Here is a 115343-nt window from a genome sequence, read left to right as displayed (position 1 = left end):
ATCCGTCCCGAATCCGGGACTTAACCGTAGGCAACCCTACGTCGAGGTAGGTGGCTACCTCCGCATAAGTGCGCCCACCGTAGTAGGCGAGCGAGATGGCTTCTCGCTGGGTTTCGGTGAGTGTGGCGAGACCGGCGAGGACCGCCTGCTGTTCGAACCTGCGCTCGACCTCCTCGGTGACCTCGTCGAATTCGTTGCCGAGCACCCGGATGCCGTAGGCGACCTCGCGCTGGGTGTGGGCTTGCTCGGCGCGCACCCGATCGACCGCGCGCCGGTGGGCGAGCGTCATCAACCAGGTGACCGCGGAACCCTTCGCCGGATCGAAAGTCGAGGCCATCCGCCAGATCTGCAGATAGACCTCTTGCGTGGTCTCCTCCGCGTAGCCCGGATCGTGCAGGACGCGCAACACGAGACCGAAGACGCGCGCACACGTCCGGTCGTACAGTTCGGCGAATGCTTCCTGGTCGGCTCGGCCGCACCGATGTAAAAGCGCGGCGAGCTCGATACTTTCGGCTGCGCGTGCCGTAACCGCAGAATCCACCGTGGGTGGGAAGGCTTCTCTTCGGAACGAGTCGCCCTCTGCGGCCGACGGCCGCGTTGTCACAACGCTCCATTCTGTGTCATCGGTCACTACCGTAGCGCGCCGCTATGACCTCCCTTCCGCTGGGGTGCCCGCGAGTCCGTCACGCATCGGTGCCGCGTTGCGAAAAGCGTCGAGATGCCGGACATCTCGGAGGGGACACGCCGTGACACGCCGAGCGCTGTCGCGCCGTGCCGCGGAAACGGCAGATGCCCGGTTTCCGGCCTTCGCTCGGCGGCCGGCCGATCGAGGGTGACGATCGGAACCCACGCGCCGACCTCGGCGAGGAACCGATCACCGTGTCGCGTGAGCGGCCCGGCCGAAGCGTGTTGCAGTGGCCCGTTGTTTGCTAGGAATTCGACGCCCGGTGGCGTGCGGATGGGAGGGATTGATTCAGACGGCCATGCGGCGGCGGTTGCGCCGCGCGTGCATCTCGCGCTCGGTCTCCGACATCCCGCCCCAGATACCGTAGGGCTCGCTGACTTTCAGCGCGTGGGCGCGGCACTGCATGAGCACCGGGCAGGTGCGGCAGATCTCCTTGGCGCGCATCTCGCGCGCGGTGCGGGCTCGGCCACGTTCGCCATCGGGGTGGAAGAACACCGCGGAATCCTGCCCGCGGCACGATCCTCGCATCTGCCAATCCCAGACATCGGCGTTGGGTCCCGGGAGGTGGGTCGGCATGGGCATGGTGAACTCCTCGTGGTGCGAGCTCGTCAGCGTTGTCGAGCAGTTGTTCTGCAACAGTTGTGGGCCACGACGCCGGTCGGCGGGGGTACCCGGGGGGCTCGCCCTTCGTGGTCGCTGCAATTTCGCGCGGCGCCGTCCGTGGCGATGAGCTACGTTAGGTCCAGCCGCGAAATTCCGTCAATAGTTCGACGCAGCACTTTTCCAAATCTCGCGCTGTGAAATTTAACCTCCGAACTGTTTACTTTTCGCGCCGCTTCCGGCGATACTGTTCGGTTGGCCGGAGGCCCGTGGCTTCCGCACGGTCTGGGCGTATTGGCATCTCCGCAGGTAGAAGCGTTTTCTGTGTCGTGGCACCGCTTCGGTGCGGACGTCGCGCGTATGACGGCGGTCACCGCGGCGGCCGACGGCCTTCCCGGCGCGTGGATCCGAAGATGGCGGAAACGGGGCGCGCAGGTTAATTACGCGAAACGCGCATGAATTCCCGGCGCGGCCGCTCGGCGATTGCCGGGCCGAGATTTACCTAATGGAAACATCGGCCCGGTGGGGGAAATCCCGGTGGTTGCCGGCCTGTCGTCGATCACCTTTCGTCGTCCCGGCCCGCGCGCCGCACAGGATAGAGTGCGCCCGTGTTCGCGCCCGCTCCGTTCGCAGACCCTCACGTCGCGGTCCTCGCCGAGGCCGCCTTCGGCGCCGATCCGGGTCGCGCCGCCGCCGATCTACCGCCCGCCTCGGACGCGCTCGGCGGTTGGTATCGAGCGGTGGTCCTCGGCGGCCAGGGACGTTATGCCGCGGCGCGGGCCGAATTGCGAAGGGTATGCAACCACAGCCGCGACCCCGTTCTCCTCTCACTGGCGGGAAGTACGGAGGGTTCTTTCCTGCGTCAGCTCGGCTGGCACGAGCGCGCGGCGGCGTTCGACGGTCGGGCCGCCGCAACGATCCTCACCGCCGACGCCGGGACGGAGGCCGCGGCGGCGGGCGACGCTCCGCCGGAAGCAGGCGGATACCTTCCCAGCCGCGCCGACGCGATCTGCGACGCGCTCACCGGGCTCGCCGCCGACGCGCTCGGGACCGGGCGGCCGGCGCTGGCCGCGCGGCTGCTGCGCCGCAGCGCGTCGGCGGCACGGCAGTACGGAGCGGGCTGGCGTCCCGCGATCCGGCTGGGCTGGGTGTCCGCGGAAACGGCCTTGGCGGCAGGGGATTTCGAGTCGGCGGCGGAGCACGCGGCGGGCGCGCTGGAACTCGCCGGCCGATCCCCGTCGGTCCGCCATCAGGTCAAGTCCCGCCTGCTGGTCGCCGCGGCCGACGTGGCGCGCGACGCGCGCGGCGCATCCGGCGTCTCGGCCGAGGACGTCGCCGAGCAGTGCCGCGAGCACGGGCTGCTGCCGTTGCGCTGGGCATGTGCCATGCTCCGCGCCGGATCGGGCGCGGAGAACGCCGCGGTGGAGGCGGCCGAGTGCGCCGCCGTCATCGGCCGCGCCGGCGGCGCGTTGCGGCCCCTGGGCGACCTGCGGTGATCACGGAGTCCCCCGTGTTGCCCAGCTTCGGCCAACGGGTCGCTATTGTTAGATCCGTTCCGCCCCTTCGGTGGAAGCACTGGTCGTCACCGGACCGTGCCACTTTGTAACGCCAGGAATATCTCTGACGATGACGCACACGGGCGAAGAGTTGGACCTCGCCGTCGCTGCCGCTGCGCAGGGCGACAGATCCGCTTTAGCTCAGGTACTGGAGATGATCCGCCCGCTGGTGGTGCGCTACTGCCGCGCGCGGATCGGAGCCGCGGAGCGTGGGCAGCTCTCCGCGGACGACGTTGCGCAGGAGGTTTGCCTGGCTGTGATGACAGCCTTGCCCAGGTATCAAGACCAGGGCAGGCCCTTCATGGCCTTTGTTTACGGAATCGCTTCGCACAAGGTCGCCGACGCACATCGCAACGCCGCCCGTAACAAGGCGGAGGCGATGGCCGAAGTACCAGATGTCATATCCACCGACCAGGGACCGGAACAACGAGCTCTCGAATCCGAGACGAGCAGGCAGATGAACCGTCTGCTCGCGACGCTTCCCGAGAAGCATCGAGAGATCTTGATCCTGCGCTTGGTCATGGGTTTGTCAGCGGAAGAAACCGCAGTCGCCGTGGGCAGTACGGCGGGTGCGGTACGGGTGGCCCAACACAGGGCACTCGCGAAACTCAAGTCACAAGTGGCGAGGGCAGGTGAAATGTATGGCTAGGGATGGCGAGCGCGGTCGGGGTGACTGGAAGGCGCGGCTTGGATCGCGGAACAGCGGTCCCTACGCCGAGGCGTCCGGTGACACCGGCCCGGTCGACATCGCCGCGGTACGCCGCGACGATGCTCTGATCGATGCCATCGCCAGCGATGGTCCGGTGCACACCGACAGCGCCGAGGAGTATCAGCTCGCGACGTTGCTCGCGGATTGGCGAGCGGAGTTGCTCGAGGCTCCGATGCCGGCCGAACCGGACCTGGATGCGATCGTGGCCGCGGTCAACCAGGAGATCGGCGCGCGGCAGGTTCGCATCGGGGCGCACAACGGCGGGCGGCTGCGGCTTGTCCGTCCGATCATGGGCGCCGCGGCCGCGCTTGCCCTGGTCATCGGCGGTATGACGGCGTTCTCGTACAACGCGGAACCGGGCGATCCGCTATGGCGGGTCAAGGAGGTCGTGTTCAGCGAGCAGGCCCAGACGACGGTGGTGCAGCGTGCGGGCGACGATCTGAACGAGGCGTCGACACTGGTCACGCAGAACCCGTCGCAGGCGAAGGTGCGCCTCGAGCGCGCCAAGGAGAACGCCGCGCAGGTCAGCGATCCGGAGAAGCGCGCCGACCTGATGGCCGAGTGGGAGCGGTTGCTCGCCGAGCTGCGCAAGGTGAACAAGGAGCTGGCCGACCAGCTCGAGGCGACGGTGCCCAAGACCACCGATCCGCGCGCGACCCCGGGCACCAGTGCGACCACGAAGCCCGGCTCGTCGACGGGCTCGACGATCGTGCAGCAGCCGGGTGAGCCGACGAAGCCGTCCACCACCGTTGATGCGACCGCTCCGAACGGAGGCGGAACATCGAACAACGGCGGGACTCCGAACGGCGGAACTACGAACGGCAATGCGCCGACCACGGTGCCGCCGGTGACCACGGCCCCGCCGGTGACCACCCAGCCGCCGGCGACGGTGGAACCGACGGCGCCGCAGGAACCGCCGGTCACGGAGGTCAAGCCGCCGCCAACGGGCGGACCCACGGGAGACACCGGTAATCCGACGGCGCCGCAGCAGCAGCCGCCCACCGCACCGACACAGGGCAACACCGGCACCAACATTCAGCCGCCGACCTTCAGCGTGCCGGTCATCCCCAACCCGGGCTCGTTCGTGCCACCCGGTCGCTGACAGAAGAAATATCGGGCAAGGCAAGAACCGATCGCCAGCCAGGCGGTCGGCTTTTTGTCTTCCTGGAGCAGGTCTTCCCCGGCGAGGCCCAGCGAAGCGTGCTTCATCGGCGGGTCGGCCCGCTCGAGAACGCCGCCTTCGGCTTGTCGAAGTGATCGTGTGCGTCGAAAATCACAGTGGCAAGCGTCGAGTACGCGCGCCTCACAAGGCCCGCGTGCGTCTGGGTCGGACCGGTTTCAGCCGTCGAATCCGTCGAACCCGTCGCCGTGGAAGGCCTCGTTCATCGAGGCGTCCGCGTATCCCCGGCAGTAGTCCCAGGTGACATACGCTTCCGGCGTCGGGTCGTAGGCGGGCTCGTGCGGGCGGACCGTGCCGTCGACCAGCAGTTGCAGCAAGTTGGCGCGCAACATGTCCCAGTCGTGGTAGTGGTCCTGCCTGCAGTCTTCGCAGCTGACCACGAGTCCGCGGATACCGCGGTGGGCCAGCAGCGCCTCGTACACCGCGAGGTCGGCGAGATCCTCCTCGACCGCAAGGCGCTCGTGGGGATCCAGCGGTTCGCCGGGCTCGATGGCGTCGAGCGCGGCGGACGGGTCGGAGGGGTCTCCGGCGAACGGATCCGGCGGCAAGCCAGGTGGTAGATGGTCACGCACATCCCCACGGTACGCAGAACAGGGTGGTCTGCGCCAGCTATGCGGCCTGCCAGTTTCGGTGGTGGCCTCACTTCGTCGGCGAGTTCACCGGACAGATACCATGGAGCACAGGCTACGGCGGGTCCCGACCGCACCGCCGCCGCACCCACGTCCATCCCATCAGCCGTCACGGCGCCGGTTACCCCGGCGCCGGTCGCTATCGACGTCCAGGAGGGGTCGATCCGAATGAGTAATCCCGTATCGGGCGAACGAATCGCAGTCCGCCCTCCTACGGGTGGCGACGATCCGAACAAGATCGCCATGCTCGGCCTCACATTCGACGATGTGCTGTTGCTGCCTGCCGCCTCGGATCTCATCCCCAGCTCCGTGGAGACCTCCAGTTTGCTGACCAGGGAGATCCGCCTGCGCACCCCGCTGGTCAGCTCGGCCATGGACACGGTGACCGAGGCGCGGATGGCGATCGCCATGGCCCGCGCGGGCGGCATGGGCGTGTTGCACCGCAACCTCTCGGCGGCGGACCAGGCCTCTCAGGTGGAGACGGTCAAGCGGTCCGAGGCCGGCATGGTCACCGACCCGGTGACCTGCCGTCCGACCGACACCCTCGCCGAGGTCGACGCCATGTGCGCCCGGTTCCGCATCTCCGGTCTTCCGGTGGTGGACGAGACCGGTGCGCTCGTGGGCATCATCACCAACCGCGACATGCGGTTCGAGGTGGACCAGAACCGTCGCGTCGCCGACGTGATGACCAAGGCTCCGCTGATCACCGCGCAGGAGGGTGTGACCGCCGAGGCCGCGCTCGGGCTGCTGCGCAGGCACAAGGTGGAGAAGCTGCCGATCGTCGACGGCAACGGGCGCCTGCGCGGCCTGATCACCGTCAAGGACTTCGTCAAGACCGATCAGTACCCCAACGCCACCAAGGACCGGGACGGCCGCCTGCTGGTCGGCGCCGCGGTCGGCGTCGGCACGGACGCCTGGTCGCGCGCCATGACGCTGGCCGATGCGGGCGTCGACGTGCTGGTGGTGGACACCGCGCACGGGCATCAGGCGCAGGTGCTGCAGATGGTCACCAAGGTCAAGGCCGAGGTCGGCGATCGGATCCAGGTGGTCGGCGGCAACGTCGCCACCCGCGCGGGTGCGGCCGCCCTGGTCGAAGCGGGGGCGGACGCGGTCAAGGTGGGTGTCGGTCCCGGCTCCATCTGCACCACCCGTGTCGTGGCGGGCGTCGGCGCGCCGCAGATCACCGCGATCCTGGAGGCGGTCGCCGCCTGCAAGCCCGCGGGCGTCCCGGTGATCGCCGACGGCGGCATCCAGTTCTCCGGCGACATCGCCAAGGCCATCGCCGCGGGCGCGTCCACCGTGATGCTCGGCTCGTTGCTCGCGGGCACCGCCGAGTCGCCGGGCGAGCTGATCCTGGTCGGCGGCAAGCAGTTCAAGAGCTACCGCGGCATGGGTTCGCTCGGCGCCATGCAGGGGCGCGGCCAGGCGAAGTCGTTCTCCAAGGACCGCTACTTCCAGGACGACGTGCTGGCCGAGGACAAGCTGGTCCCCGAGGGCATCGAGGGCCGGGTGCCGTTCCGCGGCCCGGTCAACCAGGTGATCCACCAGCTGGTCGGCGGTCTGCGCGCCGCGATGGGCTACACCGGTTCGCAGTCGATCGCGCATCTGCAGGAGGCCCAGTTCGTGCAGATCACCGCGGCGGGCCTCAAGGAGAGCCACCCGCACGACATCACGATGACCGTCGAGGCCCCTAACTACACCGGACGGGGTTAGCCCACTAGGTTCATGTACAGGACCAACCGGTCCGTGCATGATGGAGCTTGCCCATCAACTGTGGCGGTGAGCAAGCTGTGCGGCAGTCGGCGGTGCTCTGTGCTGCCCGCCTGCCCCCTCAAGTGACCACTGAAGGCGCGAGTCTTACGAGCGCCGTTCGCGGCCCGGCTCGTGTGCGAGCGGGCGAAGCGCGTGCGCCGCAGGCGCGAGTCTCGCTCGCTCGGACACGAGCCATAAGAGGGCCGCGAACACGCAGCGCCGCAGGCGCTGCAAATTAGACAAGGAGATTTCGCGTGCGCGACATGGTGGAGATCGGCATGGGCCGGACCGCCCGGCGTACCTACGAGCTGGACGACGTCGACATCGTCCCCTCGCGCCGGACCCGCTCGTCGAAGCAGGTCTCGCTGTCCTGGCAGCTGGACGCCTACCGCTTCGAGATCCCGTTCCTCGCGCATCCCACCGACGCGCTGGTGTCGCCGGAGTTCGCCATCGAACTCGGCCGCCTCGGCGGTCTCGGTGTGATCAACGGCGAGGGCCTGTGGGCGCGGCACGCGGACGTCGGCGCGAAGATCGACCAGCTGCTCGAGCTGGTCGGCAAGGGCGGTTACGAGCGCGCGGTGGCGCTGCTGCAGGAACTGCACGCCGCGCCGATGCAGCCGGATCTGCTCGCCGCCGCGGTCGCGCAAGTTCGCGCCGCCGGTGTGACCGTGGCGGTGCGGGTGAGCCCGCAGAACGCGCGCACACTCACCCCTGCGCTGCTGCAGGCGGGCATCGACCTGCTCGTCGTGCACGGCACGATCATCTCCGCCGAGCATGTCGGCGACGGTGAGCCGCTGAACCTCAAGACCTTCATCGCCGAGCTGGACGTGCCCGTGGTCGCGGGCGGCGTGAGCGATCACCGCACCGCGCTGCACCTCATGCGCACCGGGGCGGCGGGCGTGATCGTCGGCTACGGCTCCTATCCCGGGGCGACCACCACCGGCGAGGTGCTCGGCATCGGCGTGCCGATGGCCACCGCGATCGCGGACGCCGCCGCCGCGCGCCGCGACTATCTGGACGAGACCGGCGGCCGCTACGTGCACGTCATCGCGGACGGCGACGTCGCCACCTCGGGGCAGCTGGCCAAGGCGATCGCCTGTGGCGCGGACGCCGCCATGCTCGGAGTCCCGCTGGCCGTGGCCGCCGAGGCGCCGGGCCGTGGCTGGTACTGGCCGTCGGCGGCCGCCCATCCGTCGGTGCCGCGTGGATCGCTGCTGCACGTCGACGATCCGTGGGATCTCGGTGGCGAGCCGGTCGGCGAGACCGTGCGCCCGAGTCTGGAGCGTGTGCTCTTCGGTCCGTCCGACGATCCGTTCGGCTCGCTGAATCTCGTCGGCGGGTTGCGCCGTTCGATGGCGAAGGCCGGTTACTCGGATCTGAAGGAGTTCCAGAAGGTCGGCCTGAGCGTTCGCGCTTGAGTTCTGTCTGATTTGCAGCCGCCTGCGGCGCTGCGTGTTCGCGGCCCCTCGATGGCTCGCGTTCCAGCGGTCGAGACTCGCGCCTGCGGCGCATGCGCTTCGACCGCTGGAACGCGAGCCGGGCCGCGAACGGCGCTCGTAAGACTCGCTTCTCCGGTGGTCGCCTAGTGGCTGGGAGGGTGCGCAGGGCTGGTCATCGCACGGTGTCAGCCCGGTGCCACGGTCGTAGTCGGGGAAGGCATTCGGACCGTTTGTGCGCCGCGAAGATCGCGGCATGGCTGCTTGCTACCGATCTCGAGCATGCTCTGTTCGGGGTTGGGGTGCAACGGTTTCGATGACTCATCACGTGAATGGTTTCACCGTACGCGAGTGGGTTTCGTTCTGGCGCGCAGGAATTGCTGGATCGCGTGGTTCACCGGTTCGGGGTGGGTCATCGTGACGGCCAGTCGTGCTTCGGCGATTTCGATGAACGTGGCGCCGGACAACCCGTACGCCAGTTCCTGGGCGCGTCCGCGGTCCATGCCGCTGTGCGTGGGGTGGATCACCAAGGCGGGACAAGCGATTTCGCGCAGGCGATCCAGCACCGAATCGCGGCTGAGCAGGCAGCCCGCCGCCACCTCGATGCCGCGCCGGTCGCGCACCAGCCAGCGCTGGGTCCAGATCGAGCGATACCACTCGTCGTCGCCGATCAGCCAGGACGCCAGCTGGTGCACGGCCCGTTCGCGGGAGCCGTCGTCGTACCACTCGTCGAGGAACTTCTGGGTGGCGGTGGACTGCTCGGGGGTGGGACCGTGTGCTTCGGTGCTGATCAGGATGAGCGCGGAGACGCGTTCGGGGGCGATCAAGGCGGTGCGCAGCGCCGTGAACCCGCCCTGCGCGGTGCCGCCGACCACGGCCTGCTCGGCGCCGAGATGATCGAGGACGGTCAGCGCGTCGCGGGCCGCGGTCCAGTAGGTGAAGGGTAGGCCCTCGTCCCGAGTGCGGCCGTGGCCGCGGGCATCCCAGGAGACGATCCGGAACTCCGGTGCGAGCGCGGCCATTTGGGCGGCGAACATGGTGCGGTCCATGAAGAACTCGTGCGCCAGCAGTACCACCGGGCCGTCCCCGCCGCTGTCCTCGTAATGGATGTCGGCATCGATCGCGCGGGCGAAGGGCACGAGCAGAAGGATAACCAGCGAGCCGGTCCCCGGGTGACGATTCGGGCGGTCGGCTCGCCCGCCGCCCGAGCCGCTGTGCCGATGATTCGCTCGTTCGGCCGCTCACTAAACTGGATGGGTGGCACAAACCCAGAGACCGGTCCTCGTCGTCGACTTCGGAGCACAGTACGCCCAGCTGATCGCGCGGCGGGTGCGCGAGTCGAGCGTGTTCTCCGAAGTGGTCCCGCACACCACGACGGTGGAGGAGATCGCCGAGAAGCAGCCGCTCGCGGTGATCCTCTCCGGCGGCCCGGCCAGCGTCTACGCCGAAGGAGCGCCGCAGCTGGACCCGCGGCTGTTCGAGTTGGGGCTGCCGGTCTTCGGCATCTGCTACGGCTTCCAGGCGATGGCCCAAGCGCTGGGCGGCACGGTCGCGCACACCGGCACCCGCGAGTACGGGCGCACCGAACTCAACATCGACGGCGGTTTGCTGCACGGCGGCCTGCCCACTATCCAGCCGGTGTGGATGAGCCACGGCGACGCGGTCACCGACGCCCCCGACGGCTTCGAGGTCACGGGCACCACCGCGGGCGCCCCGGTCGCCGCGTTCGAGGATCGCGCGCGCAGGCTGGCCGGTGTGCAGTACCACCCGGAGGTGTTGCACTCGCCGCACGGGCAGCAGGTGCTGAGCCGGTTCCTGCACGAGCTCGCGGGCATCCCCTCCAGCTGGACACCGGCGAACATCGCCGATTCGCTGGTCGCCTCGGTGCGCGAGCAGATCGGTGACGGGCACGCGATCTGCGGGCTGTCCGGTGGGGTGGACAGCGCCGTCGCCGCCGCCCTGGTGCAACGCGCCATCGGTGACCGGCTGACCTGCGTGTTCGTCGACCACGGCCTGCTGCGTGCGGGGGAGCGCGAGCAGGTGCAGCAGGATTTCGTCGCCGCGACCGGCGCCAAGCTGGTGACCGTCGACGCGGTCGACAAGTTCCTCGGCGAGTTGAAGGGCGTGACCGATCCCGAGGAGAAGCGCAAGATCATCGGGCGGGAGTTCATCCGCTCCTTCGAGGACGCGGTGGGCGAGGTGGTGCTCGCGCACGGCGAAGCCGACGGCGTGACGCCGAAGGTCGAGTTCCTGGTGCAGGGCACGCTCTACCCGGACGTCGTCGAGTCCGGCGGCGGCAGCGGCACCGCGAACATCAAGAGCCATCACAATGTCGGCGGCCTGCCCGACGACCTGGAGTTCGACCTGGTCGAACCACTGCGGCTGCTGTTCAAGGACGAGGTCCGCGCGGTCGGCCGTGAGCTGGGGCTGCCCGAGGAGATCGTTGCCCGCCAGCCGTTCCCCGGTCCGGGCCTGGCCATCCGGATCGTCGGTGAGGTCACCGCGGACCGGTTGGAGACGCTGCGCCAGGCCGACGCGATCGCCCGCGAGGAGCTGACCGCGGCCGGCCTGGACGGGCAGATCTGGCAGTGCCCGGTCGTGCTGCTCGCGGAGGTCCGCAGCGTCGGTGTCCAGGGCGACGGCCGCACCTACGGTCATCCGATCGTGCTGCGCCCGGTCTCCAGCGAGGACGCCATGACCGCCGACTGGACCCGGCTGCCCTACGAGGTGCTCGAACGCATCTCGACCCGCATCACCAACGAGGTGGCGGAGGTCAACCGGGTGGTCCTGGACGTGACCAGCAAGCCGCCGGGCACCATCGAGTGGGAGTGATCGCCCGGTTGCGCGCCGGGCGGTAGCTCGTCACCGAGCCCGCTGACGAAGGTCAGCGGGGACGGTGGAAGGCGCTGTGCAGGATCAAGTGGCCGAGGAGTGTGCCGCCCGAAGCGCCGGGACGGGGATCCGGCGGTGTGGGCCGAGCGGGGGGAGGTGCTTGGTCGGTGGGTTTGTCGGAGTTCATTCGGTTCTCCTGTCGGACGTGGTCCGGCTCGCCTGGCGTTCGGGGATGAAACGAGAAACGGCCCGTCGCGGGGACGGGCCGTTCGGCGTGCTCAGGATCGTTTGCGCGGGGAGACCACCAGCGCGATGCCGATGACGATCGCGGCGAGCACGATGATCCAACCGATCGGGATCATGCTGGCCGCGGGCCAGGACGCTGGGCCGACGAAAGCCCACACGCTGATCGCGAGGGACAGCAGTCCCGCGACGAGCAGCGACGCGGCCGGGCCGCGGCGGGAATCGGTCGTCTCCTTCTGCTCGGTATCAGCCATGCTGCACCTCCACGTTTCCGGCGCGGACGTCGACGTTCAGATCGAGGACCGGCGCGCCGGGAGTATTCGGACCGCTGACGCCGTCGACGCAGCGCGCTTCGGCCATGGTCGCCGTGCAGTGGGTGCGGACGGTCATCTCCGCGGGCAGCAGGACGCGGGCTTCGCCCATCCGGACGTCGAGGTCCACGGTGCGATTGTCGGTCAGTTTCACCGACCGCAGATCCAGCGTGCCGGAACCCATGGTCACCCGGTAGTTCGATGCGAGGTCGGCGACGGAAGCCGGCGCCCAGGTGTGGTCGCCCATCGCGCCCTGCTCGAACTCGATCGGACCGACCGCGGAGGCGAGCAGCACGAACCCGGCGAGCGGCGCGGTGAGCACCAGCAGGCCGTAGCCGCGCCGCAGGAACGCCCCGAGCACCAGGCCGAGGCCGATCACGGCGAGCGCCGCCGCGGCGATCCGGCCGGGTGTCATCCACTCCGCGCCCGAGGCCGCCGCCGCACCAGCGCCCGCTGCCGCGAGGATGGCCAGCCCGATCACCACCGGGGTCAGGCGGGAGCGGGGACGCTTCGGCGGCGGGGCGACGACGGTGCGGGCGGGCGTCGGCTCCGGGAGGTCCCAGGCGAGCGGAGCGACGCCAAGCGGATCCCAGGAAGGTGGGGTCGAGCCGCCGATGATCGCGGGGTGAGCGGCCATGGGGCGGTGCGGGCTCGCGGCGGGCCCGGACACCGGAACGTCTTTGCCGAGGGCGACCGGACCATCGGGTGAGGTCCTGGCGACCGATTCGCGCCGGTCAGTCGTATCGGGCGCGGTTCGGACGCCTGCCTCGGCTTGCCCGCTGCCGGCCGTAGCCGGTCCCTGATCATCGACCGCGGTAGGCGAATCGGCCTGGCCTTTTTCGTCGGCGGACGAACTCGTCTCCGCCCCCGCGGCGGGCATTGCCGACGCCTCCGGAACCACGGTCGCGTCGTCGGTCGCGGGCTTGTGCAGCGGGACCGTCGTCGCGGCGGCGGGCCCCTCCGGAACGTAGGCGTCCGGCAGCTTCGTATACGGGGTGTACACGCTGGTCGGCGGTACGTACATGTCCCCGACGGTGCGGGGCGCCCCCGGGGGGAAGACCGCGCCGGGGTAGCCGGTGGCGGTGATCCCGCCCTCCGGGGCGAATCCGCCGAACGCCTCGGTGGTTCCCGGCGGCGGGTTGGGCGTGCGCAGGTGCAGCATCCACCAGCCCGCCAGCATCAGCGCGAGGCTGATCAGGCCGGATCCGCCGAGACCCACACCGACCGGGCCCATCGTGCTGACCGCGATGGCCAGCGCCACGATCAAGACGATCGTCTTGGTCTGCGACTGCGAGCTGTGGCCCTTGCCGACCAGCGACTCGGCCGCGGACGCCTGATCGCCCGCCGCGCTCAGCAGCAGCCAGGCCAGCAGGTAGAGCACCATGCCCGCGCCGCCGAAGATCGTCGAGACGACGAACGCGACGCGCACCAGCACCGGGTCGATCTCGTAGCGGCGCGCGAACCCCGCCGCGACGCCCGCGATCGGTCCCTGTCGCGGCAATCGGACCGGCCGGGTCTGCCATATCTGCTGGACCTGGTCGCCGAAGCTCGTTTTCGTCATGTTTCCCATGGTGTGCCGCGCCACGGAACCGGCGCATCGGGGGGAACCCTGAAAAACGGCCTGAACACTTTGGACCGATCCACTGATGTAGCAATTACTCAGCTATGCCTGTGTCCGGGTGGGATGGATCGCTTCTGCCCTGGTCGGCGCGGGTGTCGCCCCCCAAGATCAGGGTGAATCCGGATGGCTGGCAGGTCTGTTGTCGGGCAGTATCGAAGACATGTACCCGTCTGTTCCCGCGTTCGACACTCGGGGGTTCGACGCCGCCCGCGGGCTGGGACCCGCGACGGTTCCCGGGCCGCCGCAGGCGCGGATGGTCCGCCGGTCCGGCGGCCGGATCGTCGGCGGAGTGGCGGGCGGTCTGGCCGACCATCTGGACGTCGACGTGTTCAAGGTGCGGATGGCGTTCGTGCTGCTGTCCGCGCTGGCCGGGGCGGGCATCGTCGCCTACGGGCTGCTGTGGATCTTCTCGCCGGGCGGGTCGGACCAGGCGAAACCCTCCGGTGCGGAGCGGCGGCAGGCGATCGGGCTCGCCATGCTCGGGCTCGGCCTCGCGGTCGCCGTGTCGTGGGTGTTCAGCGGGACGGCGGCGAAGGTGATCGCGCCGATCATCGTGGTCGCGGTCGGTGCGGCGCTGGTGTGGCGGGAGTACGACGTCGACGGGCCGCGTTCGCTGCTCGGAATGCCCGCGCGGCCCTCAGTGGTCACCTGGTCGCGCATCGTCGCCGGTGCGACGCTGATCGTGGCCGGTCTCGGCGTGGTGGTGCTGGCCCGGATCGATCTGAGCTCGCTCGGATCGGCGCTGCTCGCGGTCGCGGTCACGCTGGTCGGCGCCGGGCTGCTGACGGTTCCGCTGTGGCTGCGCATGATGCGTGCGTTGAACGCCGAGCGCGCCGCGCGCATCCGCAACGAGGAACGCGAGGAGATCGCCTCGCATCTGCACGATTCCGTGCTCCAGACGCTCGCGCTCATCCAGCGCCAGGCCGACGACCCGCAGGAGGTGCTGCGGCTGGCCCGCAGCCAGGAGCGGGAGCTGCGGAAATGGCTGTTCGAGGATGCCGGCCCCGCGCAGTCGAGCTTGGCCGCGGCCCTGCGCACCATCGCGGGCGAGGTGGAGGATCAGCACGGCGTGAAGGTGGCGCCGGTGACCGTCGGCGACGTGTCGATGGACATCGACGGCTCCGGATCGGGTCTGCCGAAAGAGCACTTCACCGCATTGCTGGGGGCGAGCAGGGAAGCGCTGGTCAACGCCGCGAAGCACGCGGGCGTCCCGGAGATCGACCTGTTCGCCGAGGTGGAGCCGCATCAGGTGAGCATCTTCGTCCGTGACCGCGGCTCCGGCTTCGACCTCGCGTCCGTGCCGGAAGACCGCCGCGGCCTGGCCAAGTCCGTTCGCGGCCGGATCGAGCGCCGCGGGGGCCAGGTGGACATCCTGTCGACGCCGGGCCGCGGCACCGAGGTCCGGATCATCATGCCGCGCAGCGACTCCGGTTGCCCCGCCACGGACGAAGAGCCCGCCCGCGCCGCGGGCACCGCCCGCTAGGACGCGGACCCTTCGATTCCGCGCGGTCAGCACAGCGGACGCGAGGACGGGACATCTGCGCGGAGCGCGTGGGGGACGAGTGTGGTACCGGTTGGGGGTCATGGGTCGGTTAGGAGAAGTAGGTGACCGTGCGGGTCTTTCTCGTCGATGATCACGCCGTTTTTCGGTCGGGTGTGCGTGCTGAATTGAGCCGGGAGGCGGACATGGAGGTGGTCGGGGAGGCCGGCGGGGTGGCGGAGGCGGTGGCCGGGATCAACGCCGAGCGCCCGGACGTCGTCCTGCTCGACGTGCACATGCCCGACGGCGGCGGGGTGGCGGTGCTGGCCGGCATCGAACCGGGACCGGTGTGCCTGGCGCTGAGCGTGTCCGACGCGGCCGAGGACGTGATCGCGGTGATCCGGGCCGGCGCCAGAGGGTATGTGACCAAGACGATTTCGGGGGCCGAGCTGGCCGACGGCATCCGCAGGGTGGCGGGCGGCGACGCGGTCTTCAGCCCGCGATTGGCCGGATTCGTGCTGGACTCGTTCACCGGGAGGTCCCCGGTGCCCGAGCCGCCCCTCGACCCCGAACTCGACTCACTGACGCCGCGCGAGCTGGAGGTGCTGCGCCTGCTCGCCCGCGGCTACACCTATCGCGAGATCGCCGAAACCCTGTTCATCTCCGTGAAAACAGTGGAGACGCACGCCTCCAACGTGCTGCGCAAGACTCAGCAGTCCAACCGCAACGCCCTGACCCGCTGGGCCCACCGCCGCCGCATCGACTGACCGCCGCTCGCATACCCGCTGGATGCGCGCGGACGTCAGAGGACGGCGACGATGATCGCGATGATGATGATCAGGCCGATCAGCAGGCCCACGGCGATGGCCAAGGGGGCGTTGCTCGGCTGCGGGTTCCTGGCGCGCTGCGGAGGTGCGGCCGCGGTGGCGCCCACGTGGTTGCGGTGCGGGCGGGGGAGCGGCGTGGAGTGGGGGCTGCGGATGCCGGACGCCGAATTGCGGGCGGCCCAGAACGGGATGGTTCCGTCCTCGGTGCGGACGGGCGCGCCGAGAATGTACGGCCCGGTGCCGGGGCCGAAAGCGGCGGTGAGGATTTCGTCACGCGCCTCGGCCATGGTCGGGCGGCGCTGCGGCGCGGGCTCCATCATGTGCAGCAGCGCCTGGGTGAGCGCGCCGCTGCGGGTCGGCGGGATGATCTGCGCCATGGCGGCGCGGTGCACGATGACGTCGCTGTCCTCGTCGAAGCCGTACGGCGGCTGCCCTTCGATCGCGGTGTAGAGCGTGGCGCCCAGGGAGAACACGTCGCTGGCCTTGGTCGGCTGCGCCCCGCGCGCCACCTCGGGCGGCAGGTAGGAGGGGGTGCCGGTGATCACGCCGTCCGGTTCGTCGGACAGATCGCCCGCACCGCGGGAGATGCCGAAGTCGCTGAGTTTCGCCATGCCCACGCCGGGGCCGCGATCGGCGACGAGGATGTTGCCCGGCTTGATATCCCGGTGCACGATGCCGACCGCGTGCGCGGCGGCCAGCGCGTCGGCGACCTGGGCGCCGATCTGCGCGACCTCGATCGGCGGCAGGGTGTCGACCAGCGCGAGCGCTTTCGCGACACTGCGGGAAGGTAGGTGCTCCATCACCAGCCAGGGCTCACCGGCTTCGAGCACCACGTCGTAGACGGCGATCGCGTGGTCGTGCGAGAGTTTCGCGGCGACCCGGCCCTCGTGCATGATCTGGTTGCGGACGGCGTTCGCCTCTTCCTCGTCCAGCCCGGCCGTGGTGAGCACCTGTTTGATGGCGACGTCCCGGTCGAGCAAGCGGTCGTGCGCCAGCCAGACCGCGCCCATGCCGCCGCCCCCCAGCTTCGACTGGAGGCGATAGCGGCCTGCGACGAGATACTGGGGGCCGACAGTGGGACGAGCGCGTTCGGTCACGGGTGCAGGGTAGCGGAAAATGAGGCTAGCTGGCCTGATTCGTGTTCGCGCATAGGCGAGACAGCAGGCGCGGCCGTACGCCGGGGCCGCCTGCTGACGCTGGGTCGGATGTGTGCCACACACCATACCGATGAACGGGTGCTGCGGTGCTGTAGCCGGGCGCACGCCGGATTCTGCCCCGTCTGTTCTCGCATCGGGAATCGCGTCACTCGGCATGGGTTGCCGGGAGGAGTCGGGGCGATCCCGGTTTGCCGGTGAGGTCGCTTTCCCGTGGACAGGACGCGCGTCCGCCGGAGCCGGGTCCTGTCTGCGCGCCCGGCCTGGTGGAGCAGGGCGGGATCCGCTCGAGGCACCGTTCGGGCGACACGAAGCACTGCGCCCTTGACGAAACCCGGGGGTCGGTTTCTACTGGGTCGGTATCGAACGTATATTCGATACAAATCGATAGCTAGATCGGTGCTGGCACTCCAATCGAGGGTCGCTCCGCACGCTTCGCCTCGGGTCCATCGTGGGAAGTAGGTGGTTGGGATGGGTTCGGATGCGATCTCGCAGGGAGGGGTGAATCGGGACGCGCTGACGCGCGGTGGTGGGCGGGGGGACGCTCCATCGCTGGCTGAACTGCGCAGACGCATGGCCGCGGTACCGGGTCGCGGAGAATCGGCGGCGCATCGGGTGCCGCTCGGCGCCGGATCGCGGAGGGCGGCACTGCCCGTGCCCGCAGCGCTCGCGCCGCTGTTGCCCGATGGTGGCCTGACCAAGGGTTCCGTCGTGGCGTACACGGGGGCGAACTCGCTGCTGGCCGGTCTGCTCGCCGCGGTGACCGAGGGTGGTGGGCATGCCGCAGTGGTCGGCATGCCCCGGCTCGGTCTGCTCGCCGCGGTGGAGATGGGCGCGCAGCTGCGGCGGCTGGCCGTGATCGCCGACCCCGGCCCTGACCCGGTAGAGGTGGCCGCGGTGCTGCTCGACGGGCTCGACCTGGTCGTGCTCGGGCTCGGCGGCGGCGCCGTCGCGCCCGCGCGCAGCCGGGTGATCGCGGCCCGCGCCCGCAACAAGGGCGCCACCCTCGTGGTCGCCGACGGTCGCTGGCCAGGCGCGTCCCTCCGGCTCGACGCCCGCGTCTCGGGGTATGCCGGGCTCGGCCGCGGGCGTGGACGCTTGCGTTCGCTCGGCTTGACGGTCGAGGTGCGTGGCAAGGCGGGACCGCCGCGGCGCGGACGGCTGGATCTGTGCCCGAACGCCGGGCGTGTGGAATGGGTGCTGCGCGAAAAAGCCGTTCGAACAGTCGAAGCCATCGACACACAGGAGGCGGTGTCGTGAGTGTGCCTGCGGGCTCCGCGGCTTTCCCCGGCGTCTCGACGACTCCTGCTCACCGCTGCCGGGAGCCGATCCGGCCCGGCGCGCCGACCGAACGTTTCGGCACGGCCGGCCGCGACGGCCGCAGGCGCGATCCAGGGGTGCGGGCGGGCGGCAGCGAGCGCGCGAGGGTCCGGTGGGATGATCTTGCTCCCGAGTGCATGTCGGGCGATGCCCCGGCCCGTTCCGCCGGAGCAGGGCGTTCGCGCGGACGCGCTGGTCTCCGGAAACCGCGGATGGTGGAAGGTCGTGCGGCGCCGTGATCCGGCCGGGGTCGAAGCGGGTGCTCGCCCTGTGGTGCCCGGACTGGCCCGCGGTCGCCGCGGCGGCGGTGGCGGGACTGCCCGCGACGCGGCCGGTGGCGGTGTTGTTCGCCAACCGGGTAGTGGCCTGTTCGGCGATCGCGCGAGCCGAAGGGGTGCGTCGCGGCCTGAAACGCCGAGAAGCTCAGGCGCGGTGTCCCGAGCTGTTCCTCGCGCAACAGGATCAGGATCGCGACGCGCGACTGTTCGAACCGGTGGTGGCGGCGGTGGCCGCGACGGTGCCCGGGGTGGAGGTGCTGCGCCCCGGGTTGCTCGTGCTCGCCGCGCGAGGTGCGGCGCGGTTCTTCGGGTCCGAGGAGGCGGCGGCCGAACGGCTGGTCGACGCGGTGGCCGCGGCCGGGGCGGAGGCACAGATCGGGATCGCCGACGAGCTGTCCACGGCGGTGATCGCCGCCCGGCGCGCCGCGATCGTGCCCGCGGGGGCGGGAGCGCGCTTCCTCGCACCGCTGCCGGTCGGGGAACTCGCGGTCGAGCCGAGCCTGGCCGCCCCGGAACGCGCCGATCTGGTCGATCTGCTGCACCGCTTGGGTTTACGCCGGATCGGGGATTTCGCCGCGCTCTCGGCGGCGGAGGTCGCCTCCCGGTTCGGGACCGACGCCGTGCTCGCGCATCGCTGCGCCAGGGCCGAGCCGGAGCGTCCGCCGTCCGCGCGGCAGCCGCCGCCGGATCTGGTGGTGGAGTACCGCTGCGATCCGCCGATCGAGCGGGTCGACGCGGCGGCCTTCGCCGGGCGCCTGCTCGCCACCCGGCTGCACAGCGCGCTGGCGGCTGCCGGGCTGGCCTGCACGAGACTTTCGGTGCACGCGGAAACCGGGGCTGGAGAAGATCTTTCGCGGATCTGGCGCTGCGCCGAGCCGCTCACCCCGGAGGGCACGGCCGATCGGGTGCGCTGGCAGCTGGACGGCTGGCTCACCCGGCGCGACGGCGCGCGACCCACCGCGCCGATCACCGTGCTGCGGTTGGAACCCGTCGAGGTGATCACGGCGGGCGCGCTGCAACTCGGATTGTGGGGTGGAGACGGGGAAGAGGACGAGCGTGCCCGTCGTGCGTTGATCCGGGTTCAGGGGTTGCTCGGCGGGGAATCGGTGCGGGTCGGCGTCCTGAGCGGCGGGCGCGGGCCCGCCGACCGCATCACCATGGTCACGCTGGGGGATGAACTCGTTCCCGCGGCCGACCCGGCGCAGCCCTGGCCGGGGCGGCTGCCCGAGCCCGCCCCCGCCGTGATCCTGCTGAACCGTCCGTTGGTGCGGCTGGAAGCCGCCGACGGCGCGCTCGTCAAAGTCACCGACCGCGCCCTGTTCGACGCCGACCCCGCACTGCTGCGATGGGGAAGCAAACAGTGGCGGCTGACCGGCTGGGCGGGCCCGTGGCCGGTGGACGAACGCTGGTGGGCGCCCGATTCGGGCGACGCGGAGTACACCGCCCGCGCACAGGTCCAACTCGACGACGCCCCTGCCGCAGACAAAGTGCTGTTGCTGATCTATCACGACGAAACTTGGCGCGCCGAGGGGCTTTACGACTGAGGACTACTCCGGGCGCGACCACACCGTCGCCAGCGTGAACGGATGGCCGCGCAACGCGGCCCATTTCGGCTTGCGGGCCAGCCAGGCGTCGTCCACCAGGGCCTCGGCTACTTCGGTGAGCACCCAGCCCGCGGCCAGGCCTGCCGTCAGGTGCTCGCTGATCAAGTGCAAGTGGGTGCTGATCGCCACCGGTTCACCGGACGGGTCGGTGTAGTGCGTCGGCATTCCGGACACCATGATGAACTGCGGGTGGTAGCTGACCAGTACGCATCGCGCGCCCGGCGCGGCCAGCCGCCATGCCTCCGCGTAGAACGGCGCCAGCTCGGGTAGGTGCTCGTCGATCAGTGACGCGATCACCAAGTCGTAGGCGCCGCCCGCCAGTCCCGTGGCCCGCACGTCCGCGCGGGTCAGCGTGGTGTGGGCGCCGCGTTCGGCGGCCAACGCCAGCATCCCCTGGCTCACGTCGACCCCGTCGATGTGCGTTAACCCGCGCTCTCGCAACCAAGTTCCGGTTCGGCCGGTGCCGCAACCGAGGTCGGCCGCGCGCCGTACTCGGCCGAGGTCCAGGTGCAATCGCCCGAGCAGGGCGAGATCCATTTCATCCAGGACCGTTTGCTCGTAGGTGGGCGCCCAGCCGTCGTACCCCGTGGCGACGTCGACGGTGCGGTAGTCGCGGCGGTCGAAATCGGCGAAGGAGGGCATGCGGCGAGTATTGTTCCGAGTTCGCGCCCGCGCCAGGCATTTTCCGAGCTACTCGAAATACGGACGGGGACATCGCAGTTCGTGACGTCTCGCTGCCTGTCCCGGCAAAGTGCCCACTCGAACTGCGTCTTTGCGGTGGGTGATCAGCGCTACACCGCGCGGAGTCGGCGCATGACTGCCGGTATCCTCGTTGGTCGTGGATCTGACGCTGGGCCAGGTGACATTCGGAGACGTGCGGATCGCCTATCGGGACTCGGGGGTGGGCGCGGTCAGCGACATCCCCGTGCTGCTGGTGCACGGGATGGGCGGCGACGGGCATACGTGGGACCGGTTCGCGCGCGTTCTGGTGCGGTCCGGACGCCGTGTGATCATCCCCGATCTCCGTGGACACGGCCGTAGCTCACACGCCGATTCCTATCTCTTCGACGACTTCGGCGACGATCTGCTGCGCCTGTGCGACCATCTGGAGCTGCCCGCGGTGGACCTGGTCGGGCATTCGCTCGGCGGTTACGCGGTGTCGCGCGTCGCGCAGGAGCGGCCGCAACTGGTGCGCAGGCTGGTCATGGAGGAGTGCCCGCTTCCGCTGCAGTCCGGCGCCGAGGAAGTGCGTCTGACCCGCCGGTTTCCCACCGTGCCCGAACTCTGGCACGCCACCTCGAGCCTGGTCCGGCACCCGCGCGCGGTGCTCGCGTTCGACCGCTCCATGACGAAGACGGCGCTCGAGCAGTTCCGCAAGCCGAACCCGGAGTGGTGGGACCGGCTCTCCGACATCACCGCACCCACCCTGGTGTTGTGCGGCGGCCCGGGCGGCATGGTGGATCCGGAGAAGCTCACCGTCCTGCAAGCAGGCCTCGCGGACTGCACGGTCACCACCTTCACCTGCGGCCACAGCATCCATCGCGACCGCTACTGGGAGTTCGCCGCCGCCGTCCGGCCGTTCCTGGCGGGCTGACCTTCTTTCGGTTCACCAATGGGTGCCGGGCACCCAGCGGGCGGCGCGGCGTAAGGCCGTACCCGTGACGCGGCGCGCGGTCGACCGGGTGCGGGGCACGGGGAGCGCAGCAGTGGGGTCGGCCGGCTCGCCGGGCGCGTTCGGTTCGCCCTTGGCCGCGGGGGAGTCGGGCAGGGAGCGGTAGTAGCGGTGCAGGACGCGGTCGCGGATCTTCGGGGCGAGCAGCGCGCCGTATTCGGCGATGGTGCCCAGCGGTACGTCGATGCGTTTGGGCCGTTCGGTCAGCGCGCGCACGATGGTCGCCGCAGCCCACTCGGGGGACTCCGCGGGGCCCTGGTCACCGCTCGGGGTGATCATCGGCGTGCGCACCAGCGGCATGTGGATGGTGGTGAAGGTGACGCCGTCGGCCATGGTCTCGACGGCCGCCACCTCGGTGAACTTGTCCAGCGCCGCCTTGCTGGCCAGATACGCCGCGAACCGCGGCACGGCCATCTGCACGCCCGCGCTGCTGATGTTGACGATGTGCCCGAACTTGCGTTCCCGCATCCGCGGCAGCAGGGCCAGCGTCAGCCGCAGCGCGCCGAAGTAGTTGACGGCCATGGTGCGTTCGAAGTCGTGCAGCCGGTCGGTGGAGCGGTGGATGGCGCGGCGGATCGAGCGGCCCGCGTTGTTGACCAGCATGTCCACGTGGCCGTGTTCGCGCAGGATGGTCTCGACCACGTGGTCGACCGAGCCGGTATCGGTGACGTCGCAGGAGTATCCGTAGGCCGAGCCGCCCGCGGCCCGGATCTCGTCGACGACGGCGGCGAGTTCCTCGCCCCGGCGCGCGAGCAGGAAGACGGTGGCGCCCTTGCCCGCGACCGCCACCGCCGCCGCCCGGCCGATTCCGGAGGACGCTCCGGTGATGAGGACGTGCCGTCCGGTGAGGTCGCGGTCGCGGCGCCGGGTGGGCTCAGCGGATGCGTCGGTCATCGCTGCTCCTTTGCAGGTCTGGTGGCGATGAACTTACTCCGAAGTAAGTTCGCTGCCAAGTGGCCCCGGTCACACTCGGATCGGTATATCCCCCATCGGCGCGCCTGTATCGGCGCGTCCGAGAACCGCTCGGGCGTGGGGTTTTCGGGTGCGCGAAACGCATCGAACAACTCTCGAAACGTTCGAACATATGTGCGATACTTCACCGCATGTCGGACGATCGGATGGCGGAGGTGTTTGCCGCGGTGCGGCTCGGTGGCGTCGACCCCGCGGCGGGGCGACGGGCGTTGGAAAAGCTCTGGGACGAACTCGGCGAACGCGGCGGAGCGTTGCAGCGCTGTGTGGTCGCCCATCATCTCGCCGATCTCCAAGAGGAGCCCGCCGAGGCGTTGCGCTGGGATCAGCGCGCGCTGGCCGCGGTGTTCGGCCCCGGCGTGCCGCTCGACGAAGGGCTGCGCGGTTTCTTGCCCTCGCTCTATCTCAACCTGGCCGACAGTCATCGCCGGGTCGGCGAGTTCGAAGTGGCCAGGATGCAACTGGCGATCGCTCGCGGGCATCTCGACGTTCTCGCCTCCGACGCCTACGGTGCGCTCATCCGCGCTCGGCTGAAGGGCGTCGAGGCCGCGCTGGCCGCCGGTTCCGTCGAGCGCCTGTCAGTGGCCTGACCTGCCTGTACATCGTCGCTTATCGAATGTATGTTCGAGGCGAGGAGGTGAGTCGTGGGCTGGGGCAACGGTCCGCCCAGCTGGGCGGAGATGGAGCGGGTGCTGTCCGGGCGGCCCGGGCGGACCAACCCCGACGCGATGTATCCGGGCGACGGCGGCGACAGCCCGGCGTGGTCGCGCAAGCGCGGCGAGTACCGCGCCGAGCCGGTGCGCGGCGCCGAAGCGCCGCCGGTCCCGTACGCGGAGCTGCACGCGCATTCGGCCTACAGCTTCCTGGACGGCGCCAGCCCACCGGAGGAGCTGGTGGAGGAGGCGGTGCGGCTCGGCCTGACGGCGATCGCGCTCACCGACCACGACGGCTTCTACGGCACCGTCCGCTTCGCCGAGGCGGCCAGGGAATGGGGAATGCCCACCGTCTTCGGAGCCGAGCTGTCCCTCGGCACGGCCGCCGAGCCGCGCGTTCCCGGCTCCGCGAGCGGGCACGCCGTCGCCCCCGACTCGGCGCCGCGCACCGGCGCGCCGGACCCGGCCGGGCCGCACCTGCTGGTGCTGGCCCGCGGCCAGGAGGGCTACCGCAGGCTCTCCCGCGAGATCGCCGCCGCGCACATGGCCGCCGGGGAGAAAGGCATCCTGCGCTACGACCTCGACACTCTCACCGCGGCCGCCGAGGGGCACTGGCAGATCCTGACCGGGTGCCGGAAGGGACACCTGCGTCAGGCGCTCGAGCTCGACTTGCGCACCGGCAGCACCCGCCTCGAACGGGCGGAAGCCGCGCTGCGTGAGCTGACCGACCGCTTCGGCGCCGACCGGGTGAGCGTGGAGCTGACCCAGCACGGCATCCCGGAGGACGACGAGCGCAACGCGCATCTGATCGCCTTGGCCGATCGCGTCGGCCTGCCCGTGCTCGCCACCACCGGAGCGCATTTCGCCGCACCGAGCCGGCGTCGCCGCGCCATGGCGCTCGCGGCGATCCGGGCCAGGCAGAGCCTGGACGAGATAGCGGGCTGGTTGGCCCCGGTGGGCGGCGCGCACCTGCGGTCCGGGGCGGAAATGGCGCGGTTGTTCGCCGACTGCCCGCAGGCGGTGGCGAACGCGGCGGCCCTGGCCCGCGAATGCGCCTTCGACCTGCAACTGATCGCGCCGCACCTGCCGCCCTTCGACGTGCCCGCCGGGCACGACGAACAGTCCTGGCTGCGCGAGCTCACCATGGCGGGCGCCGCGGCGCGCTATGGGACCCCCGAGCAGAACCCGGAGGCCTACCGGCAGATCGAGCACGAACTCGCGGTGATCGACAAGCTGGAGTTCCCCGGCTACTTCCTGGTGGTGCATGACATCGTCAGCTTCTGCAAGGACAACGACATCCTGTGCCAGGGTCGCGGTTCGGCGGCCAACTCCGCGGTCTGCTACGCCATCGGCATCACCAATGTCGACCCGGTGCGCAACCACTTGCTGTTCGAGCGTTTCCTCTCCCCGGAGCGCGACGGTCCGCCCGACATCGACGTCGACATCGAATCCGACCGCCGCGAAGAGGCCATCCAGCACGTCTACCGCAAGTACGGCCGCGAATACGCCGCGCAGGTGGCCAACGTGATCACCTACCGCGGCAAGTCCGCGGTCCGGGATGCCGCACGGGCGCTGGGGTTTTCACCCGGGCAGCAGGACGCGTGGAGCAAGCAGGTGAGCCGCTGGACGGGCGTCGGCGCCGAGACGAACACCGACATCCCCGCCGAGGTGCTGGAACTGGCCGCCGATATCGAGGGCCTGCCCAGGCACTTGGGCATCCACTCCGGCGGCATGGTGATCTGCGACCGGCCGATCGCCGACGTATGCCCGGTGGAATGGGCGCGCATGCCCGGCCGCAGCGTCCTGCAGTGGGACAAGGACGATTGCGCTGCCATCGATCTGGTGAAGTTCGACCTGCTCGGCCTCGGCATGCTCTCCGCGCTGCACTACATGATCGACCTGGTGCGCGAGCACAAAGGCGAGACCGTCGAGCTGCACTCGCTGGACCTGGCCGAGCCCGAGGTCTACGAGATGCTCGCGCGCGCGGACTCGGTCGGCGTCTTCCAGGTCGAGTCGCGCGCGCAGATGGCGACCCTGCCCAGGCTGCGCCCGCGCAGCTTCTACGACCTGGTGGTCGAGGTGGCGCTGATCCGTCCCGGCCCGATCCAGGGCGGCTCGGTCCACCCCTACATCCGCAGGCGCAACGGTGTGGAGGACGTCGTCTACGACCATCCGGCGCTGAAGAATTCGCTGGAACGCACGCTCGGCGTGCCGCTGTTCCAGGAGCAGCTCATGCAGATGGCCGTCGACGTCGCCGGATTCACCGCCGTCGAGGCCGATCAGCTGCGCCGCGCCATGGGCTCCAAGCGGTCCACGGAACGCATGGAGCGCCTGAAGGCGCGGCTCTACCAGGGCATGCGCGAGCAGCACGGGATCACCGGCGAAGTCGCCGACCGGATCTACGAGAAGCTCTACGCATTCGCGAATTTCGGCTTCCCGGAAAGTCATTCGCAGAGCTTCGCCGCGATCGTCTATTACTCGGCCTGGTTCAAACTGCATCATCCCGCCGCCTTCTGCGCGGGTCTGCTGCGCGCCCAGCCGATGGGGTTCTACTCGCCGCAGTCGCTGGTCGCCGACGCGCGCAGGCACGCGGTCGCGGTGCACGGTCCCGACGTCAACGCCAGCCGGGCCGAGGCGACGCTGGAGGCTCAGGGCACCGAGGTGCGCCTGGGCCTCGCCGCGATCCGCCAGATCGGCGACGACCTCGCCGAACGCATCGTCGCCGCCAGGGGCGAGCGGCCCTACACGTCCTTCCTCGACCTGACCGGCCGGGTGGAACTGACTGTGGCGCAAGCCGAATCGCTCGCCACGGCGGGCGCGCTCGGCAGTCTCGGGATCACCCGCCGCGAGGCGCTCTGGGCGGCGGGCGCGGCCGCGGGCGAGCGCTCGGACCGGTTGCCAGGTACCGGCGCGGCCACCACCGCGCCCGCTCTGCCCGGGATGAGCGACCTCGAGCTGGCGGCCGCCGATGTGTGGGCCACCGGCGTCTCGCCGGGCAGCTATCCGACGGAATTCCTGCGCCCGCACTTGGACGCGCTCGGCGTCGTACCGGCCGCCGGCCTGCTCACGGTGCCCGACGGCTCGCGTGTGCTGGTGGGCGGCGCGGTAACGCACCGGCAGCGTCCCGCCACCGCGGAGGGCGTCACCTTCCTCAATCTGGAAGACGAGACCGGCATGGTGAACATCGTCTGCTCGCTGGGGCTGTGGCGGCGCTACCGGCGCCTCGCCCAGGGCGCTGCCGCTCTGCTCATCCGCGGCCGGGTGCAGAATGCCGAAGGCGTGGTCAGCGTGGTCGCCGAACATCTCCAGCGCATGGATCTGCGGATGGCGTCCAAATCGCGCGACTTCCGTTGAGCCCATTGCTTTAAAGAAGTATTAGAAGCGCTCTAGGAAACCGTTATGCGGGGCTGTCCGCGCAGCGTAAACGGCTACTGTGCCAGGCATGAGGAAGCTTGCTGTGCTGTGTGTCGGCGTGCTGGGGTTGGTTCTGCTCGCCGGTTGCGGTGACGACGACGCGAGACCCGCGCGGGACCGGTCGTCGACGGTGGTCACCGGTCCCGCCGCCCCAGCGATCGTGCCGCCGGGAGCACACGAGCTGGCGCCGCCGAAGCGGGACAACAACTCCGGCGGCGAACCGGTGTCCACGCGCAAGGAGGTGGTGACCGGCAGCGTCGAGATCACCGCCGACGCGCCGGTCGCCGCGGCGGGCACGATCATCGACCAGGTGCGCGCCGCGGGCGGCCGGGTCGACAGCCGCACCGAGCAGCCCGGCACCGACGACACCGAGCCCAGCGCCACGCTGGTCGTCCGCCTGCCCGCCGACAAGACCGACGCGTTCATCACGGGTCTCGGCGGGGTCGGGCAGGTCACCCGGGTCACCACCAACCGCGACGACGTCACCATGCAGTGGGAGGACCTGGACGCGCGGATCAGGGCCTTGCAAGCGTCGGTGGAGCGGCTGCGCGCGCTTATCGCGGGCGCCACCAGCACCTCCGACCTGCTCGCCGCCGAGCAAGCGCTGTCGGGCCGCCAGGGTGAGCTGGACAGTCTCACCGCGCAGAAGCGACGCCTCGATGACCAGGTCGCCTTGTCCACGCTGACCATCGAGATCACCACCGACCGCGACGGGCCCGGCGACGACCCGGACAATTTCTGGGACGGCATCGTCGCCGGCTGGAATTCCCTGGTGGACTGGCTGCAGGACGCCGTCGTGTTCAGCGGCAAGGCGATTCCGTGGCTCGGCTTCCTCGCTGCGGTGGCCGCCGTGCTGTGGGGTGTCGCCCGGCTGGTGCGGCGGCGTCGGAAGCCCGCGCCGCGTAGGGAAGAATCGGCGCAGGCTCCCGCGGAGCCCGCGAGCAGCGCCGCGGACGGCGCGCAGACCAGCGCAGGAGGCAAGAGTGCCGACGGTGGTAAGGGCGACGATCAAGCCGAACAGCCGTAAGGGCCCGCTGGTGGAAACCCTCGACGACGGTAGTCTGCGGCTGTACGTGCGGGCTCCCGCCGTCGAGGGGAAAGCCAACAAGGCGGCCGTCGAATTGCTCGCCGAGCACTACCGAGTCCCCAAGTCCGCCGTCCGGCTGGCCGCGGGCGCGACATCCCGCTTCAAGCGCTTCGAAATCGACCTGCCGTGACCACGCCTATACGCCGCCGGGAAAGCCCAGTTGGCGCCACGCTTCATAGACGGTGACCGCGGCCGCGTTGGACAGGTTCATGGAGCGGCGGCCGGGCAGCATCGGGATGCGCAGCCGGTCGGTGACGTGCGGGTCGGCCAGCACCTCCGCGGGCAGGCCGGTGGGTTCCGTGCCGAACAGCAGCACGTCGTTCTCCTGGTAGGCCACCTCCGTGAACCGGGTGGTGGCCTGCGTGGTGAACGCGAAAACCCGCTCCGGTCGCAACGTCTCCCACGCCGCCGTCAGATTCGGGTGCACCGTCACCGACGCCAGATCGTGGTAATCCAACCCGGCCCTGCGCAACTTCGGCTCCGACAGATCGAACCCCAACGGCTCGATCAGATGCAGATGACACCCGGTCCCCGCGACCAACCGGATCGCGTTGCCGGTATTCGGCGGAATGCACGGCTCGTGGAACATCAGATGGAACACGGGTGTCAGTCAATCAGGTCTCTCGGCCCGGCCTCAGCCGAAGCTGCCCGTGCTCGGCTTGCCGACCACGTCGACGGTGACGATGTCCGTCGTCGCGGTGTAGCCCTCGCGGGGATCGCCGGTGGGCCGTTCCCAGGCGCACGCGCCACGCACGCGCATCTGCCCGGCGGGCAGGGACCCGTTGCCGAGCGACGTCTGAACCATCTTGCCGTAGGCGATGGCGAACGACGTGGGGTTGTTGCCGCCGAAGATCTCCCCGGTGTCGTCGTTGTACACCCAGCACACACCCTCGGCGTTGGGGTTGTGGAATTTCGCCGACACGGTTCCGGGCACCGAGAAGACCTCTTCGAGCACCGGAGCCGACAGCGGAGGCGTCGCGGTCGCGGTGGCGCCGGAACCCAGCGCCACCGGAAGTGCGGCGAGCGCGAGAAGGGGGAGTCGTCGAAGGATCATGATCGAGATGATGCCAGCTCACCGGCCCTGGCCATATTTCGTGGCCCAGCAGTGTTCCTCGGGCGATCGCGGCGACGCTTCGCGCGCAATCGTCACTGCCGAGGCGCTGACCTGCTGCGGCTGCCCGCTGCCGGTCGGTGGCGGGTGCGTCTGCAAGAATCGGGGCGTGACCGATGCCGACACGCCTGTCGCCGGGCGACGCAGTCCGGGGGCGGAGTTCTTGCGTTCCCATCTGCCGATGGTGGTTGTGACGCTGGTCATCGTGGTGGCGGTGGTGTTCGTCGCGTCCGATCGGTGGCGGCGCGGGGCGTTCTTCTTCGGTGGGGCGACGTTGCTGGCGGCGGCGTTCCGGCTGTGCCTGCCGACCGCGCGGGTGGGGCTGCTGGCGGTGCGCAGCAAGCCCTTCGACGTCGGCGCGCTGACCCTGCTCGGGTCGAGCATCCTGTTTCTCGCCGCCACGATCAACACGCTCGGCGTCGGCTGAGACTTGGGCGACCGGGCCCGGCCGGGCCGCCCTAGCGATCAGTGGGCAGCGGGATATCGCTCGGCGAAGACCGTTCGCTCCCGCGGGCGGCGGCCGGGGTGCGGTGGGACGGTGTCGCTGTAGCCGACGGTGACCAGCACCGCGATGGCGAGATCGTCGCGATCGCCGATGCCGATGGCTTGTTTCACCAGCGCGGGGTCCCAGCCGTTCATCGGCGCCGAGGCCAAGCCGAGGCCGGTGGCGGCGAGCATCGCGTAGGTGGCGGCGATCATCGCGTTCTTGACGGCGTTCTCCCGCAGCAGCCCGTGCCGCTCCAGTGCCAAGTACTCGGCGCGCGTGTCGAACATGGCGGTGAACTCGGCGTTCCACGCGCCGTTGCGGCCGGCCAGTTCGGCGATGTCGGCGTTGGCCGCTCGCCAGGCGGCGGCATCGGCGACGAAGACCAGCACCACCGGCGCTTCCTTCGGCTGCGGCTGGCCGAACGCCGCCTCCGACAGCGCGGCGCGGCCGGATTCACTCGTCACCACCACGATCGACCGGTCCTGCATGTTCCACGCGCTCGGCGCTTGCATCGCCAGCTCGAGCAACTCCTCGATCAGCTCGGGCGCCACCGGGTCCGGGCGGTAGTGCCGTACCGTGCGACGCCCACGGATCGCGTCGGCCACCGAAAGTGTTTGCGTTTCCATATTTCTAACTATCGGAGAGTCACACTCCAATAGGAAGAAGGCACTGATAAGTGCGCTACACTCCGATAGGTGTCCACCTTCGTCGCAAGTTCCGGCCTGCCCTCCGACGTGTACTCCGCGAAGTGCCCGACGCGGGAGGTTCTCGACCACATCGCGGGCAAGTGGACGGTGCTCATCATCGACGCGCTCGCCGACGGCACCCTGCGCTACACCGACCTGCGCCACCGCATCGAGGGGATCTCGCAGAAGATGCTGACGCAGACGTTGCGGCAATTGGAGAACGACGGATTCGTCACCCGCACGGTGCATCCCACCGTCCCGCCGCGGGTGGACTACACGCTCACCGAACTCGGCCACAGTCTGCGCACGCCGATCGCCGCGCTGCGGGAATGGATCGAAACCAACATCAACCAGATCGAAGCCGCGCGGCGGGGCGCGGCGCTCTGAGCACAAGGCGACGCGGACGGCGCTCGGAACGCCGCCGGGCACTGTTCGGCGCTGGGCGGCCGGGCGGAACCGCTCAGCGTTCGGGCCGCACCACGTCCCGGGCCAGGCGCATGGTCTCGGTCAGCAGCTTCGACACCGCCGCCGCTTCGGTGAGGAATCCGTCGTGCCCGTCGCGTGAGTGCACGACGTCCAGCCCATCGCAGCCGGGCAGCAGATCGGCGAGTTCCTGCTGGGTCCGCAGCGGGTACAGCCGGTCGGAGTCGACGCCGCCGACCACGCACGGCACCGGCGTCGCCGCGAGCGCCGCCTCGATGCCGCCCCGGCCGCGACCGACGTCGTGGCGGTTCATCGCTTCGGTCAGCAGCACGTAGGTGGCGGGATCGAAACGCTTACAGAGCTTTTCGGCCTGGTGGTCCAGGTAGCTCTGCACAGCGTAGCGGCCGCCGTGCCACGGGTCCTCGTCGTCCTGCGGCTTGTTCTCGAACCGGTGATCCAGCTCGAATTCGGTGCGGTAGGTCAGGTGCGCGATCCGGCGGGCCAGGGCCATGCCCGTCGTCGGGGCACGGCCGGTGCCGTGATAGTCGCCGCCCTGCCAGTCCGGATCGGCCTTGATCGCCGCGATCTGGGTGGTCTGGGTGCCGATCTGGTCGGCGGTGGCGCGGGCGCCGACCGCGAGCACCAGTGCTGCGGCGACCCGCTCCGGCGACCCCACCATCCACTCGAGCACCCGCATGCCGCCCATCGACCCGCCGACAACGGCGGCGAGCCGCTCGATGCCGAGCAGGTCGAACAGAGCCGCCTCGGCGGTCACCTGATCGCGAATGGATATTTCGGGAAATCTTGCGCCCCAGGGCTTTCCGTCCGGGGCGAGGCTGGAGGGCCCGGTGCTGCCCTTGCAGCCGCCGAGCACGTTCGTCGCGATCACGCACCATTCATCGGTGTCCAGCGGCGCACCAGGTCCGACCATGCCGTCCCACCAGCCGGGCATCGGGTGCACGTCGTCGGGCTTTCCGACGACGTGTGAGTCGCCGGTCAGCGCGTGTTCGACCAGCACGACGTTGTCCAGGCCGGGCGAGAGCTCGCCCCAGCGCTGCACCGCCAAGTGGACGTCCGGGATCACCGCGCCGTTCTCCAGTCGCACGTCCCCGATGGCGATGGTGCCGAGCCGCCCATCCGGGGGCGGCAGGGCGACGCCGGAGGTCCGTGCGCTCGCTTCGGTGCCCACGGTCACGTCGCCGCCGTCGCGAAACCGGCGTGTGTATCCGCGATGTCCACGCTGCGGAAAGACCACTGCGCGGGCTCGGCCCCGGGCGCGGTGAATTCACTCATGGTTTGCTCCCAAGCAGGTGTTCGCCGGTACAGCAGGGGTTAGCGGTGTGTGGGTGACGAACAACAACACATGCCGGCGACCTCCTGTTACGCGCTTGCTCCCGGCTTTCGGGAGCCAGGTCATCACCCGGAGCACCCCACCGCGGCTGGAGGGTTGCCGACCAGCGAGCCGGGGCTTGGCGCTGGTACTCATGACCTGCCCGGCATCATAACCGGCGGGCGGTCAGCGCTCGAAATCCTCCACCGAACTCACTGGTCCGCGGCGTTCTGCGCCCCGCAGCAGGCGCGGACGAACTCGTCGTAGGCCTCGGTGAACGCGGCGCGCCCCGCCCTGGCCGCGGCCGACAGGTCCTCGTCCAGGAATGTGTCGTCCGAGCATTCCATGCCGATGTGGCCGATCAGTTGCCAGGTGCCGACGATGAGCCGCACGGGACGCGCGTCGGGTGTGGTGCCCAGACGCTCGGCGACCACCGCCGCGATCGCGGTGTTCTTGTCGTCGGCGTGTTCCATGCTGCGCGCGCTGACCGAAGGGCTGCTGCGCAGGATGCGCTGTATCTGCTGGAACTGCCGGAACGACAGCGGATCGGCATCGCCGGCCTCGGCGGCCCGATCGACCACGTGCAGGAAGGCCGTGCGCAGCGCCTCGAGTTCGTTGCCCGTGCGGGGCAGCTCGCGCAGCGTCTCGGCGATGGTGCGGCCGAAGTCCTGGACCGGCCCGAGGACGATGTCCTCCTTGTTGTCGAAATAGCGATTGATCGTGCGCGGTGAGACGTCCGCCACGTGGGCGATCTGCTCGATCGTGGTCGCGTCGAAGCCCTGCGTATCGCACAGATCCAAGGCGGCCGCGATGATGCGCAACCTCGTCTGCTGCTTTTTGCGTTCGCGCAGCCCTGTGGTCGGTGGGGCGCTCGCGGCGCGGTCGGCCGCTGCGCTCGCGCCCATCGGCGCCGATGACTCGAGCATGTCCCCATGCTAACGCAACCTGCTGTTTTCCTGTCCTTAACGGTCAAATGTCGTAATGCGACATTTTTCTCTTGACGACAAATGTCGCTCGATGACAGGATGGCTCGGACGACGAAGACGAGGAGATGACCGTGACGGAAACGGCAACGGCGGTGCAGGCGCCGCGGACAGCGGCCGGTTCGGCGCGCTGGCTCGCGCTGGCAGTGATCGCATTGGCCCAGCTCATGGTGGTGCTGGACGCCACCATCGTGACCATCTCGCTGCCGTTCGCGCAGCGTGATCTCGACATCAGCGACGGCAACCGGCAATGGATGCTCACCGCCTACACGCTGATCTTCGGCGGCTTGCTGCTGCTGGGCGGCAGGTTGGCCGATTACCTCGGCCGGCGCCGCATCTTCATCATCGGCCTGATCGGTTTCGCGGGCGCTTCGGCGCTGGCCGGTCTCGCGCAGAACGGCGCGGAACTGTTCGCCGGGCGCGCGTTGCAAGGCGCGTTCGCCGCGCTGCTCGCCCCGGCGGCGCTCTCGCTGCTGTCGGTGACCTTCACCGAACCGGGTGAGCGGGCCACCGCGTTCGGCGTGTTCGCGGGTATCTCCGCGGGTGGTGCGGCGCTCGGCCTGATCGCGGGCGGCGCGCTCACCGAATACGCCTCCTGGCGCTGGTGCTTGCTGGTCAACACCCCGATCGCGCTCATCGCGCTGTTCGGTGCGCTGGCCTGGGTCGCCAAGGACGTGCCCGCGCCGCGCAGCGGGGGATACGACGTGCCCGGTGCCGTCACGGTGACGCTCGGCCTGATCGCCATCGTGTACGGCTTCAGCCGCGCCGCCGACGACGGCTGGCTGGCCGGCAGCACCCTCGCGCTGCTCGTCGCCGGGCTGGTCCTGCTCGCCGCCTTCGTCGCGATCGAACGGCGCTCGTCGAACCCGCTGCTGCCGCTGCACATTCCGGGTGAGATCAACCGGGGCGGCGCGTTCCTCGCCGCGCTGCTCATCCCGATCGCGATGTTCGCGATGTTCCTGTTCCTGAGCTACTACTTCCAGATCACGCTGGGCTACTCCGCGCTGAAGGCGGGCTTCGCGTTCCTGCCGTTCCCGGCGGGCATCGCGATCTCGGCGGGTGTCACCAGCGCCCTGCTCCCGAAGCTCGGCCCGCGGCCGCTGATGCTGGCCGGCGCCGTGCTCGGTGTCATCGGCCTGCTGCTGCTGGCCCAGCTCGGCTACGGCGACAGCTTCCTCGCCGGGGTGCTGCCGGCTCAGGTGCTCATCGCGCTCGGCATGGGTCCGCTGTTCGTCGGGATGCAGACGGTCGCGCTGCATCAGGTGGAGGAAGAGGACTCCGGCGTCGCCTCCGCGCTGCTGAACGCGGCGCAGCAGGTCGGCGGTGCGGTCGGGACGGCGCTGCTGACCACGATCTCGGTGCAGGTGGCCAAGTCCTTCGCGCAGGACAACCCGGGCATCGACAACCTGGCCGCGCGTGCCGCGATCCACAGCTACGACGTCGCCTTCTATGTGGGCGCCGGGTTCTTCCTCGCGGCCATCCCGATCATCGCCCTGATGATCCGGGACCGGCCGGAGAACCTCATCGAGGGTTCCGAGGAAGGAACCCGGATTCCGGTCGCGGTCTGATCCGCCCGCCCGAGAGGTCCGCGCAACGTCACGACGTTGCGCGGACCTCGTCGTCTGCCAGACGGTTGCCGGGCCGGGAAGGAAGGCGGATCATGGCGGCGACGGCGGTTGCGCGGACGCCCCGAGAGCCGTCGCCGACCTACCAATCGGTAACAAAGGTGGCGCAGCTCACTCCGGGGGCTGCCCGTGCGGTGAGGACTCGGGCAGCAGTACGCTTGTCTTGTTTGCACCACACGTCTCGCCGACAACGCGGGACATATACGTTGTCTGTTGGAACAGCTGGGGTCCGCTCACAAGCGTGTTCGCCTGGCCGTGCAATGAGGGCACCATCCTAGGAGGACACGAAGATCCATGTCCAAGATCAAGGTTGAAGGCACCGTCGTAGAACTCGACGGCGACGAGATGACCCGGATCATCTGGCAGTTCATCAAGGACAAGCTGATCCACCCGTATCTCGATGTGAACCTGGAGTACTACGACCTCGGCATCGAGTACCGGGACAAGACAGACGACCAGGTCACCGTCGACGCCGCCGAAGCCATCAAGCGGCACGGCGTCGGTGTGAAGTGCGCCACCATCACCCCGGACGAGGCGCGGGTCAAGGAATTCGGCCTCAAGAAGATGTGGCGCTCGCCCAACGGCACCATCCGCAACATCCTGGGCGGCACGATCTTCCGCGCCCCGATCATCATCTCGAACGTTCCCCGGCTGGTTCCGGGCTGGACCAAGCCGATCATCATCGGCCGCCACGCCTTCGGCGACCAGTACCGCGCCACGGACTTCAAGGTGTTCCAGGGCGGCACCGTCACCTTGACCTTCACCCCGGACGACGGCAGCGAGCCGATCGTGCACGAGGTCGTGAAGATGCCCGAGGACGGCGGCGTCGTCATGGGCATGTACAACTTCCGCAAGTCCATCGAGGATTTCGCGCGGGCGTCGTTCAACTACGGCCTGCAGCAGAACTACCCGGTGTACATGTCGACGAAGAACACCATCCTCAAGGCCTACGACGGCATGTTCAAGGACACCTTCCAGGACATCTTCGACGCCGAGTTCAAGAGCCAGTTCGACGCGGCGGGCCTCACCTACGAGCACCGCCTGATCGACGACATGGTCGCCTCCTCCATGAAGTGGGAGGGCGGCTACGTCTGGGCGTGCAAGAACTACGACGGCGACGTGCAGTCCGACACGGTGGCCCAGGGCTTCGGTTCGCTCGGCCTGATGACGTCGGTGCTGCTCACTCCGGACGGGCAGACCTGTGAGGCCGAGGCCGCGCACGGCACCGTCACCCGGCACTACCGCCAGCACCAGCAGGGCAAGCCGACCTCGACCAACCCGATCGCGTCCATCTTCGCCTGGACCCGCGGGCTCGAGCATCGCGGCAAGCTCGACAACACCCCCGAGGTGATCGGGTTCGCGCAGACCCTGGAGGACGTCGTCATCAAGACCGTCGAGGGCGGCCAGATGACCAAGGACCTCGCGCTGCTCGTCGGCGGTGACCAGGGCTACCTGAGCACCGAGGAGTTCCTCGGCGCGCTGGACGCCAATTTGGCTCGCGCACTGCGCTGAGCCGCTCCGGCGCCGCGTCGTTGCGGGCCGGGCCGCGTCGCTCGGCCGACTCCGGCGCTGGGTGCCCAACCCAGCGCCGGGCTGAATCTCGGGCACCCGCCCCACCTCGGTGGAACGGGTGCCCGGACTGTTTTCGCGACTGTCGTTCCTGGCCTTGTGGTGGGCGAACTCACCTTCGCCCGGGAAGCGAATGCGGTCCGCGGCCGGTTACATGAACACGTGACCAGCCCCGTGATTACCAGTGCCGCCGCTCCGCCCGGACGCACCGATTGGCACGTACCCGCCATGCTGGCGCTGGCCCTCGGCGGATTCGGGATCGGGACGACCGAGTTCGTCACCATGGGTTTGCTGCCGGACATCGCGTCGGCCGTGCACGTCTCCGAGCCGACGGCGGGACACGCGGTGTCGGCTTACGCGCTCGGTGTGGTGATCGGCGCGCCCCTGATCGCGGCGTTGTGCGCGCGGGTGCCGCGCAAGCGCCTGCTCGTGGCGCTCATGGTGGCGTTCACCGTTGGTAACGCGGCGACCGTGCTGGCGCCCTCGTTCGGGATGTTGGTGCTGGCGCGGTTCGTATCCGGATTGCCGCACGGCGCCTATTTCGGCGTCGCCTCGCTGGCCGCCGCCAGTCTCGCCCCGGTAGGACAGCGGGCCAAGGCGGTTGCTGCGGTTATGCTGGGATTGAGCGCCGCCAATGTCGTCGGCGTTCCCGCAGCTACCTGGCTCGGCCAGCATCTCGGCTGGCGGGACGCGTTCGTAGTGGTCGCGCTGATCGGGGTGACCACCGTAGCCGCGCTCCTGCGCTTCGTCCCCGAACTCACCGGCGTCACGGTGACCGATCCGATGACCGAACTCGGCGCGCTGCGCCGTCCACAGGTGCTGTTGACGTTGCTGGTGGGCGCCGTCGGATTCGGCGGCATGTTCGCCGTCTACACCTACATCGCGACCACGCTCACCGACGTCGCCGGTCTGCGCGCCGGCGCGGTCCCGTTGGTGCTGATGTTGTTCGGCGTGGGCATGGTGATCGGGAACATCGCCGGCGGTGTGCTCGCCGATCGCGGTGTGGACCGGGCCATCTCGGTGTCGATGGTCGCGATGACCGTCATCCTCGGCGGCTTCGTCGCCGCCGCGCACAACCCGTACACCGCGGCCTTCGGCGCGTTGCTGGTCGGCGCGTCCGGGGCCGCGCTGGCGCCCGGGCTGCAAACCCGCTTGATGGACGTGGCAGCCGACGCACAGACCCTCGCCGCCGCCCTCAACCACGCCGCTCTGAACATCGCCAACGCCGCGGGCGCCTGGCTGGGTGGCCTGGTCATCGCCGCGGGCCTGGGCTACACGGCACCGGCCGTGGTCGGCGCCGCCCTGGCCGCGATCGGCTTCTTGTTGTTCACGGCGACCGTCTGGACCGCGCGCGGATCACGCTCGGCCGGGGACAAGGAGCGAGCGGCGCGGTAGCGCCCTGCCGAACGCGGGCCTGTAAAGCGACGTCGTCTTCCCGATGCGCGACCCGGCGCGTGACGACCTTCCGAAGGGTCACCCGCGGTGGCCGTCGGAATCCGGACGCGCCGGGTCGGGTGAGGAAGGTTCGGAGCGGGCGGCGAGGGCCCGACCGGCGATCTCGTGCAGGTGCGCCGAGGCGCGCCGCCACCGGCGACGGGCGCGCTCGTCGTCGGGGTCGATGAAGTTGGAGATCAGGATGCCGCGCAGCGCGTCCATGGCCGTGTAGATGAAGTCGCGCGCTTCCTTGCGGCGCACGTCGTCCGGCACGAACCGGGCGACCGCCAGCAAGACGGCGTTGTTGACGAACGGCTCGACCTTCTCCATCGCCGCGGCGAGCACCGGGTCGGTCCGTCCTGCCACCCACAGTTCCACGGTCGCGATGAACAGCGGGCCCTGATGCAGGTCCCACAGGAACTCCAGTGCCGCCGCCACCGGATCGTCGCCGGTTTCGACCCGCGACATCTCCCGCATGGCGGTTTCGGCGCGCAACTGCGCGAGATGACTGATCGCGGCCACCACGAGATCGGTTTTCGAGCCGAAGTGATGCACTTGGGCCCCGCGGGTCACCCCGGCGCGTTCGGCTACCCGTGGCGTCGTGGTGCCGGAGTATCCGTACTCGACCAGGCAGTCCACCGTCGCGTCCAGCAAGCGGGTGCGCATCTCGGTGCTGCGCTGCTCCTGCGTCCGGCGCTGCTGCTTCGCGACTACGCTCCTGGCCATCGCTCGATCGTACACTTACATACACTGCTGTATGTTCCGGCTCGGGCGCGGATTGCCGCTGGGGCCGGGAATCGTTCTGGACGTCAGGGTGGGGCGAGTTCGATGTCGTCGGCAGGCCGGCATTGCTTGCTCCCCGTTCTCGAAGGGGCGGCGAAGGTATGGCTGCTCGCATTGGCCCTGGTCTCGGGGCGGTGATCGAAGAACAAGCATGTCTCACTGTATGTAGCAGGCGCGATGCAATCAGCTGGTTAACCGGCTGCCGGTCGGACTCCTGCGGAATCCCTTGCCTTATTTACATACAACCTTGTATGTTTGTTTTCACTCGTTCGGCCGCCGCGCGGCGTACGCACAGATGTGAGGAGTTCGATGGCGAACAAGGTCTACGTCGTCGGTGTCGGGATGACGAAGTTCGAGAAGCCGGGCCGCCGCATGGTCGAGGAGGCCGACGGCACCACCCGCGCGTGGGACTACCCGGACATGGCCAGGGAATCGGGCACCAAGGCGCTCGCGGACGCCGGGATCGCCTACGACCTGGTGGAGCAGGCCTACGTCGGCTACGTCTACGGCGAATCCACCTCGGGCCAGCGTGCCGTCTACGAACTCGGCATGACCGGCATTCCGGTGGTCAACGTGAACAACAACTGCTCCACCGGCTCCACCGCGCTGTACCTCGCGGCGCAAGCGATCCGCGGCGGTCTGGCGGACTGCACGCTGGCGCTGGGCTTCGAGAAGATGCAGCCCGGATCGCTCGGATCCACCTGGGACGACCGCGAGCAGCCGATGGCCAAGCACGTCATGGCGCTGGCCGAGATCTCCGAGGTGCTCTTCCCGGTGGCGCCGTGGATGTTCGGCGCGGCGGGGCGCGAGCACATGAAGCAGTACGGCACCACCGCCGAGCACTTCGCCAAGATCGGCTACAAGAACCACAAGCACTCGGTGAACAACCCGTACTCGCAGTTCCAGGACGAGTACACCCTCGACGACATTCTCGCGTCGCGGATGATCTACGACCCGCTGACCAAATTGCAGTGCTCGCCGACCTCGGACGGATCCGGTGCGGTGATCCTGGCGAGCGAGGCTTTCGTCGACGCCCACGACCTCGCCGGACAGGCGGTGGAGATCGTCGGCCAGGCGATGACCACCGACTTCGCCTCGACCTTCGACCAGACCGCCAAGAACCTGATCGGCTACGACATGAACGTCCAGGCCGCGCGAAAGGTCTACCAGCAGTCGGGGCTGGGCCCGGAGGACTTCCAGGTCATCGAGCTGCACGACTGCTTCTCGGCCAACGAACTGCTGCTCTACGAGGCGCTCGGACTGTGCGGCGAGGGCGAGGCCGGGCAACTGGTGGACGACGGCCGGACCACCTACGGCGGCACCTGGGTGGTCAACCCATCCGGCGGCCTGATCTCGAAGGGGCATCCGCTCGGCGCGACGGGGCTCGCGCAGTGCTCGGAGCTGACCTGGCAGCTGCGCGGCACCGCGGACAAACGGCAGGTGGAGGGCGTCACCGCCGCCCTGCAACACAACATCGGCCTCGGCGGCGCGGCCGTCGTCACCGCCTATCAGCGCGCCGATCGCTGAACGCGGCCCGGCCCTGAACGAACTCGACGAGGAGTCGACATATGGGACACATCGAAGCCACCAAAGACGTGAACGCCGCCCCGGAGGCCCTGTGGGCGGTCGTCTCCGACCCGCAGACCTGGGACAAGTGGTTCACCATCCACGAACGCTTCATGGAGGAGCCGCCCGCCGTGCTGAGCGAGGGCGCCAAGCTGGTCGCCAAGATCGTGATGCTCGGCATGGCGAACAAGCTGGAATGGACCATCGTCGCGGTGGACGCGCCGCACAAGCTGACCCTCGGCGGCACCGGCATGGCCGGGGTGAAGACCGAATTCACCTTCGACATCCGGCCCAACGGCGAGGGAAGCACCGTCCTGGTGTCCGGCGACTTCGAGGGCGCTCTGATCAAGGGCGCGCTCGGCAAAGCAGTGGAGAAGGACGGCATCAAACAGCTGGACCGATCCCTCGAACAACTCGACGCCCTGGCTGTAGCGGCATGAGCGGTCAGGCCCGGAGGCGGCAGCGCAGCGTGACCACGGAGGGCCCCGCTCATGCCGAAAGGCGCAGAGCATGAGCGGTCAGGCCCCGGGGACCGCCCGGGTGGTCGAGTTCGATGACAGCGGCTTGGAGACCTGGTCCGACGAGGAGCGTTTCGAGGTCACCGCCGAGCGCATCGCGGAATACGCCGCCGCGACGAACGATCCGATCGCCGCGCATCTGGCCGGGACGGTGGCCGGACCGGTCTTCGCCATCGTGCCGGTGTTCGAGGCCATGATGATGCCCGTCATCGATGTCGCGCCGATGGACATCTTCGGCCGGGTCGTGCACGGGGAGCAGGACTTCCACTTCCACCGCGCGATCCGGCCCGGCGATCGTCTGGTGTCGCGGGCGAAGGCGATCGGCTACACCAGCCGTCCGAACGGGACGGCCATCACCATCCGCATCGAATGCCGCACCGAGGCGGGCGAACCGGTCAACGACCAGTACCTGACCGCTTTCTTCCGCAACATCGATGCGGGCGCGACAGTCGGCCAGGCCGCTCCGGCGCACAAGTTCGACGAGCGGCTGCGCGAGCAGGACCCGGTCGCCGTGGTGGCGCAGCATGTGGACCACGACCAAACCTTCCGCTACGCACCGGCGTCCGGCGATCCGGTGCCCCTGCACCTGGACGAGCAGGTCGCCAAGGACGCCGGGCTGCCCGGCATCATCGCGCACGGCTTGTGCACCATGGCGTTCGCGTCCTGGGCGGTGCTCACCGAGGTCGCGGCCTCGGATGTGCACCGGCTCCGGCGCTTCGCGGTGCGCTTCGCCAAACTCGTCTTCCCCGGTGACGATCTGGAGACCCGCATCTGGAAGGCGGGCTCCGCCGACGGCGTCACCCGCTACGCCTTCGAGACCGTGCGCGGCGACGATGTCGTGCTCAGCGACGGACTGGCCGAGATCACCGACTGACCAACGCGCGGCGGCACCGACACCGCCGCGTTCTTTCCCATCGCCGGAATCGGCGCGACTTCAGGAGACAACACATGGGCGTACTGGCCGGACGGGTCGCCGTCATCACCGGCGCGGGGCGCGGCATCGGCCGCGAGCACGCACTGCTGTTCGCGAAGGAAGGGGCCGCGGTGGTCGTCAACGACCTCGGCGGCAGCAACGCGGGCGAGGGGACCGACACCGGCCCCGCCCAGGAGGTGGTGCGCGAGATCGTCGCCGCGGGCGGCAAGGCGGTGGCCAACACCGACGACGTCGCCACCTGGGACGGCGCGCAGAAGCTGGTCGACCAGGCGGTCGCCGAGTTCGGCGGGCTCGACGTCGTGGTCAACAACGCGGGCATCCTGCGGGACGCCTTCCTCGCGGGCATGTCCGAGGCACAGTGGGACGCGGTGATCGCCGTGCATCTCAAGGGCCACGCCGCGGTGCTGCATCACGCCGCCGCGTACTGGAAGCAGCAGTCCAAGGCGGGCAACCAGCCCAAGGCCGCGGTGATCAACACCGCCTCGGCGTCGGGCACCACGCTGCCCAATCCCGGTCAGGCCAATTACGGCGCGGCGAAGGCCGGGATCGCCGCGCTGACCCTGGTGGCCGCCGACGAACTGGCGCGCTACGGCGTCCGGGTCAACGCGATCGCGCCGATCGCCCGCACCCGGCTCACCCTGGCCACTCCCGGTATGGGGGAGATGCTGGCGGCCGAGGCGGAGTCGTCCGAAGGCGGGTTCGACGCGTTCGCGCCGGCCAATATCGCGCCGCTGGTCGCCTATCTGGCCGCCGAAGCATGCCCGATCACCGGGAAGGTATTCGCGGTGCAGGGCGGCGCGATCTCGGAGCTGGCCGGTTGGCACGATGTGAAGACCATCGAGACCGAGGGTCCCTGGCTGATCGACGACATCGCCGCCCGGCTGCCCTGACCTCGGGGAATGTGAGGAGAACGACGATGTTCGAATGGTCCGAGACCGATCTGCTGATCCGCGACGCCGTCCGGGCGTTCATCGACAGGGAGATCCGCCCGAATCTGGACGCGCTCGACAGCGGCGATTTGCCGCCGTACCCCGTCATCCGGAAGTTGTTCCGCGAGTTCGGGATCGACGTGATGGGCGGCGAGGCTGTGCAGAAGATGCTGGCCAAGCAGGAGGCGCGCGCGGCGGGGGAGCCGGAACCGGAGCGGAAGAGTTCCGGCGCGAGCCCGTTCGCCGGACAGGAATCGCTGATGGCGGTGCTCATCGGCGAGCTGTCGGGGGTGTGCATGGGCCTGGTCTCCGCGATGGGGGTGAGCATCGGTCTGGGCGCCACCACGATCATGTCGCGAGGCACCCTGGCTCAGAAGCAGCGCTGGCTGGAGGACATCGTCACCATGCGCAAGGTGGCGTCCTGGGCGATCACCGAACCGGACTCCGGTTCCGACGCGTTCGGTGGCATGAAGACCTACGTCAAGCGCGACGGGGAGGACTACCTGCTCAACGGCCAGAAGACCTTCATCACCAACGGTCCGTACGCCGACGTGATGATCGTCTACGCGAAGCTCGACGACGGCGCGGGCGGCGACAAGCGCGACCGCAAAGTGCTCGCCTTCGTGCTGGACAAGGGCATGCCCGGCCTCACCCAGGGGAAGCCGTTCAAGAAGATGGGCCTGCATTCCTCGCCGACCGGTGAGCTGTTCTTCGACAACGTGCGCGTCGGCCGGGACCGGCTCCTCGGCGAGACCGAGGAGCACAAGGGCGGCGACGGGCGGGAGAGCGCGCGGTCCAGCTTCACCGCCGAGCGCGTCGGCGTGGCGTTCATGGCGCTGGGCATCATCAACGAGTGTCATCGGCTGTGCGTGGAGTACGCCAAGACCCGCAAGCTCTGGGGCCAGGAGATCGGGCGATTCCAGCTGGTCCAGTTGAAGCTGGCGAAGATGGAGATCGCGCGGATCAACGTGCAGAACATGGTGTTCAACACGCTCGAGCGCGGCCGGGCGGGCAAACCCCCGACCCTGGCCGAAGCCTCCGCGATGAAGCTGTACGCCTCCGAGGCCGCCACCGAGGTGGCTATGGAAGCGGTCCAGCTCTTCGGCGGCAACGGCTACATGACCGAGTACCGCGTGGAGCAACTCGCCCGCGACGCCAAGTCGCTGATGATCTACGCGGGCAGCAACGAGATCCAGGTGACCCACATCGCGAAGGGATTGCTGGCGCAGTAAGTCGACAACTTCGCGAGCCATAGCCCGTTCGCGGCCCGGCTCGCGTTTGCGCGGCCGCCGCGTCCGCGACGAACGAGCAAGCGGCGGTCACCCAAAGGAGTCTCTCGAAACGGCGAGCCACGGGCCGTAGCGCTCGGCCTCTGACGCGCCCAGCGCACCTCGACCCCAGATTTCGAGCGAAGCGAGACCGAGCATTGCCCGTTCGCGGCCCGGCTCGCGTTTGCGCGGCCGTCGCGCAGGCGACGAAGTCGCAAGCGGCGGTCGCGCAAACGCGAGCCACAAGGGGGCCGCGAACACCCAGCGCCGAAGGCGCTGGAAAATCACACAGCCCGTAACCGGGTGCGGCTGGCGTAGACGTGTTCGGCGATGAGGGTGGCGATGCGGTCGGGCGCTTCCAGCATCGGTACGTGGCCGACGCCGTTGACCAGGATGCGGTCGGCGGATTCGGGCAGTTCCTTCAAGTAGCGGCGGGCGTACACGCGGTTGGGGATCACCCGGTCGTACTCCGAGAGCAGCAGCCGGACCGGCGTGCGCAGGGTGGAGAGGTCTTCCTGGGCCGGCGCCCGCATCGCGCCGAGAATCATCGGCACCATCGCCGGGCAGTGCAGTGCGGCGGCGAGGGCGGCGGCAGCGTCGCGCCGGGGCACCGCGGCGGCCTGCTTGCTCAGGGCGAGCAGCGCGATCCGCTGGGCGAGCCTGTTGCCGATCGCGAATCCGCCCAAGCGCTTGCCGATTTCGACGATCGGCACCAGGGAGAGGAATTTGAGATTGACCCGCCACTGCGTCAGCGAGGGCGCGTGCCAGCCGCCCGCGGGCGCGATGAGCGTCAGGGTGCGGGCACGTCCGCGGCGGGCGAGTTCGACGCCGACCAGACCGCCGAGCGAGTTGCCCGCGATATGGCAGGTGCGCCAACCCAGTTCGTCGAGCTGTTCGCAGATCCGGTCGGCCAGCGTCGACACGTTCACCGCCGGGCCCTCGGCGGGCGCACCGCCCCAGTGGCCCGCGAACGCGGGCGCGAACACTTCGCAGTGCGTCGACAGTCGCGCGGCGGTCTGCTCCCAGCAGTGCGGCGACATCATGAATCCGTGCAGCAACAGCAGCGGGTCGCCGGAACCCACATGCAATGCCTTGATCGGCTGGGGCTGTTTCGCCCGGGTGGATCCGCGCACGGCGGCGGAGGAGGACTGGGAGGTGTCGGACGACATCGTCATCACCCCTTCCTGGACGGCAGTGTCCGGGGGACTTCATCTGACCCGCATTGTACGGTCGTGGGGTGCCGTATATCTCGACAGTGAACGTGAACGGTGTCCGCGCGGCCGCGGGCAAGGGGCTGCTGGCCTGGCTCACGGCCACCGAGGCGGACGTCGTGTGCGTGCAGGAGACCCGCGCCACCGACGAGCAGGTGAGGGCCGCGCTGGCCCCCGCCCTCGACGCGGGATGGCAGTTGTCGCACGCCGAGCCGGAGTCCAAGGGCCGCGCCGGTGTCGGCATCCTGTCCCGGCGGGCGCCGAGCGCGGTGCGAGTCGGCTTCGGCAGCAGTGAGTTCGCGGCCGCGGGCCGCTATCTCGAGGCCGACTTCGACGACGTCACCGTGGCCAGCGTCTACGTGCACTCCGGTGACGCGGGCACGGTTCGCCAAGACGAGAAGTATCGCTTCATGGCCGAGCTCGGCGCGTACCTCGCGACCCGAACCGGGGATTTCGTGGTCGCCGGGGACTGGAACATCGCGCACACCGAGCGTGATCTGAAGAACTGGAAGGGCAACCTGAAGTCGGCCGGGTTCCTGCCGCAGGAGCGGGCGTGGATCGATGAACTGCTGGCCGCCGGATACGTCGACGTGGTGCGCAAGCTGCATCCCGAGGTCGACGGTCCGTACAGCTGGTGGTCCTACCGTGGCCGCGCGTTCGACAACGACAGCGGCTGGCGCATCGACTATCACCTGGCCCGAGGCGATCTGGCCACCCGCGCCAAAGCCGCGATAGTGGAGCGCGCCGCCGCCTACGACCAGCGCTGGTCCGACCACGCCCCCGTCACGGTGCAGTACCGATGAACCGGTCGATCAAGCGCGGCCTCGGACTGCTCGGCGCGGTGGCCTTGGTGGTGCTGGCCGCGGTGCTCGCGTTGTACGACGGCGGCGATACCACCACATCCACCCCGACCACCGTCGTGACGGGCACGGTCACCTCGACCGCCACGGCACCGCACGGTACGGACAGCGCGTCACCGGTCACCCAGGCGGCCGGCGTCCCCGAACGCGCGTACGTCACCCTGCGGGAGATCGATGCGCGACGGTGGCCGGACTCGGCGAACGCCCCGGGCACCAAAGGGGGCGAGCGATGGCAGAACCGCGGCCGCGACCTGCCCACCACCGACGGCTCCGGTAAACCGATCACCTATCAGGAATGGGACGTCAATCCCAAGCAGCCCGGCCGATCCCGCGACGCCGAACGCATCGTCACCGGCAGCGACGGCTCGGCCTGGTACACCGGCGACCACTACCAGACCTTCACGAGGATGCGCTGATGACAAAGACCGTCACGCTGTCGCAGTTCCTTGCCCGTCCCGACGCGGACGACGCGCCGCCCAGCGCGGAACTCGCGCCGCCGCGCGTCACGTTCGGCGCGCTCGCGGTCGACGCCGCCGAGTTCAGCGCGGTGCGGGACAAGGCGCCTTCCGGCTACCTGGTGCGCGAGCTGCGCGGCGCGAAGATGCCGACCACCGCCCGGCTGTTCGACGAGTTCGCCGCCGCGTTCCAGTTTCCGTACTACTTCGGTGAGAACAAGGACGCATTCGACGAATGCCTGCGTGACCTGGACGATTTCCTCGGCGAAGGCGCCGGATACGTTGCGGTGGTGCGCGAGTCGGCCGAGTTGCTGGCCGAGGAGCCGATCGAGCGCGACTGGTTCGCCGAGGCCATGCGCGACTGCGCCGCCTACTGGTCGCGGCGGGACGTGCTCTTCCGGGTCGTCCTGCAAGGCGACGCGCCCGATCTGCAGGACGTGTCGCTGCGGCTGTGACCGGGGCCGTTACCGCAATTTGTCGGCCAGGTCCTCGCCGAGCAGGACGAAGACGTCGACCGTGTGCTCGATCAGTTCGTCGCGGGTGAGGTTCAGATCGCCCTGGAGCCAAGCGGTCAGCGTCTGCACCAGCCCCCCGACCAGGTAGAGGGCGCGGAAGTCGACCGCCGAGGCGGGGGCCGAGTCGGGCATCCGGTAGAAGTCGGTGCCCTCCGCGGCCACCATCCGCGCGAATCCGCGGACCGTCTCGGTGGTGCGGGCGCGCAGTTCCGGGGTCGCCATGCCCGCGATCAACGCTGCCTTCGCCTTGCGTGGGTCGTCGGTGAGCAGATGTACGCCGGCGGTGATCGCGGCGTGCGCGGTGGCGCGTGTGTCCGGCGCGGCGGTGCGCACGGCCGCGAGAATGGCCGCCGCGAGTTCTGCGGCGATTCCGTCGATCAGGGCGGTGAGCACGGCGTCGCGGCTGTCGAAGTTCTCGTAGTAGTACCGCTCGTTGAGACCGGCCCGCGCGCACAACCCCGACACGGTGAGTTTCCCCAGCCCCTCAGTGCCGATGATCTCGAGCGCGGCCTCCAGCAACGCGCCGCGCCGCTGGGCCCGGCGCTCCTCGGCGGATATGCCTCCATAGGTTCGTTGCGCCGTCACAGTTCGATTCTTACAGGTGCCTCAGGTCCCAGCGTCTACCTCGCCGTCCACGCCGGACGCGGCTCGGCAACATTCTGGAGGTATCTCTTGCCAGAATAGCGGATTCTGGTGGATGCTATTGCCAGATGTTCTCGACGAGGAGGCGGCGATGTCCGAGCCCGGCTATTTCAGTGACCACTCGATGGTCCGGCGGGTGATGAGCAAGCGCGCGGTGGGGCTGACCTACGGCTTGCGCGCGCTGGTGATCGGCGCGGTGCACCCGCTGCTCTACGTCGGCACCGCGGAGAACACCGAGCACCGGATGACGCCCTACACCCGGCTCGCGCTCACCGGCCGCCTGTTCGAGGCGGTGTTCCTCGGCAGCAGAGCCGAGGCCGACCGCGCGCTGGCATTCACCAGGAAACGGCACGTCAAGGTGCGTGGCGCGCTCCCGGAGGACGCCGGAGCCCACCATCCGGCAGGCACCGGATACTCCGCGCTCGACCCGCACCTGATGTTCATGACGATGGCCTTCACGTTCGACTCCGCCGAGGTGATGTACGACCTGCTGGTGCGCACCATGACCGATGGCGAGCGGGAGGGGCTCTACCAGGACTACGTGCGCTGGGCCGAGCTGTTCGGGATGCCCGCGGACGCCGCACCGGCCGATTACGCCGGGTTCCGGGCCTACTTCGACGACTATCTCGCCTCCGACCAACTGTTCCTGACCGACGAGGCGCGGCTGGTCGGTTCCTACCTGGCCGGACAGCGCGTCCCGTATTCGCAGGGCGTGCCGATGCAGCAGGTCACCTCCGCGTTCTACCTGCTGGTGCAGGGCAGTCTGCCGGCCCGCATCCGGCGGATGTACGGCATGCGCTGGGGCGCGGTCGAGGAGGTCGCCTACCGGGGGCTTTCCCAGGCGGTCCGCACCGCGCACGTGTCGGTTCCGCTGGTGCCCCCGGTGCTGCGGGACACGCTCGCCGGCCCGAGCGCGCCGGTCTACAAAATGCTGTCCCGGCGTGAGCGCGAACTGGTCAGCGGCGGCAGGCCGAGCATGCCCGGAGTGGACCCGCGCAACTGGGTGCAGCGAAATTCGGCTTGAGTCGCATGCGAAGATCGGGGTATGTCCAGTCCTGCGCCCAGCCCGGCCGCCGAACGCAAACAGCGGGTTCTGTCCGGGATCCAGCCGACCAGCTCCTCGTTTCATCTAGGGAACTACCTTGGCGCGCTGCAGTACTGGGTGACCATGCAGGACGACTACGACGCGCTGTATTTCATCCCGGATCTGCACGCGATCACGGTGCCGCAGGAGCCCAAGGAGCTGAGGCTGCGCACCAAGGCCGCCGCCGCGCAGCTGCTCGCGCTGGGCATCGACCCGAAGAAGTCGACCTTGTTCGTGCAGAGCCAGGTACCCGAGCACGCCGAGCTGGCCTGGGTGCTGAGCTGTCTCACCGGTTTCGGCGAGGCCAGCCGGATGACCCAGTTCAAGGACAAGTCGGTGAAGCAGGGGGCGGAGAACGCGACCGTCGGTCTGTTCACCTACCCGGTGCTGATGGCCGCCGACATCCTGCTCTACCGCGCCCATCAGGTGCCCGTCGGCGAGGACCAGCGTCAGCACCTGGAGCTGACCCGGAACCTGGCCCAGCGCTTCAATACTCGGTTCAAGAAGACGTTCGTGGTGCCGGAGGCGCACATCGTCAAGGGCACGGCGAAGATCCACGACCTGCAGGATCCGACCGCGAAGATGAGCAAGTCCGCCTCCACCGACGCGGGCCTGATCAACCTCCTCGACGACCCGAAGGTCACCGCGAAGAAGGTGAAATCCGCGGTCACCGACACCGAACGCGAGATCCGGTACGACCCGGAGCGCAAGCCGGGCGTCAGCAACCTGCTGGTGATCCTGAGTTCGCTGACCGGTGCGCCGATCGTCACCCTGGAGAAGGACTTCGAGGGTAAGGGCTACGGCGAGCTGAAAGCCGACGTGGCGGACGCGCTGGTCGAATTTGTCACGCCGTTGCGGGCGAAGGTGCAAGAGTACATGTCGGATCAAGGTGAACTCGACCGTGTACTCGCCGCCGGAGCCGAGCGCGCGCGAGAGATCGCCGGCAACACCCTCGCACAGGTCTACGACCGGGTCGGCTTGCTGAGCCGCTAGGCTGCCGCGCCTTCGCTGGGCGGTTGTCGCGCGCCCGGCCGGGTAACACCGGTGTGAGGTCTCTTGGTCGAAGGGGCGAATGGTGCAGGTGATCGACAATGTCAAAGCCGGGATCGAACGCCGGATTCAGGCGCAGCCGTGGCTGGACCACTTGGTCCGCACCGCGGGACGCTATCAGCGGCAACGCGGCGACTACTACGCGGCGGGTATCACGTATTTCACTGTGCTGTCGTTGTTTCCGCTGCTCATGATCGCTTTCTCGGTCGCGGGCGTGGTCTTGTCCAGCAATCCGGAGCTGCTGGAGGAGTTACGGTCCAAGATCGTCGAGAACATTCCCGGCTCGTTCGGCACCCAGCTCAACGACCTGGTCGATCAGGCGGTGGAGTCGCGGCGCACGGTCGGCGTGCTGGGTCTGGTCACCGGCGTCTACAGCGGGTTGGGCTGGATGGCCAACCTGCGTGCCGCGCTCACCGAGCAATGGGAGCAGAAGTCCCCGGACGGCAATTGGCTGATGACCAAGCTCTCCGATCTGGGGGCGCTGGTCGGTCTCGGGCTCGCCTTCGCCGTGTCGCTCGGGTTGTCGGCGTTGGCCTCGAGCACCCTCGGCAGGCGGCTGCTCGAGAGCATCGGCCTCGATGAAGCGCCCGGGGCGGGCGTGCTGCTGTGGCTGTTGTCCACCTCGCTCGGGTTCCTCGCCTCCTGGGCGGTGTTCGCGTGGGTCATCGCCCGATTGCCCCGGGAGCCGGTGACGCTGGCCAGCGCCGCCAAGGCGGCTGCCATGGCCGCGCTGGTGTTCGAGGTGTTCAAGATCGTCGCGTCGATCTATCTGCGATCGGTGCTGAGCAGCCCCGCGGGCGCCACATTCGGCTCGATCATCGGCCTGATGGTGTTCAGTTACGTCACCTACCGCATCGTCCTGTTCGCCACCGCGTGGGCCGCCACCGCGGCGGAGAACGAGCCGGAAGCGGAGATTCCCGCACCCGGACCCGCCGTGATAGCGCCGCGGGTCAGCGCACGCGAGATATCGGCGGGCGTGGGCGCCGCCTACTTCGGCGCGGGCGCGCTTGCCGCCCTCGCGCTTTCCGGCCTACGTAAGTTGCCCGGACGTCGCTGATCTGTCCACCGCGCCGAGTGGCTCGTGCGCGGGTTCGATCAGCGCCGCCGGTTGACCTGCCGTGCGGCTAGCAGCAGCGCGGCGACCACGAGGACGCCGCCGATGATCAGCAGGGTTCTGGCGCCGGTCCGGCGATCCTCGGCCGCGGGCATGGCGGACGGGTCGCTGCCCGGCACCGAAGGCGTGGCCCGGTCGCTGCCCGCCGTGGGCGGCGCGGCCAAGGTGACCGCGCTCTGGTCCCGCTGGGGCACCACCGCACCGGGCAGGTTGCCGATCGCGGCGCCGCGGGGCAGGGCGAATCCGTAATCGAGCAGGCGGGCGGCCTGTTCCCAGGGCCGCAACGGTTGCACGTCGGCCTTGAGCAGGGTGACGGTGAGTCTGCGGCCGCCCCGCTGTGCGGCGGCGACGAAGGTCTGGCGCGCGTCGTCGGTGAAGCCGGTCTTGCCGCCGAGCGCGCCGTCGTAGTTGTAGAGCAACTGGTTGTCGTTGCCGATCGGGTAGCCGGGACGGTCGGTGTCGCCGGGAATCGCCGGGTCGGCCGGGTAGCCCGGGAAGTCGACCTGCTCGGTGTGGATCAGCTCGGCGAACAGCGGGATGGTCATGGCCTCGCGAAACAGCACGGCGAGGTCGTAGGCCGAGGTACTCATCCCGGGCCCGTCCAGCCCGGACGGCGTGGCCGTGCGAGTGTCCATGGCGCGCAACGATTTCGCCAAGTCGTTCATCTTCGCGACGGTCGCCGCGTCGCCGCCGAGCTGCGCGGCGATGGCATGCGCCGCGTCGTTGCCCGAAGCCATGATCAGCGCCTGCATGAGCTGCCGGTTCGTATATCGGCCGCCCGGCCCGATGCCGACGCGGGTGCCGTCGACATCGGCGTCGGCCTGCGTGCCGACCACCACCTTGTCCAGCTGCAGCGTGCGCAGCGCCAGCGTGGCCAGCAGCACTTTGATCGTGCTGGCGGGCCGGTAACGCCCGTGCGGGTCCTTCGCGGCCAGCACTTCGCCGCTGTCCAGATCCGCCACCAGCCAAGCCGTCGCCGAGATGTCCTGCGGGGCGGGTGGCGCGGCTTTGGGAAGCACCACGCCGCACTCGCCGAGGCGCGCGCCGCCGATCGGCGGGGAGGGGATCGGCAGCGGGGCCGGGGTCGGTTGTCCGGGCGCGGGCACTTCGGAGGCGTCGATCGGCGCGGGCGGCAACGTCTTCTGCGGGCAGCCGTCGGTGTTCGGGGTGGTGAACGGCGTAGTGGTGCCGGGCTCGGCGAGCGACGGCGCGGCCGTCGCTCCGATCGCGGCGACGGCCAGCACGACGCCCACGCAGAGCAAGGCACGGCGAGTGATCTTCATCGCCGATGAGCCTAGCGAGCGATCCGGTGATCGGCCGCACACGCTCGGCAGGTCCGGACAAGATATTGACAGACTCTACTAAATGACAGTTACTATCAAAAGGTTGCAACTCCCATTTTTGGAGGCGTCATGAAGAACGACTCGCCCCGGCGCTGGCTTGCCCTCGGCGCGCTGGCAGTGGCGATGCTGACCATCGGGCTCGACGTCACCGTGCTGACCGTGGCGCTGCCCACGCTCGCGGTCGACCTGAACGCGAATACCGCCGCGCTGCAGTGGTTCAGCAGCGCCTACACGCTGGCGCTGGCCGCCGTGATGCTGCCCGCGGGCGCGCTCGGCGACCGCTACGGCCGCAAGAAGTTCCTGCTGGCGGCCCTGGCGCTGTTCGGCATCGCGTCCGTCGCCTGTGCCGTGGCCGGCTCGCCCGGTGAGCTCATCGCGGCGCGGGTCGTGCTCGGTATCGCGGCGGCGGCGATGATGCCGCTGTCGATGTCGGTGCTGCCCGCGATGTTCCCCGAACCGGCCGATCTCCAGCGCGCGCTCACGATCTGGATCACCTCGACCGCGATCGGCTTGCCACTGGGCCCGATCGTGGGCGGCTGGCTGCTGCGCAACTTCTGGTGGGGGTCGGTGTTCCTGATCAACGTGCCGATGGTCGTGATCGGTGCGCTCGCCGTCGCCGTACTCGTGCCCGAATCGCGCAGCGCGCAGCGCTTCCGGATCGATCTGCCCGGAGTGGCATTGTCCGCGGCGGGCATGCTCGGGCTCACCTACGGCTTCATCCGGATCGGTGAGCAGGGCTGGAGCGACGGCCCGGCCTGGGCGACCGTCGCGACCGGTGTGCTGCTGTTCGGCGCGTTCCTGGCCTGGCAGCGCAAGACCACGCATCCGCTGGTCGACCTCGGGTTGTTCGCGGCAGATGGATTCCGTTGGGGCACAGCATTTTCCATCGTGGTGAACTTCGCCATGTTCGGCATGTTCTTCACCGTTCCGCAATACTTCCAAGCGGTGCTCGGCGTGGACGCGCTGGGCAGCGGCCTGCGGTTGCTTCCGCTGATCGGCGGGTTGCTGGTGGGCAGCAGGCTGGTCGACAAGGTGCTGCCGAAACTTGGCCTTCGCATCGTCATCACCGCCGGGTTCACCCTCTTGGCCGGTTCGCTGGTGCTGGGCGCGCTCACCACGGTGGACAGCGGCTACGGCTTCACCGCCCTGTGGCTGACGCTGCTCGGCGCCGGAATGGGGTTGGTGATGCCCGCCGCGATGGGCATGGCGATGGGTGAACTGGACGCGGAGCGCTCCGGCTCCGGTTCCGCGCTGTTGCAGGCCCTGCGCCAAGCGGGCGGCACGATCGGCGTCGCGGTGCTGGGCACCGTGCTGTCCACCCGGTACCGATCGGAACTCGGCGCGCTGAACCGCGAACCGATCGACGACGGCGTGAACGCGGGGGTCGCCACGGCACGCAAGCTGGGTGATCCGTCGATGCTGCACCAGGTGCAGACGGCTTTCCTCGGCGGCATGAGCGCGATGCTCTGGGCCTGCGCGGGGCTGTGCCTGCTGGCGGCCGTGCTCGCGGCGACCGTGGTGCGTGCCCGGCAACCCGCGCGGGCGGCGGAGCCGGGTGCGGCAGAATCAATACATGTCGGTTGAGCTACCCGCGAACGGGACGGCGCAGGGTTTGCGCGAGCGGAAGAAGGAACGGACCCGCCGGACGATTCGTCTCGAAGCATTCCGGCTGTTCCGCGAGCAGGGCTACAACGAGACGACCGTCGAACAGATCGCCGCGGCCGCCGATGTCTCGCCGAGCACCTTCTTCCGCTACTTCCCGTCCAAGGAACAGTTGGTGCTCGCCGACGACCTGGATCCGCTGATGCTCGAGGCGCTGCGGCGTCAGTCGCGCGATATCAAGCCGATGGCGGCCTTCCGCAACGCGGTGCTCGAGGTCTTCGGGAATCTGCCCGCCGCCGAGCTGGCGTTCGAACAGGAGCGGCAGGCACTGCTGTATCACGTGCCGGAGCTGCGGTCGGCCATCGGCTTGGAGATCATCCGCAGCATCGATCTCATCGCGAGCCTGCTGGCCGATCATCTCGGCCGGGCCGCCGACGACTTCGAGGTGCGGGTGGCGGCGGGCGCGATGGCGGGCGCGGCCCTCGGCATGGCGACGATGACGCCGTTGAACGTCGAGAACATCACCCGCACGTTGGATTTCCTGGACGCGGGCATGCCGCTCGCGCCGCGGCCCGAGTCCTGAGGTCGTGACCCGGCGCTACCGCGCTGGGGCGGTGCCCGCGTGCCGCAAGCGATCGGGTGTTTCGTCGTCCATCGTCGCGAAGAAGCCGCCGATCACGTCCTCGATCTCGGCGATCGAGTCCGCGCAGTAGAGAACCGGCTGGTAGTGCGTGATGTCGTAGGTCGCGGTGCCCATCTGGGCGATGTCGAGGGGGCGCAGCTCGGCGTGCCGGAACTCCTCGATCTCCCCATAGGACGACAGCAGGCCCGCGCCGTAACAGCGGACCTCGCCGTGTTCCCGGACGACGCCGAACTCCATCGAGAACCAGAAGACGTCGGCGAGGAATTTCAGGGCGCGGTCGGTGGTCAAGCGCGCGACCGCCGCACCGACCGTCGCGTAGATCGCCGCGAAGCGAGGGCTGGCGATCTGGTTGGCGTGACCGATGATCTCGTGGATGGCGTCCGGCTCGGGGGTGTACAACGGCGCGGAGTGATGCCGGATGTACTGCGTGGAGTGGAAGATCCGATCGGCGAACGAACCGAAGAACTCCCGCAGCGGCACCAGGCCCGCGGCCGGGGCGTAACGGAACCCGGTCAGCGGTGTCAGCGCGGCGGAGACCTCGTCCAGTTGCGGGATGTGATCGGTGGGCAACGCGAGCGCCTCGGCGGCCGTGAGCACCTCCGCGCTGGCATAGTTGCGATGCTTGCGGGCGAGTTCGGCCGACACGATTCGCCACACCTGCTGCTCTTCGTCGGTGTAGGAGATGTGCGGGAGCGGCTTTCCCGGCGCGTAGTCCAGCGCCAGCGCCGCGATGGCGTTGCGCCGGGCCCGGTATACCGGGTCGTGTACGCCGGGGTGCTCCTCGCTCAGGTGCACGGTCACATCGCCGTCGCCGGTGCGGGTCACCGGCGAGTACAGCTGCGCCTCGGTGAACATATCTCGATGCAAGCACCGCCGGAACCCGCCGACAACAAAAGCCCGTTCAGCTGAGCAGTCTGCCTAGCTGAACGGGCATATAGCCGACAATCCCGGCACTGGAAGGCGCGGATCCGGCGGCGTGCTGATCAGTGCGCGCCGTGCAGCGAATGCACCACCGCGTGGCCTTTGCTGCGGCCGATCATCCACTTGTTGACCGGCGTGGTCACCACGAAAGCCACCGCGAACGCGACGGCGAGGGTGGCCCAGAACAGCACGGTGTCCAGGTGGGCGTCCATCGCGCCCGGGACCGCCAGGATCACGGCGTTGTCCACGATCTCCATGACCGTGATGGACACCGTGTCGGCGGCCAGTGCGGTGCCGACCGCGGCGGCCAACGGCAGGCCCGCCCGCAGCACGCCGCGCATGGTGAACGCGTAGCCGAACACGAACGCGAGCACGATGGCCAGCACCATCGTCGAGGCGTTGTTCCAGCCCAGCGCGGTGCCGATCACCATGCCGAGGATCTCGCCGACGGCGCAGCCGGTGAGGCAGTGCAGCGTCGCCATGGCCGCCATCCGCCAGGTAGCGGGGGAGTGGTGTCCGGCGTGCTGTGCGGTGTGCGTGGCGTGCGTGGCGTGCTCGGTCGACGGGTGGTGCCTGTGTTCCATGGGTGGAACTATACCCCCGTAGGGTATGAATGCAAGGCCGAGTTCCGGATTTGCCGGACATGAGCGGGCGCCATGCCGCAAGATGGCGAAAGTACGAAGGAGGGCGCATGAAATCCGTGCGGATCGATCTCGACCAGGACTTACTCGCCGCGGCTGCCGCCATCATGGGCACGTCGACCAGCGACGCCACCATCAACGAGGCCTTGCGCCGGATCGTCGTGCACGAGCGCCAGCTGCACAATCTGGCGCGGCTCGCCGCGCAGGCGTTCGTGGGGCTACCGGACGTCGCGGTGGTGGACCGCTAGGACGGGGCTATCGGGGCGAGGTCGGCCGTTGCTCGTCGAGAGCGTGCCGCCAGACCTCGTCGAACTCCGTGGCGTCGATCTGGAGTGCGGTGAATTCGGTCTCCTCGCTCAGCTCATCCGGCGCTGGAACCGGGATCTGACCGAGTTCGGTGGTGCCGGTGCCGCGATCGGAATCGGCCCAATCGCGGTGCCCGTCGCGGAAGACTTCGACCTTGCGCACCTCGAAACCGTCGTCACCGATCTCGCTGAACAGCTCGACCGGTTCGTCGTCGAAATCGTGGTGCCATTGCGCTTTCAGGTACCACATCGCCATCAGCTCCCCAGTTCGCGACCGCCTCGGTTACCGAACCGCACATCAGCCAGCATATGGGCGCGGCGTCGCGCTGCCGAGTCGTCCGTACGGTTCGTGGGAAGGAACGGGGCGGACGTGCCTCGGCGTCTGCTGCTGAGCTCTCGGGTTGGTACTTCGAGGAACCGGCGAGGCAGGTGCGGCCCGGTCCGGTCCTGGCCGAACTGTCGGTGGCCCCTGGCAGAATCCCGGGCACTGTTGGCGTGACCGAGGGGTGGGAGTCATGGCGGTCTCTCTAGTCGACGTACCGGTGGCGCAGCGGCCGCGGGAACGGTTGCTGGCACTGGGGCCGCACGCGTTGAGCGACGCGGAGTTGCTGGCCCTGCTGTTACGACAGGGCAGGCGCGGTGCGAGCGCGCTGGACCTGGCGGTGGAGTTGCTCGTCGAGCACGGCGGGCTCGCCGGGCTGGCGTCCGCGCGTCCGGAGGAGCTGTCCCGCCGGGCGGGCATCGGCGTGGCGAAGGCCGCCGCGATCATCGCCGCCTTCCACCTCGGGGCACGGGCACGCGGCAGGCCGGACACGTCGACCCGGCTCACCAGTTCCGCCGACGTGGCCGCCGCCGCCCTCCCGCTGTTCGCGGGCTGCCGGGTCGAACGCCTGCTCGTGCTGGTCTGCGACGCGCAGAATCGCCTCCGTCAGAAGGTCTTCGTCGCCGAAGGCGCCGTCGACCAGGTCGCCGTCCCCGTCCGGGAAATACTGAACACCGTCCTCCGCCACGACGGCCGAGCCTTCGCCATCGTGCACAACCACCCCTCCGGCGACCCGACCCCCAGCTCCGATGACCGCCGCACCACCACCCTCCTCACCGAAGCGGCCCACACCGTAGGCCTCCGCTTCCTCGACCACGTGGTGATCGCGGGGGAGAAATGGTCGAGCGTCCCGAGATTCGCTTGACCTTCGCACTGTGTGAAGGCCTTCACTGGCTGTCGGAGGTGGTCCCCATCAATTCGACACACAGGAATCCACAACACACCCGGTTGCTCGACGCATTGGCAGCCGCGAACTCGTCGACGAGGCTCCAGGCGGCGCTGGCGATAGGCACGCATCCCGCACCCGGTTTCGTCGATGTCCTGGTGGAGCGGTCCGCGATCGAGCCCGACTTCTTCGTGCGGGACATGCTCACGTGGGCGCTGACTCGGCTCCCGTCGGAGCTCACGGTTCCGAAACTGCTCACGGAGGTTCGTTCCGAGCGGGCCCAGGCCCGCAGCCAAGCGTTGCACACGCTATCCAAGATCGGGGATCCGCGCGCGTGGTCGGCGATCACGCCCTCGTTGCTGCACGATATCGACGATGAAGTCGCGCGAAGTGCGTGGCGCGCTGCCGTCGTGCTCGTGCCCGACGAAGCGAAAGAATGGCTCGGCGTGGAACTGGCCAGGCAATTCGGCCGGGGAGACCGGGAGGTACGGTTGAGCCTGAGCCGCGCCCTCGTCGCGCTCGGGGAGGTGGTCGAACCGGTTCTCCGGACCGCGATGGCGAATCCCGACCCGACGGTCCGGGCGCATGCGCGCGCCACGGAGCGGCTCCTGCGCGACCCGGACGCCGGATTCGACCTCGCCGTCGACGAGGCGCGGCGGGTCGCCGCGCTCGGCCCGGATCGGGAGGAGACGACTGCGTGCTGATCGGTGAGGTGGCGCGCCGCTCGGGAGTGAGCGCCCGCATGCTCAGGCACTACGACTCCCTCGGGCTGGTCCGACCGACCGGCCGCACCGTGGGCGGGTACCGGGAATACTCCCCGGAAGACATCCGGCGGATCTTCCACGTGGAGGGCCTGCGCTCCCTGGGGCTGTCACTGAGCCAGATCGGACGCGCTCTCGATGATGCCGGATTCACCCCGTCCGCGCTGGTCGGCGACCTCATTCGGAAGACCGAAGAACGACTGAACCGGGAGCGAGAACTCCTGGAGCGGCTTCGTGCGGTCGATTCGGCCGAGCCCTCCGGCTGGCAAGACGTCCTGCGCATCGTCGAGCTGCTGCACGGACTCGGTTCGCAGAGCCCCGCCCGGCGGCAGCAGGCCGTCCTGGCCCCGGCCGAGGACGTAGCGGTGCCTGCCGAGCTGCTGGCCGAGGCGGTGCTCACCGAATCCGATCCGTATGTGGCCGGGGCCCTGCGGTGGGCCCTCGCGCGGGCCGGCGGCGACGGTGTGGTGGGCGTGGCGTCTGGCATGGGCTCGGCCGACGTCGACGTCCGGCGGCGCGCGGTGCTCGCGCTCGCCGAGCTGCCGGGCGACGAAACGACCGCGGTACTCACGGACGCGCTCGACGATGAGGACGCGACGGTCCGCAGACATGCGGCGCTCGCACTGGGTGCGCGGGGCGTCACCCGGGCTGTACCTGCACTTGTCCGCACGGTGGTCGAGGGCCCGAACGATGTCGAGGCGGCCGAGTTCTTGGGAATGTTGGCGCGGGACGCGGAATGGGCGGACCGGATCGTGAGTGCCCTGGCCGGCGAACTCGTCGCCCACGCAGCGGACTCGGCGGTGCGGATACGACTGACCCAGGCGCTTGCGGAGATGCCGGGGACCATCGCCCTGGATACCTTGCGGCGACTGGCTCGCGACGAGGACCGCGCCGTGGCCCTTATCGCCTCGGCTTTGGTGGAAATGCTCGGAAAGCGGTCGGAACAGAAGTAGCCCGTTCGGGTCGGCGGATCGCATACTGCACGTCATCGGTCTCGCCAGTTGCCGACATCTGCCTGATGTCCCAGGCGGGCCGAGGTCGATGACGACGGGGGCTGCGCGGCCGATGTGCTGGTCGCGGGGTGCGACGGCAGGGGCTATCGGCGGGGTGCGATTCGAACCTCGAACCATGTGACGCGCCGCGCCGTGGCGTCGACAGCGTATGTGCCGCTGTCGTCGACGTCGATCGATTCCGTCAGATCACGGTCCGGGACGGCATTGTCGGTGACTTCCACCCGCACCGGATCGGCCGGTCCGGAAACTGTTACGGCGATCTGTATCTCGGCGCGGCTGTGCTGCAGCGGCTCGGCAACTACCGTGCGGAGTGCGACTGCCACACGTGAAATGTCTACGGCGGTTCCCCATCCGAATTCGCTCAATCGGTCGACCAACCAATCCACCGTGGGCTCGGTGCTACGCATCCGAGCGGCGTCCGAGAATCGGGATTGGCCGATATGCATGTCGGCTTGCCAGCCTGTGCCGGTCGGCCGCCAGTACGCCTGCGGCGACGTCATCCGCGAGGCAGAGGTCGGGGGCGTCTCGGCATCCCCCTCGAAGCTTTCGACGACCAACACCGCGGCGCCGGAGCTGCGCTCGAGGAGTGCGGCGTCGATCGTGGCGCGGATCAGACGGAAGGCGTTGCCTGGCAGAGCCGGGTGGTTGTACATGACGTAGGCGTCGATGAACCCGTTGTCGTGGACGACGTATCTGATCCGGCATTCCGCCGTCACGTCTCCGACTCGCACCTGGAGGTAAGGCAGGTGCAGGGCTTCTTCCACCTCGTCGTGCCATGCGGGTGTTTCGACCGTATGCAGCGACAGCGAAGTTCGGGGACGGTGGTCGGTGCCCGCCTGCGCGACGAGTGTCGTCGATACGGTGGTGTCCGCACCGACCGCGAAGACGACGCCGGACATCTCGCCGTCAGGCCGTCCCGGCTCCAGATCGGCAAGCTCGTCGAATTCATCTACACCGTGGACGACGACCGCGCCAGCCGGCTCGGGTGGGGGTTCGTGTCGTGGCGGCTCGAGCGAGCGAGCGGCGCTGCCCTCGCGGGATGTGTCAGCCGGACGGGCGGTCTCGGCGTTGTCGGATGCGCCCGGTTCATCGGGATCGAGGTCGATGGCGACGGGGTCGATCCGGGCACCGGATGGTGCTTTGCTCGCGGCTGCTTCCGGTTGCTCGTCGGGGAAGCGGAGATCGATTCCGGCGGACCGTGCCGCCTGCGCGAGCTGTGCCCGGTTGCCTACCCGAAGCTTGCGGTAGATGTGCTGGGCGTCCGTGCGGACGGCTGCCGGAGTGATCTCCAGCGTCGCGGCGATCTCCCCGAAGTACATGTCCGCCAGTAGCATGCGGAGGATCTCGATCTCCCGATCCGATAGCGCCACCGGGCGGGGCTGCGTCTCGGTCGTTGCCGGTGTGTCGGTGGTTGGGCGGGGCTGCGTCTCGGTCGTTGCCGGTGTGTCGGTGGTTGGGCGGGGCTGCGTCTCGGTCGTTGCCGGTGTGTCGGTGGTTGGGCGGCGCAGTAGTTCGGCGACGGCGCGGATCGCGCGGGACTCCCGCATCTCGAACGCATGAGTGCTGACGCCGGCCTCCTCCGCCGCCTCCGCGCGCGGCAGGTTGCGCACGAACCGTAGTTTCAGCGTCTGTCGATGCGTGGCGTTGGTGAGTCGGTAAAGGGCGAGTATGAACGCTTCCTGTGCGGCCTGCTGAACCAGTTCCCGATCGGCTTCTGCCCCGGGACGCGCATGGGCGTCGCCGAGCAGCAGAGACGAAAGTCGTTGAATGCCACGGTAAAACGTATTGCGGTGGTCTTCTCCGTGGGCTTCGGCTAGTTCGGAGGCAGTGTGCCCGAGGACGAGCCGGTCCCTGACGACGGCATGTTGCTTCGGCCCGAGGGCGGTCAGACAGCGTTGGAATGCGTCGAGATCGTGTTCCTGAGCCTCCTCGACCACCGACAAGGCTTGATTGCCCGCATGCTCCTGCAGCAGACGAGCGAGACGAGCGAAGGTGGCGTGCTGGGCGGTGCGGACCGCTCCTGGAGTGCGATCCAGCCAATCCGCGGTCCGGTCGGGTGACATCTCGAGTTCGAAGCGAAGCTGGAGGATCTGTCGCTGCGACGGGGCGAGTTGTTCGATGCAGTCCTCCAGCGCCTGCCGGTCGGTCTGCAGCGCCTCCCGAACGATCGGTGGCAGGTGCCGGGCATTTGCGTTGCGGGCCAGCGCCACCACCAATTCCGCGGCCGTCGTTTCGGCGGGGATATCCGGTAGGACAGCCGCATTGCCCGTCGGCTCGGAACGAGGATCCGGTGTGCGGGAAAGGTTTCCAGGCTCGTCCCGGGACGCGGCGGTTGGCCCGGGGATGGATTTCGCACGCTGCGGACTCGGTGCATCCGGGAGTGACGCCTGCACGCCGCCCTCTTCGGCAACCGCCGTGGCCAGTTCGCAGACCGCATGCCACAGCGATAGGGGCTCGGCGGCGGGGTCGCCGGGCATCACGAACCGTGCATCGGGACCCGAACGCCTCGAAGCGAATCGGCGTAGCTCCTGCTGCTGGGCCGGGGTGAGCGCGCGCATGTGTTGCCGCACCTGCACGGTATCCGCCGCGGCCAACGCCGTGGCGAGCGGATCCGAAGCGCGCAATAGTGCACCGCGGACCACGAAATTGTGAACGCGCCGCCAAATTTCGGCGATCTCGCGGTGCTGGGCCATGATATTTCTGGCGTTGAGGACAACCCACTCCTCGACGTCGCGCTGCCCGATCCGGCCGAACTGTCCCACCGCATGCGCGCACGCCTCGTCGAAGACTTCCCGAGCTACTCGCGGCATTCGCAGGTTCGCCTGAATCCAGGGGAATACGTTGTGCGCGAAGCGCTCCCGGAGCAGGGCGACGGCCTGCTCGACATGACGCTGCGCGACAAGCTGTTCCAGCTGCTGTCGGAGCTGTTCCGGTGGGAGGTCGCCGGGCCGCCCCGGCGTCGCGCTGCCGTCCGCCCTCGGCTGTGGCTCGGAATCCTCAGGCGAACCCGGCTCGGACCGATGCGTGTCGGGTCCGGCATTGTCGATCGGTGGTTCGGGTTCGTGCTCGCTGTCGCCGAGGTCGATCGCGACGGGGTCGGCGCTGTTGCCCGAGGTCGTTCCTGTGTTCCTCGACGGATGTGCGGTGTTCGGAGAGCCCGGCCGGATCGCCACGGCGTCACGCACCTCGGCGGACAGGTCCCGACCGGTCTTTGACAGACCCACCGCAGCGCGCACCCTCGCTGTGGCCTCTTCGAAGGCCGTGATGGTCCGCGCGTCTTGCTCCCCGAACACGTACCCGCGCACCGCGGCTTCGGTGTAGCTGCGCAACACCGCATTCTCCGCCCGGTGCACGGCTTCCCGGACGACGCCCGACACACCCAGCGGCGCAGGGAATCTGGCGATGACGGCATTGATGACGTCATCTCGGCTGAGCCGGCCTCGGGCGAGTTCCGATAACAGCGGCAGCAGCCGATCATCAGGGATGCGGCGCCACGCGTCGGTGATGGCCCGTCGAGCGGCCTCGGCAGCGGACAGCATCGAACGGCTGTTGTCGAGCAAGCGCTGTACGGTCCACTCGGAGCCACTGCCGGAGTAGAACTTCCGCGCCACATCGTCGACCGCGGCACGGAGGCCTTGGAAGAATTCGCTGACAGCCAGGTCCACGGCCACGCGCGAGGGCCGGTCGGCGTCGAGATCCGCGAGTAGCGAACGGGCCGCCGCAAGCAGCGCTTGGACGTAGCGATCATTCGCCCCGGCCCACAACCCTGACACTCGGCTGCGTTTCATCGGGACGATCTCGGCGAGCCTTCGGACATCGCTCTCGGCGAGGTCCGAGCGAGAGGTCACATCCCGCAGCGTGGCGATTGTCTGATCGTGCCGGCGCGCGGCATCCGGGCGGGCTGCCAGCCGGTCGTCCACGAGGACGTTCAATTCCGCACGGATATGAAGCAGCACGGTCGGGTCGATCATTCCAGCGCTGTCGGCCAGTTGCCCGAGCGCACTCTCCAGGTCGCGCATCTGGCCGATGACCCGCGTAACTTCCTGCTCGGGCTCGGGGGGCGGTGAGTGGTACACCTCGCCGCTGTCGGCCGTTGTTCGGTGTGCAGCGACGGAGTCCACCAGTAGGTCGTAGAGCAACCCCACCGGTTCGTTGACACGGTCGCGGCCGTTGAGCACGACATCGACGAAGGCCTCGGCCAACGCCTCGGTCGGATTGAAATTGCCGTTCTTGTCGAAGCTGTAGACGGTCAGGTAACGGTGCAGCCAGGCCGTGAACGCCGTGTAAGTATTCTTGCCCAGGCGATTTGCCTTGTAATGATCGAACAGCGTTTCCTCGGCACGGTATCGTGCCTCCCGCCGTCCCGCGTAGTCGAGCATGTGGCCGTACGCATGCACGACGATCGCATACACAGGACGGTCGGCCATGCTGGGATGCGCCATCCCAGAGGCGATTCGGTCCTGAATCCACCGATGGAGCTTGTTCGGATTCGCGGCGAAGTCGGCGTTGAATGTCATCCATTCTGTTGTGACGGAACCGGTGATGGGATCGGTCTTCGACATAGTCGCTGCGCCCGTCTTCGACGAGAGCCAGCCGATGTCGATCCGGTCGATCTCGACCTGCGGGTGCTGGGAGGCCATGTCGACCAAAGCGCGTGCGATCTCACGGATAGTCTCCGGATCAAGGTCGGGCCGGTCGAATTCTTGGACCTCGACGTAGGGATTGCCCGTCAGTCGGCGCAGTTCGTCGCGCAGCCATTCACCGACCTCCGCCGGGCTCAACCGCGATACCGCGTCCCCGCCGACGTCCTCGGGTCGACCGAGGAACTCCACCGGGTGTTTGCGGGTCAGGTGCTGTGGTGTGGCGGACCACTCAGCGGGCTCCTTGCCCGCCGTCTCGTCCGGATCACCGAGATCGATGGCGACGGGGTCGATGCGGTTACCGGTCGACGTCGGCTGCGTATCGGAGGTAGTGGAACGCGTCGTCGGCGTCACGCTCGCTGGTTCGATCGGCTCGACACCCGTGTCGGTCACGACCACGATGCCGCGCCGCTGCTGCGTCCAGCCGAGTTCGGTGGCGGCGGACTGCACCCGGTTCGTCGTCTCGGGATTCGCTCCGCCGCGGTCGTTGAGCACGCGATCTGCCTGTGCCTTGCTTACCTGCGCCCGAGTGGCCACATCATCGAGCGTCACTCGCCGGAGCGGGCCTCGGCTCAGCACCCGCGACAGCAACTCTGGTGGGAGTTCCCCGGCCAACACGTGCGCGATCCGATACAGCGCGCCTTTGACGGTGCTCTGGCTGCGGCCCGTCGCTCGAGCGACTTCGGGTTGCGAGAGCCCCTGCACCAGATACAGATCGGCGTATTCCCACTCGGTGCGTGAAAGCTGCGAGTAGCACGGCCTCAGCACATCCGGGTAGTGCGCCGCGATCGCCTCGATCAGGAACATCGCGGAGCCGTCGGTCAGCAACACGCCGGCGGACAGCAACGTCGCCAGCCGTGGCGCGGCAGCCTGCCGCAGCGCGGCGACCCGCGCCGGGGACAAACCCAGTGCCTTCGACTTCTCCTCGATGGTCAGCTCGTCGGAGTACAACAGGGCGCCGCCTGTTTGCAGTCCCGGCGGAAGTTGACCGATGCATTCCGTCAGCACTTCCGGTGGTGCTGATCGGATGATCCGAAACGCCCTGCCGCGGCGCGGATAGTCGGCGGTGCCCTCGTGGACCGCGGGGACCGGTGACTTCTCGTCGGGATGGTCCACCACGACGCCGGGACGCCTACTCGCCCATCCGAGCCGAGCGGCCTCCGTCCGAATCCGCCGCTCTGTCTTCGGATCGGCGTGTCCGCCGGCGAGTACCCGGCGTGCCGTCCCCTCCGTCACTCCGGCCCGAACGGCGATGTCCATCAGCGTCACTCGACGAAGTGGGCCCGCCCGCAGATAACGCCGCACCAATGTGGGCGGAAGTTCTCCCGCCAGTATGTGGGCAATTCGTCGCAGCAGCTTGTTGACTGTCGTCTGCTGGATGCCCCGGGCACTCGCTATGTCATGGGTCGAAAGCCCCTGTACCAGATACTGATCGGCATACTGCTGCTGGAGACGGGTGAGCCGTGGGAAACACGCAGCCAATATCACCGGCTCCTGCGCTTGGACCGCCTCGACCAGCAGTAGTTCCCAATTCTCCGACGACAGCATCGCGGCCAGCAGGACGGCGATGTCATGTTGGCGTTGTTGCACCGAGCTTGCCGGGCGATTCAATCGTTCCGCCGTGACGGAGACGGGCAGTCCCTCCAGGAGCAGCAGGGTTGCGACGTTCTGGTCTCCCTCGGAAAGGAACGGGATCAGGCGCCGCAACTCGTTCTTCGACGTCGCGCGGACGAGCTGTAGCTCACTACCTCGCTGGTGGTACGGCACTCGATCGTGATCGGTGCGTACCGAGGGAACCGGCGAATTCGACGTCTGTTCGTCGCCATCGGCGACAATCCCGATCCGTCCACGTCGCATACCGAGGCGGCGCGCGGCCGCCCGGATTCGCTCGATCGTCTCCGGTCCGGCCTCCGGATGCCCAGCGAGAACTCGTTTCACAGTTATCGTGCTGACTCCCGTTTCCCGGGCGACATCGGCCTGGGTGGCCCGCCGGAGCGGTCCGCCACTCAGATACCGCTCCACGAACTCCGGTGAGAGCGTGGAGGTTATGCGCCGTGCGATGCGGTGCAGCATGCGGCGAACTCGCTTCGGCCGCCAGTCAAGCGCCGTCGCGATTTCGGGCACTGTCCGACCGTGCCGGAAATATGGCTGGAAAACTGCCTGCTCGGCGTCGGTTACCAGCGCCGTCGCCGGTTCCAGCAGATCTCGGTCGTGCGCCCAGACCGCCTCGACCAGCAGCAACATCTCCTCATCGGTGAGTCCGCTGGGATGCGGTTCGGAGCGCCGCAGAGCGGGCGAGTCGACGTGGGACAACGCCATCGACACGGTGCGAACCGCATTGTGCAGCCGCTTGCGGATGAGGTCCTTCTCGCGCCCCGTGGCGGCCGCGATGTCGGCCACTGTCTGCCCCATGAACCAGCGGACGAAGTATTCCCGCGGTCCGGGGCGAAGGCGTCGAACTACGCTGCCGAGCAGTTCGAGCCGCTCATGCTGGGCTGTTCGAATCACGGCCACATCCGGGGCCAGGCGTTCGTCATCCATCGCAAGCGTTTCGCCGCCCTCGGCGAGCACCGAGGTGAGGCCTTCGTTGTCGGCCGCGAGCGCGGCCAATGCCCTGACCAGCGGGCCGTGCTGCGGCATTTCCGCCGCGAACTTCCGGCCCAGTTCGGCACGTGCGCGAGCGATCAGGTCCCTCACTTCACCCCGTGCAGACCCCAAGTGGTCAGCTACTTCCTCCGGGGAATAGCCTTCGACCGCGGTGAGCCAGAGCACGGTGCGAAATTCCTCCGGCATGGATTCGAATGCCAGACCGATAGGGGTGTCCTCGGAGATCTCCGGTGCTCGGTCATCGCCCAGCTGGATTCGATCGAGTTTCGCCATATCGTCGGTGGGGACCTGACGGCCGGCGCGAGCGCTGGCGGTGTACGCCCGGTGACGAACGGCCGTACGCAGGTAGGCGCCGAAACTGACCTGTGGACCCTCACCTCGGCGGATCCTCACGAGCAGGTCGGCGAAGCAGTCGGCCACGACGTCCTCGGCGTCGGACCGGTCGCCGAGAACCTCCATGGCGGTAGCGATACCCCATCCGTAGTACCGCTCGTACAGCTGGTGGTAAGCGCCGAGGTCGCCCGCGCGAACCGCGGTGATCACCTCTTGATCCCAGGCACGTTCCCGGCGCCACCGCTCGGGGATGTTCGCGTCGTCCCGGGCTTCGTGCGTGTTCGGCTGCGCGGGTGCGGGATGCTCGGACTCGGTGTCATCGCCGAGGTCGATCGCTACGGGGTCGATGCCACCGGGGCGGCGCGCTGAGTCCGTCTGCGGTGTCTGATCGGTGGTCTCGGTCGGCGCGGCCGGATTGCGCGGGGCGGTGTTTCCGGCGTGGCGGGCTCGGATCGCTGCTTCCAGCTCGTTGCGCCCCTCGATGCCGAATCCGGCGTAGAGCGACGTGGCTTGCCGCTGCACCGCCCACGGCGTTATTTCGAGTTCCGCCGCGATTTCTTTATAGGTCTTGCCTTGCACGAGTCGCGTGAGCACCTCTTTGCGAGTGCTGGCTGCGTTCCGCGCGGCCTCGGGACGGGACGCTGTGGCCTTCCAAGGTGTCCACCCGACTCGATGCAGCAGTGGGCCGGGTCGTGAAACGCTCGCATCGAGCGCTGCGGTTCCCGGCGGTGTCTTGCTCTGTCCGGGGCGAGCCCATGGGGTGGCGCCGGGCGTCGCGGTGCCTTGCGCTGACTGCTCCGCGGGTCCAGCGGCGCGCGACGGTTGGGGTGTGACCGGCGCAGCTTCGTCGAGGTCGCCGAGATCAATGGCGACGGTGTCCGGTCTGCGGGGCGCGCTCGGCGCGGTGCCTTCGCTCGCGGCTTCGTCGAAGGCTCCCAGCCGCAGGGCTTTCATCAGCATCGGAGTTCGCTTCGTCTCGCCGAGTACGGCACCGATCCGGGCTCGGCGGCGCTTGACGGTGAGCGTGGCCACCCCCAGCACCTCGGCGATGGCCTGATCCGTGAGGCCGTCGGCCATCAACTGGAGAAGTTGGCGTTGCTCGCCGGACAGGCGGACGGTACCGGCCGGTGGTCGATTCCCGTCGTGGACGAACCCCTGCCGCTTGGCCGCCAGGACCGTCCGGATCGCGCCGGTGGTACCGAACTTCTTGGCCGCGTTCCTCTGGTAGTTCGTGACCGCCTTCGTGTCGACATCCAGCCGTCGCCCGATCTCCGCGGGGGTCAAACCCTGGTAGATCAGGTTGAGCACCTCGAGTTCCCTGCTGGTGAGCCAGGGCGAGGACGTCGTCGCGGTGGGGATGCTGGGCCGGGCGATCCGAGGTGTGCTGCTTGCGGCCCGAACCGGTAACTGGGCAGGGAAGTTCGCCGCGGCCGCCACCGCTGTGGCCATTTGGCGGGCTGCGACCCAGAGCGCATCACGATCGGATTCGGTGCCGTCGGGCGCGGTGGGTGGCGTGCCCATACCCGTGGGCGGCCAGAAGGCGCGGACCAAGCGGTCACGCCGGTGCCTCGGCAACCCCTCCAGGATACGCCGCACATCCGTGGTTCGGGCTTCGGCCAGCACCCGGACCAGGGGATCGGTCTGCTCGAGTTGTGCGCATTCGGAGACGAACTCCCGGATGCTGCGCCAAGGCCCCGCGATACGGCGATGATGCCAAATAGTCTGTCGCGCAATGTCATTCAACCAGAACTGAATATTCCGGCGATCCGCCCGACTGAGGCGGGCGATTGCCGTAGCGCACACCTCGTCAGCGATGTCGTGCGCTGTCCGCTGGCCGAACTCCGCTGTGAGACGTGGTATCTCGGCCTCGAACCGTTCGCGGAGCAGGGCGGTCGCGAGCTCCGGTCGCCCGCTCGCGACATGCTGCTCGAGAACCTGCCGCAGCCCCGGTGCGCTGTCCCACGGGGTGCCGACTCTGCCGGCGGTGTTCGCCTCGTCGGCCGTGCCGTGCTGTGGGTCCGGCCGTGTCCCGGTGTGTTCCGGCGAGTTCCGCGGCGGTGTGGTTTCGGGTTGTCGCGACCCGACCGGTGTGGGATCGGCTTCGTCCGGACCGAGGTCGATCGCGACGGGGTCAGCGCCTCGATCGGCCGGGGTCGCGGGGCCGTCGTGGTCCGTCGCGGTACTCGCGGGGGTGTCGACCTTCGCGGCCGACAGGAATCCCGCCGCGGCGGTCACGTCGTCGGCTGTGCCCGCTTCGATGCCTGCCCGCACCAGTGCGCGCGTGACGGCGCCGAGATCGCCCGGCGCCTCGGCGAGCGACTGCCGGACGATGGCCGCGACTGGTTCGGGGTCGTCGGGGCTGATCGGTTCCCACACACCGTCCGTCACCGCCAGGACGACACCGTCGCCGCGTATGTCTCGGGCCTTCTCGCGCGGTTTCAGCCCGTCCAGGGACCGGCCCAGGTTGTGGGTGAGACCCGGCCCGCCGATCGGCGAGTGTTCGGCTTCCTCACGAGTGGTGTCGTCGAAGACGTCCAGCACATCCTGGACCTTCGAGTCGTCCCTGGTCAGCTGGATCGCCGGGCCGCCGTCCAGCGGAATCCAATACGCGCGGCTGTCGCCCACCCAGTCGACGGTGAGCCGTCCCGACTCCAGCAACGCGACCACGATCGTGGTGGCGGGCGGCTTGTCTGCGGGAGACTCCGGGGGCAAGGCGAGTACCGCCTCCTGGGCGGCGGCCACGGCGCCCTCGACTATGGCCACCGGATCGATCCGGCCGTCGCGGTCGGCCTCCCGCAGTGCCGCCACCACGAAATCGTGGGCGGCTGCCTTGGCGGCCGCGGAGGCGCGGTGACCGCCCTTCGGCCGGGAGAGACCGTCGTTCACGATCAGTGCGGTGGCCTCTTCGCCACCGACATTCACTCGGATCAGGGCGAAGGCGTCCTCGTTGTGCGCGTGCCGGCCCCGATCGCTCGCTGCCGCAACCGCACCCAGATCCTCCACCGTCAGGTTCTGTTCGACATAGCGCCGCGGTGCGGTTTCATCGGAGCCGCGGCGTTCCTCGACATGGTGTCCCCGTGGGTGTTCCGATCCGGGCTGCGCTGCGCGGTCCCCGGGGGTTCGATCGCGCGACACCGACTCGTCGGGACCGGGCTCGGTGAGATCGTGCTGCCGGGGCTGGGTCTGTGCGATGAAGTCGGGTTGTCCGTCCGCGCCGGGCCAGACGACGGGTGCGCCGGGTTGCGCCGCCGGAGGAGTGGCCGTCGCCAGATGCTGCGGTTCGCCCAGCATCTCCGCGATATTGCGGACCGCGCGGTCGGCCATGCCGTAGGTCTCGGCGGCTTGCGCGAGTCGTAGTTCTCGATCGGTCGCACCGGCCAAGGCGGCGGCCGCAGTGTCACGCAGCTCGGTCGCCGCCAACAGCTCTGAGATCGCGCGGAAGTGGTCGAGCAGGAACGAGAGGCGCTCCCGGCCTATCCAGGTCGTATCCCATTGCTCCGCGAAGGTCAGTAATTCCTCCAGCCACTGCGACATATCTCGCAGCGTGTTATAGCGCCGCGTGTCCTCGGCGAGCTGTTGGCGGTCCTTGGTGCTCACCTCATCGACCGCTGCCCCTGCGGCCACCATCTCCCCGAAGATCGTTTCGGAAACCTTGCGCAGCCGTTCGGTCTCTCCTGGCCGGAGGTGGTCCGCGGGCCGGGTCACGATCGGCGTGTCTGTTCTCGGGCGGGTCCGCGCCCAGACCTCCGCGACGGCGGCGAGAGCCGATCCGAGCCGGATCTCCGCGGCGTCCTGCCGAGCCCGCAGGACGGCCGACGTCCCTTCCCGCAGCCCCTGCTCGTAGGCGGCGTTTGCGTCGGCGGCTTCGTCCGCGCGGGCCAACCACGCCGACGTCTGGTGCGCGAACTGCTCCAGCAACCGCAGCCGTTCCACCGGGACCTGCGTATCCGGCCTGCGCCGCGCGGCCACCAATTCATCGATCAGACCGGGCGCTCGATTCAGTACCGGATCGTTCGAGAACTCTGGTGTGCCCGCGAGTCTCGCGGCAACCGCGGCACGCAGTGTCCCCAGCTGTTGGGTGTCATGGAGTTCCGCGTTGCCGGGCTGCCGGTCCGCGGGTGGGTTTTCGTCAGAGTCGAGGTCGATAGCGACGGGGTCGGGTCCGTGGGCGGTGGTCGGCCTGGCGCCTTCCGGCTGATCCGTCCCTCGAGCGGCATTGGCTTTGTGTTCCCGGTGTTGGCCGCGGACTTGTTCGGCGTCGTCGAGGAGACCGGACTTCTCGCGATACTCCTCGACCAGCGGGAGTGCGCGGGCCTGGCGAGGGTTCAGCTTGCCTTCTCGCTCGAGTTGCAGCAGCGCCCCCAGCAACCTGTCCACCGCTGCTGCGCTCGACAGATCCGCGCGCCCGTTGCTGAGCTCGAGGAGTTGCCGCCGCAGTGCGTCGACTTCCTGCCGCAACGTCTTCAGCTTTCCCGGATCCGCGACCAGCTCCCGGATTGTGGGCAGCGGCGCGGGGTCGGGTTCGTTCAGGTCGGTCGGCGCCTGGTGGGTAGAAGCCGTCGAATCGGGCGATTCCGATTCGTCGGGATCGAGGGCGAGTGCGACAGGGTCGATTCGGTTGCCGGGCGTGGGTGGGCGCCGGCCGTCGGTGTCCGTGGGCGGGGTGGAGCGGTTCCGCGTCCCACCGTTCGCGTCGGTGGGATCGGGGTCCGAACTGGTGGTCGAAAGGTCAAGGCCGAGTCCGGTCAGGTCGATGGCGCCTAGGTCGATGCCGATCGATTCGGGGGTGTCCGGATCGGATGCGGGTGTGTTCGGCGGTTGATCGGTGCTGGTGCCGGGCGCCGTAGGTGGCGGCATCGGCACTTCGAACCAGATGGTTTTGCCGCCGGCGCGTTCCAGGATCACACCCCAGGCCGAGGCCATCGCTTCCAGCATGCCGAGGAAGAAACCGTGGGTGTCGGCGACGATCCCGGTTTCGGCCCATTCGGCGGCTTGGTCATCGGTGAAAGCGGCGGCGCTGACGGTGCCCTGGGTGGTTGCCTCTTGTCGTGCGGGCAGGCCACGGCTGGTATCGGTGATCCCGACGTGAATCGTGTTTCCGTCGAGCCGGATGCGTACCCGGGCGTCGCCTTGGTCGGCGTAGCGGTAGACGTTTTGGACGAGGTCGGATACGAGGACGGTCAGGTCGTAAGGATCAGGGTGGCCGGCCTGTCGCAAGCGTTGTCGCACTGCTCGCCGCGCGAGGCCCGGGCCCTGTTGCAAGGAGTCCTGCGGTATGCGCAGGTCGAGGATGAGGTCGTGGGGTGGTTGGGAGGGGTCGCTGGTGTCGGCGGTTTCGAAAAACTTGAACCAGACTCGTTTTCCGCTGTTGCGGGGGAGCACCCATCCCCAGGTTTCGGTGTGTGCGTCGAGGAGGTCGACGGCGCGCCACCCGGGGCGGTCATCGCTCTCGCGCGCCGGCAAGGTGCGGCTGTCGTCGCCGACGTGGATCTCGATCCAGCGTCGACCTGGTTGGCCGTGGATGGCAGCGGAGATTTCGGGTGTACCGCCGCCGTCGGCGCGGGCTTGCGACGCGAGTTCCCAGGCGATGGCGGCGGCCCGGTCGATGTGTTCGGCGATGGGCCAGTCGGCCAGCGCCCCGTGCAGCGGTTCGACAGCTGCGGCGATGTCCTGCAGATTCAGGCAACGGGTGGCGGTGTCGACCAGGTGACGGAGTTCGGCGGGAGCGTCCGGGCGGCGCGTGAGCGCGCGGAGGTGGTGCAGCGGGTCGCTGCTGATGCGGTCGGTCCATCCGGTACCCGGCTGTGGCAGGCCGAGGATGTGAGCGAGTTCGTGGTCGAGTCGTTCTGCCCGGCTCTGCCATTCGGCGCGCTGCTCGGGGCTCGTTGTGTCGAGGGCGAGCTCCTGAGCCTTGGCTTCATGGGCGAGGCGGTCGACCACCCAGCCGGGAAGACGGGTGAGGTCGGCTCGGGTTGCGGCGTCGCGGCGCTCGGCATCGGTCATGGAGCGCAGCTCGACATCGATCTGGTCGAGCACCTGCTTGACCGCGCCAGGCAGGCTGTTCTGCAGGGCCGCAACGACATCTGCGGGGGTATGCGTGGCGGCCGCAGCGCTTTCGTCGGCCTCCGGCATCCGTGCGCCGGAGACGGATTCATCTGTACGGTCGGTCGAAGATGCCTGCGGGTTGTTCGGTGGCTCGCTCGGTGTGCCGGACGGGCGCGCAGCGCTTCTGTGCAGCCTGCTCGAGGCGGCAGATGGCGCGGCACCGTTGCGCGGATCGGGCTGAACCGCTCCGAAATCGGAGGCGTCGACGGGTGCCGGGTCCCTGTCAGGCGACAGCGCGTCTTGGTGGGCGTTGACATCTTCCAACGCCTCCACCAGCTCGGTGGTTGTCTCGCGCAGCTCCGGAGTGGGCGTCACGGCTGACCGCAGTTGCCCGGCTTTCTCCCGTAGACGGTCCAAGAGCAGTTCACGAAGTACCCGCAGCAGGTCGGGCGTCCGCGCGGCGTCTACCAGACTCTGTGCTTTCGCATCGGCGCGCAGCACGCCCTGGGCCGACTCTCGGCCATCCTGTGTCGGTGAATCCGCGTCGGCGGCGGCGAAGACGAGCCGGGTGAGCCGTGCCGATTCCTCGCTCAGCCGGTGGAACTCCCGCGTGAATCGCGCGGTGTTGTCCGTGGCGGAAACGTGCGCCGCGTGGATTCCCGATTTCGACTCGTCGGTGGCGGAGTCGATCAGAGCGGCCAGCCGGTCGCGTTCGTCGCGCCACCGGTCTCGTGCGGCTCGCGCACGTTCGCGCGCGGCCACGACGGCATCGCGCCGACCGAGCAACTGTGGCGATGGGATTCGATCGCCTGGCTCCACCGCGTCGGCCGTGGGCTGCACCAGGAGGTTTCGCAGCTCCTCGGTGAGCATCTCCATGCGTGCGAGCAGCTTTCGCTGCCTGGATTCGTCGGCGGGCGTCATCCGGTTCGGGTCGACCGGCGTGGGGAACACTCGCGCCCGGACCGCGGCCGTGCGCGCGAGCTTGTCCTGTACGGCAGCGATCCGCGCACCCCGAGCGGGCTGCACCCCCGGCGGCACCACGGCCGGTTCGGCGGTGCTCAGCTGCCACAGCCGATCCTGGCGCCGCGTGGTCGCCGCACGTACCGCTTCCGGGAGCTCCTCGACCAGGATCCTGCCGGTCGGGTCCACCCGCACCTGCCGGGTGATCATCGGGATTCCCTGCTGCCGCAGTTCGTCCCCCAATTCCTCGTTCAAGGAGACGGGTTGGTAGGGGGCTTCGAACACCTCCAGCCGGACTCCGTCGATGATCCGCCCACGCGGACCGAACTGTAGACCGCCCCGGGCGGCCGCGACCTCGCGGACCGCCAGCTGCTCCGCTTGTGCGCGTGCGAGGATCAAATCGGTGTCGAGACTCTCGCATCGTTGCTCGACCGCCTCGAGATGGTCGAGCAGCGTCTGCAGCCCGGCCGCCCTTTCGCTGTCGATTCTCGGACGGGACTGCGCATCTTGAATCCGGGTGAACAAGTCGGCCACGTCCAGATAGGCCTGGCCGGCTCCGGTTGCGGCCCAGGCGTCGAGGCCGAGGAGCTCGGCCAGGCCGTCGGTCTGTACCAGCAGCCGTCTGACGTCCTTCAGGAGGTCGGCCCGCTGCCCGGCCAGGAAGGAAATATGGTGAGTCCATTGCCCCAGCTCGCCGGTGGGCGGTTGCTCCCACTCCGCGAATCCCGGCAGCGGCTCGACAGCGGCCGTTTCATGGCTGCGAGGGGTGGCACCGTACCTTTCGGCGTGTTGACGTTCCACGAGCCGGGCCAGCTCATCGAACGCGCAGAGCCTCCGGCCGTCGCGTCCGGTAACCACCATAAGCGTGTCCGCGGCTTCGAGGGCCCTTTGCTCGTCGGGACGCATATCGCGCCATTTCCGCGCCAACCGCGCCAACACGCCATCCGGTGACGTGCTCGGGTGGAAGCCGGATGCCGCGGGGACCGGCTCGCGGTCGTTCGCCCGGTCGGTGCGAATCCGCACCTCCCGCCAGACCTGTGCCAGCGGGATGCCCCGCAGGAGTGCCTGCAATACGTAGACCGGATGTGTGAAATCCTTCGGCGCGCTCTTGCCGAATGCATTGTTGGCCTCGGCCAGGGCTTCCGTCGGGTTGAAAACCGCTTTCCCGCCCAGGCCGAGGTCTACCGTGCCCAGGTTCAGCTGGGTGGGTTGTTGTCCATAGTCCTCACCCGCCAAGATTCGGCTACGGGTATCGCTGTCGAGCTGGCCGAGCCAGGTGTCGTATACGGATTTCAGATCGACCCAGCCCGTGCCGTCGGTGTCCGCATCCCATGGACCCTGATAGGTCCGTCGCCGCGCGCGGGCAGCCCCGCCATCGTCGCTCCGGGAGAGTCCGGACTGTCGTAGCCATTCATCGAAAGCCGCTCGACTCTCGAATTCGTTCAACCAGAGGTCGAATGCCGCGAACAGGCGGTCTCCATCGCGCCGCGTCTGTACGACGCGGCTGTAGCCATTGAGCTGTCCCAACCAATCGTCGAATCGGGTCAGCGGCGGTAGCGCACCGGCCCTCCGGAACTCGATGAAATGCTGATACAGAAACCCGAATGCCTTCGCGTCCAACCAGTCGGTGTAGTCATGCCTCCGGTCGAAGCGGGAATCCCCAGGCAGGGCGCCTGCCTGCCGCCGCTCCGCGAGGTGCTCGTACCGGAAGTTTCCGTCCTCCCGCGGAGTGTCTTTCGGCGCCCGTAAGTGCGCGAGCTCGTGCCGGACGATATCGTAGACCGGGTCTCCGGTCGGCGCGTTGAGTCGGCCGGATCGGTAATTTCGTTCGAACAGCTCTCGAATATATTCCGGATTCCCGAAGTAGGTTTCGTTGAGCAACACATAGTTCTCTGGTTCGTCACCGAAAATCCGCCCAGCGGCAGCGAACGTATCACTCTCCAGAGGCAGGACCACCACCGCGTCGGGGCAGATGGCGTCGGCTTCCTCCAACTCGTCGAATATCGCTTTCCGAACCGACATCGCCATATCGACGGAAAGTTTCTCCAGGCCCAGCACCTCGATGCCGTAGGTAGAGTAGAGATCTCCGGCAATCGCCTGTTTCACGCCGCGTTCCGCATCCGAAGCGGTGCTCAGTGCACGGGATTCGGGCAGGGCAGCGGCGGAATAATTCTTCCACGCGGTGGCCGGACCGGACTTCCACACTCTTGCCCGGCCCAAGGGATTTCTTTCCGCCGTCGGCGACGGTGCCCTTGGGGCGGCCGTCGCGGCGACTGTCGACGGTGGCTCGGGACTGCTCGGGCCGTCCGGCTCGTCAGCCATACCGAATTCGTCGGCGAATGCCGCTCGGATCCTCTCCTCCGCCTCGGCAAGGTATTGATCGACGAGCTGCGTTGTTATCCCCAACTTGGCGGCAGCCTGATCGGTCGACAAATCGGCCGAGCGGACCAGGTGCACAATGCGTTTGGCCAGGCCGGGATTCTCCATGCCCGACAATGCTCGGTCGAACTTGTCGGCGAATTCCACATCGGTGAACTGAGGCTCATCCGTCTGATTTATATCGCCCGGTCCGGACCTGCCCTCGACCGGAGCATCCTTCGATATCTGTCGGAGGAGCGGAAGGGCGGTGATCACCTCCTCGCGGGTGAGATTCAGTGCCGAGCTGATCTCGGCAATGTCGGGATTGCCGGTACCGACGCGATTCGCGCGAATGTATTTGTCCACCTTCGCGAGAATGCTTTGAGCTTGCGGCTTCATGCCCGGATAGCGCAACTCCAGGCGCGTCCGGATAACGGAGTAATGAGCGGCCATCAAGGCGGCTGGAAAGAAGCTGCCAGGTGGGACGAAGTTCCGGGTGGCCAGCAGAATTGCTACGGCTGCCTGTTGGGCGTACTCGTTGCGGTGTTCGGCCGGGATGGACCGGCGGGCAGCGACCTCGTCCGCGAGCCGAATGTATCGTTCGAATATCTTGTTTCGAATACTCTTTTCCTCGGCGGAACCCGGTCGCGTTGCAATCAGATCCCAGAAGAGCCGCTCTTCCTCTGGATCGCGCTCCTCGGCGTCCGTGCGCGAGTAGTAGGTCATCAGTGCTGATACGAGTGTGTCATTGGGGATTTCGAGTGCATCCCGGATTCGCCGGAGATCTTCGACGCCAGGCTTGTGGTTGTCTTCGGTGAATCCAACCCAGGCGTCAGATCTTCCAATTCTCCTGGCCAGCTCGAGCGGTGGGATTCCTCGGAAGATTCGGACGCTTCGAATCCAATCGTGTATGGAATCGAAGTCGGTGGGATGGGGAACCGATCCACTGTCGAGGTCCGGAAGGTGGTGCAATCCCCATGCGGTGGCGACATCACTCCAGCGGCCGGCGCGATGCAAGGCGCGACGGTAGATCCGCACCACGGTGAGGTCGAGTGGATCTCGCACCCCGGTCTCCAGGCTCTGGACCGCACCGGCGGAGATGCCGAATATGTTCCCGACTTCCGACCAGGACAGCCTGTTCACGTGCCGGAAATGGCGCAAATACGCGCCGAGAGATTCCGAGTCGAATGGGCTGGGATAAAGAATTGTACCTCTTGGTAGATGTGGGTAGCACTCCGAGATCTCGTCGTAAAGCACATCTTCTTCGGTCGCTGTGGCCTCGAGTAGTGCAACTATGTCATCTTTTGCTGGTCTGCTCTCTCCGGATTCCCAGCGGGAGACCGTGTTTTTCCCCTTCATCAATCGGCCGGCAAGCTGTGACCGCCTCAGATTGTGGGATGTTCGACGGAATACTACATAGTCGCCGATGCGGGCATACCCCTCGGGATACGCGGGCGCTCCATCCGTGGTGAGCAGAGCAGGATAGAGCCGGGCGACATCGCGGTACAGTGCGCGAGCACCGGGAATCCGGCGCAGGGCTGCTCGAACATGCCGGACTTCGAGGTCGCGTTCCCCCCGTTCTGCCGCCTCCCAGGTGCCGGAGGCGGCGCCGACCAACTCGTCCATCCGGGCCGGTGTTGTTGCAAGGAACCGGCGCAACTCGATGTGCCACGTTGTGGTGTCCCCATCGGGTTGCGGAACAGTCCCCACCGGCGCTGTGTCATGCCCGTTCGGGTCGATTCCGGCATATTCGAGCCAGCGGTGCAGCTGTGCCGGCTCGAGGAAATTCATCTCGGCGTAATCGGTGAGACTTTGGATCGGTCGACCGGATCCGTCGGCACGTCGTGCTCGATACCACTCCAGGAACTCGTGCTCGCTGCTGGAAAGAGCGACCCACGGAAGGTCACCATTCTTTTCGGCAATTGCGGCGAGCTGGGCTCGTGAACCACGACCGTACACCTCGCGGGCATTATCCAGATGTGCTTTCACGGTCTGCCCCGTGATGCCGAGGATCGCCGCGATCTCCCGAGTCGTTCGACCGGCGGCCACCAGCGCCAGTATGTCCAGTTGGCGGGCCGTCGGTGCGGGCCGCTTCGCTCTCGGCTCCTCCGAGGGCTTTTCGTCCGGATCCTGGGCGGTCCAGTTGTGCTGCTCTGCGGATTCCCCGGCTCGAGGAAGGGCGCCTTCCTTTTCGGCGACGGCGGCAAGCCGCGCGCGGGAACCGGACCCGTACAGCTTGCGGAGGTTGTCCAGATGCTTTTCCACGGTCCGCTTCGATATGTCGAGAGCGGTGGCGATTTCGTGGTTCGTCAGGCCGGCGTCGACGAGTGCGAGTATCTGTTGCTGGCGGGCCGTCGGCGCATTGACGTTGGCCGGGGGCACCGGGGGCTCCGACGCTCGATGATCCTGGCTGGTGGATTGCGGCTTTCGCGCGGGTCGTGCGGTGAGAGGAATGGCACCGTCCTGTTCGGCGGCCGAGACCAGGTGCCACCGCGATCCTGGCCCGTAGACGGTGCGGAGGTTGTCCAGGTGCTTCTCCACGGTCCGCACCGAGATGCCGAGGAGCGTTGCGATTTCTTGGTTCGTTCGTCCGGCGGCGACCAGGACGAGTATCTCCCGCTGGCGGTCGGTCAGAGCGGCGCGGGGTGATGCCGAATCCCGGCTCGACCGATGCGTGGGGAATTCGGTGCTGCCGTGCCTGCCTGTCCGGGATTCCACCGATTCCGAGTCGAGTGCGTCGGGGTCGCCGAGGTCGATCGCGACAGGGTCGGGACCGGACGCGCGACCGGTGGTTGGCGCGAGTGGATCCAGGCGGGACAGAAGCTTGTTGAGCAGGTCGATTTCGACTTCGCTGATGCCTGACGCGGCGGCCCTTCGTTCCTCCTCGGCCTCACGACGACCGCGCTCGAAGGCGGTTTCGCCGGGTGGTGCCTGGGCGACTGCGCTGCGTCCAGCCGTATGCCGCTCACGCCCGAATGGCATCGCGCCACTCGAGTGTGCGTCACTCGGCGGTGCGGAGACGGGTATTCCGGCCAGGTGCTCTCCGAGTTGCCGGAGTGCGTTCATCACGAACGACTTGGCTGTCGCCTCATCCCGATAACCGAGACCGGACACCATGGTTTCGACCGACAGCCTGCGCGTGAAGACAGCGCGGATGATCTTCCGTTGCCGGTCTGTGAGCGTGCCGAGTGCTTCCTCCAGTTGGTCGGGGGTAGCCTCGGCGAGGAGCCGTGCCAGTTGGATGTCCGACGTGTGCTGCTCGACGACGAGAATCGAAGTCAGACGTCGAGCGGCGGCGACGGCCGGACGGACGGACGGATCCCGCGGAATTGGTTGTCTCGAGCGGAGTTCCGCCAGCAATTGCCGCTCGGCGGAGGATAGCTGGCGACTGGCCTGCGCGATCTGATCGGCAGTGGCCTCGGCCAGCACCGCGGCAGATCCCAGCTCCCTGGTCCTTGCCGCCAAGGCATGTGCCAGTGCGGAGCGGTAGGCGTCGAATCGTGCGGCGCCGTCGTCGCGGGGCCGGTCACGCCCGGGGGTGGCCGGGCTGTCGGCGTACACATCGATCCCTCTGCGCCGTGCCACCTCCAGCATTTCCGCCCAGTGCGGGGTTCCCAACTTCACCGCGATCGAACGGACGGCGGCGCCGACCTGGCGATCCGAAAGTGCCAGCACGGTGGCGATGTCGCGGTGGGAACGACCTTTCGCGACGAGGGTGAGCACGGCGATCTCGTGCTCGGTGATGCCGGGATGGGCTGTACCGGAGTTGGTTTCGGCCACGGTCGACGTTTCGGGTTCCTCCCGGCCGGTCCGCGAGGCTCCGGAGGCGATCTGTGGCGAGGCGTCCGGCAGCGGTGGCGAGACTTCCTCCGCACGCGTGATATCTGCGATCCGCAGCACACTGTTCTTTTCCTGCCGCGACAACGAACCTATGTCCCGGCCGTGATGCAGACCGTCCGCCAGCTCGAGAAACACCCAGCGCGTAGTGACACCGATCTGGTCGAGGTAACTGCGGAGTTCGGTGACCGTCAATTCGGCGAGACGACCGTACCTGGGGTCCGATTCGGTGATGCCATCGGAGCGCAGCACTGCCAGCATCTTCGCGCGGAGAGGGTGGAACCACTTCTGCTCCAGTAGCTCCCGCGCAGATTCGCGCAGGCGTTGAGCGATGTCGCCGCCCGATCTCGAGTCCGAGAGCCGGAATACATCGTCATTGATCTCCAATGCCAGCCGCACGGCGCGCGCGAGCCGTTCGCTTCGCCGCCCGCCCCTCGCTGATACCCCGAGCAGCGATAGCACGTGTCCGAACGTGTCGAGCCCGTACTGTTCCCTCAATTCCGCCGGGTTTGCGGGAGGGGCGGGAGCCGCTTCGACCGTGTCCGCGCCGGGCAGAATGCCGGCGCGGAGAGCCACTGCCACCGTCTGCGGCCGGTTGCGGGTGCCGAGTTTGTCGCGAATAAGGGCGAGCGCCTTGTCGACCGCGCTCGACGAAATCTGGAGGTCGTCCGCGATATCGGCGTTCGTATCGCCGTTCGCGATCCGCGTGAGCAGATCGATCTCGGCGGTAGTCCATCCGGGAACTTCCACAGCGGCTCGGGTGGTCTCCGGCAAGAGTCCGGTGCGGATGGCGACGGCTATCATCGCCGCCCGGTTGTGCACGCGGAGTTTTCGGCAGACACGCATCAGGTACTCGTCCACGGTGAGCGAGGACATGCCCAGCGCCTGCGCGATGTCTTTGCTGGTCTCACCGTTCGCGATCCGGGTGACCACGTTGGTTTCGTAATCTGCCAGCCATATTCGGCCGGTGCCCGGGACGGCGTCGGCAGGGTCGGCGAGCGGGAGATCGCCGATTCTTACGGCGGCAGCCACGATGCCAGGACGGTTGCGAGCGCCCAGTCTCCGGCCGACTCGACCCACCAACTGGTCCACGCTTTTCGGAGAGATCTCGAGGTCTTGAGCGATGTCGTCGCTGGTGTCACCGTTCGCGATCCGCGCGAGTACGTGGATTTCGCGACTGGTCAGCCGGAGATCTTCGCGACCAGGTGTCTCGCCGTCGGCGCGGGGACTACCGGGGAGGATGCCTGTGCTCAGTGCGATGTACACCGCTTCCGCCCGGGTACGGGCACCGAGCTTCTGGCGAACCTGGGTCGCGTAGATGCTCACGGTCCCCGGGGACAACCCCAGCTCCTCCGCGATCTCAGGGCTCGTCATACCCGCGGCTATCAACTCGAGCACCGTGAACTGACGGTTGGTGAGCCCACTATCCGTCTGCTGTGACGAGTCGGTCGCGTGCGTTTCGGCGTCTGTTATAACCTGCTCGCCGGCGTCGACCAATCTGTTGAGCGCACCTCTTTGCACCAAGCTGATCGCTGCACCACGCCGCATTGCGTCCACCGCCTCGGTGACGTGTTTGCGCTGCGTGGCATTCAACTCGAACCAGCCGTCTACCAGACCTCCCACGATGCTGTGCAGCCATTCGCTGGGCTTCGTGCCCGCATCGGCACGCCATCGGTGCGCCTCCGCGATCCCGAACGCCATGCGGTTGAGCTCCTGTGCCACCTGCAGAAGCGGCCGGAAGTCGCGGCCGACCGGCGAAGCCGGAACACCTAGCCGGGCAAGCACTTCCCGGAGTGAGGCCCGGCCGTATCGCTCGCGCAGCTCGTTGAACGCCGTCGCATCCCCCTGCCGCGCGCGCTGCACAGCGGTGTCCGGCTCGTCGGAATCACCGAGGTCGATGGCGACAGGATCGATGCGGGTGCCGGATGTCGTCGCCCGGTCGCCCTCCGACAGGGTGCTTGCGTCGACTGCCCCCATCGGCCCGTCCGGGTGATACCAGAACCCGATCTCGTCGGCCGCACTGCGCACCAGCCGCAGGTCATCGGGCGTGCCCGAGCCTTTCACCGCATCACGGACCGTGGCTTTGGCCGTGCCCGCCGCCTCGGCCAACTTGTCGCGAGGCGGCTGCGGCTTGATATGCGCGGGGACGAACTCGTTGCCGATCCAGCGCGCCGGACGAACGCGCCGCGTCACGAAGTTCGGATCGGTGAGGGCCGCGATGTCCGCGCGGTCCGGCGGTACGCCCAACTGGTGAGCCGCGGCCAGGACGCGTTGCGTAGTCTCGCCGTGCCACGGCTTCTTCGCGCCGAACCGTCCGTTGAACACACTGCTGACGTACGAGTCTCCTACACCCGCCAGCCGGGCGATATCGGCACGGTTCGGTTTCTGCTCGGTTCGGCTCGGGAGCAGGGTGAGGTAGCGCTCCGCCAGACGGCGGGTCTGTGGCGCAACGGTCTCGTCGGCGGCCAGCACCTCGGCGTGCGTGCGGGTCAGTTCGTCGTCGGCGACGCCCACCTGCCGCGCCAGCTGGTTGCGCAGCGTGTGGATCTGGACCGTGTCCAGCGGGACTGCCGCCGGCGGTTCGAGAGTGGCGCACAAGAAGGTCTCACTCGCGGCGACAAGGTGTTCCAGCTCCGGCGAGTCCGTCAGGCTCGTGATCCAGTACAGCTCGGCCAGCACCTCGCCGGTGGTCATCGGCTGGGGTGGGCTCAGGTCTCGCAACCCCAGCAGTGCCCGCAATTCCTGGTCGAGGGCCCGGCGCCGGTTGTCGAAACCGTTCTGGTCCAGCGGATCAGCCTCAGGGTCGGCGGCATCCCGGAGACCGGATTCTTCGCCGTCGCGCCGCTCCAGCTCGGCGAGCGCCCCCTCGTGAGTGGCCGCTTCCTGATCCGCATGCAGTTCGAGCTGGGACCGGATCCATCGACGCATCGCCTGACCGTCGATGCCGGTCACGGCGGTGGGCATGGCGTGTGTCTGTTCCGCGACGAGGGCGAGGGCCAGGCGCACAGCTCCCCGTGTCACCGCACCCGGTGGCAGCCCGAGGTGCTCGGCCAGCGCGGTCTGGGCCGGGTCCGAGGCCGCTTCGGCGGGCTTGGCCGATTGTGTCTCGCCGGATCCGTCGAGGTCGGCGGGGATGGGCGAGGCCTCGTGGGAGCCGGGTGTTGCCCGCCGCAGCGCGTCCGTGACGCGCGCCTGCAACTCCGGGTCCGGGACGTCCGCGGGATCGTCGACGGCGATACCGCTGTGCAGCGCCCAGGCGACCAGCCCGGCGGTGTCGTCGATACCGAGTTTTGCACGTAGGCCGCGCCGGATGTACTTCACCAACGGCACCGAGAGGCCCAGCTCTGCCGCGATAGCCGGGTTCGAGAACCTCCGGGCCACCAGGCGCAGGACCTCGGTTTCCTGCGATGTCAGACTGACATCGGCCGTTGGTTCGGGTATCGGTTCCGGGTGGTCGGCCGACCATGCCCGCTGCGCCGCCATCAGGAGCACGGCCCGATCCGGGGTGCCGAGCTTCACCGCGATGCTGTCGAGCTCGTTGATCACGGTGGCGTGCGATCCGCCCAACGTCCGAGCGATCGCTTTGAGTGACAGGCCTTGTGCGGCCAGCCGCAGCACCTCGGGTTCACGCCCGGTCAGTTCGGACGGGTGGGTGGCGATCCGGGATCGGAAGGCGCGCACCGTGGCCCACGACACCACTGCCGGATCCCGGCTCGTGCCCGGCAGCGACTCGGAGAGCGCCTCCAGCCTCTCACGCTGCGATGACGGTTCCTGCCGCTGCGCCGACACCCGAATCGTGCCGCGCGTGCCGATCTTGTCGGCCAGCCGTGCCAGTACGGGATACAACCCACTGTTCGGCAAGCCGAGCGCTGCTGCGAGGGTCTCGTGTGGCACGCCCTTCGTGACCAGGTGCAGGAGCAGCGCTTCGGACTCGGTCAGCTGCACAGTCCGTGCCGTCGCGGCCGACGACTCCAGGCTGCGCGCCCGGGCCGCTAGTTCCTCGTGATCCGAGGTTCCCAGCTTGGCCTGTAGCTGGATCCGATAGCCTCGCGCTGTAGCTGCTGTAACTCCTAGCTGGTCACCGATCGCCTGATCCGTGCGACCGGCCGCAACCAGGTCGAGAACCTCGCGTTCGCGGGGAGACAGGTCGACGTGCTTCCGCGTTGCCGCGGAGTGGGGATCGCCCGGCTGGAACGCCCCCTGCCGCTGTGCCGCCAGCAGACCGGGCAGCCTGCCCTCGACACCCAACCGGCCGGGGAGCGCGGCCATGAACGTCCGCACTCGATACCGCGTCGTCGCCAGCTCGGTAGCGATTTCGCGATTGTCCAGGCCGTTCGCCGCCAGCTGGAGGATGGCGACCTCGTCCGGAGCGAATTCGGCGTCGATGTGCGGGCCGGATGGTTCGTCCAGCCATCCCTCCCGATCTGCCGCGAGGACCGCGGGAATCACACTCGGGCAGCGGAGTTTGGCACACGCATGCCGGGCGTAACTCTGGACGGTTTTGTGCGAGATCCCCATCAGAGGGCCGATTTCGGGGTACGACAGGCCGCGCGCACTCAGGCGCAATACCTCGAGCTCCCGGGGAGTCAGCCCGCCTCTGTCGGGGATCGAAGCGTCGGATTCGGTCCGATCTGGTTCCTGAACCACCTGTGCGGGAGATTCCCCGGATGCCCGGACGCGAGCGACTGCCGAGGCGAATTTGCGAATCGGAGCCCACAGCAGAGGGTCCATGTCCTCGCCGGGAGCCGGTAGCACCGCTGCGGCCGTCCGGTCCGACTGGCCCGGCCAGAACTGGCGGAGTACCCGCTGCTGGTTCGGGTCGAGCCCGGCCTCGCGGAGAGCACGCCGCAGATCCTCGGGCGCGGCGTCGGCCAGGGCGCGGGCTACCGCGTCGCTCCGTTCGGTCGACGGACCGGCGACGTAGATCGCCATGATCTGCCGCCGGAAGCTGTCGAAAGCGGCACGCCCCGACGCCTGGACCGAGCGAGGCGAGTCGGGGTCGGGTTGCGTCCGGCGCGGCTGCGCGTCGTCGGGGTCGCCGAGGTGGATCGGGGCCGGGACAGGTGCCCGCGCGTGGGACTCACTGTGCTGCTGCCAGAACTCCGGTGGGAACGCCGACCTGCCGTCAGATCGTCCGGGCACCGCACGTGATGAGTCCGTTTGGGGCCCGGGCTGTCCGGGCGTCTGCGCGGTGCGATCCCGGGTGGATGCGACCATGGCGCGGTACTGGGCCTGGAGCCGGGCCAACTCGTCGAGCACGAAACCGGTGTCGGGGTTCAAGTACGCGATTTGCTGTTCCGCGTAGTCGGCGCGGGCGGTGAGGGACATGGCGCGCCATCGCGCGGCCAGGGATGCGGACGGTCCATTCGAGGCGATGCTCGTGCCGAACCCGGACGCAGCCGGGACCGGACCGCGATAGTCCGCCTGCGCCAAGGCATTGCGCTGTTCGGCCTCCCGCAACACCTGGAAATACGGAATGTCTCGAAGCAGGGCTTGCAGGACGTACGCGGGGTGTGTGCGATCGGCCGGTGCGGTTCTGCCGAACGCATTGTTCGCCTCGGCCAGTGCTTCTGCCGGATTGAATACCGCGAGGTCACCCATTTTGGGCTCGTAAGGGCCTATTTCCGTTCCCTGCGACTCTTCACCCGCAAGTATTCGGTTGTATTCCTCTGCCTGTTTCAGCTTCTTCCTGCTGCTGCTGTACGAATCGAGCTGGCCCAGCCAATCGTCGAAATCGAGGTCCGGTGGCAGCATGCCGGCTTTTTTGAACTCAGCGAAGTGGGTGTACAGGAATCCGAATGCTCGTGCCTCTTTGGAGTCTTCGTAGTCCTTTCCCTGGACGGCTCCGTCTCGTAGATGGGCAATCGGCTTTTCGTCGTAGAGCCCCTTCCGCGCGGCTCGATCCTGCAGATGGCCCATCTCGTGACTGACGGCGTCGTATGCGGGATCGCCGGTCGGGGCCATCAGGCGGCCTGCCTGCACCGCCTTGCGCATGGTGTTCCGGAATCTCTCCGGGTCACCGAAGAGGTTCTCGTTCAGGACCATGAAGGTCGGGGCGTCCTTTTCGATGCCTTCGGGAGTCCAGATGCAGGCACCGGTATTGCCGACCATGGGGGCGACCAGTACGACGTCGAGCTCGATCTCCTGCCCTGCCGCGAAACCGTCGACTATCGCATTCCTGATCGACAGAGCCGTGTCCACGGTGATCCCCGGCTTGTCCAGGCCGAGCACCTCGATGTCGAACGTCTCGAACAGCTGCCGGGCGATGGCCTGCTTGGTTTTTCGGTCGGCCTCGGCCGTCCTCGCGGAGTTCGCACGGTCGCGGCTCTCGGCCGAGGGTTTCCGTTGCCGGGCCGCCGAATCGGCCGCCCCTATTGCGATCTCCTGCGCGACCCAACCGAACAGGGTGACCTGAGCGTCGGTGAGGTCGTCGCTGCGGGATCTGGGATCGAGCGCTTCGTTGACGAGTCGGCGTACGGCGGGATTCAGGTGATTGAGGCTGTCGAGCCACGTGTTTCGCGCTCGGCCGAGCAGCCAGTCGCCGATGTCGACGCCCGGGGGGACTTGCCAGCCATCGGCTTCGGCGGCGCCGAGCGTGGCCCGGGCGACGGCGTGCGCCAGGAGCTGGATGCGCGTTGGTGGGGTGCCGTGCTCCGCATTCCCGCTGAGTACGGCACACATGGCCTGGGCGGTGGCGGGGCCGAAATGGCGGTCCAGGGCCTGCGCTGCGGACCGGTCGCCCTGCTGCGCGCGCTGCAGTATCTCGGTGCGGTCGCCGGCAGGCAGCTGGTCGAACGGGACGGTGGTGTCCGCGGCGGCCGCGAGGACAGGCTGGGCGGTCGGTACCTGCGCGACCAACTGGGCGACGGCTGCGGTGTGCGCGTCGTCGAGCCTGCGTCCTTGTTGCAGCATCGTCCCGGCGTCGGTGACGAGTTGACGCTGCGCCGGATCGAGTTGATCCAGGCTCCTCTGCAACAGATTCCGCGCGGTCTCGCGCACGTGGTCGGCGACGTCGGCGCCGATGGGGAGCCCTTGCGACTCGACCTGATCGAATGCCGCGTCGCGGACGGCCTGCGCCACCGGCAGCAACGGTGCGGCCGCCTGTCCGCCAGGTGCGTCCAGCACCTGCAGGAGGTGGCGGAGGGTGCTGTCGCCGTGCTCGTCACGCAGGGCGGGTGCGACCGGTGGGTTACCGGAATCCAGGTTGGATGCCGCCCCGGCGGCGAGGCCGGCGGCGGTCGGAAGGGGGGCGCCGTTGTGGGTGGCGGCAGGCGCGTGCGGCGTCGCATGCGGAGCCGTGGTCCCTGCGGATCGGGGAGGGGGTTGCTGGGGTTGCCGGTGCGCGGTGCCATGTGCGTCCGCGGGTGGGGCGTTGGCTTGGTTGGCGCTCGCGTACTTGGAGGCGAGCTGATTCTGCTCGACGGCGTCCTTCATCGCCGGGACGGCATGCTTCCACAGGTCGGACTCGGCGTTTCGCAGCGCCGTTTCGGTCCTGTTGAGTTCGATGCGCGTCGCCTCGGTGTTGAGGGCCTCGTGCTGTTCCTGGGCGGCGCGGTGAGCCTGGACGGCTTCCGTGTATTGGACGATCTGCCGCGTGACGCCGTGGTCGGTGACCCGGCCCAGGAAGTCCTCGGGGGAGACGTAGTGCACCGCCGAACCCGGGGTGCCACCGTGCTCCCGGTCGTCGCCGGATCCGCCACGGGCGCCACGACCATCGACCTGGTCGTTCACCCGCTCGGAGTACGACGGACCGCCGCTGACCTTGACGTCGACACCGCCGAGATCGATCACCTCCTGCGACGGCGTCGGGTCGGCGCCGCGGCCGCCGTCCTTGTTGGTGATGTAGATGGTGCCCTTGTCGCCGAATTCCTCGATCTTCTGCCTGACCAGGGCCTCCGCGCCGGCATTGCTGCCGCCGTGCTCGGCGTAGAATTCCGCGTCGACCACCTCGAACTTCAGCTCGAATGCCTCGCCGTGTTCTTCCTTCGCCGCTGTGCGAAGCAGGTCGATCAGTCCGATCCGCCCGGCATCCGGGTCCCCCCGGATCTCGCCGTTGTCCATGCACACGACCCACTGCGCACGGCCCGTTTGCTCCCCGTCGACAACATGGGCATCCCGCACGATGTCACGGGCCAGCTGGGTGAGTTTCGCGTGCGTGTTCTCGTAGAATTTCGGCGGTTCCACGACCCGTTGCGAGGTATAGAAAGTCGGAAGCTCCGGCACCGGCCCTACGCCGTACAGGTCGTAGGTGATGCCCTCCACGCCCTTCATGGTCCCGGACAAACCAGACGGATCGAACAGCAATTTGCTGCCGATCAACTGCTGATCCGACATGCGCAGCGAATGTTCCTGATTCGCCCGGACCGGCAGCCCTTCCTTGAGGTCGACGAACTGACCGACGTCCTGCCAGCGCACCTCGGTCGACTTCGTCCTGTCCCACATCGCCTTGTCGTTGGTCTCGTGAGCGAGGATGCCGATCTTCGCGCCCTCGCCGTCGTCCGCCCGGGTGATGTAGTGCGTGCCCTTCTCCAACCCCCAGCGGGCGTTGGCGGCATCGGCGTACAGCTTCAGCTCCGAGTCGGTGACCGGTCCACCCGCCACCTTCTCCAGCTTGGCGACCGCCGCCGGGGTCGTTTCCGCGGCCCACATCCCCCGGGTGTTCTCCGGCCGCTTGAAATCCGCTGCCGTCAAACCGTGTTCGCGCTCTGCGGTCGTCAGCCGATTCCAGATTCCCTGCAGTTCGGCGACCACCTCGGGTGTGGCCTCCTTCGCCGCCCCGGGGGAAAGTACGCATTCGGAATTGCCGTCGAAGATGGTGTCGAATTCGTCGATGGTGAGCTTGCCCGCCGGGAACGGGTCGTACCGGAGGTCGAGGCCGTGGTCGGATGCCGCGGTATCCAGCCTCTCCTTGATCAGATCGATCGATGGTTTCGTGTTGAGGAATTCTCGCAGTGCCGTCACCTCCTGGTGCGACATGCCACTGGCCACGAGCTCGTTCATCATCGAATCCGCGACCTTCAACGCGCGGAACAGGTAGTCCTCTTTGGTGCCCACGACGATCCGGCTACGGCCGGGTACCGGATCCGGCAGCGGACCGTCCTGATTCATCCGGACCACATCGATCCCGGTATCCGACTCCGGCCGCACCACGAATGCGTCCAACTCAGCGGCCAGCTCACCGGCCAGCAGATCACTACTGGTCCACGCGTGTGCGGTGCCGTGATCGATGGCGTCGGACACCTTCTTCATCACCATGACAATGGTCTTGCCCTCACCGGTCTTCATATCGACCGGACCGTGCTCGAGCAGCAGGAACGCCGCGGCCTGCGTCTCACGCACCAGCCGATGCCGGTCGTCACCCCGGCGAATCCATTCCGTCATCGCCGCGACGCGTTCCTCCCTGGATCCCCGCACCATCGTGTCGGCCAACGCCTCCGGTGATGCGTTCTCCAACGGGCTCCTACCGTCGGCCGTACTGCCCGGCTTCCGCAACTCCCCGATCGCGCGACCGGCATCCAGTGCCGCGCGTACCCGATCCTGGGCAACCACCTCGAACACGGCCTCGCGATCGGTGAGCCTTCCGGCCTTGTAGTCGTTCATCAGCGAAACACCCGCGTTGTCCGAGATTTCGACCAGGTCACGGGCTCTAGCGTGGGCCGCGGCGTCATGCTGGGCTACCGCCGCCTCGTACGCATCCCGGCACTCGGCCAACTCCGCCTGAGCCTGCCGGAGCTGTTCCTGAGCGGCACGCGCGGCTTCGACGGCCACCCGATCCTCCGCCGTGCCCCGCCCGAACAGATCGCGCATCTCGTCGCCGAAGCCGACGCGGGTGGCCCGCTCATGCTCCTCCGCCACCCGTACGGCCTTCTCCTGCCGCTGCAGCTCGGCAAGGGCGGCCCGCTCGCGCTCGGCCGCCGCTTCGACACGCTGCCGGTGGTGTTCGCGCACCAGCTCGTTCTGCTGCCGCTCGGCCGCATTACGCTGCTCTACTTCGGCTCTCGCCCTCGCACGCGCGTCCGCGGCGGGGTCCTCATCGCGAGCGGTGGGCGGCGAATCCGAATCATTCTGTGTGCGAGAGGTCTCGGACTCGGGCGATCGCGCGTCCGTGTCGTCGGGGTGATCGGATTTCGTCTTCGCTTGCTGCTCACCCGCGGCATCGTCGCCCGCACGACCGCCGGGGACATCGTCTCCGCTGGTATCGGACTCGCCGGGCTTCGGTTGCGATGTTCCCGCCTCGTCGACTACATCGGGATGATCCTTGGCCTGTGGCCCATTCACGTTGTCGTCGGCCGCGCGTGCGTGCTCCGGTGCCTTCACCTCATCCGGTTGCGTGGCTCGCGCGGTTTCATCGCCTGTGGTGCCGTCAGCTGTGCGACCATGCTCCGACTCCGGTTCGGCGGAGCCGTGCGGTGTGTTCCGGTTGTCATTGTCGTGGGCGGTCGCCGACCTGGAGGGGTTGTGGCCGTCCTCGGCCGGCCCGCGCGGTCCTTCGACCGGTTCGACGGCCGGAGGGCGCTCCGCGGCGGCAGTCTTCGGGGCCGACACACGTGGCGGCCGATTGCCTCCGGCTGCAGCGGGCGAACCACCGGCAACGGGTGCGCCGGGCTGGCCGCCTGCGGCCGGTCGCGCCGGGCCACCCGACGGCTGCGCGGTCTGCCGCTGCTGCCCGCCCGAGTCCACGAGCCTGTCCCCGCCGGGGGAGCGCGGACCGGAATCACCGCGCTGTGGAGCGGGCGACGGGTCGACGATGATCGTCGCAGTCGGGGACACGTCGTGGTCCGATGACAGGCCGTCGGCCGAATCCTTTTGTGCCACCGTCGGTACCAGCTCGGACACGGCCGGTTCGGGATCGGTGGCCCCGTCGGCAACCCGGGGTGCCCCCCGACCCTCGGTCGCCGGCGCAGTCGGGCTCTGTTGCGCCGATGCGTCGTGCGGATCGGCCGCGACGGGTCGCGGACCGGAGTCCTCGTCCGCTGCGACACCTCGTTGCCGAACCGATGACGACGGCCCGGCCGCCGGATCGTCGCCTCGGGCCTCCGCGATGGCGCGGCCTCGCCCGGCTGCCGGATCGTCGCCGCGGGCATCGGCGACGGCGCGGCCTCGCCCGGCCGGCCCCTCGCCCGCCGTGTCCCGGCCGCCGGGGTGCGGTCGGGCCGTGGCGGCGGCGTTGTCCGGCACCGCGGCGTGCTCCGGCGTGGAACGCGGTGCCGACGAGGTGCTTTCGGAGCCGACTCGGTTGCCGTGAGCCGACCCGGGCGTGGCATCGGCCGGTCGAGCGCTGCCCTCGCCCGTATCCATGGGGCGTGGCCGCACCGAGTGGTCGGGCCCGGCCGCAGGGTGATCATGTTCGGTGGTCTGCCGTGCGGCGCCCGCGTTCTCGGCGGTGCTGTTATCCGAGTCGTGCGGTGCTGGAGGCAGTTCCCCCTCGGCAGGAACCTTTGCGGTGCCATTGACCTCGGAATCTGCCTGTGCGGCAGGAGCCTTTGCGGCGCCACCGATCTCGGAATCCGACTGGGCGGCAGGAACATTCCGTGACCCAGGCGCCTCCGCCGACGTCGGATCCGTCCCGATGTTCGGCACGCCGACCGGGTTGACAGTGGACGCGATGGCGGCCGCGGGGAAGGTGACCGTCTTGACGGGATTGACGTTGTCGATCAGGGCGCCGGGCATGCCTGCGGGTGCTTCCCAATCCATGCTGTTGTTCGGCACGGAGAACGGCTGCTCCGGAGCCGGCTTGAACTCCTTCGGCGGCGACACATCGGGTGGTTGATTGCCTCCGTCAGCCTTCGGCGTTGTCCCTGCGGGGGTCGGATCCGCGGGTGTGGCAACGGCGTCGGAGGGTGGCTTGACGGACTTGGCCGGGTTGAGGTTGTCGGCCAACCCATTCGGCAGATTCGCGGGCTGCCAGTCGGCATTGTTCAATGGGAGTGTGGGACGGGCTGGCGCGTCCGCGGTGGCCCCAGCTTGGCTCAGCAGCGCCACAAGATTGTCGATTTGTTGTTGCTGATGGGTGGGGGAGGGGTTGTTCGGATCGAAGTCGGCGGTGACGATGCCATGCGAGCGCAGTGCGTCGACGAGCGAAGCAGGCGACGCTTCAGCCGTGGCATCCGGTGCGGCGGCGGGGACGGCGGTCGTGTCGGGAAGTGGTGCCCGGCTGCGCATTCCCTGTGCCGCGAAGCCTGCCGCGCCGATGAATCCGCTGCCGATACCGGGGATCAGGCCCTCGGTGAAGGCCTTGCGGCTGAACGGCTGGTCCGACAGCGCAAGCGAGACGGCGGTGCCGCCGAGAGCGCCGACGGCTCCGGCTCCGGCGCCGACCATGGTGGTGCCGGCGAGCTGCAGGGCCACCCGTCCGGCGGTGCTGTTGGCGTTTGCGCCGATGGTGGCGACCTTCGGCCCTGCCCAGAGTCCGAACATCATGCCGAGCAAGCCACCGGCAGCGCCGGCGGCCGTTGCCACGCCGACCGACGTCCAATCCATCTGTTCGCGATCGCCCTTGGCGACCTGAACCGCCTGGGCGCCGGCTTGGGTGCCGCCGCCCAGGGCCACCCCCATCACGATTCCGTTGCGCAGCAGCACCATCGAGCCGCGTTCCGCGGCCAGTTCCGCACCGCGTCCGGAAAGGAATGCCACGAATCTCATCCACGCGCGCTGCGCCGCGGTTCGGGTCGCCATCTGCGCTATGGCGGCCTGGATCGGACCACCGGCCGCGAACATCAGTGCGCACCGGGCCAGCTGGATGGCCAGGATCACGGCCATGCTGATGATGACCATCTTCTGCAGCTCGGTGGCGTTGGCGCTCTCGTAGAGCTGCCTGGCGAGGCTGTCGCAATTGGTGGCCAGCTGTCGGAAGCGTTCGGCCGTGCTCCGGTGCTTGTCAGCGATCGCGGTGACGGTGGCGCCGTGTTGGCCCTCGGGCGGCTTTGCCTTGGCTTCGTGATATTCGGCCTGCCCACGACACCATTCGGCCTGATCCGACCAGGCATCGGCGGCGCGTCGTTCCGCGTCCTCGTCGCCCAGCGGGAAGTGCCCGGCGACACACATCACTACGACCGGGGGGAGCCAGTCCGGCAAACGCAGCGTCATGTGTGCTCGCGTCCGTCGATGCGTATCCGGCAAGCGGCTCCGTGAACGCTACTGCTGCCGCCGTCGCACGGTCGCACCCGAATCCCATGCCCTTCCGCCGGTGGGAAGTTCCACTGCGGTCGTCGGCAGGTACGCAGTATCGTCTGCACTACGCGCCCCGGTGCTACCTCGGGGAGTCTTTGTTGTCCCCGCGGAAGAAGGCGCGAATCTCGTTGAGGCTGGGAGCGCCCGGGGAGATATCGGGCAGGTCGGGCAGGTCGTCGAAGTCGGCGTCGAGGGGTGCGGCGAGGGTCTCGGCCTGCTGCTGCGCCCGGTGCGCCGCGGCCCGAGTGGCGTCCACGATCGCGCTGCTCAACTGCTCCGGTGTCTGGCGCATTGCCGCGGCCGTGAGGCGCAGGTCCGTCAGCACGCCCGCGGCGTCCACGGTCACCTCTACCGATTGGTCGGGAGAACTCGCCTGCGTGCGGGCATTGTCCAATTCTCGGAACACATCGGCGAGCCGGCCCTGCTGACGTTCGAAGGAGTCGAGGAGATGTTCGAGCTGGTTGCGCATGCCGTTGTTGGCCGAGCGTAGGCCTTCGCGCTCCCATCGATCCATGCCACAACCTTCCGACTCGAAATCGTCAGCGGGCAGCGACGACCGCGGACCTCCGAACGTGCCCATAATGATGACCGACAGGTGCGTGGCAACTTTCACCGCTGGTGGGAAGGGGGAAGGGCCAGACGGCGTCCGCCCAGGCGGCAACGGGTCTCATTGCCGGTCCGGCAACGCCGCACGCGACATCACCACCAGCAGCCGACCCAGCACCTTCTGCGGTCCGTTGGCCTCGTCCTCACTCGATTCGACCGCGGCGAATCCCTCGGCCAGCGCTCTGCCCGGAACGAACAGACCCTGCTCGAAACAGGTGTCGCCGAGCTGCGCCCGCCATCGCTTGTAGCCGGCGACCACCCGGCTCAGCGTCTGGCCTCGGGGGTCGTTGATCCGCACGTATTCGGTGATGAGCGCGCGTTGCGCCTCCTTGTGTGCCCGGAACCCGCCGGTGAGGTCGATCGCGGCGCCGAGTTCCCGCAGGATCGCGGCATACATCGGACGCCGTGGAGGACCGGATTGGGTCGTCGCCCGGTAACCGCCCGCCAACTTCCGAGGATCGATCACAGCAGCCTGAGCCAGCACGATCCACGGCGCCACCTCCCCTGATTGCTTTTCCGTGCCGCGATCCTCGACGGCAGAGAGCGAATCCGGCGCGTCCCGGATCTCGATTCCGCGCACGACCGGGATCCGCGGAAGGACGGTGTCGACAGCATCGGCGATGTCCTGGACCGTTGCCGCGGCGATCCCCGCCGCGTCGAATCCGACGATTTCGATGTTGTGCCGAGCGGCCATCTCCCGCGCGATCCGCATGGCCTCGGCATCGGTTGCTCGGCCCGTCCGCACGTCCGCAGGTTTCGGGGCCCGTTTCCGCGGGGGCCGAGCTCGCTCCGGCTTCTTGCCCGCGGGCGGGCGGTCCGGGGTGCGTGGAGGAGATACCCGAGGCGGGGTTTCGTTCGCCGGCGCGCCCGAAGGGCTCGGCGCCTTTGCCCAAGGGGTGCCCGACCCGTTGCGCGTCCACGGCGTATTCGCCGACGGCTTGCCAGAGTCGTTGCGGCCGCCCGGCATCGTCTGTGGACCCGCCTGCTGCCTGGTCGGTGTATCCGCCGGCGCTCCCTGTCGCTCTACGCTGTTACGGGGCGTCGTCGGCGATCCGGTCTCGGCTGCCGGGGGTTGGTCACCGGATTTCTCCCTGGAGGATTCGGTTTCTGGGGAATTGCTCGTCGAGTCGTCCTGCTGTCCGGATTCCGGAGGTTGCTGTCCGGACTCCGCGGGCTGCTGGCCTGATGATGGGGGCTGCTGGCCGGATATCGGGGGTTGCTGGCCCGATGTCCGGGGTTGCTGTGTATCGACGCTGCCGCGGTCGATCGGGGCGCCCGGCTGCGGACGGGCGGAGTCTCGGTTCGCCGGGCGATCGGACGTGCCCGGCGCCCGTGCGGCATCGTCTGTGTGGCCGAGGGATTCGCTGGGCGCCTGCGGAATGGGTCCTGCCGGCCGGTTCTGGCTCGGTGCGTTCGGGTACGGGATGCCATCGTCGGCCGAGTTCCGGATGTTCTGCCTGCCGTAGTGGTCCCCGTCCTCGAACGCATCGGCCGCATGCTTCATCGCGGAACTCATCGCGCGGATGTCCGCGACGAGGTCGTCGAACCCCTCCAACGTACGGTCGGCACCGGGCTTGTAGGTGTGGGCGAACGTCTCGCCGGCTTCGTCGTCACCCCAGAACTCACCCTCGTCGGCGAGTGCCGCCTTCAGTTCGTTCGCCATCCGTTCGGCGTCTTCGGCCGCCTGCCGCAGCTCCGCCGCCGATTCGCGCAGCTGGGCCAGGTCGACCGACAGCGATTCGGCCACGCAACCCCCTAGGTCGATATCGAGACGGCCCGGCCCTCTCCGGCTGCTGCACGGGCCGTCGCGCATCGGTGAACCGCCACGCGCTAGGCCGACCCGAGCCGAAGCATAAGCGAGGTTCGCCGGTGTTCCCGTCGGCGGGAACGTGACGGCCGCTCGCCTCGTCCGACGTTCGTGCCCCCGGGCAGCGCCAGACGCCTTCGACGTCGTTGAGGATGTCGAGGCGTTCGCGGGCGCCTTTGTCGCGGCTGTCGAAGATGAAGCGGTGGGCGTTCATATTCGCGGCCGGGTCGAAGTAGGCTCCAGTACGCAGGGGCAAGGCATGGGGCTGCTGCCCTGTAGATGGTCGTATGTGTATACGGTCGAACCGTGGCCCGGACGCAGTGGACAATCCACGGTGAGCACGTCGTGGACGAGAATCGCCATATCAAGTTGTCGACCGTCGATGTCGAGCTACCGGATGGAGTGCAGTTCACGCAGTACGTGGCGCGTATGCCGCGGTGCGCGATGACGTTGGTGCTCAACGAAAGACGCGAGGCGCTGCTCATGTACCGCCACCGCTTCATCATCGACCGTTGGGTGTGGGAACTACCGGGCGGCTATGTGGATCATGCCGAGGACGTCGCCGCCGCTGCGGCGCGGGAGGTGGAAGAAGAGACGGGTTGGCGTCCACGGTCAATGGAACGGCTGGTTACCTATCAGCCTGCGATTGGCACCTTGGATCAGCCGCAGGAGGTCTACCTTGCGCGCGGTGCCGACCTGACCGACACCGAACCAGATATCAACGAGGCCGAGGACATTCTCTGGATTCCACTCGAAGAAGCGAGCGCGATGATCGATCGCGGCGAGATCGTCGGCGCGGCGACAGTGGTGGCAGTGTACCGGGCGCTCAGTATGCCGCCTAACGACCGAGAGCACCTGCTGGGAATTACCAGCGATCCTGAGTGCTAGCAGAAGATGAATGCCGAGAGTTTTCGGCGAACGAGCGGAGTAGCCGCAGCAATCCGGGTTTCCGGTTATAGCGCCTCCCACCGCCATGGCCGCGTTACTTTTCCGCGCAGGCACGCGATCCGATGCTCGGCCTGTTGTGCAGCTGACTTGCTAGCTCCGGCTTGTCCTAGGGCAAAGCCCGCCCACCGAAGTTCCTGGAGGTCGGCGAAGAGTCGGAAGGTCGGCCATGTCGTGACGTCGTAGCCGCCATAGGCGTGCACGAAAGACAGGTAATCGGCTTCGGAGACTCGTGCGAAGTCCGCGTAATCGACGGCGAGTTGAATGAGATCCCATTCCGGTCGGCCAAGCGACACCTTGTCCAGATCCAGCACCGTAGGAATGCCCGTGGGTGGCACGACCAGGTTGCCCTGCCAGGCATCGCCATGAATCACCGTGAGTCGCGGGGGCTCCGGTAGCTCATCATATCGCCGCCGTAGCTCGTCGTAGCGCATCAGCAGCCATGTCCGGTCATCTTCGTTCACCGTGTCCGCAGTCGCCAACCGCATGCGAAGATCACCGAATGGGGCATATCTCGGCAAGCCGGGGTCGGTCGGTGGCGTCAACGAATGGAGAGCTCGCAGCATGGCTCCGAGTTCGGCGGGTGTAGCTGGCCGATGGTCGGGGATCAGATGCCACCAGGTGACAGGTCGGTCGTCCACCAGAATCGGCTGAGCCAGTTCCGATACCGCCTTGACTGTGGGAATGCCACAACTGTTCAGCCATTGCGACACACGCAGTTCCCGCTCGGCATCGTTCAGGCTGCCGGGCTCTCCGATCCGTGCCACGACATCGCCAGCCCGGTAAATCGCATGGGATCCTTCGCGGATCATTTCTTGGTCAGTCAGTTCGAGGTCGGCTCGTCGAGCGGCTTCCGCCAGTATCGCCTCGGATGACGTTGCTGCGGTCATAACGCTGCTTCCGCCGCAGAACGGCGGGTGATGACTTCGCGCAGTGCCACGACGTCGCTCATTCGCCGGTGACGTGACGAAGCAGCGGCCAATCGTTGAAGTTCGTTCTGGATACGATGGGAATCGAGCCGGCTGGCCTGCGTGGCTGCGCGAATCCCAAGGACAGCTGCTTCCTTCGGATCGCCGATCTGCATAGTCAGGGTAGCCAGGCGCGTGAGCGAAAAGGTCTGCGAACGAGGGTATTCCGCAGCCTGGGGATCAACGGCTCGCCGGATTCTCAAGGCCGCCAACTCGATGCGGTGCCGCCTCTGTGCGATTGGGGTCAGGGCCTTGCCGGTGCTGCCAAAGTGTTCCGCCTCGTCGTAGAAGCACAGCCACGGGGCGTCGGTGGCGGGATTGCGCTCAGCAAATTGCTCATCGGCGCGTGCAACCTCGGAGAGCGCTTCGTCCGGTCGTTCCATAGCAGCCAAGTATTGGGCTCGCAGGGCACTCAGCATGGCGCGGGTGGTGGCGGACAGCCGGTCGGACCGCACCTGGGCCAGTTCGATGAGCGACAATCCGCCATCAGCGTTACCAATATATGCCGTCTTGCGTGCCATATCGGCGAGCGCGCTGGCGCGAAGCTCCCAGGATCCGGCGGTGTCGGCGCACCATAGGGCGAGCCGGAATCTCCGCTCAGCCGCCGTGTAATCGCCGATATCGAAAGCGGCGTACCCAGCGACGCTGGCGAAGTTGCCGATCGCTTCGAGCAGGGCCCGGCGGGTGCCAGGCGACGCCTTTCCATCGAGTAGCCGCACGAAGCGGCCGAGTTGTCTGCCCGCGACAAGGCTGATCGAGCCGCCGCCACGCAGGTTCTCCACCGATGCGATTGTGCGCGTGGCTGTTTGGATGTCGATGACCTCGGTAGTGCCGACACGGCTGATCGGCTTGTCGTCTGTGCTCGGGCCGAAAAAGTGGGCAGGACCGACGTTTGGATCGAAAGGGCTGAGCAGGTTGATCGCGAGCGTGCCGTCCGACATTGCCGACGCTTTGCGGCGTTGACGATTCGGTACGAAGCCCAGTTCACGATCGGTGGCGTGCAGGATGGCGCGGAAGGCTTCGCGGTACAGATCGTTGGGCCAGCGGACAGTGCCGCGCTCGTAGCGTGCGATGGTGCGGGCATCTAGTTCGCGCCGCTGACCGTGCTGTCGCCAGATGTAGGCATTGACGGCTTCTGCCAGCTCGGCGCGGCTCATCGTCTGACCAGACGTCATCCGCGACGGTGTGGCTTCCCGTCGCTGCTGGAGTTGCACGTTCGGTTGCATGCGTCCCCTCATCGGTATCGGTCGGTTCAGTCTATCCAGCGCCGCCGATGCTGGGTCGCGGCCGAATTATCTGCCCCGTAACTTGCCCTCTTTCGGAAGCGCTGCATGCATGAGGCTGGAACCACGGCGCCGATGTCCGGGGCTGTCGTGCAAAACGTAATCAGTCGGGGGAGTCGATGAGACCACTTGAATCCGTCCGAGGTGCTCTCGGCGCGGCGCGCCTTACTGACAACGGTATGCGAGCGGTCTTTTGAAAAGGTTCAGCGTCGTTCGGCTCTACCCACGGTAGTAGACCACAATGCCCACACAATACCCGAGGTCAGTCATGCACCCATTTGTCCCTATTTTGGTCGTCACGATCCTCGCCACTGTCGCCGCCTTTTGTCTGGGTTTGCGTTACCTCGAACGAGAGGATCAACCCTCTGCTGCAATGGAACGAATTCCGGACGTCTTTCCTCGTGTTTCCGTCGCGGAAGCGCACCGGATCATGCAGCAGTATCGCGATTGCCCGGCCGAAACCTGTGACATCAAGCGGCTTGCCTACTGGACTTTGGTTGACGCCGGACACATCACGCCGTCGCTGCGGGCGGAACGGATCGCCCGATGACCATCACCTTGGCCGACGCCGAACAGTGGCGCCATTTTCATCGCAACTGTTTCGTGGAGGGCGCTTTTCGTTCCCTCGATGAGGCTAGGTTCGTCCTCAATGCTCATTCGGGGCACGGCTCGAACTGCCTGCAATACCTCGCGGCAGCGGCGTACAGCAGCGGCTTGGCGGACGAGGCGCTGGCATGACCCGCATCGGTTGGCTGCGTTGGGATGACGGGACCTGGGCTGCGGTCGACGAGTACGGGGTGCCGCATCCGATCGGCGTCGACGACTCGGAAGCTGTCGAAGATTGCGACGCAGCAGGGGATTGCCTGCCACCTCGGGTGCTAGCAGAAGATGAGGGCCGACGATTTCCGGCGAACGAGCGGCCGTGATGAATGGGGTCCGCCAGAAACCACGAAGGCCGCCTTCATCGCCATGATGAAGGCGGCCTTCGTTCTCGACTGAGCCGAGAAATCAACGGGTGAACAGAAGCGCTCGTTTGACTTCTTGGATCGCCTTGGTGACCTCGATGCCGCGGGGGCAGGCGTCGGTGCAGTTGAAGGTGGTGCGGCAGCGCCAGACGCCTTCGACGTCGTTGAGGATGTCGAGGCGCTCGCGGGCGCCTTCGTCGCGGCTGTCGAAGATGAAGCGGTGGGCGTTCACGATCGCGGCCGGGCCGAAGTAGCTGCCGTCGCTCCAGTACACGGGGCAGGAGGTGGTGCAGCAGGCGCACAGGATGCACTTGGTGGTGTCGTCGAACCGGGCGCGGTCGGCCTGGCTCTGGATACGTTCGCGGGTGGGCTCGTTACCCGAGGTCATCAGGTAGGGCTTCACCGCGCGGAAGGCGTCGAAGAACGGCTCCATGTTCACCACGAGGTCCTTCTCCACGGGCAGGCCGCGGATCGGCTCGACGGTGACGGTGATCGACTTGCCGCCCTTGGGCAGCATGTCCTTCATCAGCACCTTGCAGGCCAGCCGGTTGACGCCGTTGATCCGCATCGCGTCCGAACCGCACACGCCGTGCGCGCAGGACCGGCGGAAGGTGAGCGTGCCGTCCAGGTAGGACTTGATGTAGATCAGCACGTTCAGGAAGCGGTCGGTCGGCAGGACCGGCACCTGGAACGACTCCCAGTGCGCGCCCTTGTCGTCCTCCGGGTTGAACCGGGCCACCTTGACGGTGATCATCACCGAGCCCTCGGGGACCGGAGCGGGCTTCTGCGAAGAGGGTGCTTCGGCAACAGCAGTCATCAGTACTTACGCTCCATCGGCTCGTAACGGGTCTGCACCACCGGCTTGAAGTCGAGGCGGATGTCCGAAAGGAGCTCCGAGCCGTCCTTGTAGGCCATGGTGTGGCGCATGAAGTTCACGTCGTCGCGGTCCGGGTAGTCCTCGCGGGCGTGGCCGCCACGCGACTCCTTGCGGTTGAGCGCGCCGACCACGGTGACCTCGGCCAGTTCGAGCAGGAAGCCGAGCTCGACGGCCTCGAGCAGGTCGCTGTTGTAGCGCTTGCCCTTGTCCTGCACGGTGATCCGCGCGTAACGCTCCTTGAGCGCGTGGATGTCGGTGAGCGCCTGCTTGAGCGTGTCCTCGGTGCGGAACACCGAAGCGTTGTTGTCCATCGAACGCTGCAACTCGGTGCGGATGTCGGCGACCCGCTCGTCGCCGTGCTCGCTCAGCAGCTGGGCCAGCCAGTCCTGCACCATCTGCGCCGGGTTCTCCGGCAACTCGACGAACTCGCTGCGCTGCGCGTACTCCGCGGCGGCGATGCCGGCGCGGCGGCCGAACACGTTGATGTCCAGCAGCGAGTTGGTGCCCAGACGGTTGGCGCCGTGCACCGAGACGCACGCGCACTCGCCCGCGGCGTACAGACCGGGGACGATGTCGCTGTTGTTGCGCAGCACCTCGCCGCGGATACGGGTGGGGATGCCGCCCATCACGTAGTGACAGGTCGGGAACACCGGCACCAGTTCCTTCACCGGGTCCACACCCAGGTAGGTGCGGGAGAACTCGGTGATGTCGGGCAGCTTCTCCTCGAGCACGTCCTCGCCGAGGTGGGTCACGTCGATGTAGACGTAGTCCTTGTTCGGTCCCGCGCCGCGGCCCTCCAGCACCTCGAGCACCATCGAGCGGGCGACGATGTCGCGCGGCGCGAGGTCCTTGATGGTGGGAGCGTAGCGCTCCATGAACCGCTCGCCATCGGCGTTGCGCAGGATGCCGCCCTCGCCGCGGACGGCCTCGGAGATGAGGATGCCGAGCCCGGCCAGGCCCGTCGGATGGAACTGGTGGAACTCCATGTCCTCCAGCGGCAGGCCCTTGCGGAACACGATCGCCATGCCGTCGCCGGTGAGGGTGTGCGCGTTCGAGGTGGTCTTGTACATCCGACCCGAGCCGCCGGTGGCGAACACGATCGACTTGGCGTGGAAGACGTGCAGTTCGCCGGTGGCCAGCTCGTAGGCGACCACGCCGGTCGCGACCGGGCCGCGATCGGTCTCGCTGAGCACCAGGTCCAGTACGTAGAACTCGTTGAAGAACTCCACGTCGTGCTTGACGCAGTTCTGGTACAGCGTCTGCAGGATCATGTGGCCGGTGCGGTCGGCGGCGTAGCAGGCCCGGCGGACCGGGGCCTTGCCGTGATCGCGGGTGTGGCCGCCGAAGCGCCGCTGGTCGATCTTGCCTTCGGGGGTCCGGTTGAACGGCAGGCCCATCTTCTCCAGGTCGAGCACGGCGTCGATGGCCTCTTTGGCCATGATCTCCGCGGCGTCCTGGTCGACCAGGTAGTCACCACCCTTGACGGTGTCGAAGGTGTGCCATTCCCAGTTGTCCTCTTCGACGTTGGCCAGCGCGGCGCACATGCCGCCCTGGGCCGCGCCGGTGTGGCTGCGGGTCGGGTACAGCTTGGTCAGCACCGCCGTCCGAGCACGCGGGCCGGCCTCGATCGCGGCGCGCATGCCCGCGCCACCCGCGCCGACGATGACGACGTCGTAGCGGTGCTCCTGGACAGGACGAGATTCACTCATGCGAGGGGGCCTGTTCCTAACTGATGTTGGGGTCGAAGGTGAAGATGACGTAGGTGCCCACGCCCATGATCAGAATCATCGAGACGGCCAGCAGGGTCTTGAGCCAGAAGCGGGTCGAGTCCTTGCGGGAGTAGTCGTCGATGACCGTGCGCAGGCCGTTGCCGCCGTGCAACTGCGCCAGCCACAGCATGGTCAGGTCCCAGAACTGCCAGAACGGGCTGGACCAGCGGCCCGCGACGAAGGCGAAGTTGAGCCGCTTCACGCCGCCGTCGAGCAGCAGCATGATCGCCATGTGGCCGAGCACCAGCACGATCAGCAGCAGGCCGGAGAAGCGCATGAACAACCAGGCGTACTTCTCGAAGTTGTTGTTCGAGCGCGCGCGCGGCGAGCGCGGCAGGTCCAGGCTGGCCGGACGGTCGTACGACTTTCCGATGACAGGTGCGCTCATGCCTGCACCTCGCTGGCGCTCGGCTCCGGCATGACCGCACTGGCGGCTGTGTTCATGGGTCGCTCGCTTCGCTCGCTCATTGTCAGTGCTCCGTGAACAGGTAGAAGAACTGGCGCCCGATCGCCGGAACGGCCAGCAGGAACCAGACCGCGAGGATGATCCAGAGCATCAGGCGCTGGTACTTCGGGCCCTTGGACCAGAAGTCCACCAGGATCACGCGGACGCCGTTGAGCGCGTGGAACAGGACGACGACGACCAGGCCCATCTCCATCAACGCCACGATGGGCGTCTTGTAGGTCTCGATCGCTTCGTTGTAGGTGTCCGGGCTCACGCGCACCAGGGCGGTGTCCAGCACGTGGACGAAGAGGAAGAAGAAGATGGTGACGCCGGTGATCCGGTGCAGCGCCCACGACCACATTCCGGGGTCGCCTCGGTACAGCGTCTTCCGCTTCGGCTGGGCCGGAGCTTCAATCGTGGTCATAGAGTGCGGTGCCTCCAACGTCGTTGATGGACCCGGTCGCAGGTCCGACGCCGACGGCGTGGCGGGCGAATGCCCAGGTGGCTGTACTCCGGCCCGTCGCAGGAACCTGAACCGATCTGTTCTGGACTCTAATCCTCCAGCAATCGCGGAACTAATTCGGCGTACCGTGCGTTGCGCGACAGTCGATCGGGTTAGGCTTACCTTTCTTGATGGGTGCGGGGTTCCGTCGTGGCCCTCGCGCGGCCGTGATCGGGTCGGTGGGAGAGAGGTTCCCTGTGCCGGAAATCGACTGGAAATTGTTGCGTGACAACGCATTTCGAGTTATGCGAAATGCCTATGCGCCGTACTCGCGGTTTCCGGTCGGCGCCGCCGCTCTCAGCGCCGATGGCCGCGTGGTGAGCGGTTGCAATGTGGAAAATGTCTCATACGGATTGGGCCTGTGTGCCGAATGTGTACTCATCGGTAACTATATTTCGGGCGGCGGAGGCCGTCTGGTGGCCGTGTCGGTGGCGGATTCGCGCGGGGAGATCCTCATGCCCTGCGGGCGCTGCCGCCAACTGCTCCACGAGCACGGCGGGGGCGATCTCCTGGTCGATCACAAGTCCGGGCCGGTGCCCTTGCGCGCGCTGCTGCCGGACGCGTTCGGCCCCGACGACCTGGATGCCGCGCAGGTGTAGCGATTCCCCTTCAGCTGCGTCCCATCGGCGAGAACCCGGTGCGCGGCGGCGCGTGCCAGACTTGGCGACCGTGACGGCTCTGGACGCGGTTTCGATCATCACCACCAAGCGCGACGGCGGGGAACTGTCGGACGCGCAGATCGACTGGGTGGTCGACGGGTTCACCCGCGGCGCGGTGGCCGACGAGCAGATGTCCGCGCTGGCCATGGCGATCTTCTGGCGCGGGATGACCCGCCGTGAGACGGCGCGGTGGACCGCGGCGATGATCGCCTCCGGGCGGCGCATGGACCTCACCGACCTGCCCCGCCCGACCGTGGACAAGCACTCGACCGGTGGGGTGGGCGACAAGATCACGCTCCCGCTGGCCCCGCTGGTCGCCGCGTGCGGCGCCGCGGTACCGCAATTGTCCGGGCGCGGTCTCGGCCACACCGGCGGCACCCTGGACAAGCTGGAGTCCATTCCCGGCTGGCAGGCGGACGTGCCGACGTCCCGGATGCGGGATCTGCTGACCGACCCTGCCATCGGCGCCGTGATCTGCGCGGCGGGCGCCGATCTGGCGCCCGCGGACCGGCGGCTCTACGCCTTGCGCGACGTCACCGGCACGGTCGAGTCGATCCCGCTGATCGCCAGCTCGATCATGAGCAAGAAGATCGCCGAGGGCACCGCCGCGCTGTTGCTCGACGTCAAGGTGGGCTCCGGCGCGTTCTTGAAGACCATCGACGGCGCCCGCGCCCTGGCGACCGCCATGGTCGAACTCGGCGACGACGCGGGAGTGCGCACGGTCGCGCTGCTCACCGCCATGGACACCCCGCTCGGCCGCACCGCGGGCAACGCCCTGGAAGTCGCGGAATCCGTCGACGTGCTCGCGGGCGGCGGTCCCGACGACGTCGTGGAGCTGACCATCGCCTTGGCCCGGGAAATGGTCGCGCTGGCCGGGCTCGACGTCGATCCCGCCGACGCGCTGGCCGACGGCCGGGCCATGGACCACTGGCGCGCGATGATCCGCGCCCAAGGCGGCGACCCGGACGCGCCCCTGCCCACCGCGAAACACGCCGAGACCGTGCGCGCCGACGCCGACGGCGTGCTGACCCGGCTCGACGCGCTGGGTGTCGGTGTCGCCGCGTGGCGGCTCGGTGCGGGCCGGGCCCGTCAGGGCGATCCCGTTCAGTTCGGCGCGGGCATCGAGATGCACGCGAAGCCGGGCGATGCCGTGACAGCGGGGCAGCCGCTGCTCACCCTGCACACCGACACCCCCCAGGCCTTCCCCGGAGCCATCGCGGCCTTGCGTGACGCCGTCACCATCGGAACCGATGCCGCGCCCGCTCCGGATCCGCTGATTCTCGACCGCATCGTGTCCTGAGCGATCCGCGAGCGCAGGGTTCAGCGCTGTCGCGGGAATCGTGGCTGCTTCGCCGCCCTTCTCGGCTGGATGCCTGCTCGTATGCCGCCTGCTCGGTCGTGCTGTCCGCCGCCGTCGCCGGGCATGGCGTCGATAGTGTCCGTGTGCGCCGGTCTCCCGGCATCGAGGCAGCGCACGCCTTCCGACTACGGTTCGCCGCCCCGGCCCGCGACTCGCCCGGCGCGATGGGCGGACGGTGATCACGGCGCCAGGTCCAGGCATCGCACCGCGCGGGATGTTCGGGGACGACCGCGGTCGCCGCGTCGCACCGGGTGGTTGAGCGAGCCGAGCGGGCGGCGAGCCTCCGGTCGACGACCGAGTCGCGAAGCCGTGCGCGTCCCACGAGTGCCGGAGCGGCTCGCTGGTGGTGCAGCAACCTGCCGGTGTCCGGTGGTGGACCGGCCCGCATCCGGCGGGCGACGAGATGGTTGTTACGACCGGACTAGGCTGCCGTTTCGGCGCGCTGCGGCTACCGTCGATACATGACTGGACCGATGCCTCTGACTCTCGCCTCGATCCGCCAAGCGCCGAAAGCGCTGCTGCACGACCACCTCGATGGTGGTCTGCGGCCCGCTACGGTGCTCGAACTGGCCGCGCACAGCGGCTACGACGACCTACCCGCCACCGACGAGGCGTCCCTGGCCGCCTGGTTTCGCGACGCGGCCGACAGCGGATCGCTGGAGCGGTACCTGGAGACCTTCGCCCACACCGTGGCCGTGATGCAGACACCCGAGGGCCTGCGCCGGGTCGCCCGCGAATGCGCCGAGGATCTGGCCGCCGACGGCGTGGTGTACGCGGAGGTGCGTTTCGCGCCCGAACAGCACTTGGAACGCGGGCTGACGCTGGACGAGGTGGTCGAGCACACGCTGGCCGGATTCCGCGAAGGCGAGGCGCTCGCCGCGGAGGGGGGGCACCCGATCGTGGTGACCTGTCTGCTCACCGCGATGCGGCACGCGGCGCGCTCGCGGGAGATCGCGGAACTGACGGTGCGCTTCCGTGATCGCGGGGTCGGCGGCTTCGACATCGCGGGTGCGGAAGCCGGTTACCCGCCGAGCAGGCACCTCGACGCGTTCGAATACATGCGCGCGAACAGCGCGCACTTCACCATCCACGCCGGCGAGGCTTTCGGCCTGCCCTCGATTCACGAGGCGCTCGCCTTCTGCGGCTGCGACCGGCTCGGCCACGGCGTGCGGATCACCGACGACATCAGCGTGCCCGGCGCGGTCGAGGACGCAGAGCTCGGGCTGGTCGCCAACTATGTCCGGGACATGCGCATCCCGCTGGAGCTGTGTCCGTCGTCGAACGTGCAGACCGGCGCCGTGCCCTCGCTGGACAAGCACCCGTTCGACCTGCTGGCCCGCCTGCGCTTCCGGGTCACGGTCAACACCGACAACCGGCTGATGAGCGACACCAGCATGAGTCAGGAGATGCTCAAGCTGGTCGAGACGTTCGGCTACGGCTGGAGTGACCTGGAACGGTTCACTATCAACGCCATGAAGTCGGCGTTCATCCCGTTCCCGGAGCGGTTGCGGATCATCGACGACATCATCAAACCCGGATACGCGGTGCTCATCGGATAGCGGTCACGCTCGAGAGTGGCGGTGGCGAAGCACCGGGCGGCAACGGCAGCGGTCGGCTGTGCGGTTCCACAGCCGGTCGGCAAACGGTTCGCTAGCGTGGCGATCATGGCGACTTTGCGCATCCCCCGCCGTTTCAACGGTCCGCCCGACTCCGGCAACGGCGGTTACGTGGCCGGTCTGCTCGCCGACCAGCGCGACGAGCAGACCGTCACCGTGATCCTGCGCAGTCCACCGCCGCTGGAGACGCCGCTCGCCGTGCGGGATGAACGGCTCTACGACGGGGACAGGCTGATCGCCGAGTCCAAGAGCGGAGAACTCGAACGCGACGCACCGCATCCTGTCGCGTTCGACGACGCGGTCCAGGCGACGCGCAGCTACACGAGCATCGAGATGTTCGCGTCCTGCTTCGTCTGCGGCAGCGGCCGGGCGGACGGGCTGCGCATCGAACCCGGCCGGGTCGACGAGCGCCGAGTGGCCGCGCCGTGGGTGCCCGACGACACCGTGCCGCTGGGGCCGCCGCTGCTCTGGGCCGCGATGGACTGCCCCGGCGGCTGGTCGCTCCCCGGCATGCTCGAGCGTCCCGCACTCCTCGGCTCGATGACCGCCACCGTGCACGGCATCCCCGAGGTCGAGGAGCGCTGCGTCGTCGTGGGCGAGTTCCACGGCGAGCAGGGCCGCAAATGCTGGGCCTCGACCGCGGTCTACGGCGCCGACGAACGCCTGCTCGGGCAGGCCGAGCAGGTCTGGATCCGGCTGAGCTAGTTACTGCTTGTCGAGCCGGGACTCCAAGTTGCGTTCCAGTTCGCGCCAGGCCTGCGCCTCGGCGGTGAACGGCGGGTTCGGCGCCAACCGGGTGGGGTCGGGATTCAGCAGGTAGGAGACGTACCAGCCCAGCGGGGTGGATTGCGCCAAGGCTTGCTCCACCGTGGCGTCGTCGGCGTAGTCGGCGGCGTCGGTGAACAACTCGACCGCCAAGTCGAGTTGCTCGATGTCGACTGCTTCCGGGCCCTCGGCCAAGTCCTCGGCCAGACCGGGCAGCACGTAGACGTTCTCGTCGGTGACCTCGACCTCCAGCGAGCCGTCCACCGCCGCGGTCTGCACGTCGGCGAAAGTGCTCACCCGGGCCAAGTCGTGCTCGTGATCGTCGGCGAGGTAGCGGGCCAGCGCGCGCTCGGAGGAGAACACCGTGATCGAGCCTTTGGAGCCGAGGAAGATCGGCTCGTCGTCGAGGTAACAGCGCAGCGTGAAGACGCTGCCCTCGGACGTGACGATCTTGACCGGGTCGATGCCGACCTCGTGCCAGAACGACTCGTCCTCGTCCTCGTCTTCCTCGACGTCGTCTTCCTCATCGTCGTCCAGGTCGACGGGCTCGAACTCCTCGTCCTCGTCGCTGTCGGCCGCGTCGTCGGCGTCGACCACGTTCTCCTCGGCCGCCAGCAACTCGGCCTCGGCGACCGCGACCGCCTCGGCGTCGACCTCGGGCGTCTGCACGACGGAGTCGATGGCGTCCAGCACGTCGTCCCAGCCTTTGGCGATGGCCGCGCCGATCTGGTCCCACAACTCCTCGCCGTCGCGCCCCACGAACGCGCTGACGCCGCCCGGCAGCGCGCCGAGCACCGGATGGGAACCGAAGAACTTGGTGACGGTCTCTAGTTCGCACACCTCGCCGATGTTGCGCACCATGCCGAGCGTGTCCTCCAGCTCGGCGATGGTGTCGACGTCGGGATCGCCCGCCGCCAGCTCCGGCACCGCGACCAAGTCGAAGGTGAAGTTCTCCTCCGGCTCCAGTTCGACCGCGGAGAGACCGGCGACGACCTTCCACGCCGGATGGTCCACGAGGTCGTTGTCGGCGTTGGTGCGGATGAACGCGGCCAGCTCCGCCACGGACTCGAAACCGTAGAGGGCGTCCTCGTGACCGAGGAACGCCTCCCACTCGTCGTCACCGTCTCGCCAGCGCGGTGCCCACAGGGTGACGAGATCGCCGTCGGTCAGGCCGAGCTCGATCGGGACGATGTCTCCAGAAGCCATGTGCGGAAGCCTATCGACCTTCCGCGTCAGGCACTATCCGGCCCGCCCCCATTCGTGCCCGCGGGCGGCTGCCCGGCCGGGACGAACGACTCGTTCAGTGTCGCAACGACCTTGGATCGCTGCGCGCCGGCGTCCTCCGCGGCCTGCCTGCACGCCCAGACGATCAGCTGTCCGACCTCGGCCGGCGGCAGCGACGTGACCGATTCCGCCAAGGTCAGGCCGACCAGAGCGCCGTCACTGTTCACCTCGACGCTCACCGCGCCGTCCTCGGAGGTCCACCGTCCGCGCACCTGCTTCAGCCCGTACAGCGCGGCTTCCAGCGCCTCCAGTTTCTGGGTGGCCGACGCGACCAGGGCGTCCATTTCCGCACTCATACCGGCCTCATCCAGCTCGTCGGTCCCGTGTCCGCGTCATCGATCCGGTCGAGCTCGTCCACCGCCTGCTGGCGGGTGGGCAGGCCGAGCCGGTCGAGGATGTCCGAGGGCATGCCCGCCTCGGCGAGCAGCTCACGCCGTCGCGCCCGCGCCGCGATCGCGGACCGCTGGGTCAGCCGCAGGATCTCCTTCGCGAGCGACTGTGCGCCGTAGCGGTATTCGCTGCGCTCGAACTTGATCTCCACCGGCATGCCCTGATCGGTCGCGCGCACCGAGATGGTGCCCGAGCGGTTGCTGCTGGCGGCCACCGTGACGTTGGGGACTTGGGGTCGGGTCATGCCGTTGGCCTGTAGAAACCGTAGAAGTCCATGCCTGAGTTCTCCGTTCGAATCGAGCTGATCTGGACCGGGTCACCCGCCTCGACCAACTGTCCGTTGCCGATCACCATGGCCACGTGGCCGTCCCAGATCGCCAGGTCGCCTGGCATCAGGTCACCGGCCGACACCGGTGTGGCCCCGTTGCCCTGGTCGCACGCGAGCCGGGGCAGGTCGACGCCCGCCTCGCCGTAGGCGTACTTGGTGAGCCCGCTGCAATCCAATCCCGAGCCTGGGCTGTTGCCGCCCCAGACGTAAGGCGTGCCGACGGCCCCGATCGCCGACCGGACCGCCGTGGCCGCCTGCTCGTTGGGCGCCTCCACGACGCTGCCGTCGGGCAGCGTGATCTTCACGCCCTTGCCGTCGTCGGGCGCTCCCGACGAACCGGTGTCCGGTTTGGGCGTACCCGTCGTGCCGGGCGTGCCACTGGAACTGCGCGAGGACCGCGAGGACGTCGACTGCAGCGGCGTGGCCATCACGGTGCTCAGCAACGAGCCCGCACCGTTGAGCACGCCGGACGCGGCGGACGCCGCCTGCTGCACGCCCGCAGCGGGCACGCCGGCGAGCGAGGGAGTGGTCGGCGGCGGGGTCAGGTCGTTCATGGACGCGGTGTGCGTCTGCAATTCGTTCTGGACGCGGCCGACGACGGTGAGCGCTTGGTTGAGATGGTCGATCGCGGAGCCGACGAGCACCGTCAGACCTTCCGGCGTCGCCAGGACCGGACCCATGCTCGCCGCGGTGTTCATGAAGGACTGCGCGATGTCGCTGAGATCCTTCTGTCCCGTCTCGACCTCGCCCGCGGCCTGGTTGACGACCGTCGCCATCTCGTTGCCGCGATCGGAAATGGTGGCCGCGGAGGTCTGCACGCGCAGCGCCTTGGCGGTGGCCGCGTCGGCCGCGCTTCCGTCCCATGCCGTGTTCATCGCGTTGATGCTGTCGCGGCCCATCTGGTGGATCTGGTCCACCACGGACGAAGTGCTGCGCAGCGCGTCGGTGGGACCGCCCGCGGGCAGCACACCGCTGCCGAAGCTGGCGAGCAGATCCAGGATCGGTTGGGCCAGCGCGTTGACATCGATCACGAGCTCACTCCAGTTCGCCGGCGGCGTTCCGCAGCGCGCTCGCGTGGGTGGCGTCGGTCTCGGTGAGGACGGCCGCCGCACCGGTGGCCGCGCCGCCCATGCTGGTCAGCACCGCCGACAGCTGGCCGATCGCGGCAACGTGACCGGCGTGCGCCGCGGCGTAGGCGGCCATGAAGTCGCCACCGATCAACCCCATGATCGGGCCGAGCAACGCGGGCTCCGCCGCCGCGGCGCTCGCCCCGGCCGCCGCCATCTCACCCGCCATGACGTGGGCGGTCGCGCCGTAGGCCGCAATGCCTTCGGTGTCCGCCGACATCTTTCGCATCAGAGCTTCCCCCATCTGTTGTTCCCAGGCAGAGTACGTCATCCACTTGGTTCGACGCGCGCTGTTCCGTTTCGGTTCCGCCGCTTCGGAAAAAAGTCCGGTGGCGTCCGGCGGCGCACCCGCGACCGACCTTATCGTTCCCTCATGCGCACCCACACCGTGGACCATCCACTCGTCGCCGCCCTGCTCACCACGATGCGGGACGAGCGAACGCCGAATCCGGCTTTCCGTGCCGCACTGCGTGATCTGACCGGGATCCTGATCTACGAGGCGCTGCGCGACGCGGAGGTGGAGCGTTTCGAGATCGTCACGCCGGTCGCACCCACCGAGGGCATCCGGCTGGCCCGGCCGCCTTTGCTGGTCCCCGTACTGCGCGCCGGACTCGGCATGATCGACGCGGCTGCCGAGCTGATCCCCGACGCCAGAATCGGGTTCGTCGGTCTCGCCCGGGACGAGGACACCCACCTGCCGGTGCCCTACATGGAATCGCTGCCCGCCGATCTCGCCGGGCTGCCGGTCTTCGTGCTCGACCCGATGCTGGCCACGGGCGGCTCGATGCGGCACACCCTGCAGCTGCTCGCGGCGCGCGGAGCCACCGACATCACCGCGGTGTGCGTCGTCGCGGCACCGGAAGGTATTGCGACACTGGCGGACTCCGGTCTGCCCGTGCGGCTGGTCACCGCCGTCGTCGACACGGGCCTGAACGAGAACGCCTACATCGTGCCCGGCCTCGGCGACGCGGGCGACCGGCAGTTCGGCCCGCGCTGAATCTTTCGCGTAGCCGGGTCAGAACTTGTGGCAGTAATCGCGCAGCGCCGAGAGGCGTTCGTGTGCGGCGGCTCGCGCGGCCGGAAGGCCGGCCCGCGAGCCGACCGGCTCGACCACCTCCAGATAACACTTGAGCTTCGGCTCCGTCCCGGACGGGCGGATCACCACGCGAGACGAAATGCCCTCGAAGATCAGCGCGTCGGTGCGCAAACGGCCGCGCACCCGGAGTTGATCGGTGTATTCGACCGGCTCGCCGGCGATCTCGTGCGGCGGGTCCGCGCGCAACCGCTCGACCACCGCGGCCGCGTCGGCCGCCGAGGCGAGCCGCAGCGACACCTGGTCGCCCGCGTGCAAGCCGAATTCGACCGCGTAGCCGTCGAGTTCGTCGTTCAGATCGCGGCCCGCGGCTTTCAGCCGGGCTACCAGGTCGGCCACCAGCACGGCGGCGGAGATGCCGTCCTTGTCCCGGACCGCCGCGGGGTCGACGCAGTGGCCGATCGCCTCCTCGTAGGCGTAGACCAAACCGTCGCCCGCGCGGGCCAGCCACTTGAAGCCCGTGAGCGTTTCCGCGTAGCGGCCGCCGCGCGCGGGCGCCAGCTTCGACAGCAGCCGCGACGACACGATGGTCGTCGCCACCAGCGCGTCGTCCGGGGCGGTGCGCAGCACGCAGTCGCCAAGGAGCACGCCGGTCTCGTCGCCGCGCAGCATCCGCCAGGCACCGTCCGGCCCTCGGACGCCCACCGCGCACCGGTCGGCATCCGGATCCAGTGCGATCGCCACGTCGGCGCCGACCCGGGCCGCCGTCGCGAGCAGCAGGTCGGCCGCACCGGGTTCCTCCGGGTTCGGGAACGCGACGGTGGGGAAGTCGGGGTCCGGTGCGAACTGCTCGTCGACCACATGGACGTCGGGAAAGCCCGCCGCGCGCAGTGCTTCGACGGCGAGTTCACCGCCGACGCCGTGCAGCGGCGTGAGTGCGATCCGGATACCGGCGCGTTCGCCCGATCCGCCGATGCGAGTCGGTATTCCGGCGACCCGGCGTAGGTAGCGCCGCACCACGTCGTCATCGGCGGGGGTGACCGGCACGCGGTCGATCGGCTCGGCGACCGCCTCGATACAGCGCTCGATCTCGGAGTCGGCCGGGGCGATCAACTGCGACCCGCCGTCGAGATAGACCTTGTAGCCGTTGTCGGCGGCCGGATTGTGCGAGGCGGTGATCTGCACACCCGCGACCGCGCCCAGCTCACGCACCGCGTACGCGACCACCGGCGTGGGCAGCGGACGTGGCAGCAGCGTGACCCGGAAGCCCGCCGCCGCGAAGATCTCCGCCGTCGCCGTGGCGAACTCGGCGGAACCGTGCCTGGCGTCGCGTCCGACGACCACCGCGCCGCCGCCGAGACAACGATCGCGCAGCCACGCCACGATCCCGGCCGTCGCCCGGCTCACCGTGGTGACGTTCATGCCGTCCGGACCGTCGCGCAGCGGCCCCCGCAGGCCGGCCGTGCCGAAACGCAGCATCTACACCCGTTCCAGGACGCCGCGCAGCAGTTTGCCGAGCCGGGGAGCGGCGGCGTGCCCTTCGGCGAGCACTTCCGCATGGGACAGATGCGCGCCGGTGACCCCCGCGGCCAGATTGGTGACCAGCGAAATGCCCAGCAGTCGCGCACCGAGCGCACGGCAGGCGATGGCTTCCAGCACGGTGGACATGCCGACCAGATCCGCGCCGATCGTGCGCAGCATCCGGATCTCGGCGGGCGTCTCGTACTGCGGCCCGGTGAGCCCCGCGTAGACGCCCTCGGTCAGGCTCGGGTCGATCTCCCTGGCCAGCGCGCGCAGGTCGGGATCCCAGGCGTCCACCAGGTCGACGAAGGTCGCGCCGGCCAGCGGCGTGCGACCGGTCAAGTTGAGGTGATCGCTGATCAGCACCGGCTCACCTACCCGGAGGCCGGATCGGATACCGCCCGCGGCGTTGGTCAGCACCACGATCTCCGCGCCCGCCGCCACGGCCGCCGACACCGGATGCACCACATCGGCGGGCTGGTACCCCTCGTACAGATGCTGACGGCCCATCAGCAGCAGCACGGGATTGTCGTCGACCTGGACCGAATGGATCACGCCGACATGGCCCTGCGCGGTCGGCGTCCCGAACCCGGGCAGCTCCGGCATCGGCACCGACGCCCGCGGCGCCCCGATCTCCGCGGCCGCGTCCTGCCAGCCGGACCCCAGCACCACCGCGACCCGATGGCGTGACACTCCCGTACGTTCGGCGATCGCCTCGGCGGCCTGTTCGGCAAGCATGATCGTCACGATAGTGGATCTCCAGCGCCTTCGGCGCTGGGTGTTCGCGGCCCTCTCGTGGTTTGGACGGCGGCGAACGGTGGATGCTGTTCGCGCCGGCTTCGACCCGGGTCGTTTGCACGGGAGTCTCGCGCTCCTGGTCTCCCTTCCCGTGGTAGGGCGATTGTGGCCGGTGGGAGGGTGTCGTCACGAGAGTGCTACCCGTGAGTAGGGGATCGGCCGCGGCCCGTTACGCTGCACCGCATGCCGTATCTGGAACGCCAAGGGGAAGTGTTCGTCGTCTACCTCGGCGGTGAGGGACAGACGGACAGCGAGAATCGCTTCCACCCAGACTGGATCGACGCGTTCCACGGGCTGCTGGACGAGGTCGAGAGCTCCGAGGGCCCTGCGGCGCTGGTGACGACCGCCACGGGGAAGTTCTTCAGCAACGGCCTGGACACCGACTGGCTGTTCGGAAATCTGGACAAGATGCACGGCTACCTCGACCGCGTGCACTCGCTCTACACCCGCCTGCTCGCCTTCCCGCTGCCGACCGTCGCGGCGATCAACGGTCATGCCTTCGGAGCGGGCGCCATGCTGGCCACCTCGCACGACTTCCGGGTGATGCGCGCCGACCGCGGCTTCTACTGCCTGCCCGAGGTGCACTTGGGCATGCCGTTCACCATCGGGATGAACGCCTTGCTCACCGAGCGGCTGACCAACCAGGTCTGCGTGCAGGCGATGACCACCGGCCACCGCTACCCGGCCGACGAGGCGATCGCCGTCGGCATCGTGGACGCGAAGGCGGACGCCGCCGAGTTGCTCGCGACCGCCGTCGAGCGGGCAGCCGCACTGGCGAGCAACCGCAAGCCCAACCTCCCGGTGATCAAGCGCGCCCTCCACGCGAAGGCGCTGGCCGGCCTCGCCGTCCCGACCACCCCGGAAAACCTGGCCTTCGCCACGAGCTGACCGCCAACGGCCCACCCCGCTCGCGCACCGCGCCGCTACGTCGGCGAGGAGCCGCCGCGTCACCCCGCCCCGCCCCGGGTCCACGATGCAGCGAGGAGTGCATCCCACTCGCATCGAGGGCACACGACGAACACGCGAAAGCCGCTGGCGACCCGCCATCCCGAATCGGGCCTACATCGCGGGCGGCCGACGCTTACGGATATGGCAGCTGCCCCACCCGCTGAAGTCTTCCGAGACGGCGTGCCACGGGCGTGACGCTCGGCCCGTGACGCGCCCAGCGCACCGCAACCACGTCTTTCGAGCGAAGCGAGACCGAGCATGCGCCGTTCGCGGCCCGGCTCGCGTTTGCGTGGCCGCCGCGTAGGCGACGAAGGAGCAAGCGGCGGCCGCGCAAACGCGAGCCACAAGAGGGCCGCGAACACCCAGCGCCG

Annotated in this window: 84 protein-coding genes, 1 pseudogene and 1 riboswitch (1 of these 86 running past the window's edge); of the genes and pseudogenes, 47 read left to right on the top strand and 38 right to left on the bottom strand. The window is 68.5% G+C overall.

Features of this window, described 5'->3' with window-relative positions:
• Window positions 1-541: the 5' portion of a sigma-70 family RNA polymerase sigma factor gene (locus ABZ552_RS31200; RefSeq protein ID WP_159839569.1), read on the bottom strand. Its footprint begins 35 nt before the window's first position; only the first 541 of its 576 coding nucleotides appear in the window; it begins with the start codon at window positions 539-541; the stop codon falls past the left edge of the window.
• Between the two features lie 432 nt (window positions 542-973).
• Window positions 974-1267 (bottom strand): WhiB family transcriptional regulator, encoded by a 294-nt coding sequence (locus tag ABZ552_RS31195; RefSeq protein ID WP_039796164.1) that lies wholly within the window; start codon window positions 1265-1267, stop codon window positions 974-976.
• Between the two features lie 626 nt (window positions 1268-1893).
• Between ABZ552_RS31195 and ABZ552_RS31190 the strand changes: the two genes are divergently transcribed.
• The 3 genes from ABZ552_RS31190 to ABZ552_RS31180 all read left to right on the top strand — a co-directional run bounded on the left by ABZ552_RS31190 (window position 1894) and on the right by ABZ552_RS31180 (window position 4652).
• Window positions 1894-2781, top strand: a complete 888-nt coding sequence (locus ABZ552_RS31190) for a hypothetical protein (RefSeq protein ID WP_357441507.1) — start codon at window positions 1894-1896, stop codon at window positions 2779-2781.
• A 130-nt stretch (window positions 2782-2911) separates the two neighbouring features.
• The gene (locus ABZ552_RS31185; RefSeq protein WP_039795737.1) at window positions 2912-3490 is read left to right on the top strand and encodes a sigma-70 family RNA polymerase sigma factor; all 579 of its coding nucleotides are present in this window, start codon (window positions 2912-2914) and stop codon (window positions 3488-3490) included.
• Entirely contained in the window at window positions 3483-4652 is a 1170-nt protein-coding gene (locus ABZ552_RS31180) for an anti-sigma-D factor RsdA (RefSeq protein WP_281875438.1), read from the top strand. The genes ABZ552_RS31185 and ABZ552_RS31180 overlap by 8 nt, the downstream gene beginning before the upstream one ends.
• A gap of 236 nt (window positions 4653-4888) precedes the next feature.
• On the opposite strand, the gene ABZ552_RS31175 is transcribed toward ABZ552_RS31180, so the two are convergent.
• Window positions 4889-5302 (bottom strand): DUF5319 domain-containing protein, encoded by a 414-nt coding sequence (locus ABZ552_RS31175; RefSeq protein WP_039795739.1) that lies wholly within the window; start codon window positions 5300-5302, stop codon window positions 4889-4891.
• 225 nt (window positions 5303-5527) lie between these two features.
• On the opposite strand from ABZ552_RS31175, the gene guaB reads away from it, so the two are divergent.
• Entirely contained in the window at window positions 5528-7072 is a 1545-nt protein-coding gene (gene guaB / locus ABZ552_RS31170; RefSeq protein WP_281875436.1) for an IMP dehydrogenase, read from the top strand.
• 293 nt (window positions 7073-7365) lie between these two features.
• Window positions 7366-8529: a GuaB3 family IMP dehydrogenase-related protein gene (locus ABZ552_RS31165; protein ID WP_281875435.1), complete on the top strand. Its 1164-nt coding sequence runs from the start codon at window positions 7366-7368 to the stop codon at window positions 8527-8529.
• A gap of 356 nt (window positions 8530-8885) precedes the next feature.
• On the opposite strand, the gene ABZ552_RS31160 is transcribed toward ABZ552_RS31165, so the two are convergent.
• On the bottom strand, window positions 8886-9686 hold the full coding sequence (locus ABZ552_RS31160) for an alpha/beta fold hydrolase (protein ID WP_281875433.1): 801 nt from the start codon (window positions 9684-9686) through the stop codon (window positions 8886-8888).
• A gap of 118 nt (window positions 9687-9804) precedes the next feature.
• On the opposite strand from ABZ552_RS31160, the gene guaA reads away from it, so the two are divergent.
• On the top strand, window positions 9805-11379 hold the full coding sequence (gene guaA / locus ABZ552_RS31155) for a glutamine-hydrolyzing GMP synthase (RefSeq protein WP_281875430.1): 1575 nt from the start codon (window positions 9805-9807) through the stop codon (window positions 11377-11379).
• Window positions 11380-11657: 278 nt separating this feature from the next.
• On the opposite strand, the gene ABZ552_RS31150 is transcribed toward guaA, so the two are convergent.
• Complete coding sequence (locus tag ABZ552_RS31150; RefSeq protein ID WP_281875427.1) at window positions 11658-11876, bottom strand: hypothetical protein; 219 nt, start codon at window positions 11874-11876, stop codon at window positions 11658-11660.
• Window positions 11869-13494, bottom strand: coding sequence for a PspC domain-containing protein (locus ABZ552_RS31145; protein WP_350356428.1), 1626 nt, complete (start codon window positions 13492-13494; stop codon window positions 11869-11871). Before ABZ552_RS31145 ends, ABZ552_RS31150 begins: the two co-directional genes overlap by 8 nt.
• A gap of 313 nt (window positions 13495-13807) precedes the next feature.
• On the opposite strand from ABZ552_RS31145, the gene ABZ552_RS31140 reads away from it, so the two are divergent.
• Window positions 13808-15037 carry an ATP-binding protein gene (locus ABZ552_RS31140; protein WP_281881150.1) on the top strand — a complete coding sequence of 410 codons (1230 nt, stop codon included), beginning with the start codon at window positions 13808-13810 and terminating at the stop codon, window positions 15035-15037.
• Between the two features lie 128 nt (window positions 15038-15165).
• On the top strand, window positions 15166-15801 hold the full coding sequence (locus ABZ552_RS31135) for a response regulator transcription factor (RefSeq protein ID WP_281881149.1): 636 nt from the start codon (window positions 15166-15168) through the stop codon (window positions 15799-15801).
• A gap of 35 nt (window positions 15802-15836) precedes the next feature.
• Here ABZ552_RS31135 and ABZ552_RS31130 read toward each other — a convergent pair whose 3' ends face one another.
• Window positions 15837-16958: a serine/threonine-protein kinase gene (locus tag ABZ552_RS31130; RefSeq protein WP_281875424.1), complete on the bottom strand. Its 1122-nt coding sequence runs from the start codon at window positions 16956-16958 to the stop codon at window positions 15837-15839.
• Between the two features lie 630 nt (window positions 16959-17588).
• Between ABZ552_RS31130 and ABZ552_RS31125 the strand changes: the two genes are divergently transcribed.
• Window positions 17589-18275: a hypothetical protein gene (locus ABZ552_RS31125; protein WP_357441518.1), complete on the top strand. Its 687-nt coding sequence runs from the start codon at window positions 17589-17591 to the stop codon at window positions 18273-18275.
• A 295-nt stretch (window positions 18276-18570) separates the two neighbouring features.
• Complete coding sequence (locus ABZ552_RS31120; RefSeq protein ID WP_281875423.1) at window positions 18571-20157, top strand: DNA polymerase Y family protein; 1587 nt, start codon at window positions 18571-18573, stop codon at window positions 20155-20157.
• Between the two features lie 3 nt (window positions 20158-20160).
• On the opposite strand, the gene ABZ552_RS31115 is transcribed toward ABZ552_RS31120, so the two are convergent.
• Window positions 20161-20859 (bottom strand): class I SAM-dependent methyltransferase, encoded by a 699-nt coding sequence (locus ABZ552_RS31115; protein WP_281875421.1) that lies wholly within the window; start codon window positions 20857-20859, stop codon window positions 20161-20163.
• A gap of 196 nt (window positions 20860-21055) precedes the next feature.
• Between ABZ552_RS31115 and ABZ552_RS31110 the strand changes: the two genes are divergently transcribed.
• Window positions 21056-21811, top strand: coding sequence for an alpha/beta hydrolase (locus tag ABZ552_RS31110; RefSeq protein WP_357441502.1), 756 nt, complete (start codon window positions 21056-21058; stop codon window positions 21809-21811).
• 12 nt (window positions 21812-21823) lie between these two features.
• Here the strand turns inward: ABZ552_RS31110 and ABZ552_RS31105 are convergent, their stop codons facing one another.
• On the bottom strand, window positions 21824-22783 hold the full coding sequence (locus ABZ552_RS31105) for an SDR family NAD(P)-dependent oxidoreductase (RefSeq protein ID WP_281875417.1): 960 nt from the start codon (window positions 22781-22783) through the stop codon (window positions 21824-21826).
• 209 nt (window positions 22784-22992) lie between these two features.
• Between ABZ552_RS31105 and ABZ552_RS31100 the strand changes: the two genes are divergently transcribed.
• The 4 genes from ABZ552_RS31100 (at window position 22993) to ABZ552_RS31085 (ending at window position 28142) form a co-directional block, all read left to right on the top strand.
• Complete coding sequence (locus ABZ552_RS31100; protein WP_281875416.1) at window positions 22993-23448, top strand: hypothetical protein; 456 nt, start codon at window positions 22993-22995, stop codon at window positions 23446-23448.
• Window positions 23449-23502: 54 nt separating this feature from the next.
• On the top strand, window positions 23503-26865 hold the full coding sequence (locus tag ABZ552_RS31095; RefSeq protein WP_281875415.1) for an error-prone DNA polymerase: 3363 nt from the start codon (window positions 23503-23505) through the stop codon (window positions 26863-26865).
• Window positions 26866-26953: 88 nt separating this feature from the next.
• Entirely contained in the window at window positions 26954-27952 is a 999-nt protein-coding gene (locus ABZ552_RS31090; RefSeq protein ID WP_281875414.1) for a DUF4349 domain-containing protein, read from the top strand.
• Entirely contained in the window at window positions 27909-28142 is a 234-nt protein-coding gene (locus ABZ552_RS31085) for a DUF167 domain-containing protein (RefSeq protein ID WP_281875412.1), read from the top strand. Before ABZ552_RS31090 ends, ABZ552_RS31085 begins: the two co-directional genes overlap by 44 nt.
• Before the next feature lie 6 nt (window positions 28143-28148).
• On the opposite strand, the gene ABZ552_RS31080 is transcribed toward ABZ552_RS31085, so the two are convergent.
• Together ABZ552_RS31080 and ABZ552_RS31075 are read right to left on the bottom strand one after the other, a co-directional pair.
• Window positions 28149-28613 (bottom strand): tRNA (cytidine(34)-2'-O)-methyltransferase, encoded by a 465-nt coding sequence (locus ABZ552_RS31080; RefSeq protein ID WP_281875411.1) that lies wholly within the window; start codon window positions 28611-28613, stop codon window positions 28149-28151.
• A gap of 33 nt (window positions 28614-28646) precedes the next feature.
• Window positions 28647-29066 carry a hypothetical protein gene (locus ABZ552_RS31075; RefSeq protein WP_281875410.1) on the bottom strand — a complete coding sequence of 140 codons (420 nt, stop codon included), beginning with the start codon at window positions 29064-29066 and terminating at the stop codon, window positions 28647-28649.
• Window positions 29067-29304: 238 nt separating this feature from the next.
• Here ABZ552_RS31075 and ABZ552_RS31070 point away from each other — a divergent pair, with 238 nt between their 5' ends.
• A complete protein-coding gene (locus ABZ552_RS31070; protein WP_051174893.1) occupies window positions 29305-29550 on the top strand; it encodes a DUF3017 domain-containing protein in 246 nt (81 codons plus the stop codon).
• A gap of 38 nt (window positions 29551-29588) precedes the next feature.
• Here ABZ552_RS31070 and ABZ552_RS31065 read toward each other — a convergent pair whose 3' ends face one another.
• A complete protein-coding gene (locus ABZ552_RS31065; RefSeq protein ID WP_281875408.1) occupies window positions 29589-30236 on the bottom strand; it encodes a nitroreductase family protein in 648 nt (215 codons plus the stop codon).
• Window positions 30237-30305: 69 nt separating this feature from the next.
• Here ABZ552_RS31065 and ABZ552_RS31060 point away from each other — a divergent pair, with 69 nt between their 5' ends.
• Window positions 30306-30683 carry a helix-turn-helix domain-containing protein gene (locus ABZ552_RS31060; protein ID WP_281875407.1) on the top strand — a complete coding sequence of 126 codons (378 nt, stop codon included), beginning with the start codon at window positions 30306-30308 and terminating at the stop codon, window positions 30681-30683.
• A gap of 73 nt (window positions 30684-30756) precedes the next feature.
• Here ABZ552_RS31060 and ABZ552_RS31055 read toward each other — a convergent pair whose 3' ends face one another.
• Both ABZ552_RS31055 and ABZ552_RS31050 read right to left on the bottom strand, forming a co-directional pair.
• Entirely contained in the window at window positions 30757-31914 is a 1158-nt protein-coding gene (locus ABZ552_RS31055) for a homoserine O-acetyltransferase (RefSeq protein ID WP_281875405.1), read from the bottom strand.
• 184 nt (window positions 31915-32098) lie between these two features.
• Window positions 32099-32209, bottom strand: a riboswitch (SAM riboswitch).
• A 52-nt stretch (window positions 32210-32261) separates the two neighbouring features.
• Window positions 32262-32975: a TetR family transcriptional regulator gene (locus ABZ552_RS31050; protein ID WP_281875403.1), complete on the bottom strand. Its 714-nt coding sequence runs from the start codon at window positions 32973-32975 to the stop codon at window positions 32262-32264.
• A 125-nt stretch (window positions 32976-33100) separates the two neighbouring features.
• On the opposite strand from ABZ552_RS31050, the gene ABZ552_RS31045 reads away from it, so the two are divergent.
• The 3 genes from ABZ552_RS31045 to ABZ552_RS31035 all read left to right on the top strand — a co-directional run bounded on the left by ABZ552_RS31045 (window position 33101) and on the right by ABZ552_RS31035 (window position 37621).
• Window positions 33101-34600, top strand: a complete 1500-nt coding sequence (locus ABZ552_RS31045; RefSeq protein WP_281875402.1) for an MFS transporter — start codon at window positions 33101-33103, stop codon at window positions 34598-34600.
• A 351-nt stretch (window positions 34601-34951) separates the two neighbouring features.
• Window positions 34952-36169: an NADP-dependent isocitrate dehydrogenase gene (locus ABZ552_RS31040; RefSeq protein WP_040864988.1), complete on the top strand. Its 1218-nt coding sequence runs from the start codon at window positions 34952-34954 to the stop codon at window positions 36167-36169.
• A 285-nt stretch (window positions 36170-36454) separates the two neighbouring features.
• Window positions 36455-37621, top strand: a complete 1167-nt coding sequence (locus tag ABZ552_RS31035) for an MFS transporter (protein WP_281919458.1) — start codon at window positions 36455-36457, stop codon at window positions 37619-37621.
• A gap of 78 nt (window positions 37622-37699) precedes the next feature.
• Here the strand turns inward: ABZ552_RS31035 and ABZ552_RS31030 are convergent, their stop codons facing one another.
• Window positions 37700-38386: a TetR/AcrR family transcriptional regulator gene (locus ABZ552_RS31030; RefSeq protein WP_281875400.1), complete on the bottom strand. Its 687-nt coding sequence runs from the start codon at window positions 38384-38386 to the stop codon at window positions 37700-37702.
• Between the two features lie 366 nt (window positions 38387-38752).
• Here ABZ552_RS31030 and ABZ552_RS31025 point away from each other — a divergent pair, with 366 nt between their 5' ends.
• The 5 genes from ABZ552_RS31025 to ABZ552_RS31005 all read left to right on the top strand — a co-directional run bounded on the left by ABZ552_RS31025 (window position 38753) and on the right by ABZ552_RS31005 (window position 43622).
• Window positions 38753-39970: a lipid-transfer protein gene (locus ABZ552_RS31025; RefSeq protein WP_357441497.1), complete on the top strand. Its 1218-nt coding sequence runs from the start codon at window positions 38753-38755 to the stop codon at window positions 39968-39970.
• 41 nt (window positions 39971-40011) lie between these two features.
• Entirely contained in the window at window positions 40012-40449 is a 438-nt protein-coding gene (locus tag ABZ552_RS31020; RefSeq protein WP_159839513.1) for an SRPBCC family protein, read from the top strand.
• 70 nt (window positions 40450-40519) lie between these two features.
• Window positions 40520-41401, top strand: coding sequence for a MaoC/PaaZ C-terminal domain-containing protein (locus tag ABZ552_RS31015; RefSeq protein WP_281916684.1), 882 nt, complete (start codon window positions 40520-40522; stop codon window positions 41399-41401).
• Between the two features lie 74 nt (window positions 41402-41475).
• Window positions 41476-42351, top strand: coding sequence for an SDR family oxidoreductase (locus ABZ552_RS31010; protein ID WP_357441495.1), 876 nt, complete (start codon window positions 41476-41478; stop codon window positions 42349-42351).
• Window positions 42352-42377: 26 nt separating this feature from the next.
• Window positions 42378-43622: an acyl-CoA dehydrogenase family protein gene (locus ABZ552_RS31005; protein WP_281916686.1), complete on the top strand. Its 1245-nt coding sequence runs from the start codon at window positions 42378-42380 to the stop codon at window positions 43620-43622.
• Window positions 43623-43942: 320 nt separating this feature from the next.
• Here the strand turns inward: ABZ552_RS31005 and ABZ552_RS31000 are convergent, their stop codons facing one another.
• Window positions 43943-44833 carry an alpha/beta hydrolase gene (locus tag ABZ552_RS31000; protein WP_281875395.1) on the bottom strand — a complete coding sequence of 297 codons (891 nt, stop codon included), beginning with the start codon at window positions 44831-44833 and terminating at the stop codon, window positions 43943-43945.
• 62 nt (window positions 44834-44895) lie between these two features.
• On the opposite strand from ABZ552_RS31000, the gene ABZ552_RS30995 reads away from it, so the two are divergent.
• The 3 genes from ABZ552_RS30995 to ABZ552_RS30985 are packed head-to-tail and all read left to right on the top strand — an operon-like array spanning window position 44896 to window position 46639.
• The gene (locus ABZ552_RS30995) at window positions 44896-45672 is read left to right on the top strand and encodes an exodeoxyribonuclease III (protein ID WP_281875394.1); all 777 of its coding nucleotides are present in this window, start codon (window positions 44896-44898) and stop codon (window positions 45670-45672) included.
• Window positions 45669-46145 (top strand): ribonuclease domain-containing protein, encoded by a 477-nt coding sequence (locus tag ABZ552_RS30990; protein ID WP_357441492.1) that lies wholly within the window; start codon window positions 45669-45671, stop codon window positions 46143-46145. Before ABZ552_RS30995 ends, ABZ552_RS30990 begins: the two co-directional genes overlap by 4 nt.
• A complete protein-coding gene (locus tag ABZ552_RS30985; RefSeq protein ID WP_281875391.1) occupies window positions 46145-46639 on the top strand; it encodes a barstar family protein in 495 nt (164 codons plus the stop codon). Before ABZ552_RS30990 ends, ABZ552_RS30985 begins: the two co-directional genes overlap by 1 nt.
• 9 nt (window positions 46640-46648) lie before the next feature.
• Here the strand turns inward: ABZ552_RS30985 and ABZ552_RS30980 are convergent, their stop codons facing one another.
• Window positions 46649-47284, bottom strand: a complete 636-nt coding sequence (locus ABZ552_RS30980) for a TetR/AcrR family transcriptional regulator (RefSeq protein WP_281875390.1) — start codon at window positions 47282-47284, stop codon at window positions 46649-46651.
• A gap of 148 nt (window positions 47285-47432) precedes the next feature.
• Here ABZ552_RS30980 and ABZ552_RS30975 point away from each other — a divergent pair, with 148 nt between their 5' ends.
• The 3 genes from ABZ552_RS30975 to yhjD all read left to right on the top strand — a co-directional run bounded on the left by ABZ552_RS30975 (window position 47433) and on the right by yhjD (window position 50532).
• Entirely contained in the window at window positions 47433-48365 is a 933-nt protein-coding gene (locus ABZ552_RS30975; RefSeq protein WP_281875389.1) for an oxygenase MpaB family protein, read from the top strand.
• A gap of 21 nt (window positions 48366-48386) precedes the next feature.
• On the top strand, window positions 48387-49418 hold the full coding sequence (gene trpS / locus ABZ552_RS30970) for a tryptophan--tRNA ligase (RefSeq protein WP_281875388.1): 1032 nt from the start codon (window positions 48387-48389) through the stop codon (window positions 49416-49418).
• An 82-nt stretch (window positions 49419-49500) separates the two neighbouring features.
• A complete protein-coding gene (gene yhjD / locus ABZ552_RS30965; RefSeq protein ID WP_281881144.1) occupies window positions 49501-50532 on the top strand; it encodes an inner membrane protein YhjD in 1032 nt (343 codons plus the stop codon).
• Window positions 50533-50570: 38 nt separating this feature from the next.
• Here yhjD and ABZ552_RS30960 read toward each other — a convergent pair whose 3' ends face one another.
• Window positions 50571-51872, bottom strand: coding sequence for a serine hydrolase (locus tag ABZ552_RS30960; RefSeq protein ID WP_281875387.1), 1302 nt, complete (start codon window positions 51870-51872; stop codon window positions 50571-50573).
• Window positions 51873-52001: 129 nt separating this feature from the next.
• On the opposite strand from ABZ552_RS30960, the gene ABZ552_RS30955 reads away from it, so the two are divergent.
• On the top strand, window positions 52002-53516 hold the full coding sequence (locus ABZ552_RS30955; protein WP_281875386.1) for an MFS transporter: 1515 nt from the start codon (window positions 52002-52004) through the stop codon (window positions 53514-53516).
• Window positions 53506-54117: a TetR family transcriptional regulator gene (locus ABZ552_RS30950; protein ID WP_281875385.1), complete on the top strand. Its 612-nt coding sequence runs from the start codon at window positions 53506-53508 to the stop codon at window positions 54115-54117. Before ABZ552_RS30955 ends, ABZ552_RS30950 begins: the two co-directional genes overlap by 11 nt.
• 15 nt (window positions 54118-54132) lie before the next feature.
• Here ABZ552_RS30950 and ABZ552_RS30945 read toward each other — a convergent pair whose 3' ends face one another.
• Window positions 54133-55032, bottom strand: coding sequence for a phenylalanine 4-monooxygenase (locus tag ABZ552_RS30945; RefSeq protein WP_281875384.1), 900 nt, complete (start codon window positions 55030-55032; stop codon window positions 54133-54135).
• 128 nt (window positions 55033-55160) lie between these two features.
• Window positions 55161-55682, bottom strand: a complete 522-nt coding sequence (locus ABZ552_RS30940; protein WP_281875383.1) for a DUF4396 domain-containing protein — start codon at window positions 55680-55682, stop codon at window positions 55161-55163.
• Between the two features lie 107 nt (window positions 55683-55789).
• Here ABZ552_RS30940 and ABZ552_RS30935 point away from each other — a divergent pair, with 107 nt between their 5' ends.
• On the top strand, window positions 55790-55987 hold the full coding sequence (locus ABZ552_RS30935; RefSeq protein ID WP_281875382.1) for a type II toxin-antitoxin system VapB family antitoxin: 198 nt from the start codon (window positions 55790-55792) through the stop codon (window positions 55985-55987).
• Window positions 55988-55994: 7 nt separating this feature from the next.
• Here the strand turns inward: ABZ552_RS30935 and ABZ552_RS30930 are convergent, their stop codons facing one another.
• The gene (locus ABZ552_RS30930) at window positions 55995-56294 is read right to left on the bottom strand and encodes a hypothetical protein (RefSeq protein ID WP_281875381.1); all 300 of its coding nucleotides are present in this window, start codon (window positions 56292-56294) and stop codon (window positions 55995-55997) included.
• Window positions 56295-56559: 265 nt separating this feature from the next.
• On the opposite strand from ABZ552_RS30930, the gene radC reads away from it, so the two are divergent.
• The 3 genes from radC to ABZ552_RS30915 are packed head-to-tail and all read left to right on the top strand — an operon-like array spanning window position 56560 to window position 58966.
• On the top strand, window positions 56560-57231 hold the full coding sequence (gene radC, locus ABZ552_RS30925; protein WP_281875380.1) for a DNA repair protein RadC: 672 nt from the start codon (window positions 56560-56562) through the stop codon (window positions 57229-57231).
• A gap of 38 nt (window positions 57232-57269) precedes the next feature.
• Window positions 57270-57956, top strand: a complete 687-nt coding sequence (locus ABZ552_RS30920; protein ID WP_281875379.1) for a HEAT repeat domain-containing protein — start codon at window positions 57270-57272, stop codon at window positions 57954-57956.
• Entirely contained in the window at window positions 57950-58966 is a 1017-nt protein-coding gene (locus ABZ552_RS30915; RefSeq protein WP_281875378.1) for a HEAT repeat domain-containing protein, read from the top strand. Before ABZ552_RS30920 ends, ABZ552_RS30915 begins: the two co-directional genes overlap by 7 nt.
• Before the next feature lie 143 nt (window positions 58967-59109).
• On the opposite strand, the gene ABZ552_RS30910 is transcribed toward ABZ552_RS30915, so the two are convergent.
• From ABZ552_RS30910 to ABZ552_RS30895, 4 genes and pseudogenes are all read right to left on the bottom strand, one after another.
• Window positions 59110-92892, bottom strand: a complete 33783-nt coding sequence (locus ABZ552_RS30910) for a sigma-70 family RNA polymerase sigma factor (RefSeq protein WP_357441487.1) — start codon at window positions 92890-92892, stop codon at window positions 59110-59112.
• 163 nt (window positions 92893-93055) lie between these two features.
• Window positions 93056-93490: a YbaB/EbfC family nucleoid-associated protein gene (locus ABZ552_RS30905; RefSeq protein WP_281875376.1), complete on the bottom strand. Its 435-nt coding sequence runs from the start codon at window positions 93488-93490 to the stop codon at window positions 93056-93058.
• A 153-nt stretch (window positions 93491-93643) separates the two neighbouring features.
• The gene (locus ABZ552_RS30900) at window positions 93644-95329 is read right to left on the bottom strand and encodes a hypothetical protein (RefSeq protein ID WP_357441485.1); all 1686 of its coding nucleotides are present in this window, start codon (window positions 95327-95329) and stop codon (window positions 93644-93646) included.
• Window positions 95330-95510: 181 nt separating this feature from the next.
• Window positions 95511-95630 (bottom strand): annotated as a pseudogene (locus tag ABZ552_RS30895) (succinate dehydrogenase iron-sulfur subunit); the annotation flags it as partial.
• A gap of 65 nt (window positions 95631-95695) precedes the next feature.
• On the opposite strand from ABZ552_RS30895, the gene ABZ552_RS30890 reads away from it, so the two are divergent.
• A complete protein-coding gene (locus ABZ552_RS30890; RefSeq protein ID WP_357441483.1) occupies window positions 95696-96277 on the top strand; it encodes an NUDIX domain-containing protein in 582 nt (193 codons plus the stop codon).
• Window positions 96278-96342: 65 nt separating this feature from the next.
• Here ABZ552_RS30890 and ABZ552_RS30885 read toward each other — a convergent pair whose 3' ends face one another.
• Window positions 96343-97224: an aminoglycoside phosphotransferase family protein gene (locus ABZ552_RS30885; RefSeq protein WP_357441481.1), complete on the bottom strand. Its 882-nt coding sequence runs from the start codon at window positions 97222-97224 to the stop codon at window positions 96343-96345.
• Window positions 97221-98528, bottom strand: coding sequence for an XRE family transcriptional regulator (locus ABZ552_RS30880; protein ID WP_357441479.1), 1308 nt, complete (start codon window positions 98526-98528; stop codon window positions 97221-97223). Before ABZ552_RS30880 ends, ABZ552_RS30885 begins: the two co-directional genes overlap by 4 nt.
• A 325-nt stretch (window positions 98529-98853) precedes the next feature.
• On the opposite strand from ABZ552_RS30880, the gene ABZ552_RS30875 reads away from it, so the two are divergent.
• The 3 genes from ABZ552_RS30875 to ABZ552_RS30865 are packed head-to-tail and all read left to right on the top strand — an operon-like array spanning window position 98854 to window position 99511.
• Complete coding sequence (locus tag ABZ552_RS30875; protein WP_157114055.1) at window positions 98854-99135, top strand: hypothetical protein; 282 nt, start codon at window positions 98854-98856, stop codon at window positions 99133-99135.
• On the top strand, window positions 99132-99323 hold the full coding sequence (locus tag ABZ552_RS30870; protein ID WP_281875370.1) for a hypothetical protein: 192 nt from the start codon (window positions 99132-99134) through the stop codon (window positions 99321-99323). The genes ABZ552_RS30875 and ABZ552_RS30870 overlap by 4 nt, the downstream gene beginning before the upstream one ends.
• On the top strand, window positions 99320-99511 hold the full coding sequence (locus tag ABZ552_RS30865) for a hypothetical protein (protein WP_357441477.1): 192 nt from the start codon (window positions 99320-99322) through the stop codon (window positions 99509-99511). Before ABZ552_RS30870 ends, ABZ552_RS30865 begins: the two co-directional genes overlap by 4 nt.
• Before the next feature lie 82 nt (window positions 99512-99593).
• On the opposite strand, the gene ABZ552_RS30860 is transcribed toward ABZ552_RS30865, so the two are convergent.
• The 4 genes from ABZ552_RS30860 to sdhC all read right to left on the bottom strand — a co-directional run bounded on the left by ABZ552_RS30860 (window position 99594) and on the right by sdhC (window position 103065).
• Entirely contained in the window at window positions 99594-100367 is a 774-nt protein-coding gene (locus ABZ552_RS30860; protein ID WP_063025311.1) for a succinate dehydrogenase iron-sulfur subunit, read from the bottom strand.
• The gene (gene sdhA / locus ABZ552_RS30855; protein ID WP_281875369.1) at window positions 100367-102136 is read right to left on the bottom strand and encodes a succinate dehydrogenase flavoprotein subunit; all 1770 of its coding nucleotides are present in this window, start codon (window positions 102134-102136) and stop codon (window positions 100367-100369) included. The genes ABZ552_RS30860 and sdhA overlap by 1 nt, the downstream gene beginning before the upstream one ends.
• 16 nt (window positions 102137-102152) lie before the next feature.
• A complete protein-coding gene (locus ABZ552_RS30850) occupies window positions 102153-102584 on the bottom strand; it encodes a succinate dehydrogenase hydrophobic membrane anchor subunit (RefSeq protein ID WP_039796191.1) in 432 nt (143 codons plus the stop codon).
• Window positions 102585-102666: 82 nt separating this feature from the next.
• The gene (sdhC, locus tag ABZ552_RS30845; protein ID WP_281875368.1) at window positions 102667-103065 is read right to left on the bottom strand and encodes a succinate dehydrogenase, cytochrome b556 subunit; all 399 of its coding nucleotides are present in this window, start codon (window positions 103063-103065) and stop codon (window positions 102667-102669) included.
• Between the two features lie 275 nt (window positions 103066-103340).
• On the opposite strand from sdhC, the gene ABZ552_RS30840 reads away from it, so the two are divergent.
• The 4 genes from ABZ552_RS30840 to ABZ552_RS30825 all read left to right on the top strand — a co-directional run bounded on the left by ABZ552_RS30840 (window position 103341) and on the right by ABZ552_RS30825 (window position 107483).
• A complete protein-coding gene (locus tag ABZ552_RS30840) occupies window positions 103341-103742 on the top strand; it encodes a cytidine deaminase (RefSeq protein ID WP_357441475.1) in 402 nt (133 codons plus the stop codon).
• Between the two features lie 70 nt (window positions 103743-103812).
• Complete coding sequence (locus ABZ552_RS30835) at window positions 103813-105102, top strand: thymidine phosphorylase (RefSeq protein WP_281875366.1); 1290 nt, start codon at window positions 103813-103815, stop codon at window positions 105100-105102.
• A gap of 521 nt (window positions 105103-105623) precedes the next feature.
• Window positions 105624-106721, top strand: a complete 1098-nt coding sequence (locus ABZ552_RS30830) for an adenosine deaminase (RefSeq protein WP_357441473.1) — start codon at window positions 105624-105626, stop codon at window positions 106719-106721.
• 105 nt (window positions 106722-106826) lie between these two features.
• Window positions 106827-107483, top strand: coding sequence for a hypothetical protein (locus ABZ552_RS30825; protein WP_281916701.1), 657 nt, complete (start codon window positions 106827-106829; stop codon window positions 107481-107483).
• On the opposite strand, the gene ABZ552_RS30820 is transcribed toward ABZ552_RS30825, so the two are convergent.
• Genes ABZ552_RS30820 through ABZ552_RS30800 form a run of 5 tightly spaced genes read right to left on the bottom strand, consistent with a single transcriptional unit; the run spans window position 107484 to window position 110901 of the window.
• A complete protein-coding gene (locus ABZ552_RS30820; protein WP_357441471.1) occupies window positions 107484-108749 on the bottom strand; it encodes a primosomal protein in 1266 nt (421 codons plus the stop codon).
• Between the two features lie 26 nt (window positions 108750-108775).
• The gene (locus ABZ552_RS30815) at window positions 108776-109123 is read right to left on the bottom strand and encodes a YbaB/EbfC family nucleoid-associated protein (RefSeq protein ID WP_063025323.1); all 348 of its coding nucleotides are present in this window, start codon (window positions 109121-109123) and stop codon (window positions 108776-108778) included.
• The gene (locus tag ABZ552_RS30810) at window positions 109120-109461 is read right to left on the bottom strand and encodes a hypothetical protein (protein WP_281875362.1); all 342 of its coding nucleotides are present in this window, start codon (window positions 109459-109461) and stop codon (window positions 109120-109122) included. Before ABZ552_RS30810 ends, ABZ552_RS30815 begins: the two co-directional genes overlap by 4 nt.
• Window positions 109458-110576, bottom strand: a complete 1119-nt coding sequence (locus ABZ552_RS30805) for a C40 family peptidase (protein ID WP_357441468.1) — start codon at window positions 110574-110576, stop codon at window positions 109458-109460. Before ABZ552_RS30805 ends, ABZ552_RS30810 begins: the two co-directional genes overlap by 4 nt.
• A 4-nt stretch (window positions 110577-110580) precedes the next feature.
• Window positions 110581-110901: a type VII secretion target gene (locus tag ABZ552_RS30800; protein ID WP_281875359.1), complete on the bottom strand. Its 321-nt coding sequence runs from the start codon at window positions 110899-110901 to the stop codon at window positions 110581-110583.
• Window positions 110902-111045: 144 nt separating this feature from the next.
• On the opposite strand from ABZ552_RS30800, the gene upp reads away from it, so the two are divergent.
• Complete coding sequence (gene upp / locus ABZ552_RS30795) at window positions 111046-111669, top strand: uracil phosphoribosyltransferase (protein ID WP_159839441.1); 624 nt, start codon at window positions 111046-111048, stop codon at window positions 111667-111669.
• 18 nt (window positions 111670-111687) lie between these two features.
• Here upp and ABZ552_RS30790 read toward each other — a convergent pair whose 3' ends face one another.
• The gene (locus ABZ552_RS30790; RefSeq protein WP_357441466.1) at window positions 111688-113184 is read right to left on the bottom strand and encodes a phospho-sugar mutase; all 1497 of its coding nucleotides are present in this window, start codon (window positions 113182-113184) and stop codon (window positions 111688-111690) included.
• Window positions 113185-113964, bottom strand: a complete 780-nt coding sequence (locus ABZ552_RS30785; protein WP_281875357.1) for a purine-nucleoside phosphorylase — start codon at window positions 113962-113964, stop codon at window positions 113185-113187. It abuts the gene before it with no gap.
• Between the two features lie 243 nt (window positions 113965-114207).
• Here ABZ552_RS30785 and ABZ552_RS30780 point away from each other — a divergent pair, with 243 nt between their 5' ends.
• Complete coding sequence (locus tag ABZ552_RS30780; protein ID WP_281875356.1) at window positions 114208-114912, top strand: enoyl-CoA hydratase-related protein; 705 nt, start codon at window positions 114208-114210, stop codon at window positions 114910-114912.
• The last annotated feature ends 431 nt before the right edge of the window (window positions 114913-115343 follow it).

This window comes from Nocardia sp. NPDC019219 (assembly GCF_040632645.1).
GTDB lineage: Bacteria > Actinomycetota > Actinomycetes > Mycobacteriales > Mycobacteriaceae > Nocardia > Nocardia sputorum.
This window is presented reverse-complemented; position numbering and strand designations above follow the sequence as displayed.

Bases quoted from the DNA above. Each gene is read 5' to 3' on its own strand.
- ABZ552_RS30810 (WP_281875362.1), bottom strand. From the start codon at position 109,461: ATGACCCGACCCCAAGTCCCCAACGTCACGGTGGCCGCCAGCAGCAAC.
- ABZ552_RS30945 (WP_281875384.1), bottom strand. From the start codon at position 55,032: ATGTTCACCGAGGCGCAGCTGTACTCGCCGGTGACCCGCACCGGCGAC.
- ABZ552_RS30820 (WP_357441471.1), bottom strand. From the start codon at position 108,749: ATGGCTTCTGGAGACATCGTCCCGATCGAGCTCGGCCTGACCGACGGC.
- ABZ552_RS31125 (WP_357441518.1), top strand. From the start codon at position 17,589: ATGGCCGCGGTACCGGGTCGCGGAGAATCGGCGGCGCATCGGGTGCCG.
- ABZ552_RS30940 (WP_281875383.1), bottom strand. From the start codon at position 55,682: ATGGAACACAGGCACCACCCGTCGACCGAGCACGCCACGCACGCCACG.
- ABZ552_RS30905 (WP_281875376.1), bottom strand. From the start codon at position 93,490: ATGGATCGATGGGAGCGCGAAGGCCTACGCTCGGCCAACAACGGCATG.
- ABZ552_RS30785 (WP_281875357.1), bottom strand. From the start codon at position 113,964: ATGCTTGCCGAACAGGCCGCCGAGGCGATCGCCGAACGTACGGGAGTG.
- ABZ552_RS30975 (WP_281875389.1), top strand. From the start codon at position 47,433: ATGTCCGAGCCCGGCTATTTCAGTGACCACTCGATGGTCCGGCGGGTG.
- ABZ552_RS31150 (WP_281875427.1), bottom strand. From the start codon at position 11,876: ATGGCTGATACCGAGCAGAAGGAGACGACCGATTCCCGCCGCGGCCCG.
- ABZ552_RS31180 (WP_281875438.1), top strand. From the start codon at position 3,483: ATGGCTAGGGATGGCGAGCGCGGTCGGGGTGACTGGAAGGCGCGGCTT.
- ABZ552_RS30780 (WP_281875356.1), top strand. From the start codon at position 114,208: ATGCCGTATCTGGAACGCCAAGGGGAAGTGTTCGTCGTCTACCTCGGC.
- ABZ552_RS30910 (WP_357441487.1), bottom strand. From the start codon at position 92,892: ATGACGCTGCGTTTGCCGGACTGGCTCCCCCCGGTCGTAGTGATGTGT.
- upp (WP_159839441.1), top strand. From the start codon at position 111,046: ATGCGCACCCACACCGTGGACCATCCACTCGTCGCCGCCCTGCTCACC.
- radC (WP_281875380.1), top strand. From the start codon at position 56,560: ATGGCGGTCTCTCTAGTCGACGTACCGGTGGCGCAGCGGCCGCGGGAA.
- ABZ552_RS31045 (WP_281875402.1), top strand. From the start codon at position 33,101: ATGACCGTGACGGAAACGGCAACGGCGGTGCAGGCGCCGCGGACAGCG.
- sdhC (WP_281875368.1), bottom strand. From the start codon at position 103,065: ATGACCACGATTGAAGCTCCGGCCCAGCCGAAGCGGAAGACGCTGTAC.
- ABZ552_RS30950 (WP_281875385.1), top strand. From the start codon at position 53,506: ATGTCGGTTGAGCTACCCGCGAACGGGACGGCGCAGGGTTTGCGCGAG.
- ABZ552_RS30990 (WP_357441492.1), top strand. From the start codon at position 45,669: ATGAACCGGTCGATCAAGCGCGGCCTCGGACTGCTCGGCGCGGTGGCC.
- ABZ552_RS31195 (WP_039796164.1), bottom strand. From the start codon at position 1,267: ATGCCCATGCCGACCCACCTCCCGGGACCCAACGCCGATGTCTGGGAT.
- ABZ552_RS31185 (WP_039795737.1), top strand. From the start codon at position 2,912: ATGACGCACACGGGCGAAGAGTTGGACCTCGCCGTCGCTGCCGCTGCG.
- ABZ552_RS31050 (WP_281875403.1), bottom strand. From the start codon at position 32,975: ATGCTCGAGTCATCGGCGCCGATGGGCGCGAGCGCAGCGGCCGACCGC.
- ABZ552_RS30850 (WP_039796191.1), bottom strand. From the start codon at position 102,584: ATGAGCGCACCTGTCATCGGAAAGTCGTACGACCGTCCGGCCAGCCTG.
- ABZ552_RS30880 (WP_357441479.1), bottom strand. From the start codon at position 98,528: ATGCAACCGAACGTGCAACTCCAGCAGCGACGGGAAGCCACACCGTCG.
- ABZ552_RS30875 (WP_157114055.1), top strand. From the start codon at position 98,854: ATGCACCCATTTGTCCCTATTTTGGTCGTCACGATCCTCGCCACTGTC.
- ABZ552_RS31065 (WP_281875408.1), bottom strand. From the start codon at position 30,236: ATGGAAACGCAAACACTTTCGGTGGCCGACGCGATCCGTGGGCGTCGC.
- ABZ552_RS31000 (WP_281875395.1), bottom strand. From the start codon at position 44,833: ATGACGATGTCGTCCGACACCTCCCAGTCCTCCTCCGCCGCCGTGCGC.
- ABZ552_RS31105 (WP_281875417.1), bottom strand. From the start codon at position 22,783: ATGACCGACGCATCCGCTGAGCCCACCCGGCGCCGCGACCGCGACCTC.
- ABZ552_RS30870 (WP_281875370.1), top strand. From the start codon at position 99,132: ATGACCATCACCTTGGCCGACGCCGAACAGTGGCGCCATTTTCATCGC.
- ABZ552_RS30825 (WP_281916701.1), top strand. From the start codon at position 106,827: ATGGCGACTTTGCGCATCCCCCGCCGTTTCAACGGTCCGCCCGACTCC.
- ABZ552_RS31015 (WP_281916684.1), top strand. From the start codon at position 40,520: ATGAGCGGTCAGGCCCCGGGGACCGCCCGGGTGGTCGAGTTCGATGAC.
- ABZ552_RS31075 (WP_281875410.1), bottom strand. From the start codon at position 29,066: ATGATCCTTCGACGACTCCCCCTTCTCGCGCTCGCCGCACTTCCGGTG.
- ABZ552_RS30800 (WP_281875359.1), bottom strand. From the start codon at position 110,901: ATGCGAAAGATGTCGGCGGACACCGAAGGCATTGCGGCCTACGGCGCG.
- ABZ552_RS31035 (WP_281919458.1), top strand. From the start codon at position 36,455: ATGCTGGCGCTGGCCCTCGGCGGATTCGGGATCGGGACGACCGAGTTC.
- ABZ552_RS31145 (WP_350356428.1), bottom strand. From the start codon at position 13,494: ATGACGAAAACGAGCTTCGGCGACCAGGTCCAGCAGATATGGCAGACC.
- ABZ552_RS30865 (WP_357441477.1), top strand. From the start codon at position 99,320: ATGACCCGCATCGGTTGGCTGCGTTGGGATGACGGGACCTGGGCTGCG.
- ABZ552_RS30860 (WP_063025311.1), bottom strand. From the start codon at position 100,367: ATGACTGCTGTTGCCGAAGCACCCTCTTCGCAGAAGCCCGCTCCGGTC.
- ABZ552_RS31030 (WP_281875400.1), bottom strand. From the start codon at position 38,386: ATGGCCAGGAGCGTAGTCGCGAAGCAGCAGCGCCGGACGCAGGAGCAG.
- ABZ552_RS30790 (WP_357441466.1), bottom strand. From the start codon at position 113,184: ATGCTGCGTTTCGGCACGGCCGGCCTGCGGGGGCCGCTGCGCGACGGT.
- ABZ552_RS30830 (WP_357441473.1), top strand. From the start codon at position 105,624: ATGACTGGACCGATGCCTCTGACTCTCGCCTCGATCCGCCAAGCGCCG.
- guaB (WP_281875436.1), top strand. From the start codon at position 5,528: ATGAGTAATCCCGTATCGGGCGAACGAATCGCAGTCCGCCCTCCTACG.
- ABZ552_RS31025 (WP_357441497.1), top strand. From the start codon at position 38,753: ATGGCGAACAAGGTCTACGTCGTCGGTGTCGGGATGACGAAGTTCGAG.
- ABZ552_RS30935 (WP_281875382.1), top strand. From the start codon at position 55,790: ATGAAATCCGTGCGGATCGATCTCGACCAGGACTTACTCGCCGCGGCT.
- ABZ552_RS30815 (WP_063025323.1), bottom strand. From the start codon at position 109,123: ATGAGTGCGGAAATGGACGCCCTGGTCGCGTCGGCCACCCAGAAACTG.
- ABZ552_RS31005 (WP_281916686.1), top strand. From the start codon at position 42,378: ATGTTCGAATGGTCCGAGACCGATCTGCTGATCCGCGACGCCGTCCGG.
- ABZ552_RS31040 (WP_040864988.1), top strand. From the start codon at position 34,952: ATGTCCAAGATCAAGGTTGAAGGCACCGTCGTAGAACTCGACGGCGAC.
- trpS (WP_281875388.1), top strand. From the start codon at position 48,387: ATGTCCAGTCCTGCGCCCAGCCCGGCCGCCGAACGCAAACAGCGGGTT.
- ABZ552_RS31020 (WP_159839513.1), top strand. From the start codon at position 40,012: ATGGGACACATCGAAGCCACCAAAGACGTGAACGCCGCCCCGGAGGCC.
- ABZ552_RS31010 (WP_357441495.1), top strand. From the start codon at position 41,476: ATGGGCGTACTGGCCGGACGGGTCGCCGTCATCACCGGCGCGGGGCGC.
- sdhA (WP_281875369.1), bottom strand. From the start codon at position 102,136: ATGAGTGAATCTCGTCCTGTCCAGGAGCACCGCTACGACGTCGTCATC.
- ABZ552_RS30955 (WP_281875386.1), top strand. From the start codon at position 52,002: ATGAAGAACGACTCGCCCCGGCGCTGGCTTGCCCTCGGCGCGCTGGCA.
- ABZ552_RS30960 (WP_281875387.1), bottom strand. From the start codon at position 51,872: ATGAAGATCACTCGCCGTGCCTTGCTCTGCGTGGGCGTCGTGCTGGCC.
- ABZ552_RS30930 (WP_281875381.1), bottom strand. From the start codon at position 56,294: ATGTGGTACCTGAAAGCGCAATGGCACCACGATTTCGACGACGAACCG.
- ABZ552_RS31115 (WP_281875421.1), bottom strand. From the start codon at position 20,859: ATGCCCTCCTTCGCCGATTTCGACCGCCGCGACTACCGCACCGTCGAC.
- ABZ552_RS31100 (WP_281875416.1), top strand. From the start codon at position 22,993: ATGTCGGACGATCGGATGGCGGAGGTGTTTGCCGCGGTGCGGCTCGGT.
- ABZ552_RS31070 (WP_051174893.1), top strand. From the start codon at position 29,305: ATGGTGGTTGTGACGCTGGTCATCGTGGTGGCGGTGGTGTTCGTCGCG.
- ABZ552_RS30985 (WP_281875391.1), top strand. From the start codon at position 46,145: ATGACAAAGACCGTCACGCTGTCGCAGTTCCTTGCCCGTCCCGACGCG.
- ABZ552_RS31090 (WP_281875414.1), top strand. From the start codon at position 26,954: ATGAGGAAGCTTGCTGTGCTGTGTGTCGGCGTGCTGGGGTTGGTTCTG.
- ABZ552_RS31140 (WP_281881150.1), top strand. From the start codon at position 13,808: ATGGTCCGCCGGTCCGGCGGCCGGATCGTCGGCGGAGTGGCGGGCGGT.
- ABZ552_RS30885 (WP_357441481.1), bottom strand. From the start codon at position 97,224: ATGACCGCAGCAACGTCATCCGAGGCGATACTGGCGGAAGCCGCTCGA.